This is a genomic window from Desulfosarcina sp. (assembly GCF_055467485.1).
Genome location: NZ_JBUOIV010000019.1, coordinates 1 through 83750 on the forward strand (window position 1 = coordinate 1; position 83750 = coordinate 83750).

General features: G+C 57.8%; 70 protein-coding genes. 38 read left to right on the plus strand and 32 right to left on the minus strand.

Annotated elements, in window-relative coordinates:
* Window positions 1–783, plus strand: a 783-nt coding sequence (locus tag ACZCED_RS11040; protein WP_464860790.1) for a hypothetical protein, incomplete at its 5' end; no start/stop codon positions are given.
* Window positions 784–998: 215 nt separating this feature from the next.
* On the opposite strand, the gene ACZCED_RS11045 is transcribed toward ACZCED_RS11040, so the two are convergent.
* From ACZCED_RS11045 to ACZCED_RS11065, 5 genes are all read right to left on the minus strand, one after another.
* A complete protein-coding gene (locus ACZCED_RS11045) occupies window positions 999–2921 on the minus strand; it encodes an aldehyde ferredoxin oxidoreductase N-terminal domain-containing protein (RefSeq protein WP_464860791.1) in 1923 nt (640 codons plus the stop codon).
* Between the two features lie 239 nt (window positions 2922–3160).
* Entirely contained in the window at window positions 3161–3664 is a 504-nt protein-coding gene (locus ACZCED_RS11050) for a DUF932 domain-containing protein (RefSeq protein WP_464860792.1), read from the minus strand.
* A 226-nt stretch (window positions 3665–3890) separates the two neighbouring features.
* Entirely contained in the window at window positions 3891–4208 is a 318-nt protein-coding gene (locus tag ACZCED_RS11055; protein WP_464860793.1) for a hypothetical protein, read from the minus strand.
* A 15-nt stretch (window positions 4209–4223) separates the two neighbouring features.
* The gene (locus ACZCED_RS11060; RefSeq protein ID WP_462969901.1) at window positions 4224–4424 is read right to left on the minus strand and encodes a recombinase family protein; all 201 of its coding nucleotides are present in this window, start codon (window positions 4422–4424) and stop codon (window positions 4224–4226) included.
* Entirely contained in the window at window positions 4421–4696 is a 276-nt protein-coding gene (locus tag ACZCED_RS11065) for a recombinase family protein (protein ID WP_464860824.1), read from the minus strand. Before ACZCED_RS11065 ends, ACZCED_RS11060 begins: the two co-directional genes overlap by 4 nt.
* Window positions 4697–4893: 197 nt before the next feature.
* On the opposite strand from ACZCED_RS11065, the gene ACZCED_RS11070 reads away from it, so the two are divergent.
* The 4 genes from ACZCED_RS11070 to ACZCED_RS11085 all read left to right on the plus strand — a co-directional run bounded on the left by ACZCED_RS11070 (window position 4894) and on the right by ACZCED_RS11085 (window position 8533).
* The gene (locus ACZCED_RS11070; protein WP_462969900.1) at window positions 4894–5916 is read left to right on the plus strand and encodes a GGDEF domain-containing protein; all 1023 of its coding nucleotides are present in this window, start codon (window positions 4894–4896) and stop codon (window positions 5914–5916) included.
* Between the two features lie 584 nt (window positions 5917–6500).
* On the plus strand, window positions 6501–6758 hold the full coding sequence (locus tag ACZCED_RS11075) for a hypothetical protein (protein WP_462969899.1): 258 nt from the start codon (window positions 6501–6503) through the stop codon (window positions 6756–6758).
* A 99-nt stretch (window positions 6759–6857) separates the two neighbouring features.
* Window positions 6858–7751 (plus strand): ABC transporter permease, encoded by an 894-nt coding sequence (locus tag ACZCED_RS11080; protein ID WP_464860794.1) that lies wholly within the window; start codon window positions 6858–6860, stop codon window positions 7749–7751.
* Window positions 7748–8533 carry an ABC transporter permease gene (locus tag ACZCED_RS11085; RefSeq protein ID WP_464860795.1) on the plus strand — a complete coding sequence of 262 codons (786 nt, stop codon included), beginning with the start codon at window positions 7748–7750 and terminating at the stop codon, window positions 8531–8533. Before ACZCED_RS11080 ends, ACZCED_RS11085 begins: the two co-directional genes overlap by 4 nt.
* 22 nt (window positions 8534–8555) lie before the next feature.
* Here ACZCED_RS11085 and ACZCED_RS11090 read toward each other — a convergent pair whose 3' ends face one another.
* Window positions 8556–9041: a thermonuclease family protein gene (locus ACZCED_RS11090; protein ID WP_462969896.1), complete on the minus strand. Its 486-nt coding sequence runs from the start codon at window positions 9039–9041 to the stop codon at window positions 8556–8558.
* Window positions 9042–9352: 311 nt separating this feature from the next.
* Between ACZCED_RS11090 and ACZCED_RS11095 the strand changes: the two genes are divergently transcribed.
* Window positions 9353–9865, plus strand: a complete 513-nt coding sequence (locus tag ACZCED_RS11095; protein WP_462969895.1) for a GNAT family N-acetyltransferase — start codon at window positions 9353–9355, stop codon at window positions 9863–9865.
* Between the two features lie 262 nt (window positions 9866–10127).
* Here ACZCED_RS11095 and ACZCED_RS11100 read toward each other — a convergent pair whose 3' ends face one another.
* The 4 genes from ACZCED_RS11100 to ACZCED_RS11115 form a co-directional block, all read right to left on the minus strand.
* The gene (locus ACZCED_RS11100) at window positions 10128–10694 is read right to left on the minus strand and encodes a hypothetical protein (RefSeq protein WP_462969894.1); all 567 of its coding nucleotides are present in this window, start codon (window positions 10692–10694) and stop codon (window positions 10128–10130) included.
* 107 nt (window positions 10695–10801) lie between these two features.
* The gene (locus ACZCED_RS11105) at window positions 10802–11251 is read right to left on the minus strand and encodes a DMT family transporter (protein WP_462969893.1); all 450 of its coding nucleotides are present in this window, start codon (window positions 11249–11251) and stop codon (window positions 10802–10804) included.
* Between the two features lie 33 nt (window positions 11252–11284).
* Window positions 11285–11656 (minus strand): cupin domain-containing protein, encoded by a 372-nt coding sequence (locus tag ACZCED_RS11110; RefSeq protein ID WP_462969892.1) that lies wholly within the window; start codon window positions 11654–11656, stop codon window positions 11285–11287.
* 134 nt (window positions 11657–11790) lie between these two features.
* Window positions 11791–12570 carry an NYN domain-containing protein gene (locus ACZCED_RS11115; protein WP_462969891.1) on the minus strand — a complete coding sequence of 260 codons (780 nt, stop codon included), beginning with the start codon at window positions 12568–12570 and terminating at the stop codon, window positions 11791–11793.
* A 439-nt stretch (window positions 12571–13009) separates the two neighbouring features.
* Here ACZCED_RS11115 and ACZCED_RS11120 point away from each other — a divergent pair, with 439 nt between their 5' ends.
* The 13 genes from ACZCED_RS11120 (at window position 13010) to ACZCED_RS11180 (ending at window position 31013) form a co-directional block, all read left to right on the plus strand.
* Complete coding sequence (locus tag ACZCED_RS11120) at window positions 13010–14326, plus strand: MFS transporter (RefSeq protein ID WP_464860796.1); 1317 nt, start codon at window positions 13010–13012, stop codon at window positions 14324–14326.
* Window positions 14323–15216 (plus strand): DMT family transporter, encoded by an 894-nt coding sequence (locus tag ACZCED_RS11125; protein ID WP_464860797.1) that lies wholly within the window; start codon window positions 14323–14325, stop codon window positions 15214–15216. Before ACZCED_RS11120 ends, ACZCED_RS11125 begins: the two co-directional genes overlap by 4 nt.
* A gap of 277 nt (window positions 15217–15493) precedes the next feature.
* A complete protein-coding gene (locus ACZCED_RS11130) occupies window positions 15494–19810 on the plus strand; it encodes an amylo-alpha-1,6-glucosidase (protein ID WP_464860798.1) in 4317 nt (1438 codons plus the stop codon).
* Window positions 19811–19997: 187 nt separating this feature from the next.
* On the plus strand, window positions 19998–20306 hold the full coding sequence (locus ACZCED_RS11135) for an isoamylase early set domain-containing protein (RefSeq protein ID WP_462969887.1): 309 nt from the start codon (window positions 19998–20000) through the stop codon (window positions 20304–20306).
* A gap of 268 nt (window positions 20307–20574) precedes the next feature.
* The gene (glgP, locus tag ACZCED_RS11140; protein WP_464860799.1) at window positions 20575–23121 is read left to right on the plus strand and encodes an alpha-glucan family phosphorylase; all 2547 of its coding nucleotides are present in this window, start codon (window positions 20575–20577) and stop codon (window positions 23119–23121) included.
* A 192-nt stretch (window positions 23122–23313) separates the two neighbouring features.
* Window positions 23314–24825: a glycogen synthase gene (locus ACZCED_RS11145; RefSeq protein WP_464860800.1), complete on the plus strand. Its 1512-nt coding sequence runs from the start codon at window positions 23314–23316 to the stop codon at window positions 24823–24825.
* A gap of 118 nt (window positions 24826–24943) precedes the next feature.
* On the plus strand, window positions 24944–26980 hold the full coding sequence (locus ACZCED_RS11150; protein ID WP_464860801.1) for an alpha amylase C-terminal domain-containing protein: 2037 nt from the start codon (window positions 24944–24946) through the stop codon (window positions 26978–26980).
* Window positions 26977–27471: a hypothetical protein gene (locus ACZCED_RS11155; protein ID WP_464860802.1), complete on the plus strand. Its 495-nt coding sequence runs from the start codon at window positions 26977–26979 to the stop codon at window positions 27469–27471. The genes ACZCED_RS11150 and ACZCED_RS11155 overlap by 4 nt, the downstream gene beginning before the upstream one ends.
* Before the next feature lie 43 nt (window positions 27472–27514).
* A complete protein-coding gene (locus ACZCED_RS11160; protein WP_464860803.1) occupies window positions 27515–27757 on the plus strand; it encodes a hypothetical protein in 243 nt (80 codons plus the stop codon).
* Window positions 27736–28878, plus strand: coding sequence for a linear amide C-N hydrolase (locus tag ACZCED_RS11165; protein WP_464860804.1), 1143 nt, complete (start codon window positions 27736–27738; stop codon window positions 28876–28878). The genes ACZCED_RS11160 and ACZCED_RS11165 overlap by 22 nt, the downstream gene beginning before the upstream one ends.
* Window positions 28854–29882 carry a UDP-N-acetylmuramate dehydrogenase gene (murB, locus tag ACZCED_RS11170; protein ID WP_462969882.1) on the plus strand — a complete coding sequence of 343 codons (1029 nt, stop codon included), beginning with the start codon at window positions 28854–28856 and terminating at the stop codon, window positions 29880–29882. The genes ACZCED_RS11165 and murB overlap by 25 nt, the downstream gene beginning before the upstream one ends.
* A 70-nt stretch (window positions 29883–29952) precedes the next feature.
* The gene (locus tag ACZCED_RS11175; protein ID WP_462969881.1) at window positions 29953–30162 is read left to right on the plus strand and encodes a hypothetical protein; all 210 of its coding nucleotides are present in this window, start codon (window positions 29953–29955) and stop codon (window positions 30160–30162) included.
* 233 nt (window positions 30163–30395) lie between these two features.
* Entirely contained in the window at window positions 30396–31013 is a 618-nt protein-coding gene (locus tag ACZCED_RS11180) for a LysE family translocator (RefSeq protein ID WP_462969880.1), read from the plus strand.
* Between the two features lie 186 nt (window positions 31014–31199).
* Here ACZCED_RS11180 and ACZCED_RS11185 read toward each other — a convergent pair whose 3' ends face one another.
* The 4 genes from ACZCED_RS11185 to ACZCED_RS11200 form a co-directional block, all read right to left on the minus strand.
* Window positions 31200–34472: a response regulator gene (locus ACZCED_RS11185; RefSeq protein WP_464860805.1), complete on the minus strand. Its 3273-nt coding sequence runs from the start codon at window positions 34470–34472 to the stop codon at window positions 31200–31202.
* 165 nt (window positions 34473–34637) lie between these two features.
* A complete protein-coding gene (locus tag ACZCED_RS11190) occupies window positions 34638–35837 on the minus strand; it encodes a putative sulfate/molybdate transporter (protein WP_462969878.1) in 1200 nt (399 codons plus the stop codon).
* On the minus strand, window positions 35837–36325 hold the full coding sequence (tsaA, locus tag ACZCED_RS11195; protein WP_464860806.1) for a tRNA (N6-threonylcarbamoyladenosine(37)-N6)-methyltransferase TrmO: 489 nt from the start codon (window positions 36323–36325) through the stop codon (window positions 35837–35839). The genes ACZCED_RS11190 and tsaA overlap by 1 nt, the downstream gene beginning before the upstream one ends.
* A 1-nt stretch (window position 36326) precedes the next feature.
* Window positions 36327–37541 carry an MFS transporter gene (locus ACZCED_RS11200; protein WP_462969876.1) on the minus strand — a complete coding sequence of 405 codons (1215 nt, stop codon included), beginning with the start codon at window positions 37539–37541 and terminating at the stop codon, window positions 36327–36329.
* 269 nt (window positions 37542–37810) lie between these two features.
* Between ACZCED_RS11200 and ACZCED_RS11205 the strand changes: the two genes are divergently transcribed.
* The 4 genes from ACZCED_RS11205 (at window position 37811) to ACZCED_RS11220 (ending at window position 43002) form a co-directional block, all read left to right on the plus strand.
* The gene (locus ACZCED_RS11205) at window positions 37811–39931 is read left to right on the plus strand and encodes a phospho-sugar mutase (protein ID WP_464860807.1); all 2121 of its coding nucleotides are present in this window, start codon (window positions 37811–37813) and stop codon (window positions 39929–39931) included.
* Window positions 39932–40468: 537 nt separating this feature from the next.
* Complete coding sequence (speD, locus tag ACZCED_RS11210; RefSeq protein WP_462969874.1) at window positions 40469–40951, plus strand: adenosylmethionine decarboxylase; 483 nt, start codon at window positions 40469–40471, stop codon at window positions 40949–40951.
* Window positions 40944–41792, plus strand: a complete 849-nt coding sequence (gene speE / locus ACZCED_RS11215; protein ID WP_464860808.1) for a polyamine aminopropyltransferase — start codon at window positions 40944–40946, stop codon at window positions 41790–41792. Before speD ends, speE begins: the two co-directional genes overlap by 8 nt.
* A 4-nt stretch (window positions 41793–41796) precedes the next feature.
* Window positions 41797–43002 carry a type III PLP-dependent enzyme gene (locus ACZCED_RS11220; RefSeq protein WP_464860809.1) on the plus strand — a complete coding sequence of 402 codons (1206 nt, stop codon included), beginning with the start codon at window positions 41797–41799 and terminating at the stop codon, window positions 43000–43002.
* A 14-nt stretch (window positions 43003–43016) separates the two neighbouring features.
* Here ACZCED_RS11220 and ACZCED_RS11225 read toward each other — a convergent pair whose 3' ends face one another.
* The 5 genes from ACZCED_RS11225 to leuC form a co-directional block, all read right to left on the minus strand.
* Window positions 43017–44591: a hypothetical protein gene (locus ACZCED_RS11225; RefSeq protein WP_462969871.1), complete on the minus strand. Its 1575-nt coding sequence runs from the start codon at window positions 44589–44591 to the stop codon at window positions 43017–43019.
* 354 nt (window positions 44592–44945) lie between these two features.
* On the minus strand, window positions 44946–45581 hold the full coding sequence (locus ACZCED_RS11230) for a hypothetical protein (RefSeq protein ID WP_462969870.1): 636 nt from the start codon (window positions 45579–45581) through the stop codon (window positions 44946–44948).
* A complete protein-coding gene (locus tag ACZCED_RS11235) occupies window positions 45578–47881 on the minus strand; it encodes an NADP-dependent malic enzyme (protein ID WP_462969869.1) in 2304 nt (767 codons plus the stop codon). The genes ACZCED_RS11230 and ACZCED_RS11235 overlap by 4 nt, the downstream gene beginning before the upstream one ends.
* 36 nt (window positions 47882–47917) lie before the next feature.
* Window positions 47918–48559: a 3-isopropylmalate dehydratase small subunit gene (gene leuD / locus ACZCED_RS11240; protein WP_464860810.1), complete on the minus strand. Its 642-nt coding sequence runs from the start codon at window positions 48557–48559 to the stop codon at window positions 47918–47920.
* Window positions 48560–48682: 123 nt separating this feature from the next.
* Window positions 48683–50092: a 3-isopropylmalate dehydratase large subunit gene (gene leuC, locus ACZCED_RS11245; protein WP_464860811.1), complete on the minus strand. Its 1410-nt coding sequence runs from the start codon at window positions 50090–50092 to the stop codon at window positions 48683–48685.
* Window positions 50093–50388: 296 nt separating this feature from the next.
* Here leuC and ilvB point away from each other — a divergent pair, with 296 nt between their 5' ends.
* From ilvB to ilvD, 3 genes are all read left to right on the plus strand, one after another.
* Window positions 50389–52113, plus strand: coding sequence for a biosynthetic-type acetolactate synthase large subunit (gene ilvB, locus ACZCED_RS11250; RefSeq protein WP_462968783.1), 1725 nt, complete (start codon window positions 50389–50391; stop codon window positions 52111–52113).
* Between the two features lie 38 nt (window positions 52114–52151).
* A complete protein-coding gene (gene ilvN, locus ACZCED_RS11255; protein WP_462968784.1) occupies window positions 52152–52640 on the plus strand; it encodes an acetolactate synthase small subunit in 489 nt (162 codons plus the stop codon).
* 105 nt (window positions 52641–52745) lie between these two features.
* Window positions 52746–54425, plus strand: coding sequence for a dihydroxy-acid dehydratase (gene ilvD, locus ACZCED_RS11260; RefSeq protein ID WP_464860812.1), 1680 nt, complete (start codon window positions 52746–52748; stop codon window positions 54423–54425).
* Between the two features lie 356 nt (window positions 54426–54781).
* Here the strand turns inward: ilvD and ACZCED_RS11265 are convergent, their stop codons facing one another.
* Entirely contained in the window at window positions 54782–55771 is a 990-nt protein-coding gene (locus tag ACZCED_RS11265) for an undecaprenyl-diphosphate phosphatase (RefSeq protein ID WP_462968786.1), read from the minus strand.
* A gap of 721 nt (window positions 55772–56492) precedes the next feature.
* Here ACZCED_RS11265 and ACZCED_RS11270 point away from each other — a divergent pair.
* The 8 genes from ACZCED_RS11270 (at window position 56493) to dctP (ACZCED_RS11305) (ending at window position 63727) form a co-directional block, all read left to right on the plus strand.
* Entirely contained in the window at window positions 56493–57614 is a 1122-nt protein-coding gene (locus ACZCED_RS11270) for an NAD(P)/FAD-dependent oxidoreductase (protein WP_464860813.1), read from the plus strand.
* Window positions 57607–57903 (plus strand): (2Fe-2S)-binding protein, encoded by a 297-nt coding sequence (locus tag ACZCED_RS11275; protein ID WP_462968788.1) that lies wholly within the window; start codon window positions 57607–57609, stop codon window positions 57901–57903. The genes ACZCED_RS11270 and ACZCED_RS11275 overlap by 8 nt, the downstream gene beginning before the upstream one ends.
* A complete protein-coding gene (locus ACZCED_RS11280; protein WP_462968789.1) occupies window positions 57900–59342 on the plus strand; it encodes an FAD-dependent oxidoreductase in 1443 nt (480 codons plus the stop codon). Before ACZCED_RS11275 ends, ACZCED_RS11280 begins: the two co-directional genes overlap by 4 nt.
* A 34-nt stretch (window positions 59343–59376) precedes the next feature.
* The gene (locus ACZCED_RS11285) at window positions 59377–59733 is read left to right on the plus strand and encodes a RidA family protein (protein WP_462968790.1); all 357 of its coding nucleotides are present in this window, start codon (window positions 59377–59379) and stop codon (window positions 59731–59733) included.
* A gap of 91 nt (window positions 59734–59824) precedes the next feature.
* Window positions 59825–60319 (plus strand): TRAP transporter small permease, encoded by a 495-nt coding sequence (locus tag ACZCED_RS11290; RefSeq protein ID WP_462968791.1) that lies wholly within the window; start codon window positions 59825–59827, stop codon window positions 60317–60319.
* 1 nt (window position 60320) lies between these two features.
* Window positions 60321–61631: a TRAP transporter large permease gene (locus ACZCED_RS11295; RefSeq protein WP_462968792.1), complete on the plus strand. Its 1311-nt coding sequence runs from the start codon at window positions 60321–60323 to the stop codon at window positions 61629–61631.
* Window positions 61632–61665: 34 nt separating this feature from the next.
* The gene (gene dctP, locus ACZCED_RS11300) at window positions 61666–62664 is read left to right on the plus strand and encodes a TRAP transporter substrate-binding protein DctP (protein ID WP_464860814.1); all 999 of its coding nucleotides are present in this window, start codon (window positions 61666–61668) and stop codon (window positions 62662–62664) included.
* Window positions 62665–62737: 73 nt separating this feature from the next.
* Window positions 62738–63727 (plus strand): TRAP transporter substrate-binding protein DctP, encoded by a 990-nt coding sequence (dctP, locus tag ACZCED_RS11305; RefSeq protein ID WP_464860815.1) that lies wholly within the window; start codon window positions 62738–62740, stop codon window positions 63725–63727.
* Here the strand turns inward: dctP (ACZCED_RS11305) and ACZCED_RS11310 are convergent.
* The 5 genes from ACZCED_RS11310 to ACZCED_RS11330 all read right to left on the minus strand — a co-directional run bounded on the left by ACZCED_RS11310 (window position 63724) and on the right by ACZCED_RS11330 (window position 70941).
* A complete protein-coding gene (locus ACZCED_RS11310) occupies window positions 63724–65619 on the minus strand; it encodes a sigma-54-dependent Fis family transcriptional regulator (RefSeq protein WP_464860816.1) in 1896 nt (631 codons plus the stop codon). The two genes, dctP (ACZCED_RS11305) and ACZCED_RS11310, sit on opposite strands and share 4 nt — an antisense overlap.
* Window positions 65620–65640: 21 nt before the next feature.
* The gene (locus ACZCED_RS11315) at window positions 65641–67074 is read right to left on the minus strand and encodes an RtcB family protein (RefSeq protein ID WP_464860817.1); all 1434 of its coding nucleotides are present in this window, start codon (window positions 67072–67074) and stop codon (window positions 65641–65643) included.
* Between the two features lie 9 nt (window positions 67075–67083).
* Window positions 67084–67503: an archease gene (locus ACZCED_RS11320; RefSeq protein WP_462970216.1), complete on the minus strand. Its 420-nt coding sequence runs from the start codon at window positions 67501–67503 to the stop codon at window positions 67084–67086.
* Window positions 67504–67597: 94 nt separating this feature from the next.
* Window positions 67598–69529 (minus strand): molybdopterin biosynthesis protein, encoded by a 1932-nt coding sequence (locus tag ACZCED_RS11325; protein ID WP_462970215.1) that lies wholly within the window; start codon window positions 69527–69529, stop codon window positions 67598–67600.
* A 185-nt stretch (window positions 69530–69714) separates the two neighbouring features.
* The gene (locus ACZCED_RS11330; RefSeq protein ID WP_462970214.1) at window positions 69715–70941 is read right to left on the minus strand and encodes a molybdopterin molybdotransferase MoeA; all 1227 of its coding nucleotides are present in this window, start codon (window positions 70939–70941) and stop codon (window positions 69715–69717) included.
* Between the two features lie 209 nt (window positions 70942–71150).
* On the opposite strand from ACZCED_RS11330, the gene ACZCED_RS11335 reads away from it, so the two are divergent.
* The 3 genes from ACZCED_RS11335 (at window position 71151) to ACZCED_RS11345 (ending at window position 73100) form a co-directional block, all read left to right on the plus strand.
* Window positions 71151–71327 carry a hypothetical protein gene (locus ACZCED_RS11335; protein ID WP_464860818.1) on the plus strand — a complete coding sequence of 59 codons (177 nt, stop codon included), beginning with the start codon at window positions 71151–71153 and terminating at the stop codon, window positions 71325–71327.
* 64 nt (window positions 71328–71391) lie between these two features.
* A complete protein-coding gene (locus ACZCED_RS11340; RefSeq protein WP_462970212.1) occupies window positions 71392–71991 on the plus strand; it encodes a DUF3786 domain-containing protein in 600 nt (199 codons plus the stop codon).
* Between the two features lie 56 nt (window positions 71992–72047).
* Entirely contained in the window at window positions 72048–73100 is a 1053-nt protein-coding gene (locus ACZCED_RS11345; RefSeq protein WP_462970211.1) for an XdhC family aldehyde oxidoreductase maturation factor, read from the plus strand.
* Here the strand turns inward: ACZCED_RS11345 and ACZCED_RS11350 are convergent.
* From ACZCED_RS11350 to ACZCED_RS11360, 3 genes are all read right to left on the minus strand, one after another.
* Window positions 73075–73557 carry a cache domain-containing protein gene (locus tag ACZCED_RS11350; RefSeq protein ID WP_462970210.1) on the minus strand — a complete coding sequence of 161 codons (483 nt, stop codon included), beginning with the start codon at window positions 73555–73557 and terminating at the stop codon, window positions 73075–73077. The genes ACZCED_RS11345 and ACZCED_RS11350 overlap by 26 nt on opposite strands.
* Before the next feature lie 241 nt (window positions 73558–73798).
* A complete protein-coding gene (gene tkt / locus ACZCED_RS11355) occupies window positions 73799–75817 on the minus strand; it encodes a transketolase (protein ID WP_462970209.1) in 2019 nt (672 codons plus the stop codon).
* 321 nt (window positions 75818–76138) lie between these two features.
* Entirely contained in the window at window positions 76139–77008 is an 870-nt protein-coding gene (locus ACZCED_RS11360) for a radical SAM protein (RefSeq protein WP_464860819.1), read from the minus strand.
* Between the two features lie 273 nt (window positions 77009–77281).
* Here ACZCED_RS11360 and ACZCED_RS11365 point away from each other — a divergent pair, with 273 nt between their 5' ends.
* Window positions 77282–79237 carry an acetoacetate--CoA ligase gene (locus ACZCED_RS11365; protein WP_462970207.1) on the plus strand — a complete coding sequence of 652 codons (1956 nt, stop codon included), beginning with the start codon at window positions 77282–77284 and terminating at the stop codon, window positions 79235–79237.
* Between the two features lie 43 nt (window positions 79238–79280).
* On the opposite strand, the gene ACZCED_RS11370 is transcribed toward ACZCED_RS11365, so the two are convergent.
* The 4 genes from ACZCED_RS11370 to ACZCED_RS11385 form a co-directional block, all read right to left on the minus strand.
* Window positions 79281–79898, minus strand: a complete 618-nt coding sequence (locus tag ACZCED_RS11370) for a hypothetical protein (protein WP_464860820.1) — start codon at window positions 79896–79898, stop codon at window positions 79281–79283.
* A gap of 218 nt (window positions 79899–80116) precedes the next feature.
* On the minus strand, window positions 80117–81340 hold the full coding sequence (locus ACZCED_RS11375) for a serine hydrolase domain-containing protein (RefSeq protein WP_464860821.1): 1224 nt from the start codon (window positions 81338–81340) through the stop codon (window positions 80117–80119).
* Between the two features lie 28 nt (window positions 81341–81368).
* On the minus strand, window positions 81369–82406 hold the full coding sequence (locus ACZCED_RS11380) for an alpha/beta hydrolase family protein (RefSeq protein WP_464860822.1): 1038 nt from the start codon (window positions 82404–82406) through the stop codon (window positions 81369–81371).
* A 331-nt stretch (window positions 82407–82737) separates the two neighbouring features.
* Window positions 82738–83750: serine hydrolase domain-containing protein (locus ACZCED_RS11385; RefSeq protein WP_464860823.1), on the minus strand; the 1013-nt coding region annotated here is incomplete at its 5' end.

Sequence of the window (83750 nt, forward strand, 5' to 3'; positions counted from 1 at the left end):
GATGGCCGTCTGTGGTGGGACGCCCATTCCGGTTTAGGCAAGCAAATTGGAGGACCATGTTTTGTATACGGCAACATGCTGGTATTGGGCACACGCTGCAGCGCAGAAGACGGGTTTTTAAAATTGGAATTTTTCAATCAGCTTAAAAGACTCCCCTTTTGGCATAAGACCCGATATTATTGTTTCATTTCAGCGTTAATGGATGTTTCGTCCGGGACAAACATCAGCGAACAGAAATTACAGCAATTGATCGCTTTGGCGGGCAGGACTGACACCGATTCTGAAAACATGATTGCCGGGAGTCCTGGAACATTTAGGCTTTGGCAATACCAGATATCCATTGCCCCCGACGGCGATATAATATGGAAAACCTGTGGCGGGATGGGTCAAATTTTCGGCGGACCCGTAATAGTTGAAACTGGTATTCTATTCATCGGTCCTAAAAAATTCAATGATCCTCGACAAAAAAACAAAAGAGACTTCCTTCACAATTTACGCATCCTACCCAAATGGGACCAAACACATCTTTGGTGTCGTAGTTTGGCTTTGAAGCCTATATTGCCGGTGAGAAAAGAAAAGCAGATTTTTTCACTTCCTAAAAAAGAGAAGATCGAACAACAAACGAGAATTGCTCCCAAGAGTCATCATTCAGAATACGCCAAACAAGCATGGTCGCAACTTACAGACTATTATTCAAATACGGTAGATGAGATGAAGGCAAGGTGGCACAAACGAGGTGGTCTAAAAAGAAAAAATAGGAGTGATACCGAGGATCTTTTCTAAGTGATAATGGCAGCTTAACTGTCGTTGACATCCAGACGGTTTCTGACCACTGTCAACTCAAGTTCTGTTCAGGACAGATAATTGATGAAGAAAAAAGGTTTCCTCTCGATCAACCGGCCAGCAGAGTTTCCTTTTTAACCCATGACCCAGTCTTGCTTCGATCTCAGATCAAATAGTCACAAATTGACTTCTGTTTTGATGTATCGAGCCTGGATTCATTTCACCTTCAAAAGGTCCGAGAGCCCAAGTTCATTGAGTTTCTCTGCCCCAGGATACCCTGTTTCGAGATCCCACCCTCGCAGTCGATAAAACTCATCCCGCATCTTTTTGAAGACTTTACGGTCCAGGGTTTGGCCTTTTCGGTTTAAAACAGTATCACCCTCACCAGGGACAAGCACATCGGGGTTCATAAAAACAGATTGGACCGGATCAGTGAAATTGAATTCTGCAATGGTATCATCTTTCTCTGGTTTCCAACCTTCCCGTAAAAGGATTGCACGCTGCTGATTAAAAATGATTTCACCGAATTTCAACAAAGCATCTTCATCCAGTTTTTTGCCGGCGACTGCATTGAAGGTACGGGATTCCAAGGTTGAATCGCCCACCTTGTCGTCCGTGTGGTGTGAATACATCAATGGCCAACAGGAGTCACAAAGTCCAAGGCTGTCCTTTACACAGGTACGGTCAATGATGCAGGTAGCTGCCATGGCTTTGCCCTCGTGAGTGTTCAAATCCCAAGCCTTATCATGTCGCCAGAATTTGGCAGCAGCGGCTCGATATACATCCGCGGTGACTGGTGTTGATCCGGGATATTGTAAATTCATGACCCACATACCGATAATCCTGCTGACCTCATGAAGCATGGCGATGGGCTGCCGGGGCTCAAAGGCATAGAGCAGACCATTCATTGGATATTCTCTTGCCGAATAGGTTGCACCATCTCCCACACCTGAAACTTCATTGGCAAAAAGTAGTTTGGCCTCATCACCTAAAGCTTCGCCTGCTCTTAGAAGTCCTTCCGCGAGGACATCCCCAAAACCTTTTCGAAAAGCGATCATGTGACAAAGTTTTTCAAAGAACTCCCATTTGCCCAGCTTATCTATTTCAAGACCGGTTTGTGCGTCGCTCAAAAAACCTGCTTTGTATCCAGCACTTATCCATTGAACAATGTTGGCCATTTCCATGGTACACAACGATAGATCATTACAAAGCCCGGTTGCATCCACGGCAGTCTCTGCAGGCTCTCCCTGGCGTCCCATCACCCAGGGAAAGTAAACAAACATGGCCTGACACTTTCTTACAACTTCCTTGTTAGATTGAGTTCGGAATGTGGATCGCATGATGCAGTCCAGACCACACTGAAAACAAGACGCCTTACCGGTACGGGAAATCTGATCCGGCGGGTATGGATTGAAAGAAGTGTCCCGCTTATTCAACTTTATGGTCAACCGATTGAGTTCATTTAATGCCGCTGGATCGCTTACCAGAGGAGATTGATTCCCTATCACGGCAATGGCTTTTAGATTCTTAGCTCCGAAAACAGCTCCAAAACCGCCGGTCGCACTGCCCTCATTATCCGTCATCAGATTAGCGCTTCGGCATAGATTCATTCCGGCCGGACCAGTGGTAATGTAATGCGTTTTTTTGCCATGCTTTTGGATTAAATAGTCCCGGACCCGGCTGACTCCCTCAAGATGAATGCTGCCTGCATCTTCAAGCCCTGCTTCACCATCTGAAATGAATAGGTAAACAGGTCGTTTCGCTTTTCCAGACACCACTAGCCCATCGAAGCCAGCTCTTTTTAATGAGGGCCCCCAATAGCCGCCCATGTTGCCATAACAGAAACCTTCCGGCATCAACATTGGCGATTTTCCCACGACTTCAAACCGTGAGGCACCTTGTACGCCTGTTGCCGTCAATGGCCCTGTCATAAAAATCAAGTGATTTTCCGGGTCAAAAGCCTCGGCAGTGGCAGGGACATTTTCCCAATAAAGGCGTGTAGCGACTCCTCGTCCGCCTAAAAACCGATCCGCATACGGACGGGTGTCAATCTCTGTGATGACTGCTGAAGAAAGATCAACCTTTAAAATTTTACCACACCAACCGTAGCTTAAAGATTTCTTTTTATTTTCCGCCACAGCACCTCCTATTTTTTCTTCTCTTCATCCACCATACCAACTTTGTATCTGATATTTCGAAGCTGTCTGGCAAAGGCGATCTTATTTTAGGTCTTCAATATGTTGAATTTTGTCATTTCTGGCTATTTTTCATCTTGAATGGTTGAAAAAATTTGTCAATCCATTTAATCGACTCATGAACAAATCAAGCCCTGGCTCAGCAATCTGACAGGCTGCCAAACCAGGACTATGAGTTGTGTTTATTGCAAGATCCCCAATATATTCGCTCCAATCCTCGACAACCTGAAACTGGACTCCGCGGACAATTCATCCCACTGGGCAGCCCTGGTGTAAGTATTGACGATAGCGAACATGGTGTCTCCCATCTCCATCGGCCAGGCCCACTCAACCGACTCCCTTTCCTGGGCATTTAACCCAAATTGACGATTGAAGCTCGCCAGCGTCGATTCTGGATTCTCGACCGGTGATTCCATGGACAACTTGAACTGTGATCGCTGTGCGCCTAATTCGTAACTGACCTTGTCCAACACCTGGGGGAATTCGGAAAGGATCTTGGTGCTCACATGCCGATATGACGCAGAGACTTCAGTTTTTGAAATCATTCCATTCTGACACACAAGGCGAAGGACAAACGCCGCAATGGACAGTGATGCCAACCCGACTTCAGAATTCGAAATGCTGATCCCCGGTTTGAATCTGTCACCGTCGATCTCGAATGCCTTGACGCATACGTAAGAGCGCATACAAACTCGGACTTTACTCACACCATTTGTCCAGATTGTAGGGACGCGATTTATCCCGAATTGAAGAAATAGAACCATACGTAAATCCCACCTACCATCACCGATAGCTGTCCTTGCCCTATTTGGTTTGGGGATTATTTGGTAGGAGTATTTTGACAAGAGCAATTGACCTGATGTAATCTCGATGCGTCTTCATAGCGACCCAGGTCGCGTTATGGATGGATAATCAGATCCGCACAATCCATTGCCAATTAAAAAGGTGATTAGCACCGACGAAGGAGATGGTATTGCAATGAGCAGGCAGGAAGACGATGAGCGTTATGAAAACGGGATATACACGCCACCCAGACGCTCCCAGCGGACCAAGTTCAGGGAGTTTGACGAGGATGAGAATGAAGCTGCGATTAGGGAAAAACGTTCCAGTAAACGTTCGCATCGCCAAAAAACGGGCAAAGATGATGTCTGGCCCGATGCCGACGATTAAGATGCCCTGAACAGAACTTGAGTTGACAGTGTTCAGGCCCAACTCATTTACCACTACCAATAGCTATTCTTGCCCTCACGGGATGGGGATTATCTGGTAGGTGATCTGATCCTCTTTACCATCCAGAACCGACTTGCCAAGGCTCCCTTTCGGTCGCCCCAGCACCTTGCCCTGTGCACGTGCACGTGCCAATCCTTCCTCGGTCCGCTCACTGATCAGATCCCTTTCGATCTCAGCGAACAATGAAAACATCGTCACTATCACTTTGGTTTTCATATCTTTTTCCCATTCAGGTCCATAGCTTCCTTGATGCAGATGATCCGAACACCGCTTTCCAGTAGCTTGTCCACGATGAGAGTGATCTGCCCAACAGATCGAGCGAGTCTGGATAGTTCAGCGACGATCAGCGTGTCACCCTTACCAAGTACTTGCAGCAACTCATCAATGCGCCGCTGCTTGGTGGACTTGACAGTCCTTCGAAAGACAGATTTGCTTGACCTGACAACTCCTAATCGTGTTATCTGTATTTCAGCCGGCCGGGAGCTGATCTACATATGTCTGCGGATCGGTCAACGACCGATATTTTAGATCTTCAGCATCCATTGCACATTGAGTGTTCGTGGATCGATTCAAGTTTCTCGGTGCCCAGGAGAAGGGCGACCGATCTGAGCGGCTGTCTTCAATTCGACTATTTTCAGGCGAACGGGTGCCATCGATTGACCAGCATCCTCATTGCGGAGTTAAAATGCAAGATAATAGAAAGCTAAGCCGTGAACAGCTGCTGAATTGCCTGGATTTTGGGAAAGCGCTGACTTCCGAACTGGATCCTAATCGGCTGTTGGAGCAGATTATGGAAAAAGTTTCCAAGCTTTTTCCTTCCGAGAACTGGTCGCTGCTTCTTTTGGATGAGGCCACGCAAAAATTGAGATTCGAGCTGAGCATCGACCTCGATCTGGCGCTAGTGGAAGATTTCCGGCTGGATCTCGGGCAAGGGGCGGCCGGTCAGTGTGCGTTGAAGCAGCAATTGCTCGTACTGGAGGATGTCACGCAGTACGAATTTTTTGATGGCAAGGTGGACGAGCTGTCCGGCTATCGCACAAAATCACTGGTTTGTGTTCCCGTCGTGTTTGCCGGTCGCACGCTGGGAGTCCTGGAAATGGTCAATCCCAAGGCACTCGATGAGGAGAGCATTGCGTTGCTGACCACCGTTTCGGACTATCTGGCCATCGCCATGGAGAACACGCGCCGTTATAGGAAGTTAAGCGATATGGCCATCCGAGACAGCTTGACCGGGCTTTACAACCAGCGCTACTTATATCGTTCACTGGGAGCGCTCATCGAAAAATGTAAGGCCGGGGGAGGGTGCTTTTCCCTTATTTTCATGGACATCGATGATTTCAAGACAGTCGTCGATGCGGAAGGGCACCTTAACGGCAGCCGGACCCTGCAGGAAATCGCCCAAAAGATTCAAGGGTGCCTCGGCGATGCATCCTTTGCCGTTGCCTATGGCGGGGATGAGTTCGTGGTGGTGCTGCCGGATACCGACAGCGTCCACGCCGCTGAAACCGCCCGAAAGATCAGGGAGTCCATCAAAACCGCCACGTTTCTGACCCGCTGGAGCCGCAGCGTCCAGGTGACGGCCAGTTTCGGTGTCGCCACCTTTCCTGACAATGCGCGGGGTATCGAAGAACTGCTTTCCCTGGCCGACCAGGCGATGTTCAGAGTCAAAAACACCGGAAAGGATCGCGTCGGATTGAGCCTGCATTGACTGTGTTAACTAATTGCTCCCCTGAATCGTACGATACCATCCATCACCGCGCCCTTTGAACGGGCCCGACGCCGGATCTTCCTTTTCTCGTATTACCGGTTTACCGATGCGACTGCTTCAACTCCTTCCAGATTCTGCGCATGACGTCCCTGCTCGTTTCGTCATCGTCCTGAGTCAGCATTCCAAATGCATCTTCGAAGTCAGGCACAGATGATTTATCTGTAGGGTCGCTGGCATTCTTTCCCCGGTGGGACATATCGGTCAGGATTTCATTTACGATTTGGTCGATGTATGGCGTTCGCATTGAATGCCCCTTTCTCCCATGGTGCCGATATGGGTGGAATATGATCCAATCCTCCGAGGAACCGAACCACCCTCGGGTGGTCCGGTTCAGCAAGGAAGGTAAAGAGGAATGTGGCTCCCTGGTTCCTGGACAGGGTCAGCAGGGTGCCCAAAAGTTGAGTCGCAGACTACCATCCCATCCTTACATGAACATGACACCAAGATTACCGGATGGTAATCGACAGGCTGGGATCCTATTGAAAAAGGGTGCCGCTTGAAACCCGATCAGGCATCGCCGCTGAGTGGCTGAAATTGAGCGTTTGCGAACATCGATGGGGGTTGTTGTTTTCAGTCCGGTCTTTACACAATCTTTACATGTTTTTTATCAACGCTTCATACCCAACCATTACCGTTTACCAGCGTTCTTTTTTTTGTGGATTGAAACGGGTCTTGCGGTCAGGTCTGTCGTCGATTGGATCCACCCGGCCACGTCCGATCGAGCAACCCTGGGCGGTTTTGCCGACAGCCGCCGGGGGAATGAGGAAGTACCATTATTTTAAGAAAAAATTTACTCACAACTGAGAAAATGCTATAGAGCCGGCACCCGGCTGACATTGCACGGTTGAAACCTGAAATCAGATCAGGAACCCGGTGACATCATGGCAGGCCCAGGTAAACTGAAGCAGATCAACGCATTTCTTACGACCGTCGGTTGGGTCGAGCGTCCCGTTTCGGTGTATTTCCTTGCCGCCGGGGAGTACAATGCCAACTATCTGGTCAAAGGCCAAAAAAACAGTTACGTATTGCGCATCAACCAGGGCAGCCAGCTGAACCTGGGTCATGACCAGATCGCCTACGAATACAAGGTGCTCGAGGCCCTGGCCGGATCCGGCGTAACGCCGCGGCCCATTGCCTGCCATCCGCATCCCGAACCGCTGGGGGGCGGTGCACTCCTCATGACCTACCTGCCCGGCAAGGCCCTGGTCTACAAGATTCCCCTGATCCTGCCCCATATTGCCGTGGCCTTTGTCGTTCTGGTAGTCTGGAGCCAGTCGGGCATCCTGGCCTCTGTGGCCCATTGGCTGGGCCTTATCCGGTCCATGAACGAATTTCCCAACCTGCTTTATTCCGGCTGGGGGATCGGGATGATTCTGGCCTACACACTCAAAGGCACCCCCTTTGCCATGCTCCTGGTCATGGCGCTGCTGGTCCGCTTCGATGTCCGGCAGATCCAGACCGCAGCCATGCTCGGGGCTTCCGGCCTGCGGATTTTTTCCAGCATTGTCCTGCCCCGATTGGCCCCGGCCATCCACACCGGCTTTATCATCCTTTTTCTATACAGCTTCGGTGCCTTCGATATCCCTTATCTGTTGAGCGAAAGCCGGCCGGGCATGCTGAGCATCCAGGTCTACAATCTGTATTTCAGGCACGACCTGGCCCGGCGACCCGAAGCCATGGCCATCCTGACCATCATGTTCGGTTTTGCCGTCCTTTTCATCATCGCCTATTCAAAGGTTGTCCGGCGCCTGGAAAACGGGGTCAGAAAATTATGAAGCACCTCGGCACACTGCTGATCCTGGTCCTGATCTTCGTCCTGCCGGTGATCGTCCTGCTGCTGACCGGCCTTGCACCCGGCTGGCGGTTCCCGGATGTCTGGCCGGATACCTTTTCGCTGAAGGGCGTCGATTATCTGGTCCGGCATCACGACCAGATCCTGACCTCCTTAGGATCCTCCTTCGTCTTTTCCCTGCTCACCGTCCTGTTCACCCTTGTCATGTGCCTGTTTCCGGCCGCCGTTTTTGCCAGGTCCGAATTCATGGGCAAGGCGCTGCTGGAGGGGCTGCTGCTTACCCCGGCCCTGGTTCCGCCCATGACATTTGCCATGGGCCTCCACTTTTTGTTCATCAAGCTTTCGCTGACCGAAACCATGCTGGGGGTGGTCATCCTGTTGGCCATGTTCAGCTATCCCTATATGTTCAGGGCGCTGGTGGCCGGATTTCAGACCATGGGGGAAGACTATCACAAATGTGCGAGGAACCTGGGTGCCGGCACCCTGGCGATTGCGCTGCAGGTGGAACTTCCGCTGCTCATCCCGGCAATGGTCGCCGGCGGCAGCGTGGTTTTTCTGGTGGCGTTTTCAGAATACTTTCTGGTTTTCCTGATCGGCGGCGGCAGTGTACCATCATTTACCGGCACCCTGTTTCCATTGCTCTCCTCGTCCAACCGTTCCCTGGCAGCCATCCTGACCCTGATCTTTCTGTTCCTGCCCATCCTCCTGTTTCTGGCGATGGACACCGCTGTGGTCAGGATCTACCGAAAAAAGGGGATGATGTGAGACAGGCGGGGCGACAATCGTGTCATTCCTTGCGCTGCCGCTCTCTGAACTCCCAAGGCGGCACCACATTGTAACTCGACCAGATGCCCAGCTTGAGCGTCCTGGCTTGATTTTCCATCTTTTCCCATTTGAGGCATTCATCGGTTCGGCATAGGTCCGTATTCACCCAGGCATACCCATTGGCCACCATCGCGGCGTTGACGCTGGATTCCTTTCCCTGGCGGATAACGACGGCAACCGCCTGGTCGAACCGGTCGGTTTCCACCACGTTGATTTCCACGGGATGTTGGAGGACCAAGCGCCTTAAAAACCGTGTGGCGGCCACATTGCCGTCTTGTCCGGATTCCGGAGCATCGATGCCGTAGAGCCTGACCCTGACCGTCTGGCCCTGGACGTCGGCATTGAACGTGTCTCCATCGTACACATCGATGACTGTTGCCCGGGTGGCATAGGCGAAAGTCGGTATGGCCGCCAGGATGATCAAAAGCGCTGCAATTTTCCGCATCATTGGATTGCCCTGTTCATTCGCGTCGTGTTGCCTGCACAACATGAGAATTTTCAGCTTGTTTTCAATATAGCGGTTGACACGATCAATTTCAATCAGGCACTCAATATATCGGCATGCCGAGCGAGTGTGCGGCCGGGATCGGTATCCCGCGCCATCTTGAACCGCGACGGCGAGCACCTTCCCTGCGGTTTGCCGCGGGGAGGGTTCAATGGGCGCCTCGCCGACGCGGAAGGCATCCAGGAGCATCCTCGAGGCAAAAAACGGCGCTGTTCAACGCTTTTTTTCTCACGCGGACCCCGGTGACACTGAAAATGGCAGACAATCCACCTATCGGTCAATTGACCATCATCCCTTATGAAGACAGGTACCGGCAGGCCTTTGCGCGGCTCAACCGCAAATGGCTCGAGGAATTCGGCCTGCTGGAGGATGCTGACCGCAAACATCTGGACACCCCGCGCGAATCGATCATCGCGCCGGGGGGACAACTGTTTCTGGCTGTCGAGAATGGGATGGTCGTGGGTACGTGTGCAGCCGTTAATCGTGGCGAATCGACCGTAGAAATGGCCAAACTGGTTACCGCACCGGTCGCCCGGCGACGTGGAATCGGGCGTCTGCTCGCCCGGACGGTGATCGACTTTGCTGCCGGCGTCGGTGCGAAGAAGGTCGTGCTGGTTTCGAGCACGAAGCTCAAATCCGCCCTGGGGCTTTACACGTCAATGGGTTTCGACCACCGGCCGCTGCCCGCTGGGCTGGAGTATGCCTCGGCGGATGTCTACATGGAGCTTGTGCTTTCCTCGGATCACGTGGATCCTGTTAAAAAATAGTAGCGGCTCCGATGACCGTGTCCGGCCGCGGCCGGACAGGCTCACAATCGCACGGGGATGCGTTTTTTGTCCGTGCATTGAATACCCTGAACCGATCTTGACGCCCGTCGGATGCATCCTTATTTTACACGTACACCGGAGCAACGCATTGGACACCCAGTTGTCCAGCCGGTCACGCCCCGTGGCCGGCCCCCTCGCACTACCCCTTGCTCCGGTTCCACTTTTCTGAGCCACCGAGATCCAGGCAGCTTTCAGGCGCCTTTTAAAAGACCAGATGCTCTTTTATACCGAGCTGGGCGGCCACAAAGTGCGCCGCCGCCTGACCGAGCCAGTTGGGCTGGTGGGCGTCGGAGCCGATGACGAATGGGAAGCGATCGGTAAACGGACCGTAAAATTGTCTCCAGTCCGTTCGCCAGACATAGCGATTGTTGATTTCGACCAGGCAATCGGCGGGTACCCGATTCAGGTCGGTGCCCAGCGCATCGGGATGAGCGACAATGACCGGCTTGCCCGTGGCCAGCAGTCCGTCCAGCGAACGATAGTCGGCATCCCGGTCCCGACAGTGGATGATGTAATAATCGACATCACAGGCTGCGGCTGCCGCGACCCAGGCATGCCCGTCCACTTCGACGCCGACCTTCAACCCGGCCCGGCGAATCTGCCTGACATAGTCTTCGAAAATGCCGTCACCGAGATTTTCGAAATGGTCGCTGATTCCCACGATTCTGGCGTGCTTGAGCGAAGCGACCAGGGCAATCGTCTGTTCGGGCACGACAGACGCATCGCTGGTGGAATAGGTGGTGTGAATGTGCAAATCCTGCTGCAGCATGAAAAAGCCTTTAATTGTTTCGACAAACTATTCAGTTTTTCGGCGCTTGCCGATGTCTGTAAAATACCCACCACCCAAGGTGATGCCCAGCACAGAGTTTGCCTTTCTCAGCCGGTCTTTTGAATCAGGTAGAGACTGACCACCAGCCCCGCACACCCCAGCAGGCGGAAACCGTTGACCGGGTGGCGCAGCAGGCCGAAAACGCCGAAGTGATCCAGGATCACCGAGACGATGAGCTGACCGACGATGGTGGCAACCAAGGTGTTGGCGATGCCGATGCGCGGCGCCAGCATCAGGATGGTGGTGACGAAAATGACCCCGTAGATGCCGCCGGTGTAGTAAAACGCCGGGGTGGATTTAAGCTGGGCGGCCGAGGGCAGCGGTGGGTTGAGCGCCACCAGCAGGAGAAAAAGAAAGATGATGGCCCCGAAAAAAGAGATGAAGGTGGCCTGCAGCGGGTGGTTGAGGCTCTTGCCCAGGTGGGCGTTAATCGAACCCTGGATCGGCAGCAGGCCGCCCACACACAGGGCCAGCATCAGAAATACGATATTCTTCATGTCTTTCCCTCGTTTTTGCGGTTCAGGGGGTCTTCAGTCCTTTTCATCGTCCCGGTGAACGGTTTCCGGCGAAAAGGCGGGCAGGCAGACGGCGATGTACTCGGCACCTTCCGGTTCCGGCGTGCTGTAGCGCACCCACTGGCCGGCATGGGTGATGACCGCCTCGCCGGCCCGGATGTCCAGCGTGCCGGCTTCCGATTCCACCCGGAGCATTCCGTTGAGCACAACGGTGTATTCGTCGAAGGCAGGTCGCTGCCCGGGCTCCTGCCATCCGGATGGAGAACGCATGCGGGCGACGCTGACCGCGCCGGTGCCCGAATTGACCCGCCCGATATACTCTTCGATGCGTTTGGGTCGGGTGCCTGCCGCTTCGATGATGCTCGGGCCGTTGATTTTTGTGGGCATGATTGTCCTTTCAGGATTTGGAAGGTCGGATGTCGGAGGTCAGAAGTCCGAAGTCAGCGGTCCGCTATCGGTCGAACCGAGTTTGCCAATTGCAATTGAAGATGGGGAAGGCACACTTTTCGTTGAGCTTTGAGCTATTCGATCAGGCCCACCAGATGGTCGTGCTGGCCCCGTTCGATCTGGAACTTGTCGTTGTGCTTTTTCAGCAGGTCGGCGAAGCTGCGGCATCCATAGCTGGCCTCGTCGAAGGTCGGGTCAAGCCGCTTGACCACCGGCCGGATGGCGGCCTTGAGTACCCATTTGTCTCCGTTTCGAAGGGCGATCTGTTTGATGGCCTTGGTGATCAGTTCGGCTGCATCCTTGACGGTAGCGGTTTCCGTCTCCTCTTCTTCGTCCTGCGGCTCAAGGGCGAAGGTTTCGTAATATTTAAAGTCCGAGCAGCTGTTGGCCCAATGGCGGTTGGTGGCGTTTTTGCATCCCACGCCGATGAGATCCTTGCCGGCAGCCTTGAGCTTCTGGGCCAGGGGGATGAAATCGCTGTCCCCACCCACGACGATGATTGACGAGATGTGGGGAAAGCGCAGGATATCCTCCACCGCATCTAAAGAGAGCTTGATGTCCGCCCCGTTTTTGGCCTGGGCACCCGGGGGAAAAAGCTGGATTAGCTCCACGGCGCACTTGAGCAGGCTCTGGCGGTACCGGGTAAACCAGTGCCAGTTGCAGTAAGCTTTGTTGATGGCCACGTTGCCATACGTGGTGGCAAAATCGTAAACGCCCTGCACGTCCACCAGAACCTCCTGCTGCCGGTGCCGGTTGGCCGGCTTCGGGTAACTGCCGCTGCCGTTGAGGGCGTCGAATATGCTGGCGTGCAGGTTTTCGAAATCCCAATAGATGGCTACCGCTTCCTTGGCCATATGCTCCTCGTCAATGGATGAGTGGGCTTGAACGGTCGATCGTTTGCCGGGTTTTCCCGTCGTCTTACAACTTGCCAAACATTAATGAGAATATCGGATTTTGTCAATTTATCCGTCGGCGCCGCCGGATAATCCACCGCCAGCCTTTATCCGGACAATTTGCGTATTATAGTAGAAGCTGTGTCTGTTGACGAATGGCCACCCGAGGATGCCATCGTTCCATTCCGCTGCGAATCCCGTCGATCAGGCATCCCCCGTCCCGGCGCGCTCCTGGACCGGTGGTTGTCCGTTGGCAGCGGCGTTGACCTGACCAGCCATCGGCCGTAAACGGATGGCCGCCGGCAGGAGCATGACATCCTGAAATGTCAAACTAAAGGACCGACCACTGAAAACCGACGCCCCCGCCAACCCGTCCCCGTCCCCGTTTTCGGTGAACAATGTGCGCCGGTTCATCGCCTTTCGGGTATTTTTTAACTGCCGGTTCTACTATCCGATTTTTACCGTTTTATTCCTGGATTTCGGGCTCACCGTGGCCCAGTTCTCGATTCTCAATGCGGTGTGGGCGGCCACCATCGTGATGGCCGAGGTGCCCTCGGGCGCCCTGGCCGACATCGTCGGCCGGCGTCGACTGCTGGTCTTCGCCGCCTTCTCCATGCTTGTGGAAATGGCCATCCTTTGCTTTGCGCCGCGAGGCAACACCACGCTCCTGTTCAGCTTTTTCTTGATCAACCGGGTGCTCAGCGGCCTGGCCGAAGCGGCTGCCAGCGGAGCCGACGAGGCCATCGCCTATGACGCCCTCCAGGCCGAAGGATTGGCGGACCAGTGGGGGAGGGTGCTGGATGTTCAGATGCGACTGCGTTCGGTGATGTTCATCCTCACCATGACCGTCGGTGCGGCGGTTTACGACGCGGACCTGATGACGCGGATCGTCGCCGCGTTCGGATCGGGCTATCAGTTCACCCAGGCCCAGACCCTGCGCTTTCCCCTTTACCTGACCTTCATCCTGGCCCTGTTCACCATCGCCACCGTTTGGCGGCTGGACGAGATCTGCCCCAATCCCAAGGCGGATGGCACCTGTGAGGAGCAGTTCGGCGGCTCGGCCATGGATGCGTTCAAACTGACTCTTTCCACCGGCAGCTGGATTCTCAACACCCCCTTTGTCCTGGCCGTCATTCTTTTCGGCATGCTCTTCGACGGCATTCTGCGCATGGTCATCACGCTGGGCAGCCAATACTACCGCATGGTGCAGCTGCCCGAATCGACCTATGGGATTATTGGATCGGTGATGGCGGTGATGGGGCTTTTCATTCCCCGGCTGGCGCTTCGCATTGCGGAAAACCATTCGCCGGCCTTCTGCCTGTGGACTACCGCCGCCACGGCACTTGCCGGCTTGAGCGGCATGGTGTTCTTCTGGCCGTACGCCGGGCTGCTGCCTGCCCTGGTGGCCTTTTCCGCCCTTTACATGGTGGGGTTTTACGTCAGTTTTTTCGTCAACCAGCAGGCGTCGTCATCGCGCCGGGCAACGGTGCTCAGCTTCAAGGGACTGGCCTACAACCTCGCCTACGGATTTATCGGGATCGTTTATGCTGGGCTTCTGGAGGTTAAAAAGACCGGTATCGATGCCGTCGATATCAATACCCAGGCAGTGGAGAATATCGTTTTCAAGGAGACTTTTTTCTGGTTTCCGCTTTCCCTGGCCGCCGGCCTGGCGGTGTTGACGGCAGGCGTCCTTGTCTGGCGGGCGAGGCGACGATGAAAACACCGGCCGTGGATGGCGCCATCGCCGGGACCGTCCACAAGGGCGTCTTTCTCATCCTGCTGGCCACGCTGTGCATCGTGCTGATGAACACCTGCGCCAAGGTCAGCAGCGTGGCCCACGGACCGGTGGAGATGGTGTTTTACCGGGGGGTGGTGGCCCTTGGCCTGCTGGTTCCCTTCATGCTGGCCACGCGTCCCGTGTCCGTGTTCCGGACCCGCCGGATCGGGGCGCACCTGTATCGAGCGGCAGTGGGCAACATCGGTGTGGGGCTGGTTTTCTGGGCCTACTCCCTGCTGCCCATGGCCAACGCGACGGCGATGCTCTTTGCGGCGCCGCTGTTCGTCACGGCGTTGTCGCCCCTGTTGCTGGGGGAACGGGTGGGCCCGAGTCGGTGGATCGCTGTGGCGGCGGGGTTCGGCGGGATCCTGTTGGTTGCCCGGCCGTCGGTCAACCTGCTGGCCGACCCGGCATCCATGGTGGGGCTGGGCGCGGCCCTCTGCATCGCACTGGTGGACATGGCGCTGCGCAACCTGGGCCGCACGGAAGACCCCCTGACCACGGTTTTTTACTTTATCCTGGGCGGGGTGATCCTGACGGCCCCTTACGCGTTGTTATACGGCACCTTGCCGGATAGCGGGATCCTGCCCTGGATCGCCGGCATCGGGATCTTTACCGCCGTTCAGCAGTTGGCCAAGACGGCGGCATACCGGTTTGCCGAAGCCTCTTTCCTGGCGCCTTACACATACACGGCGATGGTATGGGCCACCCTGGCCGGATGGTTGCTGTGGAGAGAACTGGTTACGCTGCAGGTGATGGCGGGGACCGGGGTGGTGATCGCCAGCAATTTGTTCATTCTCCGGCGTGCCGAGCCCGCCGCCTGGAAATAATCCCGTGTGGCGCCGGAAAGTCCATGTTGACAAGCGAAAAGCAGTTGCCATATTCTTCCTCTTTGCGATCGCCGTTCCTTTTTTCACTGGAGAACCTCGATTCAAGGCCCTGACGGCCCTGTGCCACCCTTTCTATTTATGATTCGCCATCGACTCCCGTTGAGGCTTCCATTGACCCGGTATCGGCTGAACCGGAAATGTGCCGGAAACATCGCAACCCCGACAGCAGCCCATGCCGGCTGTCCGCAACCCTAGCTAAAGAAGACAAGGTCGATCCATGGTCCAATCCGATGCCATCGAACAGGCCCCGGCGCCCGGCGCCCGGGAACTTCATTTTGCGGGAGACACGATCACCTTCCACCTCAACGTGCCCGAATCGTGGGACGGGCAGGCCTGGCTGCGGACCAGCCTGGGACACGGCCGGTCTGTGCGCCGGGAAATCGTCCGGCAGGTCGACCGTCAGGAAAACCCCCTGGGCCGGAGCTGGTACGACATTCCCATGACCGCCGTCGGAAAAGGCCGCTACACCCTCACCGTCGCCCTGACCGAGGTGGGGCACTTCGAGGCCAAGGGCTATTTCCTGGCCCCGGACAGTGCCGACCCGCTGTGGCCGCCGGGGGCCAACACCGCCATCAACGTGGCGCCGGCGAACGCCTGCTGTGCCAACATCATCTACAATGCCTTCGTGCGTCAATTCGGCCCGAACAAGAATGGGGCCATGGGCGATGTCGACTCGGCCGTGAAAAGCCTGGACGACGCCGGATACACGGTCATCCCCCCGTCGGGAACGTTTCGCGACCTGGTCGGGGAGCTGGATTTTATCATTGGCCACCTGGGCTGCCGGATCGTCCAACTGCTGCCGATCCACCCCACGCCCACCACCTATGCCCGCATGGGCCGGTATGGAAGCCCCTATGCGGCATTGAGCTTTACCGCCGTGGATCCGGCCCTGGCTGAATTCGACCCCAAGGCCACTCCCATGGAGCAGTTCATCGAACTGGTGGATGCCGTCCACGCCAGGGGGGCGCGCCTGTTCATCGATATTGCCATCAACCATACCGGCTGGGCGGCAAGCCTTCACGAAACCCATCCCCAGTGGCTATCCCGGGAAGCGGACGGCCAGATCGAAAACCCGGGCGCCTGGGGGGTGGTCTGGGCGGACCTCACCCGCCTGGATTACAGCCATAAGGATTTGTGGCGGTACATGGCCGACGTCTTTCTGACCTGGTGCCGCCGGGGCGTAGATGGGTTTCGCTGTGACGCCGGGTACATGATCCCCACGCCGGCCTGGCGCTATATGATCGGCAAGGTGCGGGCCCAGTTCCCCAACGTGATCTTTTTGCTGGAGGGGCTCGGCGGCAAGATCTCCGTTACCCGGGACCTGCTCAACTGGGCGGATTTCAACTGGGCTTACAGTGAGTTGTTTCAGAACTACGACCGGGGCCAGCTTGAACATTACCTGCCCGGCGCCATGGAGATCTCCCAGGCCGACGGCACCGCCATCCATTTTGCCGAAACCCACGACAACCCGCGCCTGGCCGCCACTTCCCCGGCGTATGCCCGCATGCGCGTCGCCCTGTGCGCCCTGCTTTCCAGCCAGGGGGGCTTCGGATTCGCCAACGGGGTGGAGTGGCTGGCCACGGAGAAAATCAACGTGCACGGCTCTCCGTCTCTGAACTGGGGCGCGCCGGAAAACCAGGTGGACGCCATCCGCCGGATCAACGCCCTGCTCACGGTTCACCCGGCATTCTTTCACCCGGTACGCGTGGAGATGATCCAGCAGGGACCGGGCAACACCATCGTTGCCGCCCGTCGATGTGAACCCGGCGGCAGCGGGTTGCTGGTTCTGGTCAACCTGGATGCGGCATCGGCCAACCAGGCAGCCTGGTCCCGAAGCCGGGCACCCCTGGACGGGGATTCGGCTACTGACCTGCTTAGCGGGCAGACGGTATCCATTGGCGGCGACGGGCTAACGGGGCGGCTCTCGCTCGACCCGGGGCAGGTGCTGTGCCTGACCAACGACCCGGCAGACCTGGAGCGGGTCGTCCATGCCGCAGACCGATTCCCACGCACCCCGGATCGCATCCTCAGGCAACGGCTCCGGGCCAAGGCGCTCGAGGTGTGGCGGTTTCACCGGGGGGTCGGGGACCTGGGCCAATGGGACCCGAACCGGGCCGCCATGCAGTTGCAGGCATCCCCCCTGGATTTCTGCCGATCCATGAATCCCGCCGGCGCCACGCCGCGAACCGTTGTCTGGCAATTTCCCGTCGACCTGCGGCGGGAGGTGATGGTGCCGCCGGGCCATTTCCTGCTGGTCGTCGGTCACCACCCGTTTCGGGCCTCCATCTCTGAAAATGGAGCGGTGATGGCCGTCGAAGAGAGCCTGACCGATGCGGTCGGCAGCGCCTTCGTCCTGTTTCGCCCGCTGCCGTCAGCCGGCCGACACAAATCGCGAACATTGAAGATTTCCGGTTACGACCCCGCCGGCTGCACCCACCACGAGTCACCCCTTTTGTACCTGACAACGGCCCGCCAGATCAGGGTGAGAAAAATGTTCACCCGGCCGCGCAAACGCCTTTCCGGCATCCATATGCTCGGCACCAATGGACGCGGCGCCATGACCCGGGCCCATGCCCATTGGGACAGGTTGCCCAGCCGCTACGATGCGCTGCTGGCGGCCAACCTGAGCCCGGTCTTTCCCGAGGACCGCCGCATCCTGCTGACCCGCATGAGAGGGTGGGTGGTGTTCCAGGGCTTTTCCCAGGAGATCGGCCCGGACTGCCTGGATGCGTTCGGGTTCGATTTCGATGCATGGGGCGGCTGGCAGTATCACATCCCTTCAGGGCAGGGGCAGCACGTGGTGTTGAGCGTCGGCATCCGCATGCCACCGGGCAAAAACGCCGTCGACATGGTGTTCTACCGGCACCCGGCCCAGGGCCGCAAGGATCGCCTGGCGGACGACCGGCCGGTGACCCTCATCCTGCGCCCCGACATCGAGGACCGCAATTTTCACGAGACCACCAAAGCGTTTACCGGGTCGGAATACCGCTTTCCGTCTGCGGTCACCGGCCGGGAAAATGGGTTCACCTTTCAGCCCGGCGACGGCCATGCACTCGAAATGGATGCGCAGCGGGCCGATTTTTTCATCGAGACCCAATGGCAGTACATGGTTCACCATCCGCAGGAAGCCCAGCGCGGCCAGGACCCGCATTCGGATCTGTTCAGCCCCGGCTACTTTTCCGGACCCCTGGCCGGCGGTGAGAGCGAAATCTTAAGGGCCCGGGTGGCGGGCGAGGCCGGTGTCTCCGGGCAACCCGACGTTGACCTGCGGCGACGGGTCAGCCGGTTTTTCGAAACCTCGCCCCAATGGGAATTGCCGGTGCCCGCATTGACCAAAGCGCTCGACCAGTACATCGTCAAACGGGATCAGTATTCGACGGTGATCGCCGGTTATCCCTGGTTTCTGGACTGGGGGCGCGACACCCTCATCGTGGTACGGGGGATTATCGCCGCCGGGCGTCTCGAGGAGGCCCTGAGCATTATCGTGCAGTTTGCCATGTTCGCTGAGGACGGCACCATACCCAACATGATCCGGGGAACCGACACGGGCAACCGGGACACTTCCGATGCGCCCCTGTGGCTGTTTCGGGTGTGCGACGAACTGGGGACGCTGATGGGCCAGGCCAAATTGCTCAAAACCGACTGCGGGGGGAGGCCATTGAAGCAGGTCCTGCTTTCCATCGCCCGGTCCATCATGGCCGGAACGCCCAACGGTATCATCATGGACGAAGACAGCGGCCTGCTCTTCAGCCCGTCTCATTTCACCTGGATGGACACCAACTATCCGGCAGGTACCCCTCGCCAAGGATACCCCATTGAGATCCAGGCCCTGTGGCAGGCCGCTCTGGCATACCTTGGCCGGGTGGACGCATCGGAACCGCGCAAGCAGTGGCAGCGCCTGGCCGGGCAGGTGCGTCAATCCATCCTGGACCTGTTTTTCCGTGAGGAGTTGGGCTACCTGTCCGATTGCCTGCACGCCGGCCCCGGCATGCCGGCCAGCCAGGCCGTCGCCGACAACGCCCTGCGGCCCAACCAGCTTTTTGCCCTCACCCTGGGGGCGGTAACGGACCGGGAGGTGGCCGGGCGAATCCTTTTTGCCTGCCAGGAACTGATCGTTCCCGGGGCCATCCGCAGCCTGGCGGACCGCCCGATCGATCCGGAGCTGCCGGTCTATCACGACGGTGTGCTGGTCAACGATCCCAAAGCGCCGTATGCGGGTGTCTATGGGGGTGATGAGGACACCCGCCGAAAGCCGGCTTATCACAACGGTACGGCCTGGACCTGGGTGTTTCCCAGTTTTTGCGAAGCCTGGGCGGACTGTTTCGGCCCCGGCGAGTATGAAACGGCCCTGGCCTGGCTGGCCAGCAGCAGCCGGCTGATCAATGACGGCTGCGTAGGCCACGTACCGGAGATCCTGGATGGTGATGCCCCGCACCACAGCCGCGGCTGTGACGCCCAGGCCTGGGGCGTGAGCGAGCTGCTGCGGGTGTGGATCAAGATCGAGGGCTTGAACCATTCGGGAACGGAGGCTTGAGGGGTTGGGTCATCCAGGGTCGGGCGACGTGGGCACCGGGCGGGTTGGATCCCCCCTATTTTCTCGATTCTCATCACTGCCAAACACGGGCGTGATTGGGAATGAGAGCGTCCGCCGTTTTGGGAAACGGTGGAATATTTCGATTAACTAACAGATAAAACGATAAAAAATGAACAGGAGGCACATCGTGAGCGTCAAAAAACAGTATCTAAAAAGCAAGGACCGTTGTAAAGTATCCTTCCGCGTTCCCAAAGCGGCGGCCCCGGGGGCCAAGACCGTGCACATCGTGGGCGAATTCAACGACTGGAGCACGGTCAACACCCCCATGAAACGGCTGAAGAGCGGTGAGTTCACCGCTGTCGTGGAGCTGGCACCGGGCCAGGCCTACCAGTTTCGCTACCTGATCGACCAGACGATCTGGGAAAACGACTGGGAAGCGGACCGATATGTGAAAAGCGATTTTGGCGACTGCGAAAACTCGGTCGTGGTGGTGTAGCGGGCTGTGGATGAGAAGGGTTCCCGGTATCGTCCATTCCAAACCCGGCCGGATGGTCGGCTGAACCGCCGAACCGAATGATCGGATCGCACGGCGAGATCCGCCGTTGAACCGCAATAGTGAGCGCATTCCCTGCCGCTTGCGGAGGGATTGGCGAGCGAACCGAAAATAGGCTTTCACCCTTGCGGTGTAGCGCAGCACTGCCGTTACCGGCGGAACCTTCCCGCGGGCTGCCGCAGGGAGGATTCAAGCATCGAGGAGTATGATAATGAGGTTTATTCAAACATTCCAGGTCTTTCCCGATATCCCCAAGCCACTCGCCTTCCTGGAGACATTGTCGCGCAATCTCTGGTGGAGCTGGAACCAGAATGCCGTTGAGCTGTTTCGGCGCATCAACCCCCGGCTGTGGGAGGAATCGGGAAGAAATCCCATCGTGTTCGCCACCAAGGTTCCCCAGGAGCGTTTTAACGAGCTGGCCCATGACGACAGCTATCTGGCCCACCTGGAGCAGGTGCGCGAGCGTTTTGAGAACCGGGTGCTGAACCAGACCAACAGCGAAAGCCCATGGGACCAGGGGGAGACGGTGGCTTATTTTTCCATGGAGTTCGGCATCCATGAGACCCTGCCCTTGTTTGCCGGCGGTCTGGGCATATTGGCCGGCGACCACCTCAAGGCGGCGTCGGGGCTGAAGATGCCCCTGGTGGGGGTGGGACTGCTCTATCGTGAAGGGTATTTTCGCCAGTACCTGGACAAGGACGGGTGGCAGCAGGAAACCTATCCGGAAACCGACCTGTATCACCTGCCGCTTTCCAAGCAGAAGGACAAGGACGGCAACGACCTGGTCGTCAGCCTGACCGGCATCGGCGGGGATATTCATGCCCAGGTCTGGAAGATCCGCATCGGCCGGATCCCGCTGATTCTGCTGGACACCAACCTGCCGGAAAATACCCCGGAGATCCGTGACATCACCGCACGGCTGTACTCCGGAGAACAATACACCCGCCTGGCCCAGGAGGTGCTGCTGGGGATCGGCGGCATGCGGGCACTGGATGCCCTGGGCATCCAGCCGACGGTGAGCCACATGAACGAAGGGCACTGCGCCTTCGTGGGGTTGGAACGGCTTCGGCAGATCATGGATCGTTACGGCATCAGCCTTGAGGCGGCGCGGGAAGTCGTCTCGCGGACCACGGTCTTCACCACCCACACCCCGGTGGCGGCCGGACACGACGAATTCCCGCCCGCCATGGTCAAACCCTACCTGAAGCCGTTCGAATCACACTTCGGCATGAGTGCGGATCAGCTGGTGGCCCTGGGGCAACCGGACGGAGCGGCGGCCGAGTCCCCCTTTTCCATGTTCATCCTGGGGCTGCGTACCGCCCAGTACCTCAACGGCGTGAGCAAACTCCACGGCCAGGTGGCCCGTCACATGTGGTCCCATATCTGGCCCACCCGATCCGACGACGAGACGCCCATCACCCATGTCACCAACGGGGTCCACATCCCGACGGTGCTGGCCCCGGAGATCAAGCTGCTGTTCGAACGGTATCTGGGCCCCCAGTGGAACATGGGTTCCACCATTCCCGAAAATGCCAGACGCATCGATGATATCTTCGACGAAGAGCTCTGGCAGGCCCACGAGATGTGCCGTTCGCGGCTGGTACGAACCGTCAGGGAACTGATGTACCGGCAATATGGTCGCCGCAACGCCCCGCTGGATGTCATGAAAGCGGTGGAGTCGGTGCTGGATCCGGACACCCTGACCATTGCCTTTGCCCGGCGCTTCGCCACCTACAAGCGGGCCCACCTGTTGTTCCAGGACCCGGACCGGCTCGAGTCGATCATCAATTCCGCCAAGCGGCCCGTCCAGTTCATTTTTTCCGGCAAGGCCCATCCCAAGGACAACGAGGGCAAAGGGATCATCCGCAGCCTGGTGGATTTCGGCCGGCGAACCAGCCTGCGGCACCGGTTCATCTTTCTCGAAGACTACGACCTGCACATTGCCCGCTGTCTGGTCCAAGGCGCCGACGTGTGGCTCAATACCCCCCGGCGGCCCATGGAAGCCTGCGGCACGTCGGGTATGAAAGCGGCCCTGAACGGCGTGCTCAACGTGAGCATTCTGGACGGCTGGTGGTGCGAAGGCTACAGTCCGGAGCGGGGCTGGCGCATCGGCAACGGGGAGGAGTACCAGGACCACAACTATCAGGATGCGGTGGAGAGCCAGGCGGTGTATAACATCATCGAGAACGAAGTGGCACCGCTTTACTATGACCGGACCGTCGGAGGCACCCCCAAGGCATGGCTCAAGATGATGAAGGCGTCGATGAAGATGGCCATGTCCCAGTTCTGCAGCCTGCGGATGATATCGGAATACGAAGAACGCTTTTACCTTCCCGCCAGCAGGCGCTTCGAGGAACTGGTGGCCGACGGCGGGGCTGTGGCCTGCCGGCTCAGCGACCAGCATCGCCGCTATCAAGACAAGTGGCCGCAGATCCAGCTGTCCCCGCCGATTCGCAGCGCCCAGGGTCCCTTCCGGGTCAACCAGTCATTCGAGGTGACCACGGTGGTCCAGACCGGTGAGCTGCTCCCGGATGAGCTGAACGTGGAACTCTATTACGGCAAGATGCGACATCTGGATCGCATCGATGCACCGCGGGTGAAGATGATGAGCGTCAAGGAGGAACGCTCGGCAGGCACGTACCTCTACTGCTGCAAATTGCCATGCACCGATTCCGGCCGATACGGGTTCACCGTCCGGGTGACCCCCAATGCCGACGCATGGATCCGGTTCCGGCCGGAACTGTTGACCTGGGCCTGATACGGCCCCCGGCAAGAAATAATTACCGATTGGGTTTGTCTCCTGGCGCGTTTGCGGTGTACAATATTTCGATACACATGATGATTCTCACCGGCAGACGCGCCCTGCAGCTGGACAAAAAACCAGTGTCATCCTGAGCCATTCGTTCTTGCCGCGTCCCTGCCCCCCAACCGATTGTCAAAGGAGGTGCCGATGCCGTCGGCCAAGCGGAACCCACGGGTGCTGATCGTTACCCCGGAAGTGACCTATCTGCCCCAGCGCATGGGCAATTTTTCCCGATACCTCACGGCCAAGGCCGGCGGCCTGGCCGACGTATCGGCCGCCCTGGTCAGTGCGCTGTTCAACGAGGGTGCCGACGTTCATGTGGCCCTGCCGGACTACCGGTCGATTTTTCACGACCGGTTGGCGCCGTTTCTCGAACGGGAGCAGTGGGCCATCCGCAACATCATGCCCGATGACCGGGTGCACCTGGCCGAGGACCGGGCCTTTTTCTACCTGAACCGGGTCTACTCGGCATACGGCGGTGAAAACACCAAACTCTCCCTGGCTTTCCAGCGGGAGGTGATCAACAACATCATTCCCCGGGTGCGGCCGGACCTGATCCACTGCAACGACTGGATGACCGGGCTGCTCCCGGCCATGGCCCGGCAGATGGGCATTCCCTGCCTGTTCACCATCCACAACATCCACACGGTGAAAGCCACCCTGGCCCACATCGAGGATCGTGGGATCGATGCGGCCTACTTCTGGCAGCACCTCTTTTATGAAAAATTTTCAACCGGCTACGAAGAATCATGGGAGAATAATCCGGTGGATTTTCTGGCCAGCGGCGTGTTTGCCGCCCACTTCGTCAACACCGTCAGTCCCCGGTTTCTCGAAGAGATCGTCGAGGGCCGCCACAGTTTCGTTGAATGGCCGCTGAGGGAGCAGTTGACCAACAAGTTCTATGCCGGCTGTGGAACCGGGATCCTCAACGCTCCGGATCCGGCTTTCAACCCGGAAACGGACAAGGAAATTCAGCGCACCTACAAGGCCGGCAACCACCCGGCCGGCAAACGGGAGAACAAACGGCACCTTCAGAAGATCTTGGGGCTGATCCAGGACGACCATGCCCCCTTGTTTTTCTGGCCGTCGCGACTGGACCCGATCCAAAAGGGCTGCCAGCTGCTGGCCGAAGCCTTTTACGGCATTATCTCCAACTACTGGGATATGAACCTGCAGGTCGTTTTCGTGGCCAACGGCGAATACCAGCAGACCTTCCGCGGCATCGTCAACCATCACGGGTTCCACAATCGCGTGGCGGTCTGTGATTTCAACGAGAGCCTGGAGCATCTGGCATACGCGGCCGCCGATTTCATTCTGATGCCTTCGCTGTTCGAACCCTGCGGCCTGCCCCAGATGATCGCCCCCATCTACGGGGCGCTGCCGGTGGCCCACGATACCGGCGGTATCCATGACACCATTGTCCATCTCGATGTGGATCGGGGCATCGGCAACGGTTTTTTATTCGAAACCTACGATGCCGGCGGCCTGTACTGGGCCGTGTCCCAGGCCATGGATTTTTTCAAGCTGCCGCAAACACAGAAACGCAAGCAGATTGAGCGCATCATGCAGCAGAGCGCCGCATCCTTCAATCATGCGAACACGGCGCGGCAGTATATCGATCTGTATGAGAAGATGCTGGAACGGCCCTTGATCAATTGATGCAATGGTCGCAGGCCGTCGACAGGTATTCGGGTTGAAGGTTTAAGGCTTTCAGGAAAAAATGGAATGGTCATGACCCCCTTCAGCCTGCCGTCTAAACAACCAAAAAGCTAAACCAATGCTTGCCATCAACACGCTCGTCGACCGCATGGTCGATGCCGATCCCTACCTGGGCGCCCATCGCGCGGCCCTTGTCCGGCGGCTGGGGCACATCCGGGGCATGCGCCGGCAAATTACCGAAGGCCGCATGGACCTTCTGGATCTGGCGTCGGGGCATGAGTACTTCGGCCTTCACCGGACCGCGGATGGGTGGACGTTCAGGGAATGGGCACCCAATGCCACGGCGATCTATCTGGTGGGGGATTTTTCCGGCTGGAAAGAAGACCGGGCATTGTCCCTGTCCCGGCTGACCGATGACGGTCAGTGGGAGATTCGCCTGCCGGGTGACGCGCTGCACCACGGGGATCTCTATCGCCTGCGCATGCACTGGAACGGGGGGCAGGGGGACCGCATCCCGGCCTATGCCCGCCGCGTGGTGCAGGACCCGGGCTCCCTGATTTTCAATGCCCAGGTATGGGCGCCGGATTCGCCCTACCGGTGGCGGCATCCGGATTTTACGCGGCCGGACCGGCCGCCGCTGATCTACGAGAGCCATGCCGGCATGGCCCAGGACGCGGAGAAGATCGGCACATGGCGTGAGTTCACCGCGAATGTCCTGCCGCGGATCGTGGATGCCGGCTACAACACCATTCAACTGATGGCTGTCCAGGAGCATCCCTATTACGGTTCCTTCGGTTACCACGTGTCCAGCTTCTTCGCTCCGTCTTCCCGGTTCGGTCCGCCGGAGGACCTGATGGCCCTGATCGATTCGGCCCACGAACAGGGACTTGCCGTGATCATGGACCTGGTTCATTCCCACGCGGTGTCCAACACGGTGGAGGGCCTGGGTCTTTTCGACGGCACGGAATACCAGTACTTCCACCAGGGCCGCCGGGGGTATCACCACGCTTGGGACAGCCGCTGTTTCGACTACGGCAAACCCCAGGTGGTTCACTTTCTGTTATCCAACTGCCGCTACTGGCTGGACGCCTTCCACGTGGATGGGTTTCGCCTCGACGGCATCACCAGCATGCTCTACACCCACCACGGCCTGGAAAAAACGTTTTCCGGGTACGACGATTATTTCAACGACGCGGTGGATGAGGACGCCCTGGCCTACCTGGCTCTGGCCAACGAGGTGATCCACCGCATCCGGCCCGATGCCATGACCGTGGCCGAAGACATCAGCGGCATGCCGGGTCTGGCGCTGCCGGCTGCCGACGGGGGGATCGGATTCGACTATCGATTTTCCATGGGGGTCCCGGATTACTGGATCCGGCTGGTCAAGGATACGCCCGATGAAGGCTGGCCCATGGGGAACCTGTGGTACGAATTGACCAACCGGAGGCGCGAAGAGAAGACCATCAGCTACACCGAATCCCACGACCAGGCATTGGTGGGGGACAAGACCCTGATGTTCCGCATGGCCGATGCCGCCATGTACGCCCGCATGTCCGTGGACGATCCGGACCTGGGGGTGGACCGGGCCATCGCCCTGCACAAGATGATCCGCCTGGTCACCCTGGCCACGGCGGCCAGCGGCTACCTGAACTTCATGGGCAACGAGTTCGGCCATCCCGACTGGATCGACTTTCCCCGGCAGGGAAACAACTGGAGCTTTCATTACGCCCGGAGGCAGTGGCACCTGGCGGATGATCCCAACCTGAAATACCAGTTTTTATCCCGATTCGACCGTCGGATGATCGCCCTGTTCAATCGGTACGACCTGCTTTCGGGCGGTGACCCCGGGCTGTTGTGGAATCATGACGTCGACAAGGTCCTTGCCTTTTCGCGGGGCGGGTGGGTTTTCGCCTTCAACTTTCACCCGGCACAATCGTTCTTCGGCTATGGTATCCCTGCACCCCCCGGGTCGTATCGGATGGAACTGGATTCGGATGGCAGGGAATTTGGCGGCCACGGCCGGCTGGCAGCGGATCAGGTTCACCACACCCTGGAGGAAAAAAGCAATCCTTGGGGCTCCCGGCTGTCCCTATACCTGCCTTCCCGAACGGCAATTGTCCTGAAACCGCTGCCTGAAAAGAGAGGAGAATCATGACCCGAGACGATCGGGCCGGCGTGGGGTTGACGGTGTGCCTGTTCCTTTTTTTCATCACCGGCTGTGCGACGCTGCCGGCTGAAGAAGAAAAAACCAAAGACCTGGCCATCATCGAGCGGTGGAGCGGGGATTTCCCGGTTGCCGATCTGGCTCTGCTGCCCAATGGCCAGCGTCATTTGCGTGCGGGCTACATCGGCGGGCCACATGCCTTCGCGGCCGTTTGGCGGGCCTTCAAACCGGGCGAGAAAATCCCCGCAGTCGATTTTAGCCGCAATCTCGTTGTCTTTTCCCGCAACGTGGATTTTTACAACCGCACGACGATCATGACGGTCGTTCTTGCCGGCGGCGGGCTGGAGATCCTGGCCATGGAGACCATGTCCGCCATGCCCATCGACGACACCGTGGCCATGGCCCTGGCGGTGGTTCCCCGAAGCGGTGTCGACTTCATCCTCTGCGGAGATGTGCGGGTCCCCGTGACCGACGGCCGCTAAACCGGTGCCTGTGCCCATGGCCGGTGTCAGGAGGTTGGATTGGATGTTTGGTTTCAGCCGCCGATCGATCGTTTGTTGGCAGGGATGCTGCTCGGCATCGCCGGTCTGTTTTTCAGCCTGTGCATCCGCCGGTTTTTTCTGGAACCAATCCCGGTTGCTGCTGATCGGGCTGATCGTCCTTTGCCGGGAACGCTACGAAGGCGCCATGCCGGGGGCCGCATTGCACGTCGGGCGGAAAATAGAAAAAGGCGAAACCCCTTGGCCATGGGTCCATCGACAGCCGTGAAAAGAGACCACGCGCATGGGAAAAAATGGCGATGGCTTCTCTGTATGGGGATTGCCTGCCTGATCGGCCGGCCGGGGTTTGCATGTACCTCTGTCTTTCTGAGTCATACTGATCATCGGATACTGGCCGCCAACCTGGATTGGCCCACCGGTGACGGCACGATCGTGATCAACAAACGGGGTTTTTCCAAAACCGCCGTTTCGGACCCGGCCAAGGCGCCCAATCCAGCCGAATGGACCAGCCGGTATGGCAGCGTGACCTTCAACCTTTACGGCATCGACTGGCCCTGGGCAGGTATGAACGAGGCCGGGCTGGCCGGCTGCGGCCTGATGCTGCGCCAGGCCGAATACCCTGCAGCGGACCAACGGCCGTCCATATTCATGCTGCAGTGGCTGCAATACCAGCTGGACCGCTTCAGCACCGTCCGCGAGGTGCTCGCCCACATGGCCGCGATCCGGATCAGGCCGGTGTCCAGAGGCAAAGGTGTTCACTATTTCTTTGGCGACCGCTCGGGCGATGCCGCCATTGTCGAATTTATCGGCGGCCGCCCCCTCGTCTATCAGGGCAAGGATCTGCCGGTCAGGGCGATGGCCAATGATCCTTACGCCGCTTCGCTGGCCTACCTGAAAAAAATTAACGGTTTCGGAGGAGCCTTTCCAATCCCCGAAGGCAATCTGTCCAAGGAACGGTTCGTCCGGGCCGCCGTCGGTGCCGACAGGTTCAGCGCCGCCGACTCGCCGTCAGCCGCTGCTTTTGCCTTCGACCTGCTGGATCACGCGGCCTATCGATCCCACCCACATATCTTCACCCAGTGGCGCGTGGTCTTTGACATCGTGAACGATCGCATCTACTATCGCACGCGGAACCTGTCGAACCGGCGTGAAATTGACCTGAAAGGGTTCGATTTTTCCTGCGCCGATCCCATCAAGGTTCGCCACATCGGCGGCAGCGATGCGCAAGATGAGAATGGCTTCGCGGATTATTCAACCGATCGCAACCGCGCCCGGGCTGAGATGTTGTTCGACCGGCATCCGCTCAAGCCAACCGAATACGAAACCCGGGTGGATCGGATCTCCCGCTATCCGGAATCCTTTTCATGCCGCGAAACCCTATGGAACTGAATACCGATTTCTCACTCAAAGCCCTCAACACCTTCCACGTCGAAGCGGCGGCCGCTACCTATGTCCGGTTCGATTCGGTCGACGAGATCATCGATTTCCTCGGCCGCAACGACCTTGACGGACACCGTCGCCTGGTCCTCGGCGGGGGCAGCAACCTGCTGTTCGTGGACGATTTTGACGGCATCGTGCTGCATCCGCTGCTCAAAGGGATCGATGTGATCAAGGCGGACCGCCGGCACATCTGGGTCCGGGCCATGGCCGGTGAGAACTGGGACGACCTGGTTGCGCTTGCCGTGTCCAACGGCTGGGCCGGCATCGAAAACCTTTCACTCATCCCGGGCAGCGTCGGCGCCAGCGCGGTGCAGAACATCGGTGCTTACGGGGCGGAGGTCAAGGGGGTGATCGACCGGGTCGAAGCCATTTGCATCCGCAGTCGTGAGCAGGTCCGTTTGTCGGCCAAGGAATGCCGCTTCGGATACCGGTCCAGCAACTTCAAGCGTCGCTGGGCCGGACAGTTCATCATCACGGCGGTGGTCTTCAAACTCGGCCTTGAGCCCGACTTCGTCCTCGATTATCCCGGCGTCAAGGCGGCCGTGCAGGCGATGGGTCCGATAACGCTGGACCGTGTCCGTCGGGCGATCGTCTCCATCCGGCAAAGCAAGCTGCCGGACCCGGCCTTGATCGGCAATGCCGGCAGTTTCTTCAAAAATCCGGTGATTGACGGCGACGCCCTCGCACGACTGCTGACATTGAATCCTGATTTACCCTACTATCCTCAGGGCGGCGACCATTTCAAGCTGGCTGCCGGCTGGTTGATCGATCGCTGCGGCTGGAAAGGCAGGCAGGTAGGAGCGGCCGCTGTTCATCACCGGCAGGCCCTGGTCCTGGTGAACCTGGGCGGCGCTGCCGGACGGGATATTCTCGAACTGTCCGAACAGGTCCATCGGTCTGTTTTTGAGCGATTCGGCATTGAATTGGACCGCGAGGTGCTGGTGGTTCCATAGCCGCATCGGATCTGCAGGCTGCGTCTTGCAACTGGAAAAAAACGTTTCTTAAACCCGAAGAGGAGCATGGATGACAGTGACACTGATGGCATGCAGCGGCAACCCCGAGGTGGTGTGGAACGCGTTTCGCATGGGCAACCTGATGCTCGAAAAGATGGATGATGTGACCCTTTTTCTCAATGGCCCGTCGGTGGACTATCTGTCGCTGGACTGCCCGGACTACCCGATCAGCGAATTGGCCAAGGTCTTCACCCTCTCGGAAGGGGTGCTGCTGGCCTGAGGCAAGCTGATCGACCTTTATCGACTGATCGCAGAGAGCGACCGGTTCATCACCTTTTAACACCGAACAAGGCTGTTGAAAAACGATCGCGCGTGGCCTGGCGGCGTCCACATCCGGCTCAGCATGATCAATGATCAACTATGAACGGCGTGATTTCGCCGGATGTTGCCTTGTCCTGACTGTGCGCATGACGTTTTCAACACCCATCTAAAAAGGGAGAGCGGATGATCCCGATGGAAACACTGGCAGCTTTTTTCATGGCCTCCGTGCTGCTGGGGCTGGCGCCCGGCCCGGACAACATCTTCGTTTTGACCCAATCGGCCCTGCGCGGCAGACTGGCCGGCCTCCTGGTAACACTGGGACTGTGCACGGGGCTCGTCGTTCACACGACGGCGGTTGCTTTCGGCGTGGCGGTGGTTTTTCAGTCATCCGCCCTGGCATTCACGGCGCTCAAGCTGGGTGGCGCCGGTTATCTGCTCTACCTGGCCTGGCAGGCCTTCCGTGCATCCGCGGAGCGGATATCGGCCGCCCGGCAAAATGGGCTGACCTACCCGAAGCTGTACCGGCGGGGAATCATCATGAATGTCACCAACCCCAAGGTCTCGATCTTTTTCCTGGCGTTCCTGCCGCAATTCGCCGACCCGGGCCGCGGGTCGCTGACCCTCCAGATGCTGCTGCTGGGCGGCGTGTTCATCGTTTCCACCATCTTGGTGTTCGGCAGCATCGCCTTGCTGGCCGGGTCCATCGGCCAGTGGCTCAACCGTTCACCCAGGGCTCAGAAGACGATGAACCGGGTGGCCGGCGTCGTTTTTGTGGGACTGGCGTTGAAGCTGGCCACCGTGAGACAGTGACGCCGGTGAATGGATGGATACAGGAATCGGGGGTTGGTTAGAGCGGGCAACACCGGGGGGATCGTCAGATCCCCTATTCATTCATGGGGATGCGCGCAGCGTGGTCCGTCGCTGCATCAGCCATCGCGTTCAATGCCCTGCTGCCCGGCGGCCGCGAAACCTCCCCGGCTGCCTTCCCGGTACGGGTCAATTCTCCTTCGCCACAACCAGCCATTGGTCGAGTTTGTTTTTCAGCTGGTCCGGTTTCACCGGCTTGGAGAGGTAATCGTCCATACCGGCTTCCAGGCAGCGTTGGCGGTCGCCTTTGAGGGCGTTGGCGGTCATGGCGATGATGGGCACGCGGCGGTTGATTACATCGGCTGAGTCACGGATGGCCCGGGTGGCTTCCAGTCCGTCCATTTCCGGCATCTGCTGGTCCATCAGCACGAGATCGTAGGGTGCCTGCTTCAGGGCCGCGAGCGCTTCGCGCCCGTTGTTGGCAACATCCGCCTGGTAGCCCATCTTTTTCAGGATCAGCAAGGCGACTTTCTGGTTGACCGGGTTGTCTTCGACCACCAGCAGCCGCATCTTTTCCTGCCGGGCTTCATCGATCGAGTGCCGCGTTACCATGGGCAGCGGGGAATGCAATCCCGAGGCGGCCTGGCCTGAATCGGCAAGCACCCGTGCCAGGCATTCGAACAGGAGCTGGCGTTTCACCGGCTTGATGAGGTATCCGGCAAAACCGATCTGCTTCATGCGCTGGCCGTCCCCCCGCAGCCCGCGGGAAGTCAGCATGATCAGGGCGGTTGACCGGATCGCAGGATCCTTTTTGATGGCCTGGCCAAGGTGGTCGCCGGCCATGCCGGGCATCATGTAGTCCACCAGGGCGGCATCGAAGGGTTCGTCGATAGCCGCGGAACGCAATTTTTCAAGGCCCGCTTCGCCGCTGGATGCGATGTCGAACCGGCAGCCCCAGGTGTTGAGGTAGGCGCGAAACAGATCTCGGTTGGTCGGGTTGTCATCGACCACCAGGATTCGCTTGCCCCGGAGGATCGTCGGCGAGATACGATGGGCGCCTTCAGGGCACGCGCGCTTTTTAAGCACCAGGGTAAACCAGAACCGGGCGCCCCGGCCCGGCTGGGACTCCACCCCGATGCTCCCGCCCATCAGTTCGGTCAATTGTTTGGATATAACCAGTCCCAGCCCGGTACCGCCGTGTTTACGGGTGGTGGACGCATCCACCTGGGAGAAGGACTTGAACAGGCGGTCCACCCGGTCGCCAGGGATTCCGGGGCCGTTGTCCTGAACTTCGATCAGGAGCTCCACCGTGTCTTCGTCCGTCCCTTCCAACTCAACCCGCACGGCCACCGCCCCCTGCTCGGTAAATTTGATCCCATTGCCGGTGAGATTGATCAGAATCTGCCTGATGCGTCCCGGATCCCCACCGACCCAGGAGGGTACGTCGGGGTGAATATAGCTGGTCAGCTCGATGCCCTTGTTCAGCGCATGTACGGACATGATTTCCATCAGGTCTTCCATCATGTCGCGGAAATTGAAATCCAGCATTTCCAGTTCGAGCTTGCCGGCTTCGATCTTGGAGAAATCGAGAATGTCGTTGATGATGGAAAGCAGGGAATTGGCGCTGATTTTGGCCGTGCGGGCAAAATCATGCTGCTCGTCGGTCATATCCGTGTCCATCAGCAGGCCCAGCATGCCGATCACACCGTTCATGGGGGTACGGATCTCATGGCTCATATTGGCCAGGAACTGACTCTTGGCGACGCTGGCCGATTCGGCATCCTGTTTGGCGCGGCTGAGGTCCTCCAAGGCCTGCTTGTGTTCGGTGATGTCCTCCTTCACGCCGACGAAATGGACGATGGCTTCTTTCTCGTCGAACACCGGCGAGATGTGGACCCGTTCCCAGTAAAGGCTGCCGTCTCTGCGCCGATTGATGATTTCTCCGGACCAGGGGCGGCCATCTTTCAGCGTCTGCCACATCTGCCGGTAAAATGATTCGGACTGCCGGCCGGATTTCAGGATGCGGGGATTGCGTCCCACGGCGTCCGTTGCCGGGTAGCCGCTGATGGTTTCAAAATAGGGATTCACATATTCGATGGTGCCGTCCGGGGTGGTGATCACCACCGATACCGGGCTCTGCTCGATGGCCCGGGTGAGGGTGACCATCTGCCGGCGCTGGTTTTCCAACGCCGTCAGGGCCCGGCTGCGCGTCTGAACCATCTCATTGGCGTATCCTGCCAGTTGCTTGAATTCGGCCATTCCCAGGTTAGCCACATCGATTTTCTTTTCCTGGTGTGCAGCGTGCTGGAAGAAGTTTACGAAGGCATCCACATCCGCTGAAAATTTCCGGCGGGCCCAGACGACAAAAAAGCAGGTTCCCCCCAGGCAGACGAGCCACATGGCGCCGTTGATCATGAATTCAACGATCAGGCGATGCTTCACCAGTTGTCGGCTTTCTGAAATCTGGGCATAGACCGGGTCGAGGTAGGCGCCGGTGGCAATCGTCCAGTCCCATTGCGGGATAACAACGCTGTAACTCATTTTGGGTTCGACCTGGCCGGTTTTCGTGTTCAGCCACTCATAACGGCAATAGCCGCCGTCGCTGCCTGATTCAGCCGCCTCCACGATTTTCCGGCCCACGTAGTCGCCTTGGTCATTGCGCAATTCCAGCGCATTCCTGCCGATCAGGCCAGGCTGGGTGCCATGGCTCAGGATGTAGCCGTTGGCACCGATAGTGAAAATGTAATCGGTCAACTGGTATCTGAAGTTTTGGAGGATCTGCAGAATTTCGGCCTGAAGCGCATTTTCCATGTCCGCCCGGTCCACCACATAGCCGATGATCCATCCGGCAGGTCGGAACAGCCGGAAGTAGCTCATGTATCTTGCTGTTTTCCCGCTATCCGCCGCGATGATCGAAAACGATCGGTAGACATCGTCGAACCGGTGAACCGTGGGGATGATGGTGTCGATCAACCGAGCGCCATCCTCATCCCGGATCTGTCGGATGTCGTCGCTGAGCGGCAGCTGGCCCGCCTGGGGGTAGACCATGCCACCGGATTGATCCAGGACGATTAGTTTCCCTTTCCTGTCGTTGTCGTCGAAGACGGGAATAGTTAACCGCAGCAGGTGCAGCAACTCTTCATCACCCATCATTGTCCGCCATTTGGCGGCCATGCTGGACATGACTGCATGGATATTCGTCACATGGCCCTTAACCTCCGCCTGACCAAGGGTGTCCATGACGGAAACCTTGGTATTGACCAGGGCCAGCACATTGTGGAGCCGCTCTTTGAGCTCCACCTTTTTCCGGGCCAGGTACTCAGCCTCGATCCGTCGGGACTCCTCGTGAAACGTGCCGGTTTTCCAGACCACGATGAAAGCAGAGGGAACCAGAATGCAGGTGATGACTACCAAGATTGCGACGACTTTGGGAAGATCTCGCAATGATCGCAGGTTCAGCATGGATGCACCTTGTATTTTATATGACGCCGGACCGATGGATGGGTGCCGAGTGATCCTTATATCGGCAGTCAGTGTGATAGGTTTAGGAAAAGATGGTGGCGGCGCAGTTATTCCACAACCGGCGTATACGGCATGAGCGGGACGATTTTTCGGTTTGCCAGGGGATTATACGGTGAGCTTTTGCGACCGCAGCAGATAAGCCAGGACGATGCCGACAATGAATCCGGCAGCCAGGTTGGACGCCAGGGTGATGCCTAAAATGGTCACCACCACGAACATCTCCTTGCGCTCCCTGATGTCCAGGACGGTCAGGGCCAGCTGACTGCCGGCAAACAGGAGCAGCACACCGAGGATGGCCAGGGGGATGAGGTTGAAAAGGGCCAGGATGCGGTTGCCCAGTGCCAGGGTGAGCAGGATGAAGATGGCCCCGATGATCAGGTTGGAACCGGCCGACCGGGCGCCGAATCGATAGTGGGCGGCCAGACCGCCGGCGCCGTGGCACAGGGGCATGCCGCCGAGCAGGGCGCTGAGGAAATTGCCCAGGGCCATGCTCACGCATAGGGCCCTGCCCGTTACCCGCCGGGCGGCAGTGCCGAAATAGGTGATGGACAGGTCCATCTCGGCGATCACCGCGTTGCCGATGGTCATGGGCATCTGGGGCAACACCAGCGCCAGCAGGGCAACGGTGAAATCCGGGCCTTCGGGAAAGCCCAGGGGCAGGATCCGTGGCAGATAGAGCCCCGGCCGCATCTCCCCCAGCCCCCCGCCGGTTCCCGCCAACAGGCCGATCAGAATACCCGCGCCCACGACCACGAGGCCGGCTGGCGTCCGCTTGTTGTCGAGCAGCAGCAAGGTGAGGGCAGCACCGACGATCCCGATTAGCAGGCCAACGGGAATCGGTCCCACGTGCTGGGCGGCCAGGTAGGGCTCCGCCATCTGGTGCAGCGCCTGGAGTTTGGCCTTGCCGAGCATGAACCTGATCCCTTCGGTCATGAGCAGGATGCCCGTGGACAGCTGCACCCCCCGGATGGCCGCCTTGGGGGTGTACTTGCCGATGAGGGCGATGGCCCCGGTGGCACCGATGACCAGCAGGCAGGCGCCCATGAGAATTCCCGAGGCCATGATCTGCTGGGGGCTCATGGCGGTGGCGATGGCGTAGGCCCCGATCACCTTCATGGGCTCCACCGGCGTGGTGATGCCGAAGTAAATCCCCGTGAAGATGTAGAAAAGTCCCACCGACAGAAACAGCCCCGACGGATCCAGGCCGTTGACCAGAATCATGCCGATGGCCAGGGGCAACACGGTACCCAGGTCCCCTAACGACCCGGCGAACTCCATCCGATTGAAGGTGAGGGGCAGGGGCATTATTCTTTCTCCCTGAAGCGCTGGTCCGATTTGAGTGACGTCGATCGCCCCAAAGACCGCTCCAGCCATCCGGCACGTGCATCGCTGCGCACGTCAAAGGCGGGCACATAGGGCTTGATGTCCAGCAACGGGGTTTTGTCCACCACGTCCACATCCAGTACATGAAGCGTGCGGCCATCGATCCGGTCCAGTCGAACGATGGACAGGCCGATGGGATTGGGCCGGCGTGGAGCGCGGGTGGAGAAAAGACCCCGCTGCACCGTGTCCAGGAATGGCGTGACCATCAGGCTGTATCCTTTGGAAAGATGGAAATGATAAAGCAGGATCAGGTGGGAAAAGCCGTCGAGATCGCATAGCCCCGCTTCGTACGGTTCGTCCATAACCAGTCGGCCGGGCACATCGATTGCGCCGGAAGGCTGGATAGGCATGCCGTCGATGTCCGTAAACGGGGTTCGGATGATGCCGATGGAAGTGACCGTGATTGCCATGTCAACCCTCCGGAATCTGGGGTGGAGCGGCGGGTACCGCTCCGCGACTCAGATCGGTGCGCCAGGTGCAGGCCGCGAACGCAAGCGTTCCCCCGGCCATCAGCAGCGCACCGAGAACAAAGGCCTGCCGGAGCTGGAACCAGTCCATCATCACTCCGGCCATTAACGAACCGACCAGCATGCCCAGGCTGTGGGCGACGGTGAGCAGCGCCATCACCGACCCCATGGCCTCGCTGCGGCTGCCCTGAAGGACTGCCGCCGCCATCAACGCCGGCATGGCGATGCCGCCGCCAATGCCGAAGACCACGCTGGCCCAGAACATGTCCTGGAACCCGTTGGCATGCTTGAATGAATAGACAGCGCCGGTGACCACCAGGCCGCCCAGGATGATCATTGACTTCCGGTTCAAGCGGTCCGCCAGCCATCCCATGGGTACCTGCACCACGCCGCTGACCATGACCCCCAGCATCACCAGGATGCCGATGCCGGATGCCGAGACGGCATATTCCATGTCGGCAAACACCGGCAGAAAACCCCAGATGATGCCGATGCAGGCCGTATATGCCAGGCGGAACAGAAAAAGACCGGCGATGGTCCGGTCGGCAAGTATCTGCGACCAACCCAGCGGCGCCTGTCTTTTTTTAACCACCCGCTCTTCGGCGGTGGGGGGGAGAAAGACCAGGCTCAGCGCGAATCCGACGAGGGACAAGACGCCCATGCAGACGAAGGCCCCGTTCAGGCTGAAGCGGTCCTTGATCACACCGCCGATCAGCGGGCCGGCGCTCAGGCCGACGAACAGGGACATGTTGAACAGCCCCATGACCCAGCCTTCCCTGCCGGCGGGCGTGATGTCTCCCACATAGGCCTGTACTACCGGCATGATCATGGCCGATGTAATTCCCTGGACAAAACGGATGACAATCAGGGATTCCACGCCGGTGGAGAGAATGAAAGCCACCGATATCACCGCGTACGAAAAAAGCCCCGCGACGATGAACGGCTTGCGCCCCTTTTTGTCGGACCGGCGGCCGAAGTAGGGCAGGAAAAACGTCCGGGAAAGGGAGAAGGCACCGAAGATCAGGCCGATGTACAATCCGCTGGCGCCCAGGTCATGGGCGTAGACCGGCAGCAGCGGCACCACGATGCCCACGCCGGTCACCGCCGCAAAGATGGAGAAGAAAAGGGTGCCGAAGATTTTACGGTCGAGGGCGTTCATGGATGAAGGCGGTTTTCCTTGTCAATGCCGGTCAAAAATGGAATAATTGCAGGTATTCCTATTTGCAAGAAGCTGTTTCCAATCCTGTTTATTTGATGAACACCTAATACGTCCTATTTCCGGCGGTTTCGTAAAAAGTTCGAGGTCAAGGCTTGCGAATCCCGAGGAATGAGGCGTACTAAGCGTACTCCGCAGTGACGAGGGATGAAGCGTAACGCAGATATCGGACTTTTTACGAAACCGCCCCAATTAACAACGAGGATAACGGCATGGACAAATACCAGACCCTGATTGAAAAAGCAAAAAAAGGATTCGAGACGCTCGACCTTCCGGAAAACTTTAAAACCGATGCCCTGGATCGTCTCGAGGCCTGGCTGACCGACGCCATGTTTGCCGCCTACGTGCCCCAGATCGACCATCTCATCGGGTCCGGGCAATGGGAATTCCTGCTGGACTCTTTTTACCAGGTGATTCCCTTCGGCACCGGCGGGCGACGGGGATTGGTGGGAATCGGTCCCAACCGCATCAACCCCTGGACCATCCAGGCCTCGGCCCAGGGCCACAGCCAATACCTGATCAGGGTCCACGGTGAGTCCGCCAGGCAACGGGGGCTGGTTCTGGCCTACGATGTGCGGCGGTTTACGGACACCGGCCGCTACGCTGCGGACCGGCCCAACCCGGTCGACAATCTGGACTGCCGGCAGCTGGCCGAAGCGGCGGCCCAGGTATACACGGCCAACGGCATCAAGGTCCACCTCTTCGACAGCACCCGCAGCACCCCGGAACTCTCATTTGCCATCCGTCACCTGAATGCCGTTTCCGGTTGCATGTTTTCCGCCAGCCACAACCTGCCCACGGACAACGGGAAAAAAGTGTACGACCAGTATGGCGGTCAGCTCATTCCGCCCCATGACCAGGATCTGGTGGACGAGGTGACCCGTCATGTTTCCGCCATCCGGACCATGGAACTGGACACTGCAGGCAAAAACGGCTTGTTGGCGATTATCGGCAGCGAGGTGGACGATGCCTACCATGCAGCGGTCGCCGCGCTGCAACTCAGCGATGCCAGAGGCGTGAAGATCCTGTACAGCCCCCTGCACGGCACCGGCGTGACCTCCGTCTATCCGGTGCTCAAAGGCATGGGCTTCGACATCCATTTGGACCCGGCCACGGCCAACCTGAGCGGTGCCTTTGAGCATGTCACCTTCAACATCCCCAACCCGGAGGTGATCCAGTCTTTCGACGCGGCCCTGCCCAATGCCGACGCCATCGGTGCGGATGTGATCATGAGCACCGACCCGGACGCCGACCGCATCGGCATCATGGTGCGGCACGGTGGAGAATGGAAATTCCTCAACGGCAACGAGATCGGTATCGTTCTGTCCGAGTATGCCATCGGCCAGTATCGCAAAAAAGGGCAGCTGACCAAAAACAACGTGATCATAAAGACCGAGGTGACATCGTCCCTCATCGACACCATCGCCGTCGAAAACGGCATTCAGTGCATCGGCGACCTGCTGGTCGGTTTCAAATACATCGGTGAACGCATGAACCGCCTGGAGGCGGAGGGCCGCCAAGGGGATTTTATCCTGGGTACCGAGGAGAGCCACGGATTTCTCATGGGCAACTACGCCCGCGACAAGGATGCTGCCGGCGCCGCCGTGTGGCTGGCCGAGCTCGCTTCGCAACTCAAGGCCGACGGTCGGACGCTGGTGGACTACCTGAACGGCATCTACGCCAAGTACGGCTACTGCCACAACTATCTCACCGAAATCAGGCTGCTGGGCGCCAAGGGCATCGGCCGCATCAAAACGATCATGGATCATTTAAGGAAATATGAGATCCCGGCGGTGGGCGAATTCAAGGTGGCGGAAAAGATCGATCGATGGGCGGGCGAGCCCCAACCCCACCTGTCGAGAACCGACACCTCTTCGCGCAACGTGCTGGTCCTTAAACTGGCGGAACTGCCCGAGACCCGCGGCATTCGCATCACGGTCCGGCCGTCGGGCACCGAGCCCAAATTCAAGATTTACATCGAAGTGCTCGGCCGACCATTCGATCTGTCCACCATCGAAACGGCGAAGGCACAGATCGTGAGCATTCAAGAACGGCTGGAGCGGTCCTTCATGGCCTACTGCTACGGTATCCTGGGGGTCGATTTCCCCGAGCGGGGATTCCTGCTCTTCTGGCAGCTTCCCCTGGACGACAAGATGAAATATTTCGAGATCGAGGAACAGATTGCCGGGTTGAAGCGTGTCGCCGACCGACGTGCACGGAAAGGCCAGCTGGACAATTTGCTGGCTTTCCTGGGCGCGAACCCTGTGCAAAAGGTCGACCGGGCATTTGCCGCCCGATACGGCAGCGGGGTCGCACAATATCTAAACCTTTAACCTTCTGAGCGCCTGTTTTTGATTTCACGGCATCCGCACTCAGCGCCCGGGCGCGGTTGCATACCGACAACTGCGACCTTTCCATGCCCCTGAAACGATTGCCCGTGAGCCTGCCCCCTGATACCGTGACTGATTAACGGGGTGTTAATAGCACTGCGTTTGACCGATTCGCGTTCCAATTCCATGCAATAGGATCATCTGCCATATTAGACGCAGGCGTTTTGCCGAATGTTGCCTGTGCTCACGCCATTTTTCAACAACCGGTAAAATGTCCGGCGCCAATGGCGCTTCTTCGCGCCTATCGATGCCTGCTGTGGGGTTGTCAGTTTCAATCGAAAAAAAGGAAGCCATGCAAATGTTCAATTAAGAACGAGTGGTTAGTGCCGATCCTATACGATTCGAAACTTATTTTGATTGATGGCCAAGAAAAAACTTGCACTTTCTCACGGCTTCAATTAAATGCGCCCTGTTTTTGTTTTCCGGCCGCTCCGGCGGCGTTTTACAACTGCCATGTCTAACAAAAGGGGGGCCCGATGGATGAAAAGAGAGGCTACTACACATGAGGTGGTCCGTCCGATAGACCCGACCACCCGCAGGACAACCTGGCCTGAACATCACGACCGTTCCCAATTCACCACACCCGCAGACCACTTTGTTGAAAGAGACGGGGTCCAATTTGCCGGCACCCATCTCATCATCGATTTCTGGGGAGCCAAAAAACTGGATGACCTGCAGCTCATGGAGCGTGCATTGCGCGAGTGCGTGGTAACGTGCGGCGCCACCCTGCTGCACATCCACCTGCATCATTTCACGCCCAACGGTGGTATTTCCGGGGTAACGGTGCTGGCCGAATCCCACATCAGCGTTCACACATGGCCGGAGCGCGAATTCGCCGCCTTTGACGTCTTTATGTGCGGCAATGCCAGACCCGAAGCGGCCATCTGCGTTTTAAAGCGTGCCTTTTCACCAAAAACCATCAATATCACCGAGAACTTAAGGGGGATCCTGGGGCATGCCTAAATTCACGGAAACCCTTTATGACGCCTACGGCCAGGCGTTTCGCATCGACGAGCGGCTGCACGAGGTCAAGACCGACCATCAGCACCTGATCATTTTTCACAACGCCCGATACGGTCGGGTGATGATACTGGACGGCGTGGTTCAGACCACGGAAATGGATGAGTTCATCTATCACGAGATGATGGCCCATGTGCCCCTTTTTGCCCTGGGGCGAGCCAGGCGTGTGCTGATCATCGGTGGCGGCGACGGCGGGATGCTGCGTGAAGTCACCCGTCATCGAGGGGTTGCGCACGTCACCCTGGTGGAGATCGACCGGCAGGTGATCGACATGTGCCGCACCTACCTGCCCAAACACTCCCAGGGGGCGTTTGACGATCCGCGTGTCCACATCGTGATCGAAGACGGGAGCAATTTTGTACGCACCACCCATGACCGCTTTGACGTGATCATCTCGGACAGCACCGATCCCATCGGTCCGGGTGAAGCCCTGTTCGAAGCCGATTTTTATGCCCACTGCAAACGCTGCCTGACGCCCGGCGGTGTGCTGGTGACCCAGAACGGCGTGGCCTTCATGCAGTTGGACGAGGTCAAAACCACGTCGCGGCGGCTGAGCCGCGTGTTCGACGACTGGCATTTCTACACGGCCGCGGTACCCACCTATGTCGGCGGGATCATGGCCTTTGCGTGGGCCACCGACAACCGGGCATTGCGCGATACCGATGTTGAATCGCTGAAATCGCGGTACCGGGCCAGCGGCATCCAGACGCGCTATTACAATCCTGAAATCCATCGGGCCGCTTTTGCGCTGCCCCAGTATCTACGTGACGCGGTGGGAGGTTGAATCCATGAACACCATTCATTTTTCGCCCCGGGAAAAGGGCGCCGGTTATGCCAGGCTGCTGCACGAGCATGGATCGCCTTTGCTGGTGATGGATGCCGACGCCGTAAGGGGGCAATACCTGTCCCTCAAACGGGCCCTGCCTGAGGTTGAGCTTTATTATGCCATCAAGTCCCTGCCCCATCCGGCGATCCTGCGCCTGCTCGCCGGCATGGGATCCGGATTCGATCTGGCTTCTTCAGGCGAGATCGAGCTGCTTCGCGGTTTGAACATCCCTGCCCGTCGAACCATCCACACCCACCCGATCAAGCGCGACAGCGATATCCGTGACGGCCTGCGCTACGGGTGCACCACGTTTGTGGTGGACAACACCGATGAGTTGCTGAAGTTTCTGCCTTACCGGCATCAGGCCGGGCTTTTCCTGCGGATCAGCTTCCGCAGCCAATCCGCCGTCGTGGATCTGTCCAAAAAATTCGGTTGTTCCCTGAAAGAGGCGGACGATCTGCTGGCACTGGCCGCCAAACTGGGAATACACGTCAAGGGGCTCAGTTTTCATGTGGGCTCCCAGTGTGCGGATGCCAGGCAGCAGATCGACGCCATTCATGCCTGCAACACCCTCATCCGCCGGCACCAGAATAGCGGGGCGGCGCCCATCAGCACCCTGGACATCGGCGGCGGTTTTCCGATCTCCTACGATGGCGGCCATGTGGATATCGATGCCTATTGTGCACCCATGCTGAAGGCCCTGGCCGCGCTGCCTTCCTATGTGAAGGTGATCGCCGAACCGGGTCGTTTCATCTCCGGGCCGTCGATGGTTTGCGTTACCACCGTGATCGGCAAGGCGTTGCGCAACGGGGTTTACTGGTATTACCTCGACGACGGCGTTTACGGCTCTTTCAGCGGGCAGATCTATGACCACACGCGTTACCCCCTGGAAACATTTTCCGATGATCTGCGACGGTTTGCCAGTGTCTTGGCCGGGCCTACCTGCGACAGCATCGATTTGATTGCCGAAGATGTTCAACTTCCGGAATTGCAGCTGGGCGATCTGGTGGCGGGCCACATGATGGGCGCCTACACGGCGGCGTCAGCCACCCGCTTCAATCTGCTGAAAAAGGCCAGGGTCGTGGTGCTCAATGCCGGGGCGGTCACAATGGAGGGGGAAACGCCGGTTGATCACCCGCGCTGCGGAGTGTCCGGTCGCATCCATTAAATTCGGAATCTTGCTCAGGGTGTCTGCCGGGATTGCAGGGCGATAATTCGCGTGACGGACAGCGACCGGATGCCGCGCCCCAAAGCAGGCGTGTCGGGTGCATGCGGAAGCTCTGAGACTTGCGCGAAGATATTGCGGATCAGCCGGTCGTCGCGATAGATACCGAAGGTGATCCGTTTCATCTGCTGCGGGGTGAGATGACTGAATGCCGACTTGGTAATCCAGATGGCACCCCCATGGGCGATGGCGGAGAGATGAAAGGCCTGGTCCGCCGCCCCGCCGGGGAGCATGAAGGCCATGCTGGCGGTGGGATCCTCCTGCCGGAGATGGTCCCTTCCGCTGCTGATGCCGATGTTCAGACGAATATCGGCAAACCACTCCCCATCCGCTTTCAGCGATGCCTCTATTTCACGCATCTTGTCCCTGAGCTCAACGGCACAGCAGATGGCGTCATAGGCGGGATCCGTGTTCGCCTGCCGGGGGATGATGTACTGCACTTCGGTGCCGCTGCGCTTGGCGCGGTGTCCGCCGTAGGATGCCAGGATGCGATCGCTTTCATCCCATATGCGGGTCATGATCTGAAAATAGGTTTCCGGCAGCAGGGTATCGACGATGCTGCGGGAATCATCCAGCCGGGCAGAGATGACACTGAAGGGTGTTTTTCCGGAGGCGGCGTCGGCATCCGTCGGCGAGGCGGGTTCGATCTCACCGGGCATGGCGACCGGATGGGCCTCTTGCCAGCGGTCCTGATCCAAAAAGAAGAGCGTCCCTTCCGCCAGGGCCATTCCATAAATTCGCAACTCCTGAACCCGGCCGTCGTCATCCTCGAGATGAATCGGGCAACTGTCGATGGGACCTCTTTTGGACGCATTGGGGATGGGTGCTTCCGGAAGCCCCGCTTCTTCCAGGTTCAGGGAAACCGTCGGTGCCAGCCGGTTGAAGGTCTCCGGTGGCGTGGTCTCTTGTAAGAATTGATATATAAAGGAAAACAGCGGCGGCCAATTGAAAACCAGTTCCTTGAGGGAGGCGCGCAGCATGATGTCGAAAACGGTTCCGGATGGATCGTCGGTCAATTCATTCCGAATGGCTCTGGACAGCCGGTCGCCCTGATCCACGTTGATCCACCCGATGCGAAAGTCGGCATTGACCAGAAATGCGGAGGCCGCGATGGTATCCGCGGACAGGTGAAATAGCGGGGATAGGGTCTCCTCCGTTTTCTTTTCGGTTGCAGGCGCCGCGGGCTTCAGTTTCGGCAATGGCTGGTCCTGGGCCGCTGGCTCGCCTTCTGCCGCCTCGCGCAATTCAGTGGCAATGGTTTCAACGGAATGCCCTTCGTCTCTGAGTAGCTTCAGCATGGCTACGTGCCCGAGCACGGACCTTGAAAAGTAACTTTTTTTTCGTGTGCCGTCGCGACCGACGGGTGATACCCGCATCATCGATTTGGGCAACACCCGCAATTGAATGAAACGGATCAAATCTCTTTTGGAGATGCCGGTTTGCTCGATCACCTCTTCTCCGGACAACCAGGTTGCACCGTCGGGATCGAGCATCTCCTTATCGGAATACAATGGATTAGCGTTCTGGGCCATTTTCATGTCTGTCCGGGCTGACACCTTGTTCTCAGTTTCATTCCAATGCCAAAGGGAAGTACCCGCCCCTCAACATACAATATTCGTGCCGGGATATTAAAATAAACGGTTTTTATGAAGGCAGTCGGCCCTTTTTTGTCGCTGTCGTTATGGACGCTGTCGGTAGATGCCTGCCGAATCCCTTTTGACGGTAATGTCGCTGCCTTCCGTCGATGGATCAGGGGCATGATGGGCCTGCCGGTTCGTTCCGTTCCGGATGCTTGATTTCAATCTTTAAGTGGACGAAGACGGCTGGGAAAGGCAAACTGTTTCTTTTAATTCCTATCCGACTTCCATGATTATGAAAAAAAATACCTATTTCAGGGGGGTCACGATGCTGGCCTTTTCGTGAAGAGGGGTTGGGCCTTTACGGTATAGGGGAAGCAGCGGGATCTTGATCTTCCCGATGGTCTGGCGCCGTTCGAATTCGACCAGATAGTCCTGGCTGGCGGCGTCGGTTGTCGGTATCAGCAACAGGGGGTGTAAAAATCGGCAACGCCGTTTGAAAAAGCGTTTGCGTTGGATTTCGTCACGCTGAACGATGCCCATGATGCTGAACTCGCCGTCCGCGGTTGCCATGATGCGCAACAGGCGGTGATCCAGGCGAATGGCCCGGATGAAACGGTCCATGACATTGAACGAGAATTTGAAAACCGGCCGGCTGATCCACTCCCGGAATCCGCTGAGAAAAAACCGGTCCATGCGCAGATTGTTGAAAAGGACCACCAGGGACAAGGTGGTGGTCATATCTGCGTCGGCAAGCACCTGCCGGTTGAAGGGAAGGTAGTGCAGCGACTGGGTGGCTTCGGGGGCGCCGGCGACGATCACCGCCTCATGAAAAAGGTCCGTGTCAGGCGGAATGATCCTCTCGATGTCCCGGATCAACCGCCCAGCGAGGTTGGATACCTTGATGCGGTCAAGGGTCTTGATGTAGGATTTCGACTTTTTCATGGGCGTTGGGTGGTCCATCCTTCAGGTGGGACCCGTTCAGTCGCTTGGAGATGGCCCGCCTGGGCCTGCACCACCGTGATGGCCGTCAGGTCCACCACGCTCTCCACCTCCGAATTGCGCTGCAGCACGTTAAACGGTCGGTCGATGCCCATCAGGAGGGGGCCCACCACCTTGGCCCCGCCTAACTGGTTCATCAGTTTATAGGCGATGTTGCCGGATGCCAGGTCCGGAAAGATCAGGACGTTGGCGGCCCGTCCCAGACGGTTGAAAGGAAAATCCCTTTCCAGGATGCCCGCCGCCACGGCCGTGTCGGCTTGCATCTCGCCGTCAACCACCAGGTCGGGTTTTTTTTGCCTCACCAGATCAACGGCACGGGCGATCCGATGCGTATCTGCATTGCGCACACTGCCGAAATTGGAGTAGGAGAGCATGGCAACGCGCGGCACCATGTCGAAAAATTCGGCCATCTCGCCGGCCAGGATGGCGGTTTCCGCCATGTCCGATGCATCCGGGTGGACGTTGACCGTCGCATCGGCGAAAAGCAGGGTGCGGTTTTTCTGAATGACCAGGTAGAGCCCGGATACACGCGTTATACCCGCACGCCGGGGAATCACCTGGAGCACCGGCCGGATGGCATTGGGATAGGATTGGGCGATTCCATGAACCTGCCCGTCCACCAGTCCCTCCCGTACCAGCATCGCGCCAAAAACATAAGGGTTGCGCAATTGCGACCGGGTTTCGACCATGGACCAGCCCTTGCGCTGCCGCAGGCGATACAGCGCGTCGGCAAAGGCCTCCTTATGCGGGTTGTGACGCGGATCCATGATGTCGATGGTGTCTAATGAAATGTGCAGGGATTCGGCTCGGGATCGAATGGCTGCCGGGTCTCCCAACAGCAGCGGGCGGGCAATACCTTCCTTGGCCGCATGGTGGGCGGCCCGGATGATCACGGGGTGATCCCCTTCGGGCAACACGATCCGCTGCGGATTCCGCTGTGCGCGGAAAATGATTTTGCGCATGATTTCCCGCTCGGGACCCAGGCTGGCTTCCAGGCGCTGGAGGTACACCGCCTGCTCGGGCAGCGATGTGCGGGAGACGCCGCTGTCGACCGCCGCCTGGGCAACGGCCGGCACCACCTTGAGCAGTACGCGGGTATCCAGCGGTTTGGGGACGATGTAGTCGGGACCGAAGCGGATGGGCTTGCCGCCGTAGGCGCGGATCACGGCGTCCGGTACATCCTCGCGGGCCAGTTCGGCAAGGGCGTGGACGGCGGCAATTTTCATGGCCCCGTTGATTTCGGTGGCCCGCACGTCCAGCGCACCACGAAAGATGTAGGGGAACCCCAGCACGTTGTTGACCTGGTTGGGATGATCGGAACGACCGGTGGCGACAATGGCGTCCGGCCGCGCCGCCTTGGCCTCGTGGTAGTCGATTTCCGAGTCCGGGTTGGCCAGGGCAAAGACGATGGGCTTCGGGTTCATCTGCCTGAGCAATTCAGGGGTGAAGGCCCCTTTGACCGACAACCCCACGAGCATGTCTGCACCCGCTACCGCATCCGCCAGGGTGCGTGCCTGGGTCTCGCAGGCCAGTTCCTGTTTGTACGGGTTCATGCCGGCCGTTCGACCCTGATAGATCACTCCGCCGGAATCCAGCATGACCAGGTTTTCCGGGACGACTCCCAACTGGATGTAAAGTTTGCCGCAGGCGATGCCTGCCGCCCCGGCCCCGTTGACCACCACCCGCAGGTCTTTTATGTGCCGATTGGTCAGCGCCACGGCATTCAACATGGCTGCTGCGGAAATGATGGCCGTGCCATGCTGGTCGTCATGAAACACCGGGATGGACATCTGCGCTTTCAGGTGTTCTTCGATGTAAAAACAGTCCGGCGCCTTGATGTCTTCCAGGTTGATGCCACCGAAAGTGGGTTCCAGCTCCCTGACGATGCGGATGAACGCATCTGGATCGGCGGTGTTCAGCTCGATGTCGAACACATCGATGTTGGCAAAGCGTTTGAACAGGACGGCCTTACCCTCCATGACCGGTTTGCCGGCCAGTGAACCGATATTGCCCAGGCCCAGCACCGCCGTCCCGTTGGTGATGACGGCGATCAGGTTTCCCCGGTTGGTGTAGTCGTAGGAGGTGTCCGGGTTGTCGCGGATCTTCAGGCAGGGCGCCGCCACGCCGGGGGTATAGGCCAGGCTGAGATCGGTCTGGCTGAAAAAAGGCTTGGTGGGAACCACTTCGGTCTTCCCCGGACGGGGTTCGCGGTGGTAGTGCAGCGCCTCCTCATCGTAAGCCATGACTGCCTCCTTGGGTCGGTCAGAACCCATCCCGGATCAAGCCTGCGGATTCAGCGGGTCGTATTGCGCTTCGAATCGGCTGATATCCACTTCGTGCTGCAGCGTCAGGTCAATGTCGTCCAGCCCGTTGAGCAACTGCTTCTTGGCCCCGGCGTCGATGTTGAAATCGAATGTCCGGGGTGACGGCAGGTTAAAGCGGACGAGTTGGGCCGGCAGGTCCACGGTTGCCGTCAATCCTACGTGCCCGGCCACCATGTCGAAGATTTCATCCACATCCGCTTCCGACAGCTCGATGGCCAGCATGCCGTTCTTGGTGGTGTTGTTCCTGAAGATGTCGGCAAAAGCGGGCAGCCGTTTTCCTTCCATCTCTTTCCAGGGTGCGATGACGACCCGGTAGCCGTCCTGGACCAGGGCCCAGACGGCATGCTCCCGGCTGGAACCGCAACCGAAATTGTTGCGCGTCACCAGAATGGAGCGTTCTTGGAACCGGGGATGATTCAGTTCGAAATCCTCATTGATCCTGCCGTCGGGCAGGTAGCGCCAGTCAAAAAAAGCATTGGGGCCGTATCCGGTGCGCTGGATCGATTTGAGAAACTGCTTGGGGATGATGGCGTCGGTATCCACATTGGACCGGTCCAGGGTGGCCACGATGCCGGTGTGTTCGGTAAAGGGAGTCATGGGAAATCCTTTGCTTAGAATGAGACGTTCGAGGACTTTAACAATGATGGCGATTCCATGCCCATTCGGATATCAGGGTTAGGCTGCATCCTTGGCTGCCGCTGCGCACGGAAAGCGCGCCGCCTACGATTCGAGCCATCGGCGAATGTCGACGAATTTTCCGGCGACCGCTGCAGCGGCGGCCATTTCCGGGCTGACCAGGTGGGTTCGCCCGCCTTTTCCCTGGCGCCCCTCGAAATTGCGGTTGGAGGTGGAGGCACACCGCTGTTGGGGACGCAACTGGTCCGGGTTCATCCCCAGGCACATGCTGCATCCGGCATAGCGCCACTGTCCCCCGGCAGCTTTGAAGATACGGTCCAAACCTTCGGCCTCGGCCTGCAGGCGGACCTGATGGGATCCGGGAACCACCAGCAGTTCCACATGGTCAGCCTTTTTACGTCCCTCAAGGATGGCGGCGGCCTGCCGCAGGTCTTCGATTCGGGAATTGGTGCAGCTGCCGATAAAGACCACATCGAGCGGCACGTCGGTAAGCTTTACTCCCGGTGTGAGCCCCATGTAGTCCAGGGCATTTTTTACGTCGGAGGGGGAGTATCCCCTGGCGTTTTCCGGCGAGGGAACCGGTTGGTCCACATCCAGCACCATTCCGGGGTTGGTCCCCCAGGTGACTTGCGGTGCGATGCGGCCGGCGTCGATGGTCAGGGTCTGATCGAATGGCGCATCCGCGTCACTGGGCAGGCTGCGCCAGTAGGCCAGGGCTCTTTCCAGGGCGTCACCGGTGGGCGCATAGGCACGCTCACGGCCGGTGATGTAGTCGAAGGTGGTGTCATCCGGGGCGATCATGCCGGCCCGTGCACCGGCCTCGATGCTCATGTTGCAGATCGTCATGCGTCCTTCCATGGACAGGTTGCGGATGGCCTCGCCGCAATACTCCAGAACGTGCCCGGAGCCGCCGGCGGTGCCCATGGTGCCGATCATCTTGAGCACCATATCCTTGGCCGAGATGTGCGGGCCGGGGCGACCGGTGAATTCCACCCGGTAGGTACGGGGTTTCCTCTGCACAAGCGTCTGGGTGACCAGGACGTGCTCCACCTCGGAGGTGCCGATACCGAAGGCCAGTGCACCGAAGGCGCCGTGGGTGGAGGTGTGGGAGTCGCCGCACACGATGGTCAGGCCCGGCAGGGTGATCCCCAACTCCGGGCCGATGACGTGCACGATGCCCTGGCGGTCGTCGCCCAGGCCGAACAGGTTGACCCCGAAGTCATCACAGTTTTTCTGCAGCGCCTCCACCTGGGCTCTTGAGACAGCGTCCGTAATGGCCATGCGGTCTTCGGTGGTGGGCACATTGTGGTCCATGGTGGAGAAGGTCAGCTCCGGCCGCCGGATCTTTCTTCCGGCCAGCCGCAACCCGTCAAATGCCTGCGGGCTGGTCACTTCGTGCACCAGGTGCCGATCGATGTAAAGCAGGCAGGCACCATCCGGCAGGTCCCGCACCACGTGTGGCGCCCAGATTTTTTCGAACAATGTTTTTCCCATGGGTAGATCTTTCTAATGTGGGGTTGGCTTTCTTCCCTTTGCGGCATCAATCTTTTTAAAATGACCTCATGGCCGTTGAAAGTCAAGGCATTGGCGCGCCGAATTATTTGCCTTTTATCAAAGACAGATTATTTTCCATAGAATACGGCAAGCGGTCGATGGCCACCTGTGCGGTTCGACGGAATGCGTGACAGGCGAAATGGCTTGCTCCAGAAGCGCGATGAATTCATGCCACGCACCTTGATTCGGTACTCGCTGCAACTGCCGTTGTACTCACACAGAAGGGACAATCAGCTATGAAAGGCACGGAACTGGTCCTTAAAGCCTTGATCGACAATGGCGTGAAATTTATTTTCGGGTACACCGGCGGTGCCATCATGCCCATTTTCGACGAAATGGAAAAGCAGAAATCATTGTCATTCATCATGTCGCGGCATGAGCAGGGGGCCGTCTTCATGGCCCAGGGCATCTCCCGCGCATCCCTATCCACATCCGACCCCCGGACCGGTGTCTGCATGGCCACGTCGGGTCCCGGTGCCATGAACCTGGTTACCGGTATCGCCGATGCCAACATGGACTCCGTGCCGGTGCTGGCCATCACCGGCCAGGTTCCCACCGGTGTCATCGCCACGGATGCGTTCCAGGAGAGCGATGTGGTCGGGGTAATGATGCCGCTGACCAAACAAACCTATATGCCGCTCAGCGTGGATGAGATCGAACCCATGATTCATGAGGCCATGTATGTGGCTTCAAGCGGCCGTGGCGGACCGGTGGTCGTCGACATCCCCAAGGATGTCCAGCTGCAGGAGACAGAGAGTGTCTGTGAATTTGATGCCCGTTCCTGCGAGCCGCAGCTGCCAGACTTTTTTTATCGGCCGTCGGTGGATATGGACCGGTTGAAGCAGGCCGTCGGGTTGATCAACAAGAGCGAGCGTCCTATCATTCTCTGCGGCCACGGCGTCATTTCCAGCAATACCGGCCCGCACTTGCAGGCCTTTGTGGAGCGGGTAAATATTCCCGTGGCCTTTACCCTGCATGGACTTTCAGCGCTGCCGGTGGACCATCGGATGAGCCTGGGCATGGTGGGTATGCACGGCACGGTGGAAGCCAACCGGGCCCTGATGCATGCCGATCTGATCATTTCGTTGGGCATGCGATTCGATGACCGGGTGACCGGCAACCTGAAAGATTTCGCCCGTGAAGCAGCGGTGATCCATGTGGAGATCGATCCTTCCGAGATCGACAAGAACGTGAAGACCTCGGTGGCCCTCAATACAGACGTGGCTCAGGCGCTCAATCTGCTGCACCGGGACCCCGCCCTGGTCTCCAAGCCGAGGACCCGGTGGTTCGCCCAAATCGATGCCTTTCGCCAGGAAATTGCCGACCAGATTAACAAAGAGATCGATGCGGGCGTCGGCCGGGAGGGGCAATTGCTGGTAAAGACCATTACCAGTCGGTTGTCCCGCCTGACCCAGGGAAAGGACATCATTGTGGGTGACGTGGGGCAGCATCAAATGATTCTGGCCCGCTTTTACAACTTTCAGACCCTCAACAGCTGGTTTACCTCTGGCGGTGCCGGAACCATGGGATGCGCCCTGCCCATGTCCATCGGCGTGAAGCTGGCCAGGCCTGATGAACGTGTCTGGTCGGTGAGCGGCGACGGCGGGTTCCAGATGAACATCCAGGAACTGGGAACGATCATGGAGCATGATATCGACGTCAAGATTCTGCTCATGAACAACGGATACCTGGGAATGGTCCGCCAATGGCAGACCCTGTTTTACGACGGTCGTTATGCCGGCACGCCAATGAAAAATCCCGATTACGGCGCCATCGCCGGTGCTTACGGCATCCCCTACCTTAAGGTCTCCGAGCTGGACCAGGTGGACGAGGCCATTCAAACGGCGGCCGACCACAAAGGGCCGTTCATGCTGGAGTTTATATGCGACCCCAGCGAGATCATTCTGCCCATGGTGCCGGCCGGCGGCGGATACAAAGAGATGATCGTCTCCTTAGATTAACCAACAATCTCAGCGCATCCTTATATTGGGAGGATCTGATGACAACCACTGCCCTCATGAAGCGGCGGGCCATTCTGGCTTTTATGCTGGACCGGCCGGGCGTGCTCAACAAGATCGCCATGCTGATCCGCCGCAAGATGTACAACGTTGAAACCCTCACCGTGTGCAAGACCAACCAGCCCGGCACGAGTCGTATGACCATTACCCTGCGTGAAGACAGTGACGAAAAAATGCTTCAGGTCATCAAGCAGATTGAAAAGAGCACCGAGGTGATTTCCGCCAGGGAATTAGACATGAATGAAAGCTTCTGGCGGGAGGTGGCCATCGTCAAATTGGAAGCCGATGAGGATCGGATGGAATCGTTGAAAAGAGCCTACCGGTTTGAAATACTCGATCGCCGGGACCATGAACTGTATATCGTTCAGGTTGCCGGCACCTCCCAATTCATCGATGATTTCCTGCAGGACGCCGGAACCGACAGAATTGTTGAAGTGGCGCGGTCGGGGTTTACGGCGATGGAAAAGTGAATAAGTATCCAAGGGATCGAGGGTTCACGTGCATTACCTGAATTGAAGGTCTTGAACGCGGCTGTGTAGGAAGTAAATGAACGCCTCACCTTAAAAGGAGCAGCCATGACTGAAAAATTGAACAAATTCAGTTCGCGGATTACCGAACCCAAGTCCCAGGGGGCCTCCCAGGCGATGCTGTACGGCATCGGGATGAGCGATGCCGACATGAAAAAGGCCCAGGTGGGGATCAGCAGCGTCTGGTACGAAGGCAACACCTGCAATATGCACCTGAACGATCTGGCGGCCCGAGTCAAGGCTGGCGTGGAGGCGGCGGGGCTCGTCGGCCTGCGCTTCAACACCATCGGGGTAAGCGACGGTATTTCCATGGGCACCGAGGGCATGAGCTATTCCCTGCCGTCGCGTGACCTGATTGCCGACTCCATCGAAACGGTCATGCGCGCCCAATGGTACGACGCCAACATTTCCCTTCCGGGATGCGACAAGAACATGCCAGGTTGCCTGATCGCCATGGCCCGGGTGAATCGACCCGCCCTGATGGTCTACGGGGGTACCATACGGGCCGGCGAACTGGACGGCGTCAAGCTGGACATCGTCTCCGCCTTTCAAAGCTACGGCGAATACATGGCCGGAACCATCGACGAGCAGCGCCGCCTGGCCATCGTCAAAAAGAGCTGCCCGGGCGCGGGCGCCTGCGGCGGCATGTACACGGCCAACACCATGGCGTCGGCCATCGAAGCCATGGGCATGTCGCTGCCGTTCAGCGCCAGCCGGCCGGCCGAGTCCGACAAGAAAAAAGATGAGTGCAGACGCGCGGGTGAGGCGATCCTGCGCCTGCTGAAGGATGACATCAAACCGCGGGATATCATGACCCGGGAGGCCTTTGAAAATGCGTTGGTCGTCCTGACGGTCCTGGGCGGGTCGACCAATGCGGTGCTGCACCTGATTGCCATGGCGCGAGCCGTGGACGTGCCCCTGAACATCGATGATTTCCAGCGGGTGAGCGACCGGGTGCCGCTGCTGGCGGACATGAAGCCCAGCGGCCAATACGTCCAGGAGGACCTGGACCGTATCGGCGGCATCCCGGCCCTGATGAAGGTCCTGATGAACGAAGGTCTGATCGACGGCCGCTGCCTGACCGTCACCGGCCGGACCGTGGCCGAGAACCTGAAGGATGTACCTGGATTCGAAGCAGGCCAGCGCATTGTGCGCCCCTTGGAGAACCCCATCCACCCTTCCGGCCACATCCAGATCCTGCGCGGCAACCTGGCACCGGACGGTGCGGTGGCCAAGATCACCGGAAAGGAAGGTGTCGCCTTTACCGGACGGGCCAATGTGTTCGATTCGGAGGAGGCCATGCTGACTGCACTGGAGGAGGGGCGGATCGTCAAAGGAGACGTGGTGGTGATCCGCTACGAAGGCCCCAAGGGCGGACCGGGCATGCCGGAGATGCTGACCCCCACTTCGGCGATCATGGGGGCCGGTCTCGGCAAAGAGGTGGCCCTGATCACCGACGGTCGGTTTTCAGGCGGTTCCCACGGGTTCATCGTGGGGCACATCACCCCCGAAGCCCAGGAAGGCGGCCCCCTGGCCCTGGTTCAAACCGGTGACACCATTACCATCGACACGGCCAGCCACACGATCGATGTCGACGTCGACCCGGCGGAGCTGGCGCGCAGGCGCAAAACCTGGACAGCGCCGCCCTACAAGGTGTCCAACGGAATTCTCTACAAGTATATCAAGACGGTGAGGTCTGCGTCGGAAGGGTGTGTCACCGACGCGTAGAGTCCGTTCAGAAACGGCATCTTTTGGCCCAGGCCGGTGCTCTCGCTACGCTTAAATCCTCGACGTAGCGCAGCTACGCCTCCGGTTTAGTCGTAGTTGCGGCCTTGGCCTGACCCAAAATCTACCATTTCTGAGCGGACACGGTCATGGGGTAAAGGTCTTTAAATGATCGTCCGCCTTGATCTTGACCGAACTGAAACGTTTTGGAACAGGCTCGTTCTTAAATCCGACGGATTCGCAATCAAGCCGAGATCAAGGCTTGTGAATCCCAAGGCCTACTGACCGAATGCTGTAGTGACGAGGGGTGAAGTGTCATGCAGATATCGGCTTGATCGCAGATCCGTCAAAATTGGCTGTCACATGCTACCGGTCAGAAGCCATGCGGACGTCGCCAGCGCTATGGCAATGCGGTAGTAGCCGAAAACAGCCAGCCCGTGGCGGTTCAGATAGGCCACCATCCACTTGACCGATACAACCGCCGAGATAAAGGCAAACAGCAGGCCGATGGCGATGGGCATGGCCTCGAAGGTCTGCAGCATCATCTGTCCATGCTTGAGGGCGTCATAGGCCGTGGCCGCTCCCAGGGTGACCACGCCCAGCAAAAAACTGTACTCCACGGCCGCCGGGAGCGACAGCCCCATAACCAATCCGCCCACGATGGTCACCAGGCTGCGGCTGACCCCCGGCCACATGGCGATACACTGGGCAAAACCGACCACCAGCGCCATGCGCCAGGTCAATTCCTCAAGCGACAGGCCCTGATGAACCGGACCGCCGGTGGTGCGTTTGTACCAACCCACCGCCAGGATGGCCACGCCGCCCACGAACCAGGCGGCCACCACCGGCCAGATCCCGAAGAGGTATGCCTTGATCATTTTGTTGAACAGCAATCCGATGACGGCAGCGGGCAAAAATCCGGCCGCCACGTTGGCCAGCAACCGGCTTCCGTGCGGATTTCTGCCCAGAAGCCCTTGCAGCATTTGTCTGACCCGTCTGAAATAGAGCCCCAGCACGGCGATGATGGCGCCTGCCTGAATACAGATGGTGTATGCATCGGCCGCATTCCTGGTGCGCTGCCGCTCCTCTGTCGATGCGGATGGGGATTCGCCAATGCCCATCATGCGTTCCGCCAGGAGCAAGTGGCCGGTCGAGCTGACCGGCAGGTATTCGGTCAGGCCTTCGACCAGGCCCAGGATTATCGCCTGGCCGACCGTCATGGCCGGCGCTTCCTTATCGGCACCGGCCGGAGATACGCCACGATCGCTCATGATGGCGCTGGCTCCGCAGGCGAACAGCAATACACCAATCAACGTGAGATTGAGGCGCGTCGATTTTCCAAAGCGCATATCCGCTCCTTCTTGACAGATTCGAATAAAACCTCGGTGATGGCATGCTTACGAAGGCGAGGATCCACCAGTTTCACATAGGTTCGAACCCTGCGACGCAGCGATGGCACGGCATATGGTTTAATTCCCGCGCATCAATTGCCGGTTCAATTATCGACCCATACTGCGCTTTTTTCAAACTTGTTTCAAGATCAGATCGGATAACCCCCTGAACAGCGAATGTGGCCTTCGACTTGACGGCAAGTGTTAAATCTCAATAATAGACATGTCGCAATTCGATACAGTGGCGCCATTTCCACCATCTTGCAGACCTTTACACTCTGAAAATCTTAGAAAGTGTATCAATATGAGATAGAAACGTGCCATCGAAACGACCTTGGGTTCCCTTGCAACTATACCTTAGATTCTTTTAAAACCCTTTTCTCAACCTCTTCTCAGTCTGGTGAGACCCCCCCGATATTTCTATTCATTAAAACAAGTTGCAAAAAATGCGATCTTTCGTTGCGCCATTCTCCAACCAGTCAACGGTTGTTCCCCGGATCACCAACACAAATATGGCATGATTATAGCCTTGATGATGGCTACTTCAATTCGAATCACATAGCCTGACCAAAAAGAAAATTGTTTTCCCTATATACGCAATGTGCACCTGCTGTGGCGTGCATAGACTTACAGGGCTTTACATTAGCGAGTCTGCAAGTTTTGATCGTGGAGGTGTTTTGTGAGGTCTGCTGATACTATTGTCATCGGTGGTGGGCTTTCCGGTTCCGCCATCGCACTGGGGCTTGTGCGCGAAGGTGCGGGAAGAGTAATGTTGTTTGACGAACAGCTTCCCACGCAGCGGCTGTCGCGCGGAAACTTTGGGTTAACTTGGTTCATGTGCAAAGGCGCCAGCCACCCCATCTATGCCCAATGGTCCCGTTTGGCCTGCCAGCACTGGCCCGATTTTGCCGCCCGGCTGGAGGAAGAATCCGGATACAACATCGAATTGGAATGGACGGGCGGCGCTGTCCACGCGATTGGCGAAGAAGAATTCAAAGTCCACACAGAATCCATCGAGGGGCTCAAGGCGGTCTGCGCCCAGGTGGGGTTGGACTATCCGGTGAAGATGCTCGATCGGCAGGAGTTGGCCGAACTCATCCCTAAGATCGAATTGGGCCCCGAGGTATCCGGGGCCATGTATACTCCGGAGCAGGGGCATGTCAATCCGCTCAAACTCATGGCGGCCATGAGGGCCGCCTTTCAAAACAAAGGTGGCACATTTATCGGCGCCCAGACGGTCAGCGCCATCCTTCCCAAAACCGGTGGCACCATAATACTTAAAACCAATACCGGCGATTACCAGTGCCAAAAGCTGGTGGTGGCCGCCGGCCACGGGTCGACCCGGCTGTTGGCTCCCTTGGGCGAGAAGCTGCACATCTACCCCCAGCGGGGCCAGCTGATGGTTACCCAGCGACACAAGCGGGTATTGAGCATTCCCATGCTCTGTGTCCGCCAAACGCCAGACGGCACCTTCGTTATCGGTTTGTCCACCGAAGACACGGCCCTGGACAACCGAGTCACCACCGAAGCCATGCAGAGCCAGGCGGCCAATGCCATCCGGCTTTTCCCAATGCTGGCCAAGGTCAATTGGGTGCGCGCCTGGGGGGCCATACGGGTCATGACGCCGGATGGTGCGCCTATCTACAGTCGTATACCTGGGAACGACAACATCACCGTCGTCGCCCTGCATAGCGCCGTATCGCTGGCTCCCCTTGCTGTTAACATTGTAGCGCCATGGATAGGTGGCACTGGCGATCACGAACTTCTCCCGCATTTTAAAAATGGACGATTCGATGTTTAAAACCGACAGCGCCGAGAGGCAAAATTCCGTAACGGTAACCCTGGATGGAAAATCGGTTTCGCTACCCGCCGGCATGAACCTGGCAGCTGCCCTGTTTGCCATGGGCGAGACGATTTCCAGGATTTCCCCCACATCCCATCAACCGTGCTCACCCCATTGCCTGATGGGGGTCTGCTTTGAATGTATGATGGAGATCGATGGCCTACAACGCCAGGCCTGTCTGACAGAGGTGCAAGACGGCATGGTGATCGATCGCCATCTGGATGACGATAAAGGAGCGGCCGCATGAGTCATCACGATGTGATTGTCATCGGCGCCGGGCCTGCAGGCCTGGCGGCAAGTGCCTGCCTGGCTGAAATGGGGCTTAATGTGTTGACCCTGGACGAGCAGAATCGGTTAGGCGGTCAAATATATAGAAATATTGAAGCCACCCCACAGCATCGACGGGACATGCTGGGTGATGACTACACCCAGGGCTTACTGCTGGCCAAACGGTTTCGCCAAAGCGGTGCGGCCTACAAGAATGGGGCCACCGTTTGGCAGGTCGAACCGGATGGAACGGTCTGCTACTCTCGTCAAGGGCAATCCGCCCAGATTAAAGCCAACTACCTCATCGTGGCCACCGGTGCCATGGAACGCCCCATGCCCATCCCCGGCTGGACCCTGCCGGGCGTCATGGGCGCCGGTGCGGCCAACAATCTGTTCAAGGAGGCGGGGCTGAACCCCACCGGCCGTTTAGTGCTGGCCGGCAGCGGCCCCTTGCTGTTGCTCGAGGCTTCCTTGCTGGCCAAAAAGGGTGTCAACGTGGGTGCCTTGTTAGAAACCACCCCAGCGATTCCCCCAGCACCGGCCATTCCCAATGCGCCCAAGGCCCTGATGAGAACCGACTTCCTTTGGAAGGGCGTTTCCATGTTGCGAGAGATCAAAAAAGCGGGCATCGCCCACTACAAGGGCGTCACACACGTTCGCGCCATCGGCCGGGATCGCCTCGAAGCTGTCGAAGCCACCCACGCCGGCAAAGTGTTGCGCCTGGATGCCGATTTGCTGCTGCTTCATTTCGGAGTGATCCCCAACACGCACATCTTTCGCCAGATCGGCTGCAAGATGGTCTGGAAAGCCGATCAGCGTTACTGGCACCCGAAGTGCGATGAATGGGGTCACACCAATTGCGAACGCCTCTTCGCCGCCGGGGACGGAGCCGTGGTGGCCGGTGCGTTGGCGGCCCAGTACAAAGGGGAACTGGCTGCTCTGGAGGTGGCCCACTGTTTGGGGATCATTCCCGCCTATGAACGGGACGCACTTTCCGAGCCGGTAAAAAAATTACTCAAGCATGACCACTGGCCGCGGCCCTTCGTGGATGCCATTTATGCGCCGCGTCCCGAGCATATCACCTTCGATGAAAACACCGTCGTCTGCCGCTGCGAGAACATCACCGTCGGGGACTTACGAAAGGTGGTTAAAGAAGGCGTGCGTGAATTGAACGAGCTTAAGGTGGTCACGCGCTCGGGCATGGGTCCCTGCCAGGGGCGGATGTGCGGTCCGGCGCTGGCGGAGGTGGTCGCCGCCGAGCTGAATCTATCGCCGGATCAGGCGGGTAGCTTGAATATCCGCCCGCCGCTGAAACCAGTAGCGCTGCAAGAGATCGCCGAGATGTCAATGCATGTCGGGCCCGCCGCAGGTACCAACTGGCTGTTGGACAAGAAGACGGCCGGTCGTAAAGGGGCCTGACACGATTTCACTCAAACCACCCAAGGAGAATAGAATGAACGCCATCAGCCGGATGGATACGACAGCGCGGATGAGTAAAGTCGTCATTCACCATGACACCCTATATTTGTGCGGGCAGGTGGCCGACAGCAGTGATGCAGCCATCGGTCCCCAGACGGCCGACATGCTGGCCAAGGTTGATGCCTTGCTTGAAAAAGCCGGCAGCGGGAGGGATCAGATTCTTTCCGCGACCATCTACCTTCGGGACATGAAGGATTTCGATGGCATGAATGCGGTCTGGGATGCGTGGATCCCGCAAGGACATGCCCCGGCGCGGGCTTGTGTGGAGGCCCGCCTGGCACGCCCCGAACTGCTGGTCGAAGTTTCCATCGTCGCCGCACGTCAAGGATAGTCTCGCATTCATCAAGCACTGTTAACTGTCGTTGTTGCCCTTTCCAGGTGCCGTGCAGACAAAAACCGGCAAAGCCTCAAAGGAATCTTAAATGGAACGATTTTTCAGGTACACCCTCACAGCGCTAATCAGTATCGTCGCACTCATGGAGTTTTATCAAGTGCTCATGCGTTATGTGTTTGAAATACCGGTCATGGGGCTTGAGGAGGTGCTGGTTTACCCGACCCTATGGCTCTATTTTCTCGGCAGCGTCAATGCGTCCCGCGAAGACACCCAGATTAAGGCCAATGTCCTTGACGTTTTTTTAAAAACCGACCGGGCGAAGCTGATTGTCAGGGTTATCGCCGACGCTATGGCATTTATCGTGGTCCTTTGGCTCACCTATTGGGCCTGGGACTACTTTCGCTATGCGCTGCGTGTCATGAAAGAGAGCCCAACCCTGTATATCCCGACCATCTATGCCGAGTGTGCCTTCTTTATCGGCCTGGTGCTGATGAGCGCCTATGCCGCCTGGTATCTGTTCAAGAACGTCAAGCGTTTGGCAGCCTCACCCAAATCACCTCAGGAAACGGCCGAAGGAGTTTGAAATGGAACTGGAAATCGTCACTGTATCCCTTATTTCGTTAGGCATTCTCGTGATGATGCTGAGTTTCGGCGTCCCCCTGCCTTATTGTTTTGGCGGTGCCTTGATGAATATGGTCTTTCTGGGCGGCGCCACCATGAAAGGCACCATGGTGTGGGGCTTCACGCAACTGGCCAATCCGGTGCTGCTGTGCATCCCCCTGTTCGTCTTCGCCGGAACACTGATGAGTGAAAGTGGGATCGCCGCCAGTTTGCTGCGCTTCGTCAATGTTTTTGTCGGGCGTATCCGGGGTGGTTTAGGTGTCGTCGCCTCGGTCAGTTGCGCCATTATTGGTGCCATTTCCGGCAGCGGGCTGACCGGTATCGCCGCCACGGGTCCGATCCTGATACCGGAGATGGCCGCCAAAGGTTATCCGAGGGGGTATGCCACCGCCCTTGTGGCGAACTCGTCCATCCTCGGCCTGCTCATCCCCCCCAGTGTGACCATGATCATTTATGGATGGGTGACCGACACATCCATCCTGGCCTGCTTCCTGGCCACACTGGGACCGGGGCTGCTGATTACCGCCCTGTTTTGTGTCGTCAACCTGTTCCTGGCCAGGAAGTTTCCCCTGGAATTGGATCCGCCAAAGCCCATCAAAGAGACCGTCCGGGAAGGCGTCACGTTGACCTCCAAGGCCCTGCCGGCACTGATCATGCCGATGATTATTCTCGGCGGCATTTACGGCGGCGTCATGACCCCCACGGAAGCAGCCGCGGTGGCTGTGATTTACGCGTTTCCGGTCGGATTTCTGGTGTACAAGGGCTTGACCTTTCAAACCTTCCTGACGGCCGCCAAAAATTCGGCCACCGCTGTCGGTGCGATTATGATCATGATCGTTTTCAGTCTCATGCTCAGCCAGATCTTCGTGATGGAAGATGTCCCCCAGGCTCTTGTGGAAGGTGTCTTCACGATTACCCAGAACAAGGCACTGCTGCTGATTTTGATCAATTTTCTGCTCTTTTTCGTGGGCATGATCGTCAACGATGTCACCTCGATCATTCTCATTGGTCCGCTGCTGCTGCCGCTAATGGAGGCCATCGGAATCAGCGCCGTCCAGTTTGCGGCCATCATGGGGGTCAATACGGCAATGGGTGGGGTGACGCCGCCGTATGCCAGTATACTCTACTTGGGGATGCGAATTGGAAAAACCGAGTTTTCCGAAGTGATCAAACCGGCCATGGTATTGATTATCTTCGGGTATGTTCCCGTGGTTTTCCTGACGTCGTTCTGGCCGAGCCTGTCGCTGTTTTTCCCCGGCTTGTTCGGATATTGATTAACCCGTAATCGAATGCAAAAGGAGTTCACGAATGAAAAAGACGCCTATCCTCAGCTTGTTCGTTTTGTTGGCAACCGTCGCCTTGATCGCTAACAGCACCGAGGCCAAAACCTGGAAAATATCCCATGTGCGCCCCCAGGGCACCGCGATCGATATCGACCTGAAATGGTTTTCGGATACCCTCAAGGAGACCAGCAATGGCAAATTAAAAACCAAGATCTATGCGGCCAGCGCCCTGGGCGACTACACCGTTGTGCAGGAAAGGGTCGGCCTGGGTGCCATCGATATGGCCTGCCAGCCACCCGCCTCGGCGGCTGACAAGCGCTTTCAAATGGTCTATTTTCCATATATGGTTAAAAACTGGGAGCAGGCCGAGCGAAATTACTCGCCCGGCGCCCCGGTGCGCAAAATTGTCGCCCAACTGTATGCCGAACAGGGAATCCATCTGCTGGCCGCCTGGCCGGTTTATTTTGGCGGCATATCCCTGAATCGAGAGCCGGTGTCGCCAGGCGACCCCGATGCGCCCAAAGGGATCAAGCTGCGTGTTCCCCCCATGAAAACCTTTCAGCTGTTGGCCGATAAAACCGGGTACCTGGGAACCCCGATTCCTTTTTCCGACGCATTTACCGCCGTGCAGACAGGGGTTGTCGACGGCGTGATTGGCTCGGGCGCAGAAGGCTACTATTCATCTTTCAGAGACGTCACCAAGTACTACATTCCCTCCAATACGCATTTTGAAGTCTGGTATCTGATCATTAACAAGGAAACTTTTGAAGACCTGAAACCCGACCTAAAAAAACAGCTCGAAGAAGTCGCCGCTCAATTCGAATCCCGCCGCTGGGAGTCTGCCAAAGCCGACCAGGCGGCCAATGAAAAACGACTGGCGGATTATGGCGCCAAAATCGTCGATATGAGCGACGGCGAGATTGCCGCCACGGCCAAAAAGATTCATGAGACGGTCTGGCCGGCCGTTTTGGAAGATGTGGGCGCCGATTGGGGCCAGAGCGTTCTCGATTCCATCGCTGAGTAGGAAGAACCTGGCGCTTGCCTGAAAAGGCTCGCCTCATCGGGTAAGCGCCATCCCCCTGAGAAAGGGTAGGATCATGAATAAAACAGTTGTCGCCACGCTGTTGTGTCTCCTGATGATTGTTTTTTTCAGCGGTGGGAGCCATGCCGAGACCGAACACTGGAAAATCGGCCACGTCAGGTCTCCCGGATCCGCTATCGATAACGATATCCGGGCGCTTGTCGACCACATCAAAACCAAAACGGGTGGATCGATCTTGATCGATATCCATCCCGCCAATAAGCTGGGTGACTACTCCGTGGTGCAGGAACGGGTTGCTTTCGGCGAAGTGGAGATGTACGTCGGTCCTTTCGGCACCGCCATCGATAAGCGTGTAGCACTGGCCTTTACCCCCTTTCTGGTATCTTCCTGGGATGAGGCCAAGCGAGTGTATACCCAGGGCAGTGCTCTGTTTAAACAGATGGCGATTTTTCTTGAAAATCAGAACATCAAGGTGATCGGGGGCTGGCCGGTATACTTTGGCGGTATCGCCCTGACCCAAAAGCCTGCCGATCCGGGTAATCCCGACATCCCCAAGGAGATGATCATTCGGGTACCCCCCATCCGATCGTTTGAACGCACCGCCAGAGAACTGGGGTACACCCCCTATCCGATTACCTGGACTTATGCCAAAATGGGCCTTAAAACAGGTATGGTTGAAGGGATGTTGGGCGGCGGTGCGGAAGGTTATTTGGGGCTCAAAGGGATCATTCACTACTATCTGCCCGTCAAGGACCACTTCGAATACTGGTTTATTTACATGAATCTGGATTTGTGGAAGGGACTCTCCGAAAAAGATCAGACCCTGTTTACGGACGCACTGCAGGCGATGGAAAAACGTCGTTATGCGGTCGCTGAGGCGGAGGAGATCGCAAGTATCGAAAAACTGAAAAACCAGGGCGTCCAGGTAATAGAATTTAGCGACAGAGAACGGGCAGCAATGCAAAAAAAAGTCAAAACCAATGTCTGGCCCATGTTAAAACAGGAGATCGGTGATGCTTTCGAGGCGGTGGTCGGCGCCCGCTAATTGCCGTGGCCAGACGCAATGGCGTGTTGTTTGACCTTTCGATAAAGCGTTGCCCGGGAAATTCCCAGCCGTTTGGCGGTTTCGGCCATATTGTGGTTGGTCTGGTCGAGGGTTGACGCAATCATCTGCTGTTCCATTTCACGCAATGAGCCGCTTTGCGACTGCAGCACGTGGTGTTTTTCCTCAGGAATACCGAGATGGTCCGCTGTCATCAACTCGCCGTCGCATACATGCAATGCCCGTTGAATGGTATTTTCCAGCTCCCTGACATTTCCCGGCCAACGGTAGGTGGTCAATGCCTTTATGGCCGTGGCGGTCAACCGACAGCCAGGGCTGATTTTCCTAATAAAGAAATTCGCCAGAGCCCGAATATCGCCGGCGCCTCTCTCCCTCAACGGTGGGATTGATATCGGCAGGATGTTCAACCGATAAAAAAGATCCTGGCGAAACTGGTTCTGTGCGATGGCCTGGGGCAAATTGGCATTGGTGGATGCGATAATTCGCGTATTGACCTTTAACACCTTGCCGTCGCCGATACGTTGAACCTCTCCCGTCTGCAACACCCGCAGTAGTTTCACTTGCATGTTGTGGGGCATGTCACCGATTTCATCCAGCAGGATGGTGCCGCCGTCGGCCAGTTCAAACTTGCCGGGTCGACCCCCTTTCAAAGCTCCCGAGAAAGCCCCGTCGACATACCCAAACAGCTCGCTTTCCATCAGCTCCCCGGGAATCGCGCCGCAATTGATGGGAATAAACGGTTTGGCTTGAATCGCGCCGGCATTGTGAATGGCCTGGGCGAAAAGCTCTTTGCCGGTGCCGGTTTCGCCCAGCAGCAGAACGGTTGAATCCGATTGAGCGGCGCGCTTGGCCAGCTCCACGGCTTTTCTGAAGGCCGGTGAGTCACCGATGAGGTGATCGAAGGTAAAATAGGCCGTACTGCCGGATATTTTGTCGGCGATCTTTCTGATGTTACCGAATTCTTCGAACACCAGGACGGCGCCAAGCATGTTTTTTTGACCCGAGAGCACCGGCTGCGCGGAATAGACCAGATGGATGACCTGATGGCCATGCTTAATGTGGCACTCCCTGCCTTTCCAAGCCTCCGGATGGTGGAATATGTCGTTCACATCCACGTTCAAGCCCTTCAGCACGGAAATGGGCTTTCCATCCAGGTTTTCCTGGTTCAGGATGCGTTTGGCTTTGCGGTTCATCTTCCAGATGCGTGATTCATTGTCCAGGGTGAGCAACCCGGTTTCGGCTGACTCCAATACATTGTCCAGAAAACCCGCATAGATGGACATCTCTCGGTTTCGACGGAGCAACCGAATCTGTTTCTCGATGGACCGGGCCGCCGAGGTTACCATGATCAAGGTGTGCGGGTGGACCAGCGTGCTCTTGCCGGAGGCCACCAGAACCCCACGCAGCACATCGTCCTCGCCGAAAATGGGTGCGGCTGAACTGGTGAACCCGTGCGCCCGCCTGCAATAGTGGTCCTTGTCGTTGAGTTGGATGGAGACCTGTTTTTTCAGGCAGAGGCTGGTCGCTGTCGTTCCCACATCTTTCTCCGTGAAACGATACCCGGGCGCGTAGTTTCGTTCGGCAAATTCGGCTTTGATGGCATCGCTTCCCGAAAGCTTTAAAATAAACCCTTCCTGATCGACGATGGCGATCATGAACCGGTCGGGCGAGAGCAGTTCATAGAACTCGCCGATATACTCGGCAACGACCTCCAGAAGGTCTTTGTTCGTTTCGCGGCGTGATTCGAGCTCTTCGGGTGTAAGCCGTTTCTGATCGATGGCGCGTTCATCCGGGCAGACGCCGTAATCCTTCGATCGTTGGTGGGATTTTGCGATCTCCCGTCTCATTTGATCGTCAGTCAGTATAGTTTTCATGGGTATTCCGTGTGCCACTGCTCATCCCTTGATGACACCGATCGGCCTGAGCCGGGCCACTTTTTTGGACAGTCCCGCCCCGTGGACGGTGTCGACCACCTCGTCGATATCCTTGTAGGCATCGGGCATCTCTTCGGCCAGGGTACTGCGGCCGGTCCATCTGACCAGGATGCCTTGGTCGGCCAATTCTCGCTGGATGGAGCGCCCCTTGCTCCGTTTCTTGGCCGCCGTGCGGCTGAGCACCCGTCCGGCACCGTGGCAGGTGGATCCGAAACTCTCATCCATGGCGGTCTGGGTGCCGGCCATGACGTAGGAGGCGGTGCCCATGTCGCCGGGAATCAGGATCGGCTGACCGGTTTGCCGGTAGGCCTCGCAAATGGCCGGGTGGCCCGGGGGAAAGGCACGAGTGGCTCCTTTGCGGTGCACGCAGACCGTCCGCAGCCGGCCATCTACTGTGTGTTCCTCCTGCTTGGCGATGTTGTGGCAGATGTCGTACACCTGATGCATGGCCAGGTCCCGCGGACCGATGCCGAGTACCTGCTGGAAGGTCTGCCTGGCCCGGTGCAAGAGGATCTGGCGGTTGGCCCAGGCGTAATTGGCCGCACAGGCCATGGCGGCAAAGTAGCGCCGGCCGGCCTCTGATCGGATCATGGCACAGGCCAGCTGCCGGTCGGGCAGTTGGATGCCCAGGGTCTTGACGTGTCTGGCCATAAAGGCCAGCGAATCGTCGCAAACCTGGTATCCCAGCCCTCGCGAGCCCGAGTGCAGCAGCACCGTCACCTGATTCTGGAACAGGCCGAACGTCCGGGCCGTCGCTTCATCGAATATCTGATCGACCACGCCCACTTCCAGAAAGTGGTTGCCGGACCCCAGGGTGCCCAGCTGTTTGGCGCCCCGCGCCAGGGCCCGTTCACTGATCACGGACGGATCCGCCTCTTCCATGCAACCGCCGTCTTCGGTGCGATCCACGTCCGACTCCTCACCGAAGCCATGACGAACGGCCCAGCGGCCGCCTTCACGCAGCACCTTGATCTCTTCCTTGACGGACAGCTTTACCGGCCCGGTGGAGCCAACGCCAGTCGGGATATTCTGGAACAGGGCGTCCACCAGACGATCCACCACGGGCCGGACCTCTTTCTCCTCCAGTCCGGTGCCGGCCAGGCGCACGCCGCAGTTGATGTCGTAGCCCACGCCGCCCGGTGAGATGACGCCGCCGTCCCAGTCGAAGGCGGCCACGCCGCCGATGGGAAAGCCATAGCCCCAGTGCATGTCGGGCATGGCCATGGCGGCCTTGAGAATACCGGGCAGCATGGCCACGTTGGCCACTTGCTTGAGGGCTTCCTCCTGGTGCAGATCGCCGGCCATGCGTCCGCTCATGAAGATGCGGCCAGGCACGTTCATGGATCCGGATTGGGGGATTTCGTAGCAGTAGGGGCTGATTCTTTTCAGTTCCATCTCAACCTCCTAAATATCGAATACCACCATTGCCTGCCAGCCGTCCGCCACCCGGCCAACCTCGATCTGGTGGTAGGTTACCGCCTTGATTTCGTTGAAAATCTCGTGACGTTCGGGTGCGTAACTGTCGGTGGACACAAGGGCGGAGACGGCGCAGTCTGAGATCTTGACAATATCGATCAGCTTAACCAATTTTTCATCGCCCGTCCACAGGTAGAGCAGCTCCCGCAGGAAGTTGACCATGAGATCTGCCGGATCGTCGCCACTGACAGTCACCTCGACCACCTCTCGTGGTTCCAGTCGATCCGGCACGGTGATCAGGTCAGACAAGGCCAGACCGGCGTTTTCGAACAGGTCGGCAAGATTGGTGCCGCTGACGCGGATTCTCAGATCCGCGGTGTGGTCCAAAAGGGTGTAGGGCTTTTTCATCGGTATCGAATAGCAGGCCGTCGATTTGAATTCCGACGCCTGTCTCCTGGATTCTCCTTTGAGATTAACAGCGGGGCATAAAAAAAATAGCCGCTTAGGGAACGATAACGGTACCCGTCTTCTCCGTACTGTATCCGCCCAGGGCGTTAACCCGCGTTTTAAACGCGCCAGAGTTGATGGTTTCCAGAAGCACCTGAATGTTGTCGGATTCGAAATAAATTTGCGGGATGATCAAATCGTATTGTTCGGTAACCACGGGGATAAAATCCAGTCCCAGGGCCTTTGCCGCGGCATAGATGCCCAGTCCTGCGTCGGCCGTGCCGCTCAGCACCGCCACGGCTACGTTCATGTGGGTGAACTCTTCGCTGGTGTAGCCGTTGATCTGCTCCGCGGAGAGTCCGATCTGCTCCAGGCGATAGTCCAGCAGGATCCGTGTCCCCGAGCCGCCCTGCCGGTTCATGAAAACGATGTCGGCGCGTCCGAGATCTTCGATGCCCGTAATGCCCTTGGGGTTGCCCGTCGGGATGATCAGGCCCTGTTCGCGCATCACCAGGTTGACCAGCCGTACCGGTGTGCCGGGGAGATAGCGTTTCACGTAGGAGAGATTGTATTCACCGGTTTCCGTGTCCAGCAGGTGGGCGCCGGCCAGGTGGCACACCCCGCGTTTGACGGCCATGAGCCCGCCCATGCTGCCCACGTGACTGGAAGAGAGGGTCAGGGCGCCGTCGCCGGCACGCAACTGGTCGGCCAGCACGTCCAGGGAGTTGTCGTGGCTGCCCACGATGACGATGGTGTTGCGAATGGCGGGCAGGGGCTTGAGCAGCTCGGCCTGGACCGGGTCGCTGTCTTTGATGCCTTCGGCCTGGCTGGGGATGCGGATGATGCCGTCGGCTTCGGTGAGGCTGGTGATCATACCGGCCCCCCGGGGCAGCGGCGTGGCCACGATGCGGTCGCCCACCTGCCCCAGCTTGACCCGCAGGAATTCCTCCACGCCCAGCCGGGAGGCGATCTTGCGGGTGGGCACCACGGCAACGGTCGGGCGCGGATGGTCGGCAACGCCCAACATATGCCGGATCAGGGGCTGGACGAACTGCTCGACGGCGATGATGGCGGACACCGGGTAACCGGGGATGCCGAAGTAGGGCTTGCCTTGGATGTCGCCGAGGATCACCGGTTTGCCGGGCATGATCGTCACCCCGTGGACCAGCAGCTGTCCCAGATCCTGCAGGACGGGCAGGGCGTAGTCCTCGGAACCAGCCGACGACCCGCCGATGGTCATGACCATGTCCACATCGCCGGCCACGGCGTCGGCCACCGTTTGCCGGATCATATCCAGGTCGTCCATGACCCGTTCGTGGCGCCGTGCCTCACCTCCGCAGGCATCGATCATTTTTTCAAGCACGTAGGCATTGGTCTCCAGCACCTGTCCCGGCTTCAGGTCTTCGGGGGCGGTGGTCCGCCAGTCGACCAGTTCCGATCCGGTGGGAATGATCAGCACCTTCGGCTTTCTTCTCACCGGCACCCGATAGATGCCACCCGAGATTAGGGCGCCCACGCAGTAGGGCGTCACCGTATGGCCGCGTGGGTAGAGCAGTTCGGTGGCCACGATGTCCTCGCCCATTTTACGCACGTGCTGCCAGGGAAAGGCCGGTGCTTCGATGCGGATCCGGTCGTCGCCTATGGTCTGGATCTTCTCGATCATGATCACTGCATCGGTGCCCGCGGGCATGACGTGGCCGGTGTTGAGAAAGCGGGCCTGGGTGCCCACGGCCAGCTCTTTGGGCCGGGTTTCGCTGGCACCGAAAGTCTCTTCCGCTTTCACGGCGACGCCGTCCATGGCGGCGGCGTGGAAGTTGGGCGACGACACGGCGGCGACGACCGGTTCGGCCAGGACCCGGCCCACGGCATCGGGTGGGGTGACGGTTTCGGCCGGCATCGTACCGGTGCCGGGAAAATGATCGAAAAGGATCTGCCGGGCTTCCTCCAGGGGCTTCATCTTCAGGTATACGTTGCGTTTAGTGTTCACCGATACGGCTCCATTTATTGCTGAATCTATTATTAGATGTGATTCGTGTTGTGCGAAGGGTTGGTATCCAATCGAAAGGGTTAAGTGTTAAAGAAAGGATTTGAGTCGGTCTAACATCTGACTTTTCTCGAATCGACAGCATTCATCAGCTTAACACTTAAAACTTTACACTTACCACGCGTTGTTCATAACGGCATCACCTCCACCGTTGTCCCCTTTTCCAATCCCTCGGTATTCATGCCGATGGCGATGAGGCCGTCGGCCTTGACCATAGTGTTGATCAGCCCTGACTTGCCCAGGACCGGTTCCGCCACGGTTTGGCTGTCGACGTCACTCAGTCGGACGCGGACGTAATCCACGCGTCCCTGGGCCGAGGCCAGGTTGCGGTTCAGGATGGCCTGAACCGGAAATTGCCGCACCGTCTGCGACAGTCCGGACAGGCGGTCCAGAAAAGGACGCACCACCACGGCAAAGACCACCATGGCGGATACGGCGTGGCCGGGCAGTCCCCAGAACGCCTTGCCGCCGGATCGGGCCAGGATGGTGGGCTTTCCCGGGCTGATGGAGATTCCGTGGACCAGAATCGCGGTATCGGGAAGGGCGTCGAGCACCTCCACGGTGAAATCCCTGGCCCCCACCGAACTGCCTCCGGAAATCATGACCATGTCGGTGGTTTCGAGGGCGCTGCGGCACTTGCCCATGAGGTCGTCGCGATTGTCTCCGACGATGCCGAAGACCACGGGCACCCCGCCGGCCGCCCTTACCTGTCCGGACAAGGTCTGGCTGTTGATATCCCGGATCTGTCCTTCGCCGGGCACCTGGTCCACCGGAACCACCTCGTCTCCCGTGGAAATGATGCCCACCCGGGGGCGCCTGAAAACGGTCGTCTCCGTCCGTCCGCAGGCGGCCAGAAGGCCGGCTTCCTGGGGACGGATCCGCGTGCCTGCCTTGAGTGCCGGCCGGGTACGTCGGATATCCTCGCCCTTTTCGATGACATGCTGGCCCGGGGCCACGCTCCGGTACGCCTCGATGGTGGTGTCGTCGAGGGTATCGGTGTGCTCCACCATGATGACGCTGTCGGCGCCCTCGGGCAGCATGCCGCCGGTGGCGATCCTGGCCGCCTCGCCGGGGCCGATGGAAAAGTCGGGCCGGCTCCCCATCCTGATCTGTCCACGCACGTTCAGGTAGGCGGGGTTGGCCTCGGATGCACCGAAGGTGGAGGACGCCTTGACGGCAAACCCGTCCATGGTGGACCGGTTGAAATCGGGAATGTCCACATCCGAAAAGACATCCTCGGCCGTTACCCGACCCAGGCAGTCGGCCAGCGCCACCGTTTCCGTATCCACCGCTTTAAATGACGGGGCGTGGGCGAGAACCCCGTCGATGGTTTCAACCTTGAAAAACTCTTTCATGACATTGCTATCTCTTTTTGCTATTCATACCTGTTGATTGAATACCGAGATCACCGACGCGCAGGCCGCCGGCCTGCCCAAGGAACGGTCATAACGGCCAAAACCCCGTGATCGCCATGGAGCCAGAGGCGTCCTATATTCGGTATGCCGCTTGAAAATTTCAAGGGCAGATTGTCTATATCATAATGGAACCGACGGAAACAGAACCAATGGATGTTTGTGTGAACCACCCGGATAAACCCGGCGGGCTGGTGTGCATGAAATACCAGATTCATGTTTGTGAGCAGTGCGCCCGTTGCCGGGACCCGCAATTGTACTGCAAGCACCGGACCGCCTGCGCCATCTGGTTTGTCGCCAGGGACAGCGAGAATGGGTGGGGGGCTTGAACGGTGAACTCAGGGACCGAAGGATCAGGGTGCCGGAAGATCCGTGACGACGAGAGGAGGGCCGGTGGACAACTACGCGAAGCTCGCCAGGGATAATCTGGATCGGCTGTTCGGTAACCTGCCGGGGGATCTGGCGGACAGGCTTCCAGGAAAAAAAAACGGTCTGACCTATTCATTCCGGGCATTCGGCCAGTCGTGTGCCATTACACCAGACGGCATCACTTTGGGAGGCGTCGAGCCGCCCGGGGTCATCGGCATTCTCCTCTCCCTTTACGCCTTGAACGCCACCCCCGACATCCCCCTTCTTGAACCGCTGCGGGCATTCAAGGAGTTTCCCGATTCGGCACCCTACGTGGGGGCTTTTGCCTCCCACACCGAACAGATCCTGGTCCCGGCGGTTCAATTGATCAAATCGAAAGCCGGCCTGATCATGGAGCGGCTCTCCGGCGCGGCGGCCCCTTCCACGGTCAGGGGCGATTTCGCCTTCCTGGTTCGGCCGCTGCCCAAGATTTTTCTGTGTTATATTTTCTACGAGGCCGACGAGGACTTCCCGCCGTCGGTCGTCTGCCTTTATTCCAACAACGCCAACCGGTTCATGCCCATGGACGGGTTGGCCGATGTGGGCGAGTACACATCGAAAACAATACTGGAACTGATCCGTTGACGACAGCCCCATGTGGATAACGGTTCCAGGATCGACATGGAAAGGTAACCGCATAAATGAAGATGATTGCCCAAACGGCCTGCGATTTTTTGGAGAAGGGTGAACCTTTTGTCCTGGCAACCATCGTCAGCCACACCGGTTCCACACCGCGCACGTCGGGCAGCAAGATGATCGTCACCGCCGACGGACGCGGCATCGGCACCATTGGTGGTGGGCTGCTCGAAGCCGGGGCCATGTCCCGGGCCGTGGAGCTGATCCAGCTCGGGCAATCGGCCATCATGCCTTTTGACCTGAGCCACGATACCGTCGACAGCATGGACATGATCTGCGGGGGACAGGCGGACGTGCTGCTGGACTGCGTGTCGCCCACGGCAATGAATCGGACGGTCTTTGGGCGGTGGCGTCAGATGCTGGACCAAGGACAAAAAGGGTCTCTGTTAACCGTTTTTATAGAATCGGAGAACAAGGTAGGGGCTACTGCGCATTGCCTGGCAACGGTCGGGGGGGAGATTGTCGGTGATTTTCCCCTGCCCGACATGGAACGGGAAAAGGTGTTGGCGCTGGCAGCCGAAAGATCGGCGGTCCGGACACTGGTCTTCGACGGGGCCTTTGTGGTGATTGAGCCGACGCATCGGGTACCCACCGTCTATCTCTTCGGGGCCGGCCATGTTGCCCGGTCCACGGCTGCCATGGCCGCCATGGTGGGCTTCCGGATATCGGTTGCCGACGACCGGCAGGAGTATGCCAACCGGCAACGCTTTCGCGAAGCCTCCGAGATCCGGGTACTGGATCGTTTCGATGACGCCTTTTCAGGCCTGTCCGTGAACAGGGATGATTTTATTGTCATTCTTACCCGAGGGCATCTGCACGACAAAACGGTTCTGGCCCAGGCATTGAAAACCGGTGCAGGCTACATCGGTATGATCGGCAGCCGCAGGAAAAGGGACGCCATCTATGGGGCGTTGCTTAAAGAAGGTTTTTCGCAAATGGATATCGACCGGGTTCATTCGCCAATCGGTCTGTCCATCGGGGCCGAAACTCCGGAGGAGATCGCCGTGAGCATCCTTGCAGAAATAATTCAAATCAATAAAACACGCCCGGAGACATGACGTAGAACCCTGCCCCCACAAAGTAGTCCGTACCCGGCACCCGGTAGATGAAGGTGTGCTTGGGTTTGTCGATGTCCATGCCGGGAACCGGCCACATATACTTAGCCCAGCCTTTTCCCTTCTCGGCGGCTTTGACGAAATCCTTGAAAAAGGCCTTGCCGTCACTATCCGTGGCTTCGATCAGGGTGTCGGGCTTGGTCAGTTCCGGCTTGTGCGGGTGGGCCAGCATCTTGGCCTTCATGTTCATCAGGAAAACATAACTGACGCCGTCATTCCAGACGAAGCGGCCGTTCTTGTTGTTGATTTCCTTGATGGCGGCATCGATCCCCTGTGTTTTGATGAAATCCCCGGCTTCCTTGCATTTGGTTACGCAATCGTCGCGGGTTCCGGCCAGGCCGGGAACCGTCAGCAACATAATCATGAGACCCGTCAATACCCCTGCAATCGTTTTTTTCAATTCAGCCTCCATTGTTTCCGGTCATCTGTTTGACTCAGGTTAAACGTTGGAAAAATATTAAGAAAACAAAACCTTTGTCAAGACAGAACTTGTTTTCTGCCCGACCCGTTACCCGGTGTCGGGGTTGAGCATGATCCTGTCGGCATCGCAATCCTTATTATCGGCATCTCCCCGGGAAACTTGTGAAAAAAAAAGGGCGCCATTTCAGGCGCCCCTGTACCTTCCTCGACTTTTCAATGGGTCATTTTCCAAGCATCTGAAGGGCGGTTTCAACTATCCGATCGGCGGTGAAGCCGAATTTTTCCAGGACCGTTCCCCCCGGCGCCGATGTCCCGAACCCATCGATGCCGATGACGCTGCCGCTCGGACCGACGTAGCGCTCCCATCCCATGGGGATGCCGGCTTCTACGGCGATCCGGTTTTTAATGGCCGGTGGAAGAATCCGGTTTTTGAACTCCGTTGAATTGTCTTCAAAAAGTTCCCAGGACGGCATGCTGACCACACGAGCGGGAATGCCCTTGCCGGCCAGCATCTCCTGAGCCTTCAGGGTGATGTGGACCTCGGCCCCGGTGGCGATGAGGATGATGCGCGGTTTTCCCTTGCAGTCCGAAAGCACGTACCCACCCTGTTCAACACCGTGCGCCGTATGCTTCGCGTCCAGGATGGGCAGTTTCTGGCGGCTCAGAATCAGCGCGACCGGGCTGTCGTTCATGGCGATGGCCCGATGCCAGGCCTGGGCGGTCTCCGTGGCGTCGGCCGGGCGGATTACCGTCAGGTTCGGAATGGCCCGCAGGGCGGCCAGGTGCTCCACGGGCTGGTGGGTGGGGCCATCCTCTCCAACGGCCACGCTGTCGTGGGTGAAGACATAGATCACCGGCAGCTTCATCAGGGCGGCCAGGCGGATGGCCGGGCGCATGTAATCGGCAAACACCAGAAAGGTGCCGCCATAGGGCCGGATGCCGCCGTGCAGAAACATGCCGGACATGATGGCGCCCATGGCAAACTCGCGAACACCGAATCGGATGTTGCGGCCGTCGTAACGGTTCTTCTGAAATTCGGGCGATCCGTCGATAAAGGTTTTGTTCGACGGCGCCAGATCGGCTGAGCCGCCCATCAGGCTGGGGAAAATGGTTGCAGCGGCGTTGAGCACCTTGCCCGAGGCGGCACGGGTGGCCATGGGGCCGTCTTCCGACTTGAACTGGGGCAGGTTCGCTTCCCATCCCTTGGGCATGAAGCGGGTCAGGCCATTGACCCAGGCGTCGGCCAGATCGGGGTGCGTGCGGTTGTATTTCTGATATGCCGCTTTCCAGCCGGTTTCCGCTTTTTCACCGGCGTTGACGCATTTGCGGAATGCCGTCAGGGCCTTCTTCGGAATGGCAAAGGCATTTTTTTCCTTCCAGCCCAAGGCGGCCTTGGTCAGCTTGATCTCCTCGTCACCCAGCGGGGCGCCGTGGGCATCGGCGGTGTCCTGCTTGTTGGGGCTGCCGTGGGCGATATGGGTCTTGAGCATGATGATCGAGGGCTTGCCGGTTTCGGCTTTGGCGGCCAGGATCGCCTTCTCGATGGCATCGGGATCGCTGCCGTCTTTGACCTTGATCACCTGCCAGCGGTAGGCGTCAAAACGCTTGGCCACATTTTCGGTAAAGGCGATACCGGTGGTGCCTTCGATGGATATGCCGTTGTCGTCGTAAAGGCAGATGAGTTTTGACAATCCCAGATGGCCGGCAAGGGAGGCCGCTTCAGCGGTAATTCCCTCCATCAAGTCGCCGTCGCCGCACATGACGTACGTATGGTGATCGACGACAGTGTGACCGGGGCGGTTGAAACCGGTGGCCAGGTGCCGTTCGGCCATGGCCATGCCCACGGCGTTGGCAAAGCCCTGTCCCAAGGGGCCGGTGGTGGTCTCCACGCCCGGCGTATGGCCGTATTCCGGGTGGCCGGGGGTTTTGCTGCCCCATTGCCTGAAATTCTGGATCTCTTCGAGGCTGAGGTCGTAGCCGGTCAGGTGCAGCAGGCTGTAGAGCAGCATGGAGGCGTGACCGCCCGAGAGAACGAAACGGTCACGATCCGGCCAGTCCGGATTTTTTGGATTGTGCTTCATCACCCGCGTCCAGAGCACATAACCGGCCGGTGCCAGGCCCATGGGCGCTCCCGGGTGGCCGGAGTTGGCCTTCTGAACCGCATCCATGGACAGGGTGCGGATGGTGTTGATGCAAAGATCGTCGATGGCCGGCTGCGTCTTGGAAGTGCCCGTACTCATGTGATGCTGCTCCTTTTTGCGATGGATTCAATTAAGAGTCGACGTCAATGGGGGTTGATACAAAAGATTTGATGGCGAAGCAAGGGTTTTAAGGACGGTTTGACCGGTGAAGGATCCGGGTGCCTTGCCGGCAGCCATTTGCAGGATTGGACGGGGATGGCTGCCGGATTTTAGTTTGCCGGGAACGTGGCCAGACCGGCAAACAGCGGGCAGAGGGCTGGCGCACGGTGGTGATGCAAGGTCCCATGAAGATCGGAATCGCCGTCCAGCCAGCCGGCCGACTCCGCTGCAGGCGCAAGGCCATATGCCTGCTTTTTCGAATCAAAGCGCCCGCATCCATTCCGGACGCAGGGCCACCTGGCCTGCCAGCGCCGCATCGATCAGGGCCAGTGTTTTGGCTTTCTCCTTGGGCATGCGGGCACGGATGGGCAGGTAGTTGGAGGCGTGATTGGCGTGAAACAATCCCTGGGACTGGTGAGTTTCGGCGATCATGGTGCGCAGCTCAGCCAGCATCTCGTCCGGTTCGATGAGGGTAAACCGGCCGCTGCGGGCGTCTTCGTGCATGGGGGTGCCGGGAATCAGCATCAGGCTCAACGCACCCACATATTCAGGATCGATGGCGGACAACACCCGTCCGGTTTCCCTGGCGTGGATCTGGGACCGCTCCCGTCCGGCCAGACCCAGCAGTACGGTGATGGAAAGCTTGATGCCTGCCTTCCTGGCTTTTTTGCCCATGTCGATCATCTGCCGGGCGGTGGCGCCTTTGTTGATGGCCTTGAGGGTGACGTCGTCGCCGGTTTCCAGCCCCATGTAAGCGATGCCGATGCCGTTTTCCCGAAGCGCTTTCAGTTCATCCACGGTTTTCATGTTCAGGCTTTTGGCGTTGGCATACACCCCGACCCGGGTGACCCAGGGCAGCTGCCGGCGGATTTCGGTAAGGATTTTCATGAGCCGCTTCTGGGGGATGATCAATGCGTCGCCGTCGCACAAGAACACACGGCGCTGGCGCTGGCAGTGGGCGGCGGCAAAGGCGATGTCCGCCATGATGATGTTGTCGGATTTGATCTTGAACCGCTCCCCCTGGTAAGCCCCGCAGAAGGTGCACTTGTTGCGTGAGCAGCCCACGGTGACCTGGAGCAGGATGCTGTTGGCCTCGCTGGGTGGCCGGATGATGTTGCCTTCGTAGTGCATGCTTTTCCTCTCTTGAACCGCTCGTTCGATTGCTCAATTCCAAAATCGCCGAATCCGGAAATTTCTTTTTTGATGATAATCTGATGGCCTTTTATGGGATTGTCAATATTTGCCTGTTCTGATATGAAAAACTTCAACTTATGAATCTTGTTTATTTGTCGACGAGGGCCTTATAGAGGAACGACCCGCCGCTGTCTTCAACGGGTGGCCGCCAGGATCGACACGTTCTTTTCATCCGTTTCAATCATCAACTTGCAGGGAGGAGAACCGCGCATGAGTAAACTGTTATGGCAGCCGTCTGAAGCGCAGATCAAAGCATCCAACATGTACCGGTTCATGACGCTGATCAACGAGCGATACGGCACTTCCTTCGACACCTACGACGGCCTCTACCAGTGGTCCGTCGACCATATCCCCGAGTTTTGGAAGGAGATGTGGGATTTTGCCGCCATCAAGGCCTCGGCGCCCTATGACAGGGTGATCGATGACGCCAACCGGATGCCCGGTGCCCGCTGGTTCGAAGGCGCCCGGCTCAATTTCGCCGAGAACCTGCTGCGCTACCGGGACGACCGGCCGGCCCTGGTATTCCGGGGGGAGGATAAGGTCAGGCGGACCCTGACCTACGCCCAGCTCTACGACGAGGTGGCCCGGGTGGCCAAGGCCCTGAAGCAGGCCGGGGTTGCCGCCGGCGACCGCGTGGCCGGCTTCGTGCCCAACCTGCCCGAATCGATCATCGGCATGCTGGCGGCCAGTTCGTTGGGGGCGGCCTGGTCCTCCTGCTCGCCGGATTTCGGCATCAAGGGCGTCCTGGACCGCTTCGGTCAGATCCGGCCCAAAGTGCTTTTCACTGCGGACGGCTACTTTTTCAAAGGCAAGCCACTGGACTCGCTGGCGCGCATCGCCGACATCATGGGCCAGATTCCCTCGGTGAAAACGCTGGTCGTGGTACCCTATGCCCAGGAAAAACCGGACATCAGCGCCATCCCCAACGCCGTGCTGTACGCCGACTTCAAATCGGCCGAAGACGGGCTGGAGATCGATTTCGCCCAGCTGCCCTTCGATCACCCGCTGTACGTGATGTATTCGTCGGGGACGACCGGCCTGCCCAAGTGCATGGTCCAGAGCGCCGGCGGCATTCTGGTCCACCACCTTAAAGAATTGATCCTGCACACCGATCTCAAGCGTGAGGACACGATCTTCTATTTCACCACCTGCGGGTGGATGATGTGGAACTGGCTGGTCAGTTCGCTGGCCACCGGCGCCACGCTGGTGCTGTATGACGGCAATCCGTTCCACCCCTCTCCCGAGGCCCTGTGGCAGATGGCCCAGGATGAGAAGATCAGCGTTTTCGGCACCAGCGCCGGCTACCTGGCCGCCCTTCAGGCCGCCGGTGTCCGGCCGAAGGAAAAATTCGATCTGTCCCCTTTGCGGGCGGTACTTTCCACCGGATCACCCCTTTCCATCGAAAGCTTCGAATTCGTATATGACGCAATCAAATCAGACCTCCAACTGGCTTCCATTGCCGGCGGCACCGACCTCAACGGCTGTTTCGCCCTGGGCAACCCCATGGGACCGGTGTATGCCGGTGAACTTCAGTGCCGGGGGCTGGCCATGAAGGTATTCGCCTTCGACGACGACGGCAAACCCGTGGTGGGCCAGGAGGGGGAACTGGTCTGCGCGGCGCCTTTTCCATCGATGCCCATCTACTTCTGGAACGATCCCGATGGAAAGAAATATCACGGCGCCTACTTTGACGTCTACCCGGGCATCTGGCGCCACGGCGATTACATCGTGGTCACCGAACACGGCGGGATCGTCATGCACGGGCGTTCCGATGCCACCTTGAATCCGGGAGGCGTTCGCATCGGCACGGCCGAGTTGTACCGGCAAGTGGAGCAGTTGGCAGAGATAGAGGACAGCGTGGTGGTGGGGCAGAAATGGGAAAACGATGTGCGCGTGATCCTGTTCGTCAAACTGACACCGGGCGTCGACCTCACCGACGATCTGAAAAACAAGATCCGCCAGACCATTCGCCAGCACGCCTCACCGCGCCACGTGCCCGCCAAAATCGTCGCGGTGCCCGACATTCCCTATACCCTGAACATGAAAAAAGTGGAACTGGCCGTGAAGAAGGTGATCCACAATCAGGAAGTTAAAAACAAGGATGCACTGCGCAATCCCGAAGCGCTGGATTATTTTGCCGGGATTGAGGAGCTTCAGGAAGATTGAGCGATCGAGGAACAAGACTTCAGATGAAAGGTTCTTCTCCGGTTCAGTTGCCCGGACATAGACTTGAACCGCGATAGCAATCCCATTCCCCGCGGCACGCCGCGGGGAATGGGCCATTGACAAGATTCGAAATCGGGCCAAAAACTGTTCCTTGAAAGTAGAATGTTAATAAATTTTTTGAATCTCGCAGACTTTGGAAGCGTTGGCTAAACGAAAATGCAAAACACTTGCTGTGTTCAGAAATGGTTACAAGCGTATTTAAAAAGAGAATTTTGTCATATTCAATACCTGCACCGTCAGCGATCCCCTTCATTTCAGCGATGTACTCTTCTGGAATATATCTCTCTAAGCTTCTTGATAATGGGAGCCATTTGCCATCTGGAGTGTTTTTGAGCTTATCATATGCATCCCAACAATATTGGTTAGCCATGATTTCATTTTTACATAATTTTCCGTGGGCAAAGCCAATTTCATAAGGGGTCCCCGTCAGATATACGACAGTCACCCCGTGCTTGATGTATTTTTTGCTTTGATGGAAATGAGCTGTTTCCTCGATGGGCCGGTTGAGCAACTCCTGAACATTTACGTTCTGCCCCCCGCACCCGGAGGCAACCAATACAAACGCAGAGAACAAAATCGATAGGAATGCGGTATCTGGCATTGAACCGCAACAGCGAGCGCATTCCCCGTCGCTTGCGGCGGGGTTAGCGAGTGAACTGAAAATCGGCTTTTTATCCTTACGGTGAAGATTCCCCGCGGCTTGCCGCGGGGAGGGTTCAATATTTCATCGGTGCGCCTCAAGGTGTAATGGTCAATTATAAGGATCCAGTCAATGTAAGCGATCGGTAATTTTTCGGTTTAAAAATTGTCGCCGTTTTTTTATTCAATACCTGGCAAATCCGATAACGAAGAATAATGCGCCTTTATTCTATTGATCGTTTTGAAAAGGTGGTTGTGTGAAGCCCGGACATTTGTTGCAAGTAGAACGGCATTTTTTCTTTTTGGATCAACAACCACTTGAGCAATAAATCCTGTATTGCCGCCAGGGTGCCACAGCAGGCCTTCCTTTTTGTCTATATCCAAAATATACCAACCCAATGCATAGTTCAGTGACGGGATGCCATACCCTTTTTCTTCTGCACCCGCCCGCCATATCGACGAATCAGGAGGCGAATGCAACGTGCGTAAGGTATCGGTCTCAAGAACCACCCCTGCATTTCCACCGCTTCCTAAATGCACGAGAATAAATTTTGCCCAATCTTTGATTGAAATGTGAATGACAGCCGTAGGAGCCATGTAGTCAGGAAAATCTCCAGGGTGCACCGCGCGGAAAAAGCCGGAATGGCCCACAGGCTGGTTTTCCGAATCAAATTTTACAGGCGGTCCGAACCCTGCTGTGTGCAGTCCCATGGGGCTGAATATTTCCTCTGTCATTAGCTGCTCAAAGGGTTTCCCCATGATTTTTTCAAGCATCGCTCCGGCTATCAGATAACCACTGTTAGAGTAAAAAATGGAGTGGCCTGGCTTGTCAGCCAAACGCTGTTTTACATTTACTTTTAAATACTTTGCTCTCATCGTCACCGGCGATTGCCGATCGTTCCACCAGTTGTCGATGAATTGAGCGGTCACGTTTTTACTGGTGAGATGGTCTATCCATTCGGGCAGTCCGGCTCTGTGGGAAAGCAACTGAATCATGGTGATATCCTCATATTCGCTTCTCATATTAAGATCGGGAAAAGCCTCTTTTAACTTCGTGTCCCATTGCAAGTACCCTTTTTGAATTAAGACGGCGCTTAAAGTCGCTGTAAATGCCTTGGAACAGGAGGCAATCAAAAACTTATCGTCAACAGACACCCAATTATTTGTGTTAGCCTTTCTGGTTCCCACTGCGGCGGCCGCATAGATTTTGCTGTCAAGGACAATTGCAGCCGCCAAGGCGGGCAACCTTTCCTGGACCCGGATTGATTCGAGCAACTCAGCTAAATCAGAATCACCAGAGCGAGGTAAAATTGGAGCTGGTGCGGTTGCACATCCTAAAAAGAATATGCAAAAAAGTAATGAGCCCCAATAGGCAAGAATAAACCTCTTTTTAATTTGGCACATTTGCTTATTTTCCAGCTGTAGTCAGCCGTTAATGACCCGCCAATAAACGCACTAGAAACCACTCGGTAATTGTATCCAGAACTGAATCCGGAATCTTGGCCCCCTTCCGAAGAAGTTTCAGGTATCCGCTCTTCCGGCCATCCTTGTCCGGCAGAAAAGGATGGTTGACGTCCTTGAAAATCCGTACGGTCACATCCGGATTTCCGCTCGACCGCATGGCCTGCGCCAAGTAATGAGCATGCTCTACGGGAACGTGTGCGTCCTTGTCGCCATGGAGGATCAATACCGGGCAAGTTACCTGTTTGGCGGTCGGCAGGGGTATGTACTCCAGGAAAAAGGCAAACCACGGGTTGGCTTTTCCCGCCCGGACCGCCGCCCGGAGGCCTTCCATTTTTGCCTCCAGCGTTTTTTCCTTTTCTTTTTCGGTAAGGTTTGGGTCGCGTTCGATATCATAGCGATACTGGTGTTCCTGAATCTTCCAGCCGTTGGTGGCGCAGCCGGCCATGATCACCAGGGCGCAGATGTTCGGGTCCGAGGCGGCGATCAACGGCCCGATATTCCCTCCCTCGCTCAATCCCAGGATACCAATTCGGGATGAATCGATGTCCGAGCGGTTTCGCAGGAAGTCCACCATGGCTCGATTGTCGTCGGCCCTCTCGATAGTGGTGGCATCGCGGAGTGGTCCACCTTCGGAGCAGCCGTACCCCCTATCGTCCATTCGCAGCACGGCTATGCCGCTGTTCGACAACGCGTCGGCGATTTGGCGAAAAGGCCGGTACGCAGACGCAGGCCAGACCCAATGGCCCATCATATCTCGGTTTTGGGGGCTTGATCCAGTGATTAGTACCACCGCAGGATGGGGTGGTGGGCGGTTGAAGGGCAGCGTCAGGGTGCCGGCCAACGCGTGGCCTGCCGGGGCCTTCAGGCTGACTTCTTCTGCCCTATAGTTTGCGTTGGCGGGGGGCGCATAATGGGCGGCAGGGTAGCAGGGGATTTTCGAACAGGCTTGTAAAAACAGAGCGCTCACGATGAAGGTGAATACCGTTGCTGAAATCCATTTTCGCATGCGACCTCCTTGCTGCCGGATGGCCGTTCTTTGACCTTGAGGTATCCACACTCGCCAAGAGTGTTCATATTGCGTCTATTTAACTAAACGCTCCTGCAAGATTACTTACCAGCGGTTGTATCTATCAAGAATGATAAGAAAAATGTATTTAGTAATTGGGCACCTTCCTTTTATTTCATTGAACCGCAACAGCGAGCGCATTCCCCGTCGCTTGCGGCGGGGTTAGCGAGTGAACTGAAAATCGGCTTTTTATCCTTACGGTGAACCCTCCCCGCGGCTTGCCGCGGGGAGGGTTCAATTCGATTGCTAAAACATATTTCTCATCGCTATATCAGGGTGGCTGAATTCGTTCATAAACCCGTTTGCCGAAAAGGAAGCGAGCTTCAAAGCGTTCCGGTTGTTTGGTCTCATCAGATAAAAACTTGAAGTATAAGCGTCCTGTTCGACCTGAATAGCCAATGAATCGATTCGGCCCGATGGGGGAAGCAGGAATGCGCCACCAAAAGGCAGGCCATACGGAAATTCCAGCTACACCGATGGTGACCGTTGCCTCTTCACCAGTCTCGGGATGTCGATATCGACCGGCGTATCTGGATAGTTGACCGCTCTTCATCGAAAGAGACTTGGGTGTTGCGAGGCCGGTCACCGCAGGCAATACATAATCTTCCATCATGATGAAGTTGCGATTATGGCCGCCTGAGTTGTCGATGGGTTGGGCAGTGAAGACTGCAACCAGACGTAGTTCAGGAACTACAAAAATGTGCTGTCCACCGCGGCCAGAGGCAAAAAAAAGGTCGACCAATTGGTCACCGATTACTGCCTGTCCCAAGCGCCACTGGTATCCATAACCCCATCCATATTCAGCCGTCACTCGTTTAGTTAGAGAGGTCTCCACCCATTTTTCGCTTACGATCCGTTTGCCTTGCCAAACACCCTTGTCCAGCATTAACTGGCCGATCTTGGCCATGTCGCGAGGGCGCAGGTACAATCCTCCCTGGCAGTTGACTACACCAAGGCGGCTGCGTTGCCAACCCTCGATATAGATTCCCATCGGATGGAACAAATACAGCTCCGCAAACCCTCCCAGGTCAATACCGGACGTTCTTGAGACAATTTCGCCCAGCAACACCGTCATGCCCCCAGCGTAATTGAAACGTGTTCCTGGCGGCTCAATCAATTTATGGTTGAGAATGAAATGGAGCCAGTCGTCACCGTCCGTCATGGCTCGGATGCTGTTCTTTGGATCGCTGAGCGGGCGACTGCGTTCATCCCAATCCGTGCCGTGAGTCATGGTCAGTAAATTCTCAATGGTGATCGGATAGGGTCTGTCGATCCATTCGAGTC

Excerpts from the sequence above, each read along its gene's own strand:
- ACZCED_RS11235 (WP_462969869.1), bottom strand. The coding sequence starts at position 47,881 with ATGGCTTACGATGAGGAGGCGCTGCACTACCACCGCGAACCCCGTCCG.
- ACZCED_RS11295 (WP_462968792.1), top strand. The coding sequence starts at position 60,321 with ATGGAACTGGAAATCGTCACTGTATCCCTTATTTCGTTAGGCATTCTC.
- ACZCED_RS11155 (WP_464860802.1), top strand. The coding sequence starts at position 26,977 with ATGACCCGAGACGATCGGGCCGGCGTGGGGTTGACGGTGTGCCTGTTC.
- ACZCED_RS11330 (WP_462970214.1), bottom strand. The coding sequence starts at position 70,941 with ATGAAAGAGTTTTTCAAGGTTGAAACCATCGACGGGGTTCTCGCCCAC.
- ACZCED_RS11105 (WP_462969893.1), bottom strand. The coding sequence starts at position 11,251 with ATGAAGAATATCGTATTTCTGATGCTGGCCCTGTGTGTGGGCGGCCTG.
- ACZCED_RS11360 (WP_464860819.1), bottom strand. The coding sequence starts at position 77,008 with ATGCACTACGAAGGCAACATCATCCGGCCACCCAGCGAGGCCAACAGC.
- dctP (WP_464860814.1), top strand. The coding sequence starts at position 61,666 with ATGAAAAAGACGCCTATCCTCAGCTTGTTCGTTTTGTTGGCAACCGTC.
- ACZCED_RS11225 (WP_462969871.1), bottom strand. The coding sequence starts at position 44,591 with ATGGCCCAGAACGCTAATCCATTGTATTCCGATAAGGAGATGCTCGAT.
- ACZCED_RS11375 (WP_464860821.1), bottom strand. The coding sequence starts at position 81,340 with ATGTGCCAAATTAAAAAGAGGTTTATTCTTGCCTATTGGGGCTCATTA.
- ACZCED_RS11110 (WP_462969892.1), bottom strand. The coding sequence starts at position 11,656 with ATGCCCACAAAAATCAACGGCCCGAGCATCATCGAAGCGGCAGGCACC.
- ACZCED_RS11145 (WP_464860800.1), top strand. The coding sequence starts at position 23,314 with ATGCCGTCGGCCAAGCGGAACCCACGGGTGCTGATCGTTACCCCGGAA.
- dctP (WP_464860815.1), top strand. The coding sequence starts at position 62,738 with ATGAATAAAACAGTTGTCGCCACGCTGTTGTGTCTCCTGATGATTGTT.
- ACZCED_RS11230 (WP_462969870.1), bottom strand. The coding sequence starts at position 45,581 with ATGAAAAAGTCGAAATCCTACATCAAGACCCTTGACCGCATCAAGGTA.
- tsaA (WP_464860806.1), bottom strand. The coding sequence starts at position 36,325 with ATGGCAATCACGGTCACTTCCATCGGCATCATCCGAACCCCGTTTACG.
- ACZCED_RS11310 (WP_464860816.1), bottom strand. The coding sequence starts at position 65,619 with ATGAAAACTATACTGACTGACGATCAAATGAGACGGGAGATCGCAAAA.
- ACZCED_RS11100 (WP_462969894.1), bottom strand. The coding sequence starts at position 10,694 with ATGCTGCAGCAGGATTTGCACATTCACACCACCTATTCCACCAGCGAT.
- ACZCED_RS11185 (WP_464860805.1), bottom strand. The coding sequence starts at position 34,472 with ATGCTGAACCTGCGATCATTGCGAGATCTTCCCAAAGTCGTCGCAATC.
- ACZCED_RS11335 (WP_464860818.1), top strand. The coding sequence starts at position 71,151 with ATGGATGTTTGTGTGAACCACCCGGATAAACCCGGCGGGCTGGTGTGC.
- ACZCED_RS11060 (WP_462969901.1), bottom strand. The coding sequence starts at position 4,424 with ATGAAAACCAAAGTGATAGTGACGATGTTTTCATTGTTCGCTGAGATC.
- ACZCED_RS11275 (WP_462968788.1), top strand. The coding sequence starts at position 57,607 with ATGTTTAAAACCGACAGCGCCGAGAGGCAAAATTCCGTAACGGTAACC.
- ACZCED_RS11090 (WP_462969896.1), bottom strand. The coding sequence starts at position 9,041 with ATGATGCGGAAAATTGCAGCGCTTTTGATCATCCTGGCGGCCATACCG.
- ACZCED_RS11265 (WP_462968786.1), bottom strand. The coding sequence starts at position 55,771 with ATGCGCTTTGGAAAATCGACGCGCCTCAATCTCACGTTGATTGGTGTA.
- murB (WP_462969882.1), top strand. The coding sequence starts at position 28,854 with ATGCCGCGAAACCCTATGGAACTGAATACCGATTTCTCACTCAAAGCC.
- glgP (WP_464860799.1), top strand. The coding sequence starts at position 20,575 with ATGAGGTTTATTCAAACATTCCAGGTCTTTCCCGATATCCCCAAGCCA.
- ACZCED_RS11315 (WP_464860817.1), bottom strand. The coding sequence starts at position 67,074 with ATGGAACTGAAAAGAATCAGCCCCTACTGCTACGAAATCCCCCAATCC.
- ilvN (WP_462968784.1), top strand. The coding sequence starts at position 52,152 with ATGACAACCACTGCCCTCATGAAGCGGCGGGCCATTCTGGCTTTTATG.
- ACZCED_RS11345 (WP_462970211.1), top strand. The coding sequence starts at position 72,048 with ATGAAGATGATTGCCCAAACGGCCTGCGATTTTTTGGAGAAGGGTGAA.
- ACZCED_RS11160 (WP_464860803.1), top strand. The coding sequence starts at position 27,515 with ATGTTTGGTTTCAGCCGCCGATCGATCGTTTGTTGGCAGGGATGCTGC.
- ACZCED_RS11205 (WP_464860807.1), top strand. The coding sequence starts at position 37,811 with ATGGACAAATACCAGACCCTGATTGAAAAAGCAAAAAAAGGATTCGAG.
- ACZCED_RS11200 (WP_462969876.1), bottom strand. The coding sequence starts at position 37,541 with ATGAACGCCCTCGACCGTAAAATCTTCGGCACCCTTTTCTTCTCCATC.
- ACZCED_RS11370 (WP_464860820.1), bottom strand. The coding sequence starts at position 79,898 with ATGCCAGATACCGCATTCCTATCGATTTTGTTCTCTGCGTTTGTATTG.
- tkt (WP_462970209.1), bottom strand. The coding sequence starts at position 75,817 with ATGAGTACGGGCACTTCCAAGACGCAGCCGGCCATCGACGATCTTTGC.
- ACZCED_RS11115 (WP_462969891.1), bottom strand. The coding sequence starts at position 12,570 with ATGGCCAAGGAAGCGGTAGCCATCTATTGGGATTTCGAAAACCTGCAC.
- leuD (WP_464860810.1), bottom strand. The coding sequence starts at position 48,559 with ATGACTCCCTTTACCGAACACACCGGCATCGTGGCCACCCTGGACCGG.
- speE (WP_464860808.1), top strand. The coding sequence starts at position 40,944 with ATGCCTAAATTCACGGAAACCCTTTATGACGCCTACGGCCAGGCGTTT.
- ACZCED_RS11050 (WP_464860792.1), bottom strand. The coding sequence starts at position 3,664 with ATGCGCTCTTACGTATGCGTCAAGGCATTCGAGATCGACGGTGACAGA.
- ACZCED_RS11150 (WP_464860801.1), top strand. The coding sequence starts at position 24,944 with ATGCTTGCCATCAACACGCTCGTCGACCGCATGGTCGATGCCGATCCC.
- ACZCED_RS11180 (WP_462969880.1), top strand. The coding sequence starts at position 30,396 with ATGGAAACACTGGCAGCTTTTTTCATGGCCTCCGTGCTGCTGGGGCTG.
- ACZCED_RS11165 (WP_464860804.1), top strand. The coding sequence starts at position 27,736 with ATGGGTCCATCGACAGCCGTGAAAAGAGACCACGCGCATGGGAAAAAA.
- ACZCED_RS11125 (WP_464860797.1), top strand. The coding sequence starts at position 14,323 with ATGAAAACACCGGCCGTGGATGGCGCCATCGCCGGGACCGTCCACAAG.
- ACZCED_RS11365 (WP_462970207.1), top strand. The coding sequence starts at position 77,282 with ATGAGTAAACTGTTATGGCAGCCGTCTGAAGCGCAGATCAAAGCATCC.
- ACZCED_RS11095 (WP_462969895.1), top strand. The coding sequence starts at position 9,353 with ATGGCAGACAATCCACCTATCGGTCAATTGACCATCATCCCTTATGAA.
- ACZCED_RS11380 (WP_464860822.1), bottom strand. The coding sequence starts at position 82,406 with ATGCGAAAATGGATTTCAGCAACGGTATTCACCTTCATCGTGAGCGCT.
- ACZCED_RS11085 (WP_464860795.1), top strand. The coding sequence starts at position 7,748 with ATGAAGCACCTCGGCACACTGCTGATCCTGGTCCTGATCTTCGTCCTG.
- ilvD (WP_464860812.1), top strand. The coding sequence starts at position 52,746 with ATGACTGAAAAATTGAACAAATTCAGTTCGCGGATTACCGAACCCAAG.
- ilvB (WP_462968783.1), top strand. The coding sequence starts at position 50,389 with ATGAAAGGCACGGAACTGGTCCTTAAAGCCTTGATCGACAATGGCGTG.
- ACZCED_RS11290 (WP_462968791.1), top strand. The coding sequence starts at position 59,825 with ATGGAACGATTTTTCAGGTACACCCTCACAGCGCTAATCAGTATCGTC.
- ACZCED_RS11070 (WP_462969900.1), top strand. The coding sequence starts at position 4,894 with ATGCAAGATAATAGAAAGCTAAGCCGTGAACAGCTGCTGAATTGCCTG.
- speD (WP_462969874.1), top strand. The coding sequence starts at position 40,469 with ATGAAAAGAGAGGCTACTACACATGAGGTGGTCCGTCCGATAGACCCG.
- ACZCED_RS11285 (WP_462968790.1), top strand. The coding sequence starts at position 59,377 with ATGAACGCCATCAGCCGGATGGATACGACAGCGCGGATGAGTAAAGTC.
- ACZCED_RS11320 (WP_462970216.1), bottom strand. The coding sequence starts at position 67,503 with ATGAAAAAGCCCTACACCCTTTTGGACCACACCGCGGATCTGAGAATC.
- ACZCED_RS11080 (WP_464860794.1), top strand. The coding sequence starts at position 6,858 with ATGGCAGGCCCAGGTAAACTGAAGCAGATCAACGCATTTCTTACGACC.
- ACZCED_RS11130 (WP_464860798.1), top strand. The coding sequence starts at position 15,494 with ATGGTCCAATCCGATGCCATCGAACAGGCCCCGGCGCCCGGCGCCCGG.
- ACZCED_RS11280 (WP_462968789.1), top strand. The coding sequence starts at position 57,900 with ATGAGTCATCACGATGTGATTGTCATCGGCGCCGGGCCTGCAGGCCTG.
- ACZCED_RS11220 (WP_464860809.1), top strand. The coding sequence starts at position 41,797 with ATGAACACCATTCATTTTTCGCCCCGGGAAAAGGGCGCCGGTTATGCC.
- leuC (WP_464860811.1), bottom strand. The coding sequence starts at position 50,092 with ATGGGAAAAACATTGTTCGAAAAAATCTGGGCGCCACACGTGGTGCGG.
- ACZCED_RS11175 (WP_462969881.1), top strand. The coding sequence starts at position 29,953 with ATGACAGTGACACTGATGGCATGCAGCGGCAACCCCGAGGTGGTGTGG.
- ACZCED_RS11190 (WP_462969878.1), bottom strand. The coding sequence starts at position 35,837 with ATGCCCCTGCCCCTCACCTTCAATCGGATGGAGTTCGCCGGGTCGTTA.